Source organism: Parafrankia soli (genome assembly GCF_001854695.1).
GTDB lineage: Bacteria > Actinomycetota > Actinomycetes > Frankiales > Frankiaceae > Parafrankia > Parafrankia soli.
Genome location: NZ_MAXA01000215.1, coordinates 1 through 86294, shown reverse-complemented (window position 1 = coordinate 86294; position 86294 = coordinate 1). Strand labels below are relative to the sequence as shown.

The 86294-nt window shown below is 72.6% G+C and carries 70 protein-coding genes; 30 read left to right on the top strand and 40 right to left on the bottom strand.

What is annotated here, in order from left to right; all coding sequences use genetic code 11:
- On the bottom strand, positions 1-385 hold a 385-nt coding region (locus BBK14_RS18315), incomplete at its 3' end, for a transposase (protein ID WP_198541330.1).
- 90 nt (positions 386-475) lie between these two features.
- Between BBK14_RS18315 and BBK14_RS18310 the strand changes: the two genes are divergently transcribed.
- The gene (locus BBK14_RS18310) at positions 476-1372 is read left to right on the top strand and encodes an LLM class flavin-dependent oxidoreductase (protein ID WP_071064154.1); all 897 of its coding nucleotides are present in this window, start codon (positions 476-478) and stop codon (positions 1370-1372) included.
- 91 nt (positions 1373-1463) lie between these two features.
- Here BBK14_RS18310 and BBK14_RS18305 read toward each other — a convergent pair whose 3' ends face one another.
- From BBK14_RS18305 to BBK14_RS18270, 8 genes are all read right to left on the bottom strand, one after another.
- Positions 1464-2225 carry an SDR family NAD(P)-dependent oxidoreductase gene (locus BBK14_RS18305; RefSeq protein ID WP_071064152.1) on the bottom strand — a complete coding sequence of 254 codons (762 nt, stop codon included), beginning with the start codon at positions 2223-2225 and terminating at the stop codon, positions 1464-1466.
- 13 nt (positions 2226-2238) lie between these two features.
- On the bottom strand, positions 2239-2952 hold the full coding sequence (locus BBK14_RS18300; protein ID WP_071064179.1) for a 3'(2'),5'-bisphosphate nucleotidase CysQ: 714 nt from the start codon (positions 2950-2952) through the stop codon (positions 2239-2241).
- 156 nt (positions 2953-3108) lie between these two features.
- Complete coding sequence (cysN, locus tag BBK14_RS18295; protein ID WP_071064150.1) at positions 3109-5031, bottom strand: sulfate adenylyltransferase subunit CysN; 1923 nt, start codon at positions 5029-5031, stop codon at positions 3109-3111.
- On the bottom strand, positions 5031-5933 hold the full coding sequence (gene cysD / locus BBK14_RS18290; protein WP_071064148.1) for a sulfate adenylyltransferase subunit CysD: 903 nt from the start codon (positions 5931-5933) through the stop codon (positions 5031-5033). The genes cysN and cysD overlap by 1 nt, the downstream gene beginning before the upstream one ends.
- A gap of 53 nt (positions 5934-5986) precedes the next feature.
- A complete protein-coding gene (locus BBK14_RS18285; RefSeq protein ID WP_071064146.1) occupies positions 5987-6799 on the bottom strand; it encodes a nitroreductase family protein in 813 nt (270 codons plus the stop codon).
- A 127-nt stretch (positions 6800-6926) separates the two neighbouring features.
- Positions 6927-8114, bottom strand: coding sequence for a cytochrome P450 (locus BBK14_RS18280; RefSeq protein ID WP_071064144.1), 1188 nt, complete (start codon positions 8112-8114; stop codon positions 6927-6929).
- A gap of 26 nt (positions 8115-8140) precedes the next feature.
- Entirely contained in the window at positions 8141-9286 is a 1146-nt protein-coding gene (locus BBK14_RS18275) for a sulfotransferase family protein (RefSeq protein ID WP_071064142.1), read from the bottom strand.
- Between the two features lie 135 nt (positions 9287-9421).
- On the bottom strand, positions 9422-10222 hold the full coding sequence (locus BBK14_RS18270) for an SDR family NAD(P)-dependent oxidoreductase (protein WP_071064140.1): 801 nt from the start codon (positions 10220-10222) through the stop codon (positions 9422-9424).
- Positions 10223-10285: 63 nt separating this feature from the next.
- Here BBK14_RS18270 and BBK14_RS18265 point away from each other — a divergent pair, with 63 nt between their 5' ends.
- Positions 10286-10936, top strand: a complete 651-nt coding sequence (locus BBK14_RS18265; RefSeq protein WP_071064138.1) for a TetR/AcrR family transcriptional regulator — start codon at positions 10286-10288, stop codon at positions 10934-10936.
- Between the two features lie 81 nt (positions 10937-11017).
- Here BBK14_RS18265 and BBK14_RS18260 read toward each other — a convergent pair whose 3' ends face one another.
- Positions 11018-12697 carry a TerD family protein gene (locus tag BBK14_RS18260; RefSeq protein WP_071064136.1) on the bottom strand — a complete coding sequence of 560 codons (1680 nt, stop codon included), beginning with the start codon at positions 12695-12697 and terminating at the stop codon, positions 11018-11020.
- A 210-nt stretch (positions 12698-12907) separates the two neighbouring features.
- On the bottom strand, positions 12908-14038 hold the full coding sequence (locus BBK14_RS18255) for an RNA-guided endonuclease InsQ/TnpB family protein (RefSeq protein ID WP_241831633.1): 1131 nt from the start codon (positions 14036-14038) through the stop codon (positions 12908-12910).
- A 237-nt stretch (positions 14039-14275) separates the two neighbouring features.
- Here BBK14_RS18255 and BBK14_RS18250 point away from each other — a divergent pair, with 237 nt between their 5' ends.
- Positions 14276-14908 carry a DUF2599 domain-containing protein gene (locus BBK14_RS18250; RefSeq protein ID WP_241831632.1) on the top strand — a complete coding sequence of 211 codons (633 nt, stop codon included), beginning with the start codon at positions 14276-14278 and terminating at the stop codon, positions 14906-14908.
- 3 nt (positions 14909-14911) lie between these two features.
- Here BBK14_RS18250 and BBK14_RS38405 read toward each other — a convergent pair whose 3' ends face one another.
- The 3 genes from BBK14_RS38405 to BBK14_RS40245 all read right to left on the bottom strand — a co-directional run bounded on the left by BBK14_RS38405 (position 14912) and on the right by BBK14_RS40245 (position 16383).
- Positions 14912-15058: a hypothetical protein gene (locus BBK14_RS38405; protein WP_157904292.1), complete on the bottom strand. Its 147-nt coding sequence runs from the start codon at positions 15056-15058 to the stop codon at positions 14912-14914.
- Between the two features lie 96 nt (positions 15059-15154).
- On the bottom strand, positions 15155-15628 hold the full coding sequence (locus BBK14_RS18245; protein WP_071064130.1) for an NUDIX domain-containing protein: 474 nt from the start codon (positions 15626-15628) through the stop codon (positions 15155-15157).
- A complete protein-coding gene (locus tag BBK14_RS40245) occupies positions 15628-16383 on the bottom strand; it encodes a phospholipase D-like domain-containing protein (protein WP_071064128.1) in 756 nt (251 codons plus the stop codon). Before BBK14_RS40245 ends, BBK14_RS18245 begins: the two co-directional genes overlap by 1 nt.
- 267 nt (positions 16384-16650) lie before the next feature.
- Here BBK14_RS40245 and BBK14_RS18235 point away from each other — a divergent pair, with 267 nt between their 5' ends.
- Both BBK14_RS18235 and BBK14_RS35495 read left to right on the top strand, forming a co-directional pair.
- Positions 16651-16899: a hypothetical protein gene (locus tag BBK14_RS18235; protein ID WP_071064126.1), complete on the top strand. Its 249-nt coding sequence runs from the start codon at positions 16651-16653 to the stop codon at positions 16897-16899.
- Between the two features lie 7 nt (positions 16900-16906).
- On the top strand, positions 16907-17113 hold the full coding sequence (locus BBK14_RS35495; protein ID WP_083391053.1) for a hypothetical protein: 207 nt from the start codon (positions 16907-16909) through the stop codon (positions 17111-17113).
- A 357-nt stretch (positions 17114-17470) separates the two neighbouring features.
- On the opposite strand, the gene BBK14_RS18230 is transcribed toward BBK14_RS35495, so the two are convergent.
- Positions 17471-18196: a WHG domain-containing protein gene (locus BBK14_RS18230; protein ID WP_338045478.1), complete on the bottom strand. Its 726-nt coding sequence runs from the start codon at positions 18194-18196 to the stop codon at positions 17471-17473.
- Positions 18197-18274: 78 nt separating this feature from the next.
- Here BBK14_RS18230 and BBK14_RS18225 point away from each other — a divergent pair, with 78 nt between their 5' ends.
- The gene (locus tag BBK14_RS18225; RefSeq protein ID WP_071064124.1) at positions 18275-18589 is read left to right on the top strand and encodes a DUF1330 domain-containing protein; all 315 of its coding nucleotides are present in this window, start codon (positions 18275-18277) and stop codon (positions 18587-18589) included.
- Between the two features lie 71 nt (positions 18590-18660).
- Here BBK14_RS18225 and BBK14_RS18220 read toward each other — a convergent pair whose 3' ends face one another.
- Together BBK14_RS18220 and BBK14_RS18215 are read right to left on the bottom strand one after the other, a co-directional pair.
- Entirely contained in the window at positions 18661-20940 is a 2280-nt protein-coding gene (locus tag BBK14_RS18220) for a DUF7846 domain-containing protein (RefSeq protein ID WP_071064122.1), read from the bottom strand.
- A 513-nt stretch (positions 20941-21453) separates the two neighbouring features.
- Positions 21454-21747, bottom strand: a complete 294-nt coding sequence (locus BBK14_RS18215; RefSeq protein WP_241831631.1) for a hypothetical protein — start codon at positions 21745-21747, stop codon at positions 21454-21456.
- A gap of 86 nt (positions 21748-21833) precedes the next feature.
- Here BBK14_RS18215 and BBK14_RS18210 point away from each other — a divergent pair, with 86 nt between their 5' ends.
- The gene (locus BBK14_RS18210; protein ID WP_071064175.1) at positions 21834-22229 is read left to right on the top strand and encodes an MmcQ/YjbR family DNA-binding protein; all 396 of its coding nucleotides are present in this window, start codon (positions 21834-21836) and stop codon (positions 22227-22229) included.
- Positions 22230-22299: 70 nt separating this feature from the next.
- A complete protein-coding gene (locus tag BBK14_RS18205) occupies positions 22300-22776 on the top strand; it encodes an HIT family protein (RefSeq protein WP_071064118.1) in 477 nt (158 codons plus the stop codon).
- Positions 22777-22816: 40 nt separating this feature from the next.
- On the opposite strand, the gene BBK14_RS18200 is transcribed toward BBK14_RS18205, so the two are convergent.
- On the bottom strand, positions 22817-23185 hold the full coding sequence (locus BBK14_RS18200; RefSeq protein ID WP_071064116.1) for an RNA-binding S4 domain-containing protein: 369 nt from the start codon (positions 23183-23185) through the stop codon (positions 22817-22819).
- A gap of 71 nt (positions 23186-23256) precedes the next feature.
- On the opposite strand from BBK14_RS18200, the gene BBK14_RS18195 reads away from it, so the two are divergent.
- The gene (locus BBK14_RS18195) at positions 23257-23877 is read left to right on the top strand and encodes a hypothetical protein (protein ID WP_071064114.1); all 621 of its coding nucleotides are present in this window, start codon (positions 23257-23259) and stop codon (positions 23875-23877) included.
- Between the two features lie 1335 nt (positions 23878-25212).
- On the opposite strand, the gene BBK14_RS18190 is transcribed toward BBK14_RS18195, so the two are convergent.
- The 6 genes from BBK14_RS18190 to BBK14_RS18165 all read right to left on the bottom strand — a co-directional run bounded on the left by BBK14_RS18190 (position 25213) and on the right by BBK14_RS18165 (position 35022).
- Positions 25213-26805: a DHA2 family efflux MFS transporter permease subunit gene (locus tag BBK14_RS18190; RefSeq protein WP_476739398.1), complete on the bottom strand. Its 1593-nt coding sequence runs from the start codon at positions 26803-26805 to the stop codon at positions 25213-25215.
- A gap of 676 nt (positions 26806-27481) precedes the next feature.
- Positions 27482-28972 (bottom strand): lysine--tRNA ligase, encoded by a 1491-nt coding sequence (gene lysS / locus BBK14_RS18185; RefSeq protein WP_071064112.1) that lies wholly within the window; start codon positions 28970-28972, stop codon positions 27482-27484.
- Between the two features lie 214 nt (positions 28973-29186).
- On the bottom strand, positions 29187-31136 hold the full coding sequence (locus BBK14_RS18180) for an ABC transporter ATP-binding protein (protein ID WP_071064110.1): 1950 nt from the start codon (positions 31134-31136) through the stop codon (positions 29187-29189).
- On the bottom strand, positions 31133-32866 hold the full coding sequence (locus tag BBK14_RS18175; RefSeq protein ID WP_071064108.1) for an ABC transporter ATP-binding protein: 1734 nt from the start codon (positions 32864-32866) through the stop codon (positions 31133-31135). The genes BBK14_RS18180 and BBK14_RS18175 overlap by 4 nt, the downstream gene beginning before the upstream one ends.
- A gap of 440 nt (positions 32867-33306) precedes the next feature.
- Positions 33307-33774, bottom strand: coding sequence for a hypothetical protein (locus BBK14_RS18170; RefSeq protein ID WP_071064106.1), 468 nt, complete (start codon positions 33772-33774; stop codon positions 33307-33309).
- 360 nt (positions 33775-34134) lie between these two features.
- Positions 34135-35022, bottom strand: a complete 888-nt coding sequence (locus BBK14_RS18165) for an SDR family oxidoreductase (RefSeq protein ID WP_083391051.1) — start codon at positions 35020-35022, stop codon at positions 34135-34137.
- A gap of 273 nt (positions 35023-35295) precedes the next feature.
- On the opposite strand from BBK14_RS18165, the gene BBK14_RS18160 reads away from it, so the two are divergent.
- From BBK14_RS18160 to BBK14_RS18150, 3 genes are all read left to right on the top strand, one after another.
- Positions 35296-36441: an acyl-CoA dehydrogenase family protein gene (locus BBK14_RS18160; protein WP_020463826.1), complete on the top strand. Its 1146-nt coding sequence runs from the start codon at positions 35296-35298 to the stop codon at positions 36439-36441.
- A gap of 146 nt (positions 36442-36587) precedes the next feature.
- Entirely contained in the window at positions 36588-37778 is a 1191-nt protein-coding gene (locus BBK14_RS18155; RefSeq protein ID WP_071064104.1) for a serine hydrolase domain-containing protein, read from the top strand.
- Positions 37779-38698: 920 nt separating this feature from the next.
- The gene (locus BBK14_RS18150) at positions 38699-39595 is read left to right on the top strand and encodes a hypothetical protein (RefSeq protein WP_071064102.1); all 897 of its coding nucleotides are present in this window, start codon (positions 38699-38701) and stop codon (positions 39593-39595) included.
- 59 nt (positions 39596-39654) lie between these two features.
- On the opposite strand, the gene BBK14_RS18145 is transcribed toward BBK14_RS18150, so the two are convergent.
- From BBK14_RS18145 to BBK14_RS18135, 3 genes are all read right to left on the bottom strand, one after another.
- Positions 39655-40227, bottom strand: a complete 573-nt coding sequence (locus BBK14_RS18145) for a methylated-DNA--[protein]-cysteine S-methyltransferase (RefSeq protein ID WP_071064100.1) — start codon at positions 40225-40227, stop codon at positions 39655-39657.
- Entirely contained in the window at positions 40224-41867 is a 1644-nt protein-coding gene (locus tag BBK14_RS18140; RefSeq protein ID WP_071064098.1) for an AlkA N-terminal domain-containing protein, read from the bottom strand. The genes BBK14_RS18145 and BBK14_RS18140 overlap by 4 nt, the downstream gene beginning before the upstream one ends.
- 187 nt (positions 41868-42054) lie before the next feature.
- Entirely contained in the window at positions 42055-44469 is a 2415-nt protein-coding gene (locus BBK14_RS18135) for a putative bifunctional diguanylate cyclase/phosphodiesterase (RefSeq protein ID WP_071064096.1), read from the bottom strand.
- Positions 44470-45054: 585 nt separating this feature from the next.
- Between BBK14_RS18135 and BBK14_RS18130 the strand changes: the two genes are divergently transcribed.
- The 4 genes from BBK14_RS18130 to BBK14_RS18115 all read left to right on the top strand — a co-directional run bounded on the left by BBK14_RS18130 (position 45055) and on the right by BBK14_RS18115 (position 49970).
- Positions 45055-45465 (top strand): YccF domain-containing protein, encoded by a 411-nt coding sequence (locus BBK14_RS18130; protein WP_071064095.1) that lies wholly within the window; start codon positions 45055-45057, stop codon positions 45463-45465.
- Positions 45466-46028: 563 nt separating this feature from the next.
- A complete protein-coding gene (locus tag BBK14_RS18125; RefSeq protein ID WP_071064093.1) occupies positions 46029-47420 on the top strand; it encodes a cystathionine beta-synthase in 1392 nt (463 codons plus the stop codon).
- A 93-nt stretch (positions 47421-47513) separates the two neighbouring features.
- A complete protein-coding gene (locus tag BBK14_RS18120) occupies positions 47514-48671 on the top strand; it encodes a cystathionine gamma-synthase (RefSeq protein ID WP_071064091.1) in 1158 nt (385 codons plus the stop codon).
- Between the two features lie 303 nt (positions 48672-48974).
- A complete protein-coding gene (locus BBK14_RS18115) occupies positions 48975-49970 on the top strand; it encodes a hypothetical protein (RefSeq protein WP_071064089.1) in 996 nt (331 codons plus the stop codon).
- A gap of 545 nt (positions 49971-50515) precedes the next feature.
- Here BBK14_RS18115 and BBK14_RS18110 read toward each other — a convergent pair.
- Both BBK14_RS18110 and BBK14_RS18105 read right to left on the bottom strand, forming a co-directional pair.
- Positions 50516-51232: a response regulator transcription factor gene (locus BBK14_RS18110; protein WP_071064087.1), complete on the bottom strand. Its 717-nt coding sequence runs from the start codon at positions 51230-51232 to the stop codon at positions 50516-50518.
- The gene (locus tag BBK14_RS18105; RefSeq protein WP_241831630.1) at positions 51229-52455 is read right to left on the bottom strand and encodes a sensor histidine kinase; all 1227 of its coding nucleotides are present in this window, start codon (positions 52453-52455) and stop codon (positions 51229-51231) included. The genes BBK14_RS18110 and BBK14_RS18105 overlap by 4 nt, the downstream gene beginning before the upstream one ends.
- Before the next feature lie 406 nt (positions 52456-52861).
- Between BBK14_RS18105 and BBK14_RS18100 the strand changes: the two genes are divergently transcribed.
- On the top strand, positions 52862-53437 hold the full coding sequence (locus tag BBK14_RS18100) for a hypothetical protein (RefSeq protein ID WP_071064083.1): 576 nt from the start codon (positions 52862-52864) through the stop codon (positions 53435-53437).
- On the opposite strand, the gene BBK14_RS18095 is transcribed toward BBK14_RS18100, so the two are convergent.
- From BBK14_RS18095 to BBK14_RS18085, 3 genes are read right to left on the bottom strand one after another with little or no spacing between them, the layout of a single operon-like run.
- Complete coding sequence (locus BBK14_RS18095) at positions 53415-54050, bottom strand: serine O-acetyltransferase (protein WP_241831629.1); 636 nt, start codon at positions 54048-54050, stop codon at positions 53415-53417. The two genes, BBK14_RS18100 and BBK14_RS18095, sit on opposite strands and share 23 nt — an antisense overlap.
- Positions 54040-54276: an acyl carrier protein gene (locus BBK14_RS18090; protein ID WP_020463840.1), complete on the bottom strand. Its 237-nt coding sequence runs from the start codon at positions 54274-54276 to the stop codon at positions 54040-54042. The genes BBK14_RS18095 and BBK14_RS18090 overlap by 11 nt, the downstream gene beginning before the upstream one ends.
- A complete protein-coding gene (locus BBK14_RS18085) occupies positions 54276-56477 on the bottom strand; it encodes an HAD-IIIC family phosphatase (RefSeq protein WP_071064081.1) in 2202 nt (733 codons plus the stop codon). Before BBK14_RS18085 ends, BBK14_RS18090 begins: the two co-directional genes overlap by 1 nt.
- Positions 56478-56943: 466 nt before the next feature.
- Between BBK14_RS18085 and BBK14_RS18080 the strand changes: the two genes are divergently transcribed.
- On the top strand, positions 56944-57492 hold the full coding sequence (locus tag BBK14_RS18080) for an NADPH-dependent FMN reductase (protein WP_071064167.1): 549 nt from the start codon (positions 56944-56946) through the stop codon (positions 57490-57492).
- A gap of 522 nt (positions 57493-58014) precedes the next feature.
- Here BBK14_RS18080 and BBK14_RS18075 read toward each other — a convergent pair.
- Positions 58015-58899: a hypothetical protein gene (locus BBK14_RS18075; protein ID WP_071064079.1), complete on the bottom strand. Its 885-nt coding sequence runs from the start codon at positions 58897-58899 to the stop codon at positions 58015-58017.
- A 168-nt stretch (positions 58900-59067) separates the two neighbouring features.
- Here BBK14_RS18075 and BBK14_RS18070 point away from each other — a divergent pair, with 168 nt between their 5' ends.
- Positions 59068-59931 (top strand): hypothetical protein, encoded by an 864-nt coding sequence (locus BBK14_RS18070; RefSeq protein WP_131802344.1) that lies wholly within the window; start codon positions 59068-59070, stop codon positions 59929-59931.
- Positions 59932-60921: 990 nt separating this feature from the next.
- Here BBK14_RS18070 and BBK14_RS18060 read toward each other — a convergent pair.
- On the bottom strand, positions 60922-62637 hold the full coding sequence (locus BBK14_RS18060) for an acyl-CoA dehydrogenase family protein (protein ID WP_071064073.1): 1716 nt from the start codon (positions 62635-62637) through the stop codon (positions 60922-60924).
- Complete coding sequence (locus BBK14_RS18055) at positions 62634-63437, bottom strand: TetR/AcrR family transcriptional regulator (protein ID WP_071064071.1); 804 nt, start codon at positions 63435-63437, stop codon at positions 62634-62636. Before BBK14_RS18055 ends, BBK14_RS18060 begins: the two co-directional genes overlap by 4 nt.
- 1287 nt (positions 63438-64724) lie before the next feature.
- On the opposite strand from BBK14_RS18055, the gene BBK14_RS18050 reads away from it, so the two are divergent.
- The 3 genes from BBK14_RS18050 (at position 64725) to BBK14_RS18040 (ending at position 70242) form a co-directional block, all read left to right on the top strand.
- Entirely contained in the window at positions 64725-69011 is a 4287-nt protein-coding gene (locus tag BBK14_RS18050; protein ID WP_241831628.1) for a diguanylate cyclase domain-containing protein, read from the top strand.
- 155 nt (positions 69012-69166) lie between these two features.
- On the top strand, positions 69167-69577 hold the full coding sequence (locus BBK14_RS18045) for a response regulator (RefSeq protein ID WP_071064067.1): 411 nt from the start codon (positions 69167-69169) through the stop codon (positions 69575-69577).
- Positions 69574-70242 carry a histidine kinase gene (locus BBK14_RS18040; RefSeq protein ID WP_071064065.1) on the top strand — a complete coding sequence of 223 codons (669 nt, stop codon included), beginning with the start codon at positions 69574-69576 and terminating at the stop codon, positions 70240-70242. Before BBK14_RS18045 ends, BBK14_RS18040 begins: the two co-directional genes overlap by 4 nt.
- A 6-nt stretch (positions 70243-70248) precedes the next feature.
- On the opposite strand, the gene BBK14_RS18035 is transcribed toward BBK14_RS18040, so the two are convergent.
- Positions 70249-72255 (bottom strand): hybrid sensor histidine kinase/response regulator, encoded by a 2007-nt coding sequence (locus BBK14_RS18035; RefSeq protein ID WP_071064063.1) that lies wholly within the window; start codon positions 72253-72255, stop codon positions 70249-70251.
- A gap of 283 nt (positions 72256-72538) precedes the next feature.
- On the bottom strand, positions 72539-73783 hold the full coding sequence (locus BBK14_RS18030) for a phosphatase PAP2 family protein (RefSeq protein WP_071064160.1): 1245 nt from the start codon (positions 73781-73783) through the stop codon (positions 72539-72541).
- A gap of 563 nt (positions 73784-74346) precedes the next feature.
- On the opposite strand from BBK14_RS18030, the gene BBK14_RS18025 reads away from it, so the two are divergent.
- Positions 74347-75921, top strand: coding sequence for an adenylate/guanylate cyclase domain-containing protein (locus BBK14_RS18025; RefSeq protein ID WP_241831627.1), 1575 nt, complete (start codon positions 74347-74349; stop codon positions 75919-75921).
- Positions 75922-76013: 92 nt separating this feature from the next.
- Entirely contained in the window at positions 76014-76811 is a 798-nt protein-coding gene (locus BBK14_RS18020; RefSeq protein WP_116430104.1) for an SDR family oxidoreductase, read from the top strand.
- A 32-nt stretch (positions 76812-76843) separates the two neighbouring features.
- On the opposite strand, the gene BBK14_RS18015 is transcribed toward BBK14_RS18020, so the two are convergent.
- Positions 76844-77263, bottom strand: a complete 420-nt coding sequence (locus BBK14_RS18015; RefSeq protein ID WP_198541328.1) for a hypothetical protein — start codon at positions 77261-77263, stop codon at positions 76844-76846.
- A gap of 364 nt (positions 77264-77627) precedes the next feature.
- Here BBK14_RS18015 and BBK14_RS18005 point away from each other — a divergent pair, with 364 nt between their 5' ends.
- Positions 77628-78389, top strand: a complete 762-nt coding sequence (locus BBK14_RS18005) for an SDR family NAD(P)-dependent oxidoreductase (protein ID WP_071064057.1) — start codon at positions 77628-77630, stop codon at positions 78387-78389.
- A 21-nt stretch (positions 78390-78410) separates the two neighbouring features.
- On the opposite strand, the gene BBK14_RS18000 is transcribed toward BBK14_RS18005, so the two are convergent.
- Positions 78411-79292, bottom strand: coding sequence for a TIGR03854 family LLM class F420-dependent oxidoreductase (locus tag BBK14_RS18000; protein ID WP_071064055.1), 882 nt, complete (start codon positions 79290-79292; stop codon positions 78411-78413).
- A 127-nt stretch (positions 79293-79419) separates the two neighbouring features.
- Here BBK14_RS18000 and BBK14_RS17995 point away from each other — a divergent pair, with 127 nt between their 5' ends.
- The 5 genes from BBK14_RS17995 to BBK14_RS17975 all read left to right on the top strand — a co-directional run bounded on the left by BBK14_RS17995 (position 79420) and on the right by BBK14_RS17975 (position 85416).
- Positions 79420-79614 (top strand): hypothetical protein, encoded by a 195-nt coding sequence (locus tag BBK14_RS17995; RefSeq protein WP_071064053.1) that lies wholly within the window; start codon positions 79420-79422, stop codon positions 79612-79614.
- On the top strand, positions 79611-80102 hold the full coding sequence (locus tag BBK14_RS17990; RefSeq protein ID WP_071064051.1) for a hypothetical protein: 492 nt from the start codon (positions 79611-79613) through the stop codon (positions 80100-80102). Before BBK14_RS17995 ends, BBK14_RS17990 begins: the two co-directional genes overlap by 4 nt.
- 278 nt (positions 80103-80380) lie before the next feature.
- Positions 80381-82264, top strand: coding sequence for a hypothetical protein (locus BBK14_RS17985; protein ID WP_071064049.1), 1884 nt, complete (start codon positions 80381-80383; stop codon positions 82262-82264).
- 389 nt (positions 82265-82653) lie between these two features.
- Positions 82654-83841 carry a TAXI family TRAP transporter solute-binding subunit gene (locus BBK14_RS17980; RefSeq protein ID WP_071064047.1) on the top strand — a complete coding sequence of 396 codons (1188 nt, stop codon included), beginning with the start codon at positions 82654-82656 and terminating at the stop codon, positions 83839-83841.
- 72 nt (positions 83842-83913) lie between these two features.
- Entirely contained in the window at positions 83914-85416 is a 1503-nt protein-coding gene (locus BBK14_RS17975; protein WP_071064045.1) for a serine/threonine-protein kinase, read from the top strand.
- 7 nt (positions 85417-85423) lie between these two features.
- Here the strand turns inward: BBK14_RS17975 and BBK14_RS37805 are convergent.
- The coding region (locus BBK14_RS37805; RefSeq protein ID WP_206744671.1) for a hypothetical protein at positions 85424-86294 on the bottom strand (871 nt) is incomplete at its 5' end.

Genomic DNA, 86294 nt, shown 5'->3' with positions numbered 1-86294 from the left:
GCCACTGCCGGCCCACATGCGCCGTCGCGGTGCCGTCCTTACGGTCCCCGGAGTCGTCGATCACCAGCACCCCGCCTGGGTGCGCGGCAGTAGCCGGGCCGGCCTGCAGCAGCTCCACCCGCCGGTCGTTGATCTTCTCCGGGTCCCACACCGACTCGGACAGGAAGAACTGCAGCCGCTGTACCGCCGGATGCCCCGCACCCACTACCGGCTCCGCCCCGGCCAGGCAGGTCAGCGTCTTGTTCCGGTCCCGCGGGGCCAGCAKCCCGGTCAGATACTCCCGGAACCCCCGCCGCTGCCCCAACGCCGAGAACAGATCATCAAACCGGGCAGCGTAATCCTCCAACGGGCCTGGTGCCGGCGGACAGGGCAGACGTCTGGTCATGCCAGCCTCCCTCCGCTCCTGAAAGACAACCAACAGAGCAGACCTACCCGCCACAACCTTGATCCAACGAACTACCGCTAGCGTCCAATCATGACGATCGACGGCACGTCGCCGCGGTTCGCCGTCGGCCTGCCCAATGTCGGCGTCTTCGCCGACCCGGCTCTGCTCACCGAGCTGGYCGGCCGGGCCGAGCAGTCCGGGTGGGACGGCGCGTTCGTATGGGATCACGTCCTGTACCACCACGACTGGCCGGTCGTGGACCCGACCGTGGTCGCCGCCGCGATCGCCGCGACGACCACGCGGATCCGGCTCGGAATCCTGATGACCGCGGTTCCCCGGCGCCGGGTCGGCAAGCTCGCCCGCGAGATCGCCTCCCTGGACGTCCTCTCCGGCGGCCGGGTGGTCTTCGGGGCCGGCCTGGGCTCGATGCCGTCCGAGTACACCGCGTTCGGGGAGCCCGCCGACCCGCGGCTGCGGGCGGCCAGGCTGGACGAGTCACTTGCGGCGCTCGCCGCGCTGTGGAGCGGCGAGTCGGTGACCGCCCACGGCGAGCACGTCGTCGTGGACGGCGTGTCGATGGCGCCGACCCCCGTGCAGCGCCCGCGGCCACCGGTGTGGTGCGCGGGCCGGTGGCCGCTGCGCGCGCCGTTCCGCCGAGCCGCCCGGTGGGACGGCGTGATGCCCGTCCACGCCGACCACGGCCGCCCGACCACCATGCCCGCGCCGATGCTCGCCGACATCGTCCGGTACGTGCACGCCCTGCGCGTGTCCGCGGGGACGCACGGACGCCCGTTCGACATCGTCATCGAGGGGGCGACCGACGCGGATGCGCCCGACCGCGGCGCCGCGGTCGTCCGGCCCTATGCCGATGCCGGGCTGACCTGGTGGGTCGAGGCTCTCGGCTGGTGGCGCGGCGGTCCCGACGACGCCCGCGCCCGCATCGACGCCGGGCCGCCGATCGTCACCGAGGCGGACGCGGACGCCTGACCGCGCGGCCGGGGAAGGCCGGCTGGGCCGGGTGGTGGGGTCACGACGGGGCGTGTGTCGGGGCCGCGGCGGGGCGGGATCTCAGGCGATCTCAGCCGAACGGAGGCGCGATGCCGTCGATCCAGCGGTCGTAGTCGGTCAGCTTGGCCAGCATCGCGTCCGGCCCCTGCTCCGAGTCGACGATGAGGAACCGCTCCTCGTCGATCGCCCGCACGAGCCGGTCGGCCTGCGCGTCCGGTGTCGGCGCGGAGCGGAGCACCGGATGGTCGGCGGGCAGGCCGTTCGCGAGGAGCATCGGTGTCAGCATCGCGCCGGGGCAGAAACAGGAGACCTTGATGCCGCGCGGGCGGTACGCGGCCGCCAGCCACTCGGAGAGCGCGAGCGCCGCGTGTTTCGTCACCGAGTACGCCGCCTTCTCCGCCTGCGTCGACAGCGCGACGACCGACGCCGTCTGCAGCAGATACCCGTCGCCCCGTTCGAGCATCGCCGGCAGAACCTCGCGGACCGCGTACACGTGTGACATCACGTGCAGCTGCCAGGACGAATCCCACAGGGGGTTCGCCTGGACGTCGCCGGGCTGGCGGGGGCCGGCGACCCCCGCGTTGCTGAACCAGACGTCGATCTCGCCGTAGGCGCGGCGAGCGAGGTCGGCGACGGCGCGGACGTTGTCCTCGACCGTGATGTCGGCCGCCAGGCCGACACCACCGATCGCGCTCGACACCCGCTCGACGCCGGCGGGGTCGACGTCCGTCACGACGACCTTCGCGCCCTCGGCGGTGAACCGACGCGCGCAGGCCTCGCCGAGACCACCCCCCGAGCCGGTGATCACGACGACCCTGCCGGCGAGTTTCACAGCGCGGTTCCCCTCACGAGTCTCTCAGCGCGGTCAGGACTGTGTCGGTGAGTTCGGGGCGGCAGATGAGCAGGTCGGGGAGGTAGGGGTTGGGTTCGTTGTAGCGCAGGGGTGTGCCGTCGAGGCGGGAGACGTGCAGCCCGGCGGCGGCGGCGACGGCGACGGGTGCGCAGGAGTCCCATTCGTACTGGCCGCCGGAGTGGGCGTAGACGTCGACGTCGCCGCGGACAACGGCCATCGCCTTGGCGCCGGCGGAGCCCATGGGAACCAGGGTCGCGTCGAGCTGGGTGAGGAGGTGGTCGACGCAGGCGGGTGGACGGGTGCGGGAGACCGCGAGCCGGATCGGCCCGCCCACCGGTGCGGGGAGGACCGGCGGTGTGCCGGTGTGCAGGACGAGGCCGGCCGCGGGGAGCGCGACCGCCCCGGCGATGGGCGTCCCGCCGCTGGTGAGAGCGACGTGGACGGCCCAGTCCTCCCGCGGTGGCTCGCCGTACTCGCGGGTGCCGTCGAGCGGGTCGATGATCCACACCCGGTCGCGTTCGAGGCGGATGTGGTTGTCGGTGCTCTCCTCGGAGAGGACGGCGTCGCGCGGGCGGGTCTGGGCGAGCAGGTGCAGCAGCAACTCGTTGGACTGCCGGTCACCCTCGGCGCCGCCCTGGTCGCGGATCGCGAGAAGCAGGTCGCCGGCCTCGTGGGCGAGGGCGGCGGCCAGGGTGTGGTCGTCCATCCCGGCCGCGGGAATCGTGTGCGCCCCGCCGGTGGCGCCGGTAGCCGTGGCGGGGGCGGTGTCACTGGTCATGGGCCGGTCTCCACACGGGTCGTGGTGGGGGCGGGGGGACGGTGGGCCCCGCGACACGCGCGGGGCCCACGGCGGACCTGGGGATCATGGCGCGCCCGGCGGGGTGAGGATGCCGTTGGTGCGCAGGTGTTCGACGACGAGGTCGGCGGAGGCCTCGGGGGTGATCGTGCCGCTGGCGTCGAGGCGGAGCTCGGGGTGCTCGGGAGGCTCGTAGGGCGAGTCGATCCCGGTGAAGTTCACCAGCTGACCGGCGCGGGCCTTGGCGTAGAGCCCCTTGCGGTCCCGGGACTCGGCGACGTCCAGGGGGGTGTCGACGTGGATCTCGATGAACTCGCCGTCGTCGAGGAGGTCACGGGCGAGCTGGCGTTCCGCGCGGAACGGGGAGATGAACGAGGCGAGCACGATCACCCCGGCGTCGACCATGAGCCGGGCGACCTCGGTGACCCGGCGGATGTTCTCCACCCGGTCGGCGTCGGTGAACCCGAGGTCCTTGTTCAGCCCGTGCCGGACGTTGTCGCCGTCCAGCAGGTAGGTGTGGAAACCCTGCTCGTGCAGCCGCTTCTCGACCAGGTTCGCGATCGTCGACTTCCCCGCGCCGGACAGGCCGGTGAACCACAGCACCGCCGGGCGCTGCCCCTTCGCCCGGGCCCGGGCGGTCTTGTCGACCTCGACGGCCTGCCAGTGCACGTTGTCCGCGCGGCGCAGGGCGAAGTGCAGCAGCCCGGCCGCGACCGTGGCCCGGGTGAACCGGTCGATCAGGATGAACCCGCCGGTGTGCCGGTTCGTCRTGTACGGATCGAACGGGATCTGCCGGTCGACGTTGATGTTGCACACGCCGATCTCGTTGAGGTCCAGGGTGCGCGCGGCGGTGTGTTCCAGGGTGTTGACGTTGACCTTGTACTTGGGTTGGGCGATGGTGACACTGCTCGTCCGCGCCCCGATCTTCATCAGGTAGGGGCGGCCGGGCAGCATCGGCTCGTCGGCCATCCACACCAGATGGCACTCGAACTGGTCCGCGACCCCGGGCGGGTCGATCGCGGTGGCGATCACATCCCCGCGGCTGACGTCGATCTCGTCGGTGAGGGTGAGGGTGATCGACTGGCCGGCGATCGCCTCGTCCAGGTCCCCGTCGGCGGTGACGATCCGCTCCACGGTGCTTTCCTGCCCCGAGGGCAGGGCCCGGACCCGGTCCCCGGGGCGGACCGTGCCCCCGGCGATCTGCCCGGAGAACCCGCGGAAGTCCAGGTTCGGCCGGTTCACCCACTGCACGGGCAGGCGGAACGCCCCGGTGTGCGCGTCGTCGTCGACCGCCACCGTCTCCAGATGCCCGACCAGGGTCGGCCCGCTGTACCAGGGGGTGTTCGGGCTGGATTCGGTGATGTTGTCACCGGCCAGCGCCGACAGCGGGATCGCGACGATGTCGCTCAGGCCGATCCGGGCCGCGAACTGTCGGTAGTCCGCCTCGATCCGGGTGAACACGTCGCGGGAGTAGTCGACCAGGTCGAGCTTGTTCACCGCGAGCACGATGTGGCGGATCCCCAGCAGCGACACCAGATAGCTGTGCCGGCGGGTCTGCGTCAGCACACCCTTACGCGCGTCGATGAGGATCACCGCGAGATCCGCGGTGGACGCCCCGGTCACCATGTTCCGGGTGTACTGCTCGTGCCCGGGGGTGTCCGCGACGATGAACTTCCGCCGCTCGGTGGAGAAGAACCGGTACGCCACATCGATCGTGATGCCCTGCTCACGTTCCGCGGCGAGCCCGTCGACCAGCAGCGCGAAATCCAGCCCGTCACCCTGCGTGCCGACCTTCTTCGAGTCCGCTTCCAACGCGGCGAGATGATCGGAGAACACCAGCTTCGAGTCGTACAGCAGCCGGCCGATCAGCGTCGACTTTCCGTCGTCGACACTGCCGCAGGTGATGAACCGCAGCATGCTCTTGTGCTCGTGCAGGTTCAGATACGCCTCGATGTCGTCCGCGACGAGGTCGCTGGCCGCGTGCGCCATCAGAAGTACCCCTCCTGCTTCTTCTTCTCCATCGACCCGGACGAGTCATGGTCGATGACCCGGCCCTGGCGTTCCGAGCTCGTCGTCAACAACATCTCCTGGATGATCTCCGGGAGGGTTCCGGCGGCGCTTTCCACCGCGCCGGTCAGCGGGTAGCAGCCCAACGTCCGGAACCGGACACTGCGCTGCTCGGGCACCTCCCCCGGTGCCAGCCGCATCCGGTCGTCATCCACCATGATCAGAGCGCCGTCGCGTTCCACGACCGGGCGCGGCGCCGCGTAGTACAACGGCACGATCGGGATCTTCTCCCGGTGGATGTACTGCCACACGTCCAGCTCGGTCCAGTTCGACAGCGGGAACACCCGCACGCTCTGCCCCGGCGCCTTGCTCGCGTTGTACAACCGCCACAGCTCCGGACGCTGCGCCTTCGGGTCCCACCGATGCTGCGCCGAGCGGATCGAGAACACCCGCTCCTTCGCCCGCGACTTCTCCTCGTCGCGGCGCGCACCRCCGAACGCCAGATCGAACCCGTACTTGTCCAGCGCCTGCTTCAGACCCTCGGTCTTCCACATGTCCGTGTGCGTCGCCGAACCATGGTCGAACGGGTTGATGCCCYGTTCCACACACTCCGGGTTCTGATAGACGAGCAGATCCACCCCGAGCTCCGCGGCGACCTTGTCCCGGAAGTCGTACATCGCCCGGAACTTCCACGTCGTGTCCACATGCAGCAGCGGGAACGGCGGMCGCGACGGGAAGAACGCCTTCATCGCCAGGTGCAACAGCACGGTGCTGTCCTTACCCACCGAATACAGCATCACCGGCCGTTCGCTCTCCGCCACCGCCTCCCGGAAGATCTGGATGCTCTCCGCCTCCAGGCGCTGCAGATGTGTCAGTCGGCCCATGCCAGGGCTACCCTTCTGCGTCCGTACCGGTGTGTCCGTACCGTCGACCGGCGTCATGACCGGGGCCTTTCCTCGTCGCTGCCGGCAGTCCCACCGGCAGTCCCACCGCCCGCCGCGGCCGGGGGCCGGGGCGGGCCGGCGGAGGTGAACGCGGTGCCGGGTGGGTCGAGCGCCCAGTCCGCGGGCGCTCCCCATTCCTCCTCGAACACGAGCTCGGCCATCGGGCGGCGGCGCACCGGGCCGTGCCGGCCCGCCGGCCGACCCAGCGTGATGGTGCCGGCGACGAACGTGCCCTCGGGCACGCCGAGCAGCTCGCGCAGCTGCGCGTCGACGGCGAAGTTCCAGCCGGTGAACGCCCCGCCGTAGCCGAGCGCGCGGGCCGCCAGCAGCAGGTTCTGGCACGCCGGATACACCGACGCCCCCTCGGTCGGAGTCGGGTCCCGGTAACGCACCAGACACGGCAGGATCAGCACCGGCACCCGCTCGAACCCGTCGACGAACTGCTGCATCGCCGCGGCCATCCGGGCCTTGGGCGAGTCCGCGACCGTCCCCGTCCCGCTGTCGTACCGGTCCCGCTGGCGCTTGCCACCCCAGGTCCGCCGCGCGGCGTCACCGATCAGCTTCTTCGCCGCCCCGGCCTTCGGGCCGTCGGTCAGCACGATGAACCGGAACGGCTGCCGGTTCGAGCCACTGGGCGCCCTGGTGGCCGCGAAGAGCATGGCGCGCAGCGCCTCACGGGGCACCGGCTCGTCGGTGTAGCGGCGGATGGCCCGGGTCGTGGTCAGGCCCTCCAGCAGGCCCACCGTGTCCGCGGGCAGAACCGCCGCCGCCAGCTCCCGCGCCGCGTCGGAGCTGTCAGCGCACATCGGTCCACCGGGTCCTCACCTGGTTCGGGCGCGCCCGAACTCCGTGTGTCCGCTCTCGGTGCATCCTGCTCATCCTCCCGCCGGGCCGGCCGTCCTGCGCAACTTCTGCTTGCCTAGGAGTTGTTCCTCACGACGTGACCACCGGCAGGTTCAACCACCCTCGCGTCGTGGAGGTGTGGTCGAGCACGGAGTTGTCGCGGTCGACCTCCCAGCTGCTCCACCGCTTCAGCACCTCGTCGAGCACGACCCGGCCTTCCATCCGGGCCAGYGAGGCACCGAGGCAGAAGTGCAGGCCGTGCCCGAAGGCGAGATGCCGGTCGATCCGGCGGTGGATGTCGAAGGTGTCCGGGTCGGTGTAGTGCCGCTCGTCCCGGTTCGCGGAGGCGTTGAGCAGAATCACCGCGCTCCCCTCCGGGATGGTGCCGCCGTGGTGCTCGACGTCGCGGGAGACCACCCGGCCCTGCACCGGTGACGGCGACTCGAACCGGAGGACCTCCTCGATCGCCTGCGGGACGTTCGAGCGGTCCGCGGCGAGCTCCCGGCACTGGTCCGGGTGCTCGCCGAGCAGCTGTCCCGTCCAGCCGATGAGCCGGCGGGTGGTCTCGTTGCCGGCACCGGCCAGCACCGAGGTGTACGTCAGGACCTCGTCGCGGGTGAGCCGGCGGGTGGTGCCGGTCTCGTCCTCGAACTCGGCCCGCAGCAGCTCGGTCATCAGATCGTCGGAGGGATGGGTGGCCCGCCAGTCGATGTAGTCGGCGAACGGCTGCGCCGTCGACCGGGCGTCGGTCGGCGCCGGCGCCTCACCCTCGGTGAGCTGGTGCCGCCGCGTGCCGGCGTCACGGATCGCCACCTGGTCGCTCTCCGGGATGCCGAGCATCATGCCGATGACCCGCATCGGAACGATCGCGCCGAGATCGGCGACGAAGTCGAAGCCGTCGGTGCCGACCAGCTCGTCGAGGATGCGGGCGCACAGCTCGCGCACCTGCGGCTCGAGCGCGGCCATCTTCCGCGGCGTGAACACCCGCGACAGCAGACCGCGGTGGATGTCGTGCAGCGGCGGGTCCTCCGCCAGGAGGTTGCCGGGCGGCAGCCTGATACCGGCTTTGATCACTTCGAGGATGAAACCCTTGCCCGAGGTGTACGTGCCGAAGTCCGTCAACGCCTTCTCGACGTCCTCGAACCGGCTCAGCGCGTAGAAGTCGTACTTCTCGTTGTAGTACAGCGGCGCGGAATCCCGCAGCCGCCGCCACACCGGGTAGGGGTTCGCGTCGATCTCGAAGTCGTACGGGTCGTAGTAGACGCTCTCGTCCTGCACTGCTTTCCTTTCGATGAGCGGTCGAGCTAGTGCGCGGTCCAGGCCGCCGCACGCGCGGTGTAGTCGGCGAACAGCGGGCGGATCCGGTCGACGTCGATACCGAACGTCGCCGGGTCCGGGTGGACGTTGCGCTCGCGCTTCTCCGCGTTCTCCCGCCACCATCCCTGCATTCCGGCCTCGAACTCCGGGGTGACGGGCTCGCCGAGCCAGGCGTAGAGCCCGCGGATCTCGCCGAGCGGATCACGCTGCATCGCCCGGAAGTCGATGTCGTAGAACCGGTCGTCGCCGGCCTTCTGGCGGAACGCCAGCGCCCGCTCCATGCCGACCGACCAGTGCTCGATGTTGAGCTGGCCGAGATAGCGCTCGTCGATGTCGTCGCAGTACGAACGGGCCACCGCGGCGTAGAGGTCGGCCACCGACACCATGACCTCGGCGGGATCGCGGTGCGTCATCACGAACCGGGCGTCCGGGAACACCTTGTCGAGATCGTCCAGGAAGAGCAGGTGGGTCGGGCACTTAAGCCGCCACGGCTGGGCCTCGAAGCCCCACTGCAACAGTTTCAGCGCACGCAGCTCGTACCGGTAGGTCGAGGTGAGATCGGCGTTGAGAAGCCACTTCGAATAGGACGGTACGTAGGCGAACGCCTGGAAGAAGTGCGCCCGGAAGTCGAGCGCCATCAGGCTCTGGCACTCCGTCGGGCCGGTCGCGCTGGCCGGGACGAGCGCGACCCGGCGCGGCGAGGTCCGCTTCCGTTCCGCCACGTCGGCCCGGCCGTCCTCGATCCTCTTGTCGTCACCGTGGACCGTGGACGGCGGCGGGCAGGGCGCCGTCGCCTCCCACATCCGCAGCGACCGGGCGTTCGGGTCCTCGGCCAGCAGGAACGACAGCGCCGTCGACCCGGTGCGCGGCAGGCCGAGCCCGATCAGCGGCGCGGTGATCCGCTCGTCGTCGATCTCGGGCTGGCGCCGGTACCAGTCCTCGATCTGCAGCCGCTGGCTCAACAGGCCGACGATCATTTTGCGTAACGACGCCTGGCCGGTGCTGTTCAGCGCGGCCTCCTGCTGGAGGGCGCGGACGAGCACCTCCAAGCCCTCCAGGAACGTGTCCTCACCGAAGTCGGTAAGTCCGGTCCCGGCGCGTGCGGCGTCGAGCAGTTCGTGATGCGCTCCCACGGTTTCTCCCCTTCGGACGTGGGCCGCCGCCCGCGGCGTGCGTCGCGGGTGGCTATGGGCCCAGGCGGCTATGCGACTGGGCGACTGAGGATCTGTGCGTCGACGAACCCGCGGCTGACCGCGGGAACCCGTCCGTCAGGAGAAGTCGGAGCCGCCGTCGACGTTGACGTTCGCGCCGGTCATGTATGTGTTCCGGCGCGAGCCGACGAAGGCGATCACGGCACCGATCTCACGCGGCGCGCCCGCGCGGGGAAGGTGGGCGGGATGGCCGAAATGCTCCGTGATGCCGCGCATCACGGCGTGCAGGTCCTCCGGGTCGATGCCGATGCCGCGGGCCCACATGGCCAGGCCCTCGGAGGCGAAGCTTCCCGGAGACACGGTGTTGACGAGAATCTCGTCCGGAGCCAGGGTCAGCGAGAGGTTCTTGGTGATGCTGGTGACCATCGATTTCGCGGCGGTGTACGCGATCAGCGAGGCGGTCTGCCGCTTGGTCGAATGCGCGGAGATGTTGACGATGCGGCCCCACTCGGCGGCGCGCAGCAGGGGCAGCGCGGCCCGCACACACCGGACCATACCCAACACGCCGACGTCGACCGCGGCCAACCAGTCGTCGTCGGTGAGCTCCTCGAAGGGGCCCATCCGGCCGCCTTTGGGGCCGGTCGCGTTCACAAGGGAGTTCAGTTCCCCCCACCGGTCACGGACGAGGCCGAACGCGGCGGTCACCTCGTCGGGGCGGGTGATGTCCGCGGGCAGGGCCACGGCGTCGGCGGCCCCCAGCTCCAGCAGACGGCCGACGGTCTTCTCCAGATTTGCCCGGTTCCGCGCCAGTACGGCCACCCTGGCCCCGTCCGCGGCGAAGCACTCCGCCGCCGCGAGGCCCATACCCTGGGTACCGCCCTGTACCACCACCGCGGCACCAGCTAAGCCAAGATCCACCTCGGTTGCCTCCGTCCACCTCGTCCAGCCGAAAGGGTTTGGCGACAGTATGATGTCACCAATATGAGCGTCCCGGCAACACCTGAGGAGGACGGCGGCGAGGCCGCCCGGCCTCGGCGGCCCTACGACAGCCCGCTGCGCCGTGAGCGGGCTGTCCAGACGCGTGAACGCATCGTCGCCGCCGGCTCGGCTCTCGTCCACGGATTCCCGGTCTGGGACTGGGGTGGCCTGACCTTCCGCGCGGTCGCGGAGCGGGCCGGGGTCGGCGAGCGCACCGTCTACCGGCACTTCCCCACCGAGCGCGACCTGCACAACGCGGTCATGCGCCGGCTGCAGGAGGAGGCGGGCGTCACCTACGAAGGGCTGGAGCTCGACGGTCTCCCCGACGTCACCAGGCGGTCGTTCGCGACGCTGTCCTCCTACTCCGTCTCCCGGTGGAGCCACCCGGAACCGCGCCAGCCGGCCCTCGTCGCCGAGGACAGGCTGCGCCGCGACGCGCTGCTCAACGCCGTCATCCCGCAGACCGCCGACTGGTCCGAGGCCGAGCGCCAGACCGCGGCGGCCATGCTCGACGTGCTGTGGAACGTGCCGTCCTACGAGCGCCTGGTCAGCGTGTGGGAGTTCGACGGCGACGCCGCGACGAACGCCATCAACTGGGTCATCGGCCTCGTGGTGGAGGCCATCCGCGAGGGCCGCCGCCCGAGCTCGCCGTAGCGCCGGCACCTCCGCCGGGCGCAGGCCGACGGGCGTGGCCGCGCCCGGCCGCCGTGGGAAACCCGGCAGGCGCGGCCGCTGTCAGATCCGGGCGCCCTTCTCCAGGTTGCAGCGGCGGCAGAGCAGCTGGAGGTTGTTCACGCTGCTGGCCCCGCCACGGCTGTGCGGGATGACGTGGTCGAACTCCAGGTACTCGGTGGCCTGGCACTGCACGCACGCGCCGCCGTCACGCTGCCAGACCTCGGCCTTCACCACCTGGGAGATGGCACGGCTGTCCCGGGCGCCGGGCGCGATCACCAGCCGGCGGGCGATCCGCAGCGTGCCGGCGAGGACCGCCGCCACGTACTCGGGGTCCCCGACCTGGTAGGTGCCACCGCCACGGCTCGTCGTCGCCGAGACGTCGATGGTGCCGTAGCCCGCCGCGACGGCCACGATCTTCGACCAGGCGGTCTCCGTCCCGCCGCCGTTCTGGGCGAGGAACCGCAGCTTGCGGCTGCTGACGACCAGACGTCCGGGCGTGTGCCGGGGACCGCTCGCGAGCTGGCGGACCTGCACCACGTCGGTGTCCAGGTGCACGATCTCGTCGAGATCGAGGTGCAGCGTCGAGGACGTCTCCCGCGGCAGGTCGCCGTTGCGGATGCGGGAGAGGTCGAGCCCCCGGCGGAGCCTGCGGCGCATCTCCTCGACGGCCGGGTCCACGACGCCCAGGCGGCGGGCCTCGTCCTCGAAGAGCTGGTACTCATGCTCCTCGATGATCTCGTCACCGAACGCGAAGGTGACGATCCGCTGGAGGTAGGCGAGGGCGACCGACCGGAACACCTGCTGGCCGGCGGCCTCCGACACCAGCTGGAAGCGCAGCTCGGCCCACAGCGCGTCCAGCCCGGGCGCGCCGGGACCGGCGTCCACCGCCTCGACGAGCCGCCGCCGCCAGTCGGCCAGGACCCGGCGGATCTCGTCCTCGCACGCCACGCAGGGCACCGGGGCGGAGAACAGGCGCCGCCGCTTCGCCGCGCCGCACCTGCCGCAGGTCGCCTCCGACTCGACGAAGGGCTGCCTGGTGCGGGACGCCCAGGTCGTGCCGTCCCACCACCGCAGCAGGCCGGGCGCCGCGGGGTCGGGGTACCAGTCGGCCCGGCGCGCCGGCTCGGCCGGTCGGACCGGTGCGGGCGGTCGGACCGGTGCGGGCGGCGGCGATGCGGGTGGCGAGGCCGCGATCCCGGTGGTCTCGTCGTTCCCGGCGGCCTCGTCCGGCTCCTCGACGGCGATCCCGAAGCTGCGGGCCAGGCCGGCGAGGCCGCTGGCCCAGCCCTGGCCGACGGCGCGGAACTTCCACCCGCCTCCCCGGCGGTAGATCTCGCCGAAGACCATCGTCGTCACCGGGTCGGACGTCGCCGACGCGAACTCGACGAGCGGCCGGCCCGCGACGCCGTCGATGCGCACCCGCAGGCCGTCGACCTGGGCGAAGGTCCCGTCGTCGACAGATCCCGCGACCACCACGGTGACGATGTCGGGCTCGACGTCCGGCAGGGCGACGGTCAGCGTGGCGCCGGCACCGGAGGAGACGAGGCTGACCGCGCCGGAGCTGTGCCGGGGCTGGTTGTAGAACACGATGTCGGCGTCCGACCGGACCTGGCCGGCGCTCGTCACCAGCACGGCGCAGACGTCCACCGGCTCGCCCGAGGCCGAGCTCACGACGGCCGTGACGACCTCCGTCGGTATGGCGGTGTTGGCGCCCTTCGGCAGGGTCGGTACAGCGACCATCGGTCCTCCATCAGCAGCCCGGGCCGTCGGAGGACGAGGCGGTGCCGCGCGACGCCCGACCAGACGGCCGCCCCCTCGCGGCAAACAGGGATACAAGGCTCCCTGTTTCAAAAGTTATCGGCCAGTTTGACATCCTCCCCGGTGTGAACTCCGGGGATCCCCGTACCTCGCGATCCGGGTTCCTGCTTCGTCAACGGACGCCTCCTCGCTTCAGGAGCGAGGCGGTCTCACTCCATCTCCACAGGCAGACACCGCGAGCCCCGCGGCCAGAATGTTCCGTGCCGCGTTCACGTCCCGGTCGTGGGCCGCGCCACAACGACAGGTCCACTCCCGGACGTCCAGCGGCAGGTCTTCCACGACCGATCCACAGGCCGAGCACGTTTTGCTCGACGGGTAGAAACGGTCGACTGCTATCACGGTACGGCCGTACCAGTCGGCCTTGTACTCCACCATCGCCCGTAACTCCGACCAGGATGCGTCGGAGACAGCGCGGGCCAGTGAGTGGTTGCGGACCATGGTGCGGACGGACAGGTCCTCGACGACCACCGTTTGGTTCTCGCGGATGATCCTCGTGGACAGCTTGTGTAGATGATCCCGGCGCCGGTCCGCGATCCTGCCGTGAATCTCCGCGACCCTCGCGCGGGCCTTCGCCCGGTTCGCCGAGCCCTTCGCCTTGCGGGACAGGTCCCGCTGCGCCCGCGCCAGCCGGACACGGTCGCGGCGCTCGTGCCGGGGGTTGGTGACTTTCTCCCCGGTCGAGAAGGTGACCAGCGAGGTGATGCCCGCGTCGATCCCGACCTGCCCGCCTGCCGGCGGGAGGCTGGTGACGGTGTCCTCGACCAGGATCGAGACGTGGTACTGGCCGCGAGCGTTCCGCGACACCGTGACCTGCGAGGGCGTCGCGCCTTCGGGCAGTGGACGCGACCAGACGATAACCAACGGCCGGTCCTGCTTGGCGAGAGTGATGTTCCCGTTCCGGTAGGTGAAGCAGTTCCGGAAGAAGGTCGCCGAGTCGAGCGTCTTGCCCTTCTTCTTGAAGGTCGGATACTTCGCCCGCCCGCTCCAGAAGTTCACGAACGCCGCTTGCAGATTCCGCAGCGTGGCCTGCAGTGGCCCTTTCGACGGTTCGGCCAGCCACGCCGTCTCCGCGTCCCGTTTCCACGCGGTGAGCATCCTGTCGGTCTCGGCGTGAGTGACCCTGCGCTGCTCCTGTGTCCATGCGCGGGAACGTTCGGCCAGCGCCCGATTGTAGACGTAGCGGACACAGCCGAAGGTACGGGCCAGCTGCGCGGCCTGCTCGGGAGTCGGATAGAAGCGATAGCGATATGCCCGCTTCACCACCCGAGAACCCATAGCTGACAGAATAGCGCACCCCCCTGTCGCACTGTCGTTGATGCGCTGACCCCGCCTTGAAGGACGGGGCTTGCACGCTACGTTTCGCGGTCACGACCGATCACGGCGGGTCTCGGCCCGCCGCTCATGCCGCTCGCCCGACCGGACCGGACCACCCGAACGCCATACGCTCGTCGGGTGGCGGAGCAGCGACGGTCTCGAGGTGCCCTTGGCGGAGGCGTCGGGGTGCTGGTCGCCGTGGCCGTCGGGCTGGCGGTGGTACGCGGCTCCGGTCCCGACTCGGAGAGCGACGCCGGCGCGGAGGCCGGCACAGCCACGCCGACCGCCACGGCCACCGCTCCCAGCCTCGCCGCTGTGGCTCCCGGCAGCGCGGGCGGCGAGAGCGGCACGGGCAGCGATGGCACGGGTGCGCGGCCGACCCCAGGGGCGCCGTACTGCGGTTCGAGCCGCTACGTCGAGGAAATCACCCTGCAGCGATGGGCTGGCGGCGACTTCCGTATCTCCGTGTGGCCCACCGAGGAGGCCCGGCACGCCGATGACCGGGACGGTGCGAGTGCCGAGATCTGGCGGGCCGTCCAGGGCTGTGTCGGCGAGGTGGACCCGGTGGTCGCGGAGAGCATGCAGGACCAGCTCCGCTGTCATGAGTCCCTCGCGCTGATCCCGGGCCGCGGCGGCGAGGAGTACGCCACCGGCGGCAGCTTCGACGTCGAGAGCTGGCGGCCGACCCCCGGGCGTCGTCGCTGGATCTCCACCCGCTGCGGAAACACCCTCGGCACCGACCCGACCAGCGCCCCCCTGGCCACCGAACGCCCGGACGGCATTCCCCCACAACACCGGGCCTCGGGAGAACACGCCTGACCGTTAGGCGTGCCCACTGTCGCGGCGGTGCTGGCTAATGAGCTTCCAGGTGTCGCGGTTGCTGTCCCAGTACAGCGCCTCGGGGACCTTGAACCCGCACAGCGAATTGGCGACGATCTTCGTGGGTGCTGGTGTCTCGCTGGCCAGCATGACGGCACTGCTCGTAACCCGTCGGGGGACGTGCGCGGCGTAGTCCTGGCGGTCGACCGCCCCTCAGCTGAGAACCCGGGGGGCGTGGCTGTCGAGCTATCCGATATGGGGAGTCTCTCGGGACTCCAGAAAGTGAGTCACCCGAAGCAGCATCGACGGATGGATGTTCAGCCCGTCAAGCTCCGGCGCGGCGAAGAATCGGGCGTCCTTCGCTTCGCTGCCGTCCGCGAGCAGCGAACCACCCACGATGCGAGCCTCAAAACAGATGGCGAATTGCTGGCGGATCTCGCCGTCATCGTAGGCGATCACGTGGCGAGGGTCCGAGTAGGTACCGACGATTCCGGTCACCTCGACGTCGAGTCCGGTCTCTTCCTTGACCTCACGCACGGCCGTGTCGGGTAGGGATTCGCCTACGTCCATCGTGCCGCCAGGCAGGGCCCAGAGGCCGTTGTCGGACCGGCGGATGAGCAGGACCCGCCGATTCCCATCCGGGACGACAACCGTCGTTGCGGGTACTAGAGAGTTGGCCTTGGGTGCGGCGGGATCATCGTAGAAGTCTCGGCGAGCCATTAGACGGTGCCCTTCTCCATGGCGGGAACCGAGCGGCTCCATACCTTGTCGAAACTGGACAGGTAGTGGTCGAACAGACGTCCGCCGGGTACCCGCTGCACGTGGATCACAGGTGACTGTGAGGCCGGAGCCCCGTAGGCGTGGGTATTCACGAGCAAGGTCTCATCGAATCGGAATACCGAGTTGTAGAGCGTCGCCGATTGGAGCCGGATCTCCACCCCGGGACAGCCCATGGCATCTTGCAGGTGGGTAAGGCTAAGTCGGACACGAGCAGCCACGCCCCCGAAAACGCCCTCTTCGGCCCCGCGCAAAGCTACGGCCTCGGAATCGGGATCGCCGAGTATCAGGCGGACACGCACCCCGCTCTCACCCTTGCGGATCAGGGTCTTGGCGATGTCGGGGGTTCCGTCTGTAAAGAAGAGGCCAGCGTAGATCAGGATATCGATACAGTCCTGAGCGCTGGTCATGAGTGAGGACCACAGGTGCAGCGGGACCGCGCCTCGATGCGGATACAGCGCAACGAACTCCGCGAGGCTCGCGGACTTTTCTCGCGCGTCGTCCAACAGGCCGGGCCAGAGGTACAGTTCATCGGCTTTGAGGATCGTGGCCGTCGCCGATCGGTGCGCCCGGCGGGGTATGCGGTCTTTGCTGACCCACCTTTCGGCGGTCTTCGGGTCGACTCCCACGATTTCGGCGAGCCGCTCCACGGTGAGGCCAGCACCCGCGATGCTACCGCGTAGGCGCTCGTTCGGCATCTCGCGGCCTCCCTCCTGCTGGACGCTTCGGGACGGACAGGGGACGCCACGATCATAGTCGGGACGTCCCGCTACGTCCCCCACGGGCGGTAACCACGCCCCATGGTTTGTGTCAGGTTCGGTACCTGGGCACTCCCGGGGCAGCTCACAGGGCCACACACGACCGGGACGCCCACCTAACGGCCCCTGGTGAGCTACTGCTCGACGCCAGCTCGCCAGGGGCCATCCGGGCGAACACAGGGGGCACCGATGCCGTACACAAGATCGATGCGGGCCATCGGAACGACAGCGACGACGGTCTTTCTGCCGTGGGTCGAGGTTCTCGACATCGGACTGAGGAACCTTGCAGAGCAGGCCCTGGCTGAGCCTGGCGTCGCCTCCGTCGAGCTTCTGGACGACTGTCGTTCGCGAATCCTCTTCCTGACCAAGCCGGCCGATGTGCTGGCGGAAGAGCGCGCCGCAGCGCAGGAAGAGGAACAGGCGGCGGAGCATCCCGCGGCGGAACCAGCCCGGTAGGTACGGCATGCTGATCGCTCTGGATTTCGTCGACGAACGCGCGCAAACCACCACGATCGTTGATCCGGAAGTGCTCCGGCATGCCGATCTGCCCGGCCTTGCCAGACGCCTGTTGCGCTCTCTACCGGCAGCATCGCGGGTCCGTATCTACCCAGACCGGCACGGGCGAGCAACGCCCGTGGTCGACACAGGGGACCCCTTCACCGAACCCTGACCGCAGACACAACAAGAAGCGACAAAATCAAAACCGGGTGTAGCGGATGCTGGTGATCGGCGCTCAACCGTGCTCCGCATAGGAACTCGCCCGTCGCTTGCGGCAGCAAACGGGCACGGAGTTCGAGTCCGAGGGGAGCGGCGGCGCGGGTGGGCGGGCGGGCCGTACCCGCGCCGCACTGCTTGCCGGCGCACGCTTGCACGATGCTATCTGTTGCAAGCGCTATGGGTGAGCCAGGACGACGAGCAGGACGCGAAGGGAGCCGCCGACAGATCGTGCTTGCGTTGAAGCGGATCGCGTCCGAGTGACCTCACCGCCACCATCAACGCCTACACCCACGACAGCACCCAGCCGGCCCTACTCAGCCAGGCCCAGTGACCTGACCAGGTCAAGCATCTCGGCGCGGTGCAGCGCGGCCGGGTTGCCTGCGACGGGATGGATGTGGCCGTCGATCTCCAGGGCCACCAGGCCGTGCATTCGGCCCCAGACGCGCAGCGCGAGCGCTGCCGCGGCGGGTGGCACGTCCGGGAGTTCTGCCTGGATCTTCGCGACGTAGTCCGGGTGAAGGTCGGACCAGGAGGTGTCCTCGGGCTGGTGGTGCCGGGCGTGGGGCCATGCGGTGGCCACCAAGCGGGTGAGGTCGCGGCACACCCGGCGTGCCGTCAGGTCCACCGGCCCGTCCTCGGGGGGCTGGTAGCCGGGGATGGGGTGGCCGTAGAAGAGCCGGAAGCTCTCCGGGTGAGCCAGCGCCCATTCCCTCAGGGTCTGGCCCCAGGCCAGCAGCCTGCCGCCGGGATCGGTATCGGGCAGGGCGTTGCTGGCGGTCTCCACCGCCTCCGCGAGCGAGGCTGCGATCCCGCTGATCAGTGCCGTGATCAGGTCGTCGCGGGTGGGGAAGTAGCTGTAGATCGCGCGTGGGGTCATCCTCATCTCGCGGGCGATGCCGCGTAGCGAGATCGCCCCCGGCCCCCCGTCGGCCATCTGCCGCAGCGCGATGGCCTTGATCTCCCGGCTCGTCTCCGCCCGCAGCCGCTCCCGGCGGCTCATCACGGCCTCGACGCGTTCACCCTCGTCCTTGCTCACGTTGAGTAGGTTACAGGGGTGCATTAGTCTTCGGCGTGACACAAGTACACGCCGTTTCCAAAGGAAGCAGGGAAACCCATGTCCGCTTACGTCATCGTCGGAGTCGACGTGCTCGACGAGGAGGCCGGCCTGGCCTACGCGGCCGTGGCCCAGCCGTCCATCCTCAGCCACGGCGGCCGTTACCTAGTGGCGGGCCCCACGCCCGAGCCCGTCGAGGGCACCTGGGGCTTCTCCCGGTTCCTGGTCATCGAGTTCCCCGACATGGACCGGATCCAGGAGTGGTACGACTCCCCCGAGTACCGGCGGGCCCGGGAGATACGGAAGAGCGCGGCTCGGGTGCGGATGCTGTTCGCCGAGGGCTCGCCGCCCGAGGGCTTCTCCCTCCCGGCCTAGTAGTGGCGGCCGTCACAGTGGACGCCGAGGGCGGCCCGCTGACGCCAGCGCCGTCAGCGACGCCAGCGCCGTCAGCGAGCGGCGCCGCCCGTCAGCGAGACGTCCAAGGTGGGTTTTGCGGTGGCCGGGAGCCACTGCCCGCCGGTGCCGCCATCGGTGCCGCTACCGGCGCCCGTGGGCAGTCGGCGCCAGCCCAGCCCGGGAGCGAGCAGGGAGAGGTCGCCACCGGGGCTGCGCACCAGGGGAAACCGCTCCTCCCAGGTCCCGCTCGCCGGGCCGGTGCCGTCGGTGAACCCGACGACGAGCTCGGCGGGCAGCGACGCGCCGGCGGTCCCGATCTCGTCCGGGCCGGTGCCGGGACCGGTGGTGAGCACGAACGTGTGCGTGATCGTCACCGGGACGGCTGTTCGCGGGGTGCGGACCTCCCCGCCGAGGCGGACGTACAGCCGCGCATCCCCCGACCGGACGGGTGCCGTCCCAGTGTCACCGGGAATCCGTACCTGTACACGGATCTCGACGCGGCTCCCGGTGACCTGCCTCAGCGGCACGAAGGACCCCCGGAAGCTGCCCGGGACCGCCGGGTCGGCGATCTCGTCCGGCCGCAGGCGGAACATCGCCCGGTCCGGCATCCGGTCAGGCAGCGCGGCCGAGCCCGGCCCGATGTCCGCCGCGAAGACGACGGGTCCGTCGAGGTCGGGGGAGTTCCGCAGCGAGTGGTAGGGGACCTGCGTGTAGCGGCTCGGGACCGTCGGCGTCACCAGCACCACGGCCGGCCCGCCCAGGTCGTCCGGGAGCAGCGCGGCCAGGAAGTCGTTGCCCTCGTTGACCCCGCGCTGCACGTCGATCCGGGGCTGCAGGGTCGGCACCGTGATCGCGACGAGCCCGGCGACGGCCACGGCCACAGCGCCCGAACGGACCATGCGCCCGGCCAGGCCGCGCGCGGTGCCCGAGGCGGATGAGCCCGGGCGGCGGGACAGCGGCGACCGCGCCGGGAGGAACGTCCACAGCCATCGGGCGCCGTCGGCCGCGAGGATGACGACCGGGGTGAACGCGGCCAGATGGTAGTGCGGGCCAAGGCCGTTGCGCAGGCCCGGCATGGCAAACGCGGACCCCCACCAGAACGTGTAGCCGGCCAGCACCACGCCCGTCGTCGCGAGCAGGAACAGGCGCTCGAGCCGCCGCCGCGGCGCCACCAGGCCGACGGCGGCCAGCGCGATCAGCGCGGCACCGCCGAAGAACCAGCTCGGCGCCACCTCGAGCGTCTCCTGGAGGGCGTCGAGCGCCAGCCGGCGGGTGAACAGGAAACTCGACTCGGACGGCAGGATCCGGCGCGGGCCGAAACCGAACCGGTCCAGTGGGTCCGAGGCCGACAGCGGCATACGCAGGGGCGATCCGGTGACCCGCCAGCAGTAGGCGAGCAGGGCGACGACCAGCGGTAGCGCGCCGATCACCGCCCAGCCCGAACGCCGCAGCAGCGTCCCGAGCTCCCGCCGTCGCCGCACAGCCGCGAGCACGATCACGGGAAGGACCACGAGCACGACGTCGAACGGCCGGATCAACAGCACCAGCCCCAGGCCCGCTCCGCCGCCGGCAAGGGCGGCCCGCGCCCCCGTCCGCGCACCGCGCAACAGCTCCGCGCTGGCCAGGACGAGCACGGCTGCACCCGGGGCGTAGGCGAGTGGCAGTGCCGTATGCAGGAGGACCAGCGGCGAGAGCGCGACGCCCACAGCGGCGGCCACCGCGCTCCAGGCATGGTCGAAGAGCTCGCGGGCGAGGCGGTACGTCCCGACGACCCAGACCCCGGCGACCGCGGCGGGCGCCACGGCCATCGTGCCGAACAGCGCCTGGGACAGCGCGAGCAACGCCGGCCAGCCCGGCAGGTACTTGGTGAACACGCGGCCGTCGTGCACACCCGTCAACCACGGCCGGAAGAACGGTTCGACGGCGCCCGCGTCCAGGGTCAGCCGCCCCTCGAGCAGCATCCGCGCCTGGAGGATGTACGCGGCCTCGTCCGCGTCGCCGGAGCCTTCCGGGTACAGCGTGACCCGCAGGACCAGGCTCGCGACGAAGGACAGGAGCGCGACCACCGCGACGACGCCGGCCGGCGACCGGAACCGGGACAGAGACAGGGACAGAGACAGGGACGACCGGGCCCACTGGAACTGCCGGCTTTGCCGGAACCGCCGGAACCGCCGGCCTCGTGGGCCTGCGTGCGTGCCCGCTCCGGACGGCTCCGCGTGACCGGTGCCGTCGGCCAGGTCGACGGGTGTGCCCGGGAGCGTCCCGGCGGTGCTGTCCGCCGTGGTCGGACCACCTCCGGTCGACGCGCCGACCGGGGAGTCGACAGTCATCGGCGGCGGCGGCGGGGTGCGGCGGCGTCCGTCATGGTCGCGCCGTGATCCGGCGCGGCGCGTTCCCGGTCATCCGTGTCAGCCCCATCCAACCTCGATCACACCATTCATCCGTGACCTGTTGATCGCACCGAATGTGCCGTCCGCAGCGCCTGAAATGATAAGAAACCGCTCCGGGACGGCCGAAACCGGGGCTCGGCACCACGCGCCGGCCAGGGGCACCCGGTGGACGTCGCGACCCGGCGGGCATGGGCAGCCCGGCGAAGGGGCCTGACGGGACCTGGTGGCTCGGCAGCGACGGACGGGCTGACGGATGTGGCGGGCCGACAGAGGTGGCGGGCCGACAGAGGTGGCGGGCCGACAGAGGTGGCGGGCCGACAGACGGGAGTGGGCCGGACGACAGGAGTGGGCTGGCAAACGGGGGTCGGCCGACCGACATGGGTGGCACGGTCGCCGTGGCGCCTCGGTCACTGTCCGGCCGGCGGCCCGGCGGCCCGGCGGYCCGGCCTCAGATCATCGGCAGTCCGGGTCCGGGACAATCTTGGTGTTGGCCGAGGGAATGTAGCCGTCGTCGTCGGCGAAATGTGTGGTGGTGTAGCCGCGGAGGCCGTGGCCGACGCATTTCGTGGCCAGGTTCCCGAAGTGATCCGGAAAATTGAACACCTCGGCCGGCGTGTCATCCCCGCGCCGGTTCAGGACGGGCGCGTCACCCATCCCCCGCTCGTCGTCGTCGCCGCATCCGGACAGGAGTACCAGCAGCGCCACACAGGTCGCCGTCACCCCCGCCCGCGAGAGGATACGTCCCATGCCGGCCACTATCCCTCCGGATCACCCCGACCCGTGGCGATTGTCTTTTCCGCGACGTGACCGAACCGCGGGCATACGGTGTGGCCATGGCGACCTGGGACGACGTGCGCCGGCTGGCGCTGGCGCTGCCCGAGACGAACGAGAGCCCCTCATACGGTTCGGCCTCGTGGCGGGTACGGGACAAGGGCTTCGTGTGGGAGCGCCCCCTGCGGAAAACAGACCTCGCCGCGTTCGCCGCCCGCGGCGAGAAAGCGCCGGACGGCCCGGTCCTGGGTGTGCGCGTCGCCGACGAAGGAGTCAAGAACGCGCTGATCGCCGACAGCCCGGCGGTCTTCTTCACCGTCCCGCACTTCGACGGCTACCCGGCGGTCCTGGTCCGCCTCGACCGGATCTCCGTCGAGGAGCTGGACGAGCTGGTCGTCGAGGCCTGGCTGCTGCGGGCCCCGAAACGCGCCGCGAGGGCATACCTGGATGCCCGGTGACCTTCCGCCGAGCAGCGGGCCGACGTCGCGGGTATCGATTCTCCACGGCGGAGGCGTTACAGTCACCGCCATGGAGCCCGTCCAGGATTCCGGTACGGACGACTGCTACTCCTGCGGCGGTAATGAGGCGCTCAATGATCTGCCGCCGTGGCAACGAATCCTCGTCGGCACCGGTTGGCGGGTCGCGCACGCGATCAACTGCGCGCTGCCCGGATGGCTGGTCGTCATCGCCCGCCGCCACATCACCACGGTGGCCGAGCTGGACGCGGCGGAGGCCACCGAGCTGGGTCTCGTCACCTGGCGGCTCAGCCGGGCCCTGATCGAGGTGACAGGGTGCGCGAAAACATATGTCGCGGCATTCTCCGAGGCGGCGGGATTCACCCATCTCCACGTTCATGTCGTGCCCCGCGCACACGGCCTGCCGACGGACGAACAGGGCCCTGCGGTGTTCACCCATCTCCGCCGGCCAGCCGCGGAATGGGTGCCCGAGGGCACGATGGACGATCTCGCCCGGGCCCTCGCCGCGCGGATCGCGACCGAGCCCTGACCACCGAGCCCTGACCACCGGGCCGGGCCGCCGCGGCCGCTCAGCGGTTGCGCAGGCGTTCCACCGCGCGGCGGTCGCGTTTGGTCGGACGTCCCGTCCCGCGGTCGCGAACCGCCATCACCGGAAGGCGTTCCGGGGGCGGCGGGCTGTTGTCGATGTAGCACTCCGCCGCCACGGCGGCGCCCACCCGCTTGGTGAGGACCTTGGTGACCACGACGACGCGTTCGTGGCCGGCCTGGCGAAGGCGCACCTCGTCGCCGGCGCGGACCATGCGCGCCGGCTTCACCCGCTCGCCGTTGAGACGGACGTGGCCGCCGCGGCAGGCATCTCCGGCCTGCGTCCGCGTCTTCACGAGCCGGACGGACCAGATCCAGATGTCGATCCGAGTGCTCTCCTCCACCGACGCCATAATGAAGACTCTACGAACCGGCCGCCCCCGGACGAGTCCCATCGCTACCGACACGCGGCGATGACCCACGAATGATCGGGTTCGATAGCCTCGCGACCATGGCGGGGGAGGAACTGCACCTACGCGGAGCCGACGGAGCCCGCCGGGCAAAACTGTGGCTCGAGGCCACGACCCGCGCGAACGTCTACTACGTCACCCCGGAACCGGTGGCGGTCGCGAAACTGAGCTACCAGTGGGCGGACGGACGCGGCTTCTCCTACGACCTGGGCGGTGTGCTGCTCGGCGGCGAGTTCCAGGGCCACGAGTTCGTCGCGGAGTCGAAGTTCTACAACGGCCATCACGACCAGGGAACGCTTTACGTGGAGTTTCTCGCGAAGTGCTACCGGGCGCTGTCGTTGCAGCCGGCCCGCATCGACCACTTCATGTGGATCACCTGGGCGCCGTTCCTGGTGACCCGCTGGCCGGACCTCTGCTCACCGAACGAGGTCAGGTCGGCCGTCCTCACGCATCATCGGAGAGTGTTCGGCTGCCCGCGCGACCACGAGGGCAGCCTCGTCTCGGACGAGACCTGCGAGAGCGTCGCGGAGCGCCTGTGGATCATCGTACTATCGGAGCGTCAGGAGAAGCTGGTCATCTCCGCCGAGAACCTGAATATACTTCGAGGCAYCGGCACCGAGAGGGGAGCCAGGTGACCACCCCGACCTACGCCGCCGAGCTGGAAGCCGCGTTGAGCATCTCCAGCACGCAGGAGAGTATCGGCAGTATCAAGGCCGTCGTCGCCAGAGAAATACAGGCGACCGATTCCTCCGTACAGATCCGGGACACCGGGTACTTCAATCATTCATATATGCCCGACTTTGTCCTCGACTGGCCGGACGACGCGGCCGCGGGCCAGCGTTTCATGTACCTGAAGTTCGGCGGGGACGTCGACTACTTCGTCCGGGACGTCGCCCTCGTCGAGGACCGCGAGCCGATCGTCTTCAGCATCGGGCGGTACCGGAACGCGGGCGACGCCCACGTTCGCCTCGCCGCGGAGGCGGGCACCGCCAACACCCTGCTCACCGATGCCGACGGCCTCGCCACGATGATCGAGCGGCGGGACCGCTCCCCCGATATCAGAATCATCTCGACGGCGTTGACGCAGGACGGCCGTGGTGTCCTCGACGCCGTGAACGCCTCGGCCATCGCCGACGGCTTCAGCCAGGGCATCGACGCGGCGCGCGCGCTCGCGGTCGAGGGCACCAGGCGGGCCACCGAGATCGTCACCGCCAGCCTGCGCCGCCGGCAGTCCCGGCTGCTGAACCAGTTCCTCCAGGCCGTCTGGGTGGGCTCCGGGGGGAACATCGCCGGATTTCCGGGTGTCCGCGATCTCTCCGGCGAGGTCACCGACGCCGCCCTGGAATTCCTGCTGACCGGCGAGGAGATAACCGACCCGGTGTTCTGGCGGCGGCTCGGCCGCCGCGCGAGCCTGGAACAGATCGCGCGCCTGCACGTCGACTCCGCGACGCGGAACCTACAGCACTACGTCACCCAGAACATCGGCGTCCTGCGGGCCCGTTCCTATCAGCTGCGGTCGGTTTCGAGAAACGTCACGGATGAAAACCCGCCGTTCGAGTGGAAAATCGAGCGGAAACTGCTCGCGCTGCGCGCCCAGCAGTTCACCGCCTACCTGGACGGCCAGGCGGACGATCCACAGGGAAAGGATTCCGGCGGGCGGTCCGACGGCGTTCCGCTCGCCGGCCTCCTTACCCGGGCGACCGGAACCACCGTGGCAGAACTGGAGATCGCGGCGGAGGGCCGGACGATCGTCTACCGCGGAGAGGACAACATCGACGTCACGCGGGACGAGCGGCTCGCCGCGCTCGCCGAGTCACTCGGGCCGGGCGCCCGAGTCACGAAGGCGCGTCTCCCGATCGCCGACGACCGCAGTCTCGTCTGCGACTTCACGACCCAGGTCGCCGCGCCGCGCGGGCCGAGCAGGATCCCGGTCACCGATCTGCTCGCCAGCCTCCCGCTGCTGCGGGAGCTCACCGCGGCGGAGTCAGATCGCCTGTCCGCGCTGCTCGAACCGGCGACTGATCCTGCGCCTCCCCGCGAGGCCGAACCCGGCGACGTCGAGGAGCACGGATACGCGGCTGGACCCGGAGACGTCGAGAAGCACTGAACGGACCACCCGGGATCGCCGTCAGCGCCACGACGAGCGCGGCAACCAGCAGCGCGGCGGACACGAACAGCGTGTCCTGGCAGGCCTCGGCAAACCGGGCGGCGGCCGGGCCGTCCACCACGGTCGGCAGCACGCCCTCACCGCCGCCGGCCGCGCCACCGCCACCGGCCGCGCCGGCCACGCCCTGGGCGGTGAGGCCGGCCGCGAGTACGACGGAGGTCAGGGCGGTACCGATCGAGACACTCACCTGGTTGGTGATGGTCAGCAGCGTGCTGCCGGACGGCGCGTCCCGGTCGCTCAGATGCCGCAGCGCTGTCGTGATCGTCGGCATGATCGTCGAGCCCGCGCCGACTCCCATGACGGACATCGCCAGCACCATCTGCCAGTACGGGGTGTCGACGCCGAGCAACAGCGTCGCGGTGATCAGCCCGCAGGACGCCGTCACGATCCCGAAGCCCACCACGCGGGCAGGCGGAACCCGGTCGACCATCCGGCTCGCCACCTGCAGCGAAGCCCCGGTAGCGAGCGCCTGCGGGATCGCCAGCATCCCCGTCTCCGCGGGGCTGAGCCCCCGCACGAGCTGCCAGTAGAGCGGCAGGACGAACATCGAGCCGAAGTAGGCCGCCGTGAACAGCGCCAGCGTCGCCGTCCCTGACGCGACAGCCCGCAGCCGCAACAGCGCAACCTGGACCAGTGGGGCGCGCATCCGAGCGGCCCGGACCACGAACACCACCGCCAGCGCGAGCCCGACCAGCGCCGGCACGAGCACACCTGCCGAGGTCACAGTCCCGCGCCGCCCGCTCTCCGCCAGCCCGTAGACGAACAGCGCCAGCCCCGGAGCGACAAGCGCCAGCCCTGGGACGTCGAGCCGCCCGTCAGCACTCTCAAGCGTGCCGCCCCGCTGGACGGCACCCGCGGCCGCGGTGACCGGGCGCAGGACTCGGCTCGCGAGCAGGAGCGCGGCCAGGCCCAGCGGCAGGTTGACCAGGAAGATCCACCGCCAGGAGATGTCGACCAGCCAGCCGCCCAGCGTCGGCCCGATCACCGGCCCGACGAGCACCGGCAGACCCAACAGGCCCATGGCGCGCCCGCGCCGCTCCGGCGGCGTGGCCCGTAGCACAATCGTCATCGCGACCGGGTTGACCAGGCCACCGCCGATCCCCTGCACCACCCGGAAGGCAATGAGCGCGCCGATGTTCCAGGCCAGACCGCAGAGCACCGATCCCAGCACGAACAGACTCAGGGCCGCCATGTAGACACGTCCGGCACCGAACCGTGCCACCAGCCATGCTGTCGTCGGCACGGTCACGGCAAGCGCCAGGGTGTAGCCCGTCGAAACCCACTGGATCACCGGCAGTGAGGCATCGAGATCCGCCGCCAGCGTGCGGATCGCGACATTGATGATCGTGATGTCCAGGATGACGAGCAGGCCACCGAGCACGAGCACCGTGAACACGAGCCCGGTGCGCGGCGGCCCGACCGAGCCGGATGGCGCGGATCGCCCACCCGGCTCCCCTCGGCTCCCTTCCTTTTCCCCCTCCTCTCGCGGCCCCCCTGCCTCCTGCGGTTCCCCTGCCTCTTCCAGACCCGCCAAGCCACCCGGATCACCGCTCACAACCGCGCCCTCCGTCCCACTCGGCTCTGCCGAGAGCACCACCCCGCCACCGACCACCCCACCCTCACACCTAAACCGAAGTAGAGGTCAACCCCAGCCCCTCACCCCCGGCCACACCCTCCAAAAACATGTGTGGCGGGTGAATGAGTCCATGGACTCATTCACCCGCCACACATTCAGTCAAGCGCTGATGCACTCGGGGTTTGAACACGGAGTTGGCTGGATTACCACGGCAGCCTGTGCTCGGTTACCTACCCCTTTAGCGCCCAACACCCGGTGGACGACAGCTTGAGGGATTCCGTGCCTGGACCAGGCGCTGGCCCATTCCGTCTGCCGGCAAATCCACGACTCAGAAACTATGACGTATCGACGCCAGCGACACGGCCGGCTCCTCGAATGTTTTCCTCGGCGTGATATGGGGAATCCGCCGCAGTCTCATCAGCGACCTTGAACCCGTGTGTCGACTCGGGTCGACACGACCCCGTGTCAGCTGACGCCCGGTCAACGCGACCCCGCGTCAGCCGGCGCCTGGGTCCGCGGCAGTCGTGTCAGATGTGTCGGCGGCGTTCGCGTCGTTGCCGGCGGCTGGGTCGGTCTGGCCGCGGCGGGAGTCTCGCATCAGCGGGAACAGGACTACTTCCCGCAGCGTCGGGGCATCGGTGAGCAGGGCGATGAGGCGGTCGATGCCGATGCCGAGCCCGGACATCGGGGGCATCCCGTACTCCATCGCCTCGATGAAGTCCTCTTCCAGCATCATGGTCTCGTCGTCGCCGGCGGCGCGCAGCTCGGCCTGCTCCTCGAGGCGGCGACGCTGCTCGACCGGGTCGACGAGCTCGGAGTAGGCCTTCACCAGCTCCCAGCCGTTCACGACGACCTGGAACATGTCGAGCCGGGACGGGTCCTCGTCGCTGCGCCGGGCCAGCGGGACGAGCTCCGCCGGATGGTGCACCAGGAAACACGGCTGGACGAGGTGCGGGCGGACGGCCTTCTTGTAGAGCAGGTCGACGAGCGCCGCGTAGGAGGCCGCGTCGTCGACCTCGAGCCCCAGCTCGCTGATGCGCGCCCGCAGGGTCGGCAGATCACGGACGACCGTGAGGTCGATGCCTGTCCGCCGGGCGACCTCGGCCCGGTAGTCCAGCTCGGGCCAGTCGGCGCCGAAGTCGAGCTTCACGCCGTCGTAGGTCACCGTCCGGCTACCGAAGACGTCGTCGAGGACGGCCAGGATCATCTCGCGGACGAAGCGCATGTTGTCGCGGTAGTCCCAGTAGGCCGCGTACCACTCGAGCATCGTGAACTCCTGCAGGTGCGAGGGGTCCATGCCCTCGTTGCGGAAGTTACGGCCGAGCTCGTAGACGCGGTCCAGGGAGCCGACGACGACCCGCTTGAGGAACGTCTCCGGCGAGATCCGCAGGTAGAAGTCCTCGCCGAGGGCGTTGTGGTGGGTGACGAAGGGACGGGCGGCCGCGCCCGACGCTGCTTCCTGCAGCATCGGCGTCTCGACCTCGAGGAAGTCGTTGTCGTCGAGGAAGCGGCGGATGCGGGAGATCGTCCGGGCCCTGGTACGGAAGCGCTCCCGGGAGTCGCTGTTCACCAGCAGGTCGAGGTAGCGCCGGCGCAGCCGGGCCTCGATGTTCGACAGGCCCTGCCACTTGTCCGGCAGGGCGCGCACCGTGCGGTTCAGGACGACCAGCTCGGAGGCGCCGACGGTCCTCTCGCCACGGCGGGTGGTGTAGAGGGTTCCGGTGACGCCGACGAAGTCGCCGATCTTGACGGCGCGGGCCCACTCCTGGAAGGTCTCGACCCCGAGCTCGTCCCGGGACAGCGACACCTGGACCCGACCGGCGCGGTCCTGGATGTGGCCGAAGACCAGCCCGCCCATGCGTCGCCAGAGCACCACCCGGCCGGCGAGGCGGACGGCCGTCCCGTCCGCGGCGGCGGCCGCGGCGGAGGTCACCGAGTCGGTGAGATACCCGGAGCGGGGACCCGCCGTGGACTCGTCCGTCGCCATGCACAACACCCTTTTGCGAGAGGCTTCCGCCCGAGAATCCCAGGCGTCTTGACGGCGCCGCGCACGTCGCAGTTCCCGCGGCCCGCGTGGTCAAGCCTACTGGCCGCCTCAGCCGCCCCCGCCGCCCACGCGCCCGCGAGGGCCCGGCCGCCCGCCCTCCACCGCCCGGACGGCCGGTGCCCCCGGAGACCAGTGCCCGCGCAGACCCGTGCGCTCAGCCGGTCTCGACGACGGCCTGGGCGAACTGGGCCTTGTACAGCCGCGCGTAGGCGCCGTCCGCCTCCAGCAGGGCGTCGTGGTCGCCCTGCTCGACGATCGCGCCGTCCTCCATGACGAGGATCGTGTCGGCGTCCCGGATGGTGGACAGCCGGTGGGCGATCACGAAGGCCGTGCGGCCGGCGCGCAGCCGGGACATCGCCCGCTGGATCAGCACCTCGGTGCGGGTGTCCACCGAGCTCGTCGCCTCGTCCAGGACGAGGATCAGCGGCTCGGCGAGGAACGCGCGCGCGATGGTGATGAGCTGCTTCTCGCCGCCGCTGACCCCGACGCCCTCGTCTTCGAGCACGGTGTCGTAGCCGTCGGGGAGCGTGCGCACGAACCGGTCGACGTGCGCGGCGCGGGCCGCCTCGACGACCTGTTCGTGGGTGGCGCCCTCGGCGCCGTAGGCGATGTTCTCCGCGATGGTGCCGCCGAACAGCCAGGTGTCCTGCAGCACCATCCCGATGGATCGCCGAAGGTCCGCCCGCGACATCTCGGCGATGTCGACGCCGTCCAGGGTGATCCGGCCCTCGGTGACCTCGTAGAAGCGCATCAGCAGGTTGATCAGTGTGGTCTTTCCGGCGCCGGTGGGCCCGACGATCGCCACGGTGTGCCCCGGCTCGGCGACCAGCGACAGGTCGTCGATGAGGGGCTTGTCCGGCTCGTAGCGGAACGCGACGTGCTCGAAGGCGACCCGGCCGTGGTCCTGCTCCGGGCGGGCCGGCGCCAGCGGGTCGGGCTCCTGCTCGGGCGCGTCCAGCAGGTCGAACACCCGCTCCGCCGACGCGATCCCGGACTGCACCATGTTCCCCATGCTGGCGAGCTGCGTCAGCGGCTGGCTGAACTGTCGCGAGTACTGGATGAACGCCTGGACGTCGCCGATCGACAGCGCGCCGGAGGCCACCCGAAGGCCACCGACGACGGCCACCAGCACGTAGTTCAGGTTGCCGATGAACATCATCGCCGGCTGCATGAGACCGGAGATGGACTGGGCCCGCCAGCTCGCCTCGTAGAGGCGCTCGTTGTGCTCCCGGAAGATCTCGGCGGACTCCTCCTGCCGGCCGAACGCGCGCMCCAGGGCGTGCCCGGTGTACATCTCCTCGATGTGGCCGTTGAGCCGGCCGGTCGTCTTCCACTGGCTGACGAACTGGGGCTGGGCGAACTTGCCGATCCGGGTGGTGATCACGATCGACACCGGCACCGTGACGACGGCGATCAGCGCGAGGATCCAGGAGATCCAGATCATCATGGCCAGCACGCCGATGATGGTCAGCACCGAGGCGATCATCTGGGACAGGCTCTGCTGCAGGTTCTGCCCGAGGTTGTCGATGTCGTTGGTGACCCGGCTGAGCACCTCGCCGCGCTGGCGGCGGTCGAAGTACCGCAGCGGCAGGCGGGTGATCTTCTCCTGCACATCGGCCCGCAGGTCGCTCAGCATCCGTTGCAGGGCCTTGTTCGCCAGCCGGGCCTGCAGCACCGCGCAGAGACCCGCGATGAGGTAGACGATCAGCACCACCAGCAGCACCCGGCCGATCGCGCCGAAGTCCATCCCCTCGCCGGGGGTGAAGTCGACGGAGGACAGCAGGTCGGCCTGGGTGCCGTGGCCCTCGGCACGCAGCCGCGCGACGGCCTCGGCCTTGGTCGTCCCGGCGGGCAGCCGGGAGCTGAGCAGGCCGGCGAACACCAGGTCGGTGGCGTGCCCGAGCAGCCGCGGCCCGGTGACGGTGAGGCCGATGCCGACCACGGCCAGCCCGACCGCGGGGATCAGCAGCGCGCGCTGCCGGCCCAGCAGGCGGAGCACCCGCCGGGTCGAGGCCGCGAAATCCTCGGGCTTCTCGCCCCCGGCGGCGAAGAACCGACCGGGGCCTGCCATGGGGCGGGCCCCGCCCGCGGGTGGGCGGGTCATGCCGCCTCCTCCTCGGTGAGCTGCGAGAAGACGATCTCCCGGTAGGTGTCGTTGCCCGCCAGCAGCTCGCGATGGGTCCCCGTGCCCACGACCTGGCCGTCGTCCAGCACGATGATCTGGTCGGCGTCGCGGATGGTCGCCACCCGCTGGGCGACGATCACCATCGTGGCGCCGGCTGTCTCGCGCGCGAGCGCCGCGCGCAGGGCGGCGTCGGTCGCGTAGTCGAGCGCCGAGAACGAGTCGTCGAACAGGTAGATGTCCGGACGCCGGACCAGCGCCCGGGCGATCGCGAGCCGCTGGCGCTGCCCGCCGGAGACGTTCGTCCCGCCCTGGGCGATCGGGGTGTCCAGCCCGTCGGGCATCGCCTCGACGAAGTCCCTGGCCTGGGCGATGTCCAGGGCGCGCCACAGCTCGGTGTCGGTGGCCTCGGGATCCCCGTAGCGCAGGTTGGACGCGATCGTCCCGGTGAACAGGTACGGCTTCTGCGGGACGAGGGCGACGGTCTCGGCCATCAGCTTCGGGTCGATGTCACGGACGTCCACCCCGTCGATCAGGACGGCGCCCTCGGAGACGTCGGACAGCCTGGGGACCAGGCCGAGCAGCGTGGACTTGCCACTGCCGGTGCTCCCGATGATCGCGGTGGTCCGCCCGGGGCGAGCGCGCACGCTGACCCCGCGCAGCACCGCCGCCTCGGCGCCCGGGTAGCTGAACATGACGTCGCGCAGCTCCAGCTCGCCGTGGCGCGGCAGCGTGCGCACCGGGTCGGCGGGCGGGCGCAGCGTCGACTCCGTCCCCAGCACCTCCTGGATGCGCTCCGCGCACACCTCGGCCCGCGGAATCATCGAGAACATGAAGGTGGCCATCATGACCGACATCAGGATCTGCATCAGGTAGCTGAGGAAGGCCGTCAGCGCCCCGATCTCCATCGCACCGTCGTCGATCCGGTGCGCGCCGAACCAGATCACGGCGATGCTCGAGACGTTCACCACCGCCATCACCAGCGGGAACAGYAGCGCCATGATCCGACCGAAGCGCAGGGAGACGTCCGTGAGGTCGGCGTTGGCGGTGCCGAAACGGCGCTTCTCGTGGTCGTCCCGGACGAAGGCGCGGATCACCCGCAGGCCGGTGATCTGCTCGCGCAGGATGCGGTTGACCTCGTCGAGACGCTCCTGCATCTTCCGGCCCAGCGGCTGCATCCGCCGGACCAGCAGGGTGATCATCGCCGCGAGGAACGGCACGATCGCGACGAGCAGCAGCGAGAGGCCGGCGTCCTGGTGCACCGCCAGCGCGATCCCGCCCAGGCACATGATCGGCGCGGAGATCATCATGGTGAACGCCATCAGCACCAGCATCTGGATCTGCTGGACGTCGTTCGTCGCCCGGGTGATCAGGGACGGCGCGCCGAAGCGGCCGACCTCGCGGGCCGAGAACGACTGGACCTGGTCGAACACCGCGGCCCGGATGTCGCGGCCGACCCCCATCGCGGTGCGCGCGCCGAAGAACACCGCCGCGGCCGAGCAGACGGCCTGCAGGAAGGTCACCCCGAGCATGATCCCGCCGAGCCGGACTATGTAACCCGTGTCGCCCGGCACCACACCGTTGTCGATGATGTCGGCATTCAGGGTCGGCAGGTAGAGCATGGCCAGGGTCGCGGTCAGCTGCAGCACGACCAGCAGCGCGATCGGCCGTGAGTAGGGGGGTAGGTGGTTCCGCAACAGCCTGGTCAGCATGTGATCTCCGTCGGCGGGTGACCCGGCMCGCGCCCGGCTCGGCTGATCCGGGTGCTGGGCGGCGCGGGGTCCTCCATTGATCCGGGTGCTGGGTGTGATCCGGGTGCTCGGTGCGATCCGGTGCTCGGTGTGATCGGACGCTTGGCGTGATCGGACGCGGGTGGCGTGGGCCGTCCGTTGGCAGGTCGACCGACGCGTCGGGAAGCTGGCGATACAGCGTACCGGGGCGCACCGACCATTCCTGGCGGGCGCCGCACGATGCCCGGACCGTCATGATCGGAGATCACCGTGACTGACAGTGGGAGAGACTGCCGGTGGGAGATCGCCAGCGCCCGGGATGTTCGGCGGCGGTCGCACGCGTACCGGCCCCGGGCTTCCGACGATGGTCGGGGCCCGGGGCCGGGTGGAGCTCGCTCGGCGGTGGCCGAGCGCGCATGCGCTCAGCGGCGCTCGAGCGCCCAGGACGCCGCGAAGGCCACGGCAAGTACCACACCGACGATCAGCAGACCGCCGATGATGTAGAAGCCCACCGTCTTCACCAACGCGATGAAGATCGGTAGAGCGGCGGCGAGCAGGAAGAGCCCCCGGCTGCGCACCGGGGCGTTGAACAGCGCGGCGAGCTTGCGCGGCCCGCTCTCCCGCTGGATGTTGAGCTCGTCGACCATCGACGGCATCACCCGGATCGTCGACCAGGTGAGCGCGACGAACGCGATGGCCAGGCCCCACCCGTAGAGGAACCCGACCCCCCGTCCGAACGCGTCGAACGAGGCGCCCGCACCGATCACCGTGATCGCCAACGGGATGTACCAGCCGGTCGTGCGGTCCTGCCGGGCCTGCCCCGCGAACCGGCGCGCCTGCGCGAACCGCTCGCCCCGCCGGCCACCCTCGCCCGGGTTCATGTTGACCATCGTGTTCCTCCCCTCGACGGCCCCCGTCCGTCCTGTCCCGCTGGGACCGGCCGCGTCCCCCAGGCAGCGCGGACCGTTCGCCCTCGACTGCGAGGACGCGTCCACCCAATCGTCCTGCAGGACGGCACGCCGACGCGCGCGTTCCGTCACTTTCGGAGGAACCCGCGAACGAGTGGACTTATTGCCCGATACGGACCGTCCGGCATATTCCGCCCGGGACAACCGGTCCCCAGCCGCCGCCAGGGGCGACCCGGCGCCGCAGGCTCCGGACGGGGTGGGGCGCGCGGCGGGGAGGTCGTCCTGGCCCTTCACGAGGACCCGGCCGATCATCCAGACGTCCCGGGTGGGCGCGGGGTGGAGTCAGCCCTGGGACACCGGGACTACGACGAGTTCCGCGACGTTCACGTGGGGTGGGGCGGAGGCCGACCAGGCGATGACCTCGGCGACGTCCACGTCACTCAGGGGGTTTGCGACTGACCTGCGCAACTCGGCGAGCGCCTCGCGGGAGCCAGGGAAGACCATGTCGTCGCCCAGTTCGGTCTGCACCAGGCCGGGCTCGACCGTGCGCACCCGCACCCCGCGGGGGCCCAGCTCGACGCGCAGGTGACGGGTCAGATGCTCGATGGCGGCCTTCGTCGCGTCGTAGACCGCGAAGTTCGGGAAGACCTGGTGGCCGCCGACCGAGCCGATGTGGACGAGGTCCGCGCGCCGGCCCTCCGCGGCGGCGGCCAGCAGGTCGTCGATGAACACCCGGCCCGTCCACAGCAGGCCGACCAGATTGGTGTCGATCATGCGGCGCCACTCGTCGACGTCCGCCGCGGCCCAGGGTGCGGCGAGCATCGTCCCGGCGTTGGCGACGACCAGGTCGGCGCGGCCGAGGCGCTCGTGGACCTGGTCGGCGATGCGACGCATCCCGTCCGGGTCGGTCACGTCGCCCGTGACGGGCAGGATCCGCTCGTTCTCGTCGGCCAGGGACCGCAGGCGCGCCTCCCGGCGGCCGACCGCGGCGACCACGGCGCCGTCGGCGGCGAGCCGCCGGGCGGTGGCCGCGCCGATGCCGCTCGTGGCACCGGTGACGACGGCGATCCGTCCCGTGGCGGGCATGCCAGGCAGGCCGAACATGGCGACGTGCCGGGCCGCCTCGGCGTCGTCGGGCCACTGCGGCTCCGGGCCCTGCCCCGGGGCCGCGCCCGGCCGTGAGGGCGCATGGGGGCCAGCGGGCCGGGTCTCGGTCTCGTGCTCGGTCACCGGTCGAGGGTGTCACCTTCCGCCCATGATCGCGCGCCGTGCGTTCATCCGCGAGGGTCCGTCTCCGCGTCGATGCAGTAGATCGAAACGGAGCCGATGCAGCGAGGCGTCGGAAACGCGGCAAGCCCGTCGTCTCAACCACGAGGCGCGGTACAACTCTTGCGTCGCACGTTCCGAGACGGACGGATCCGGCACCGACGGAGACGATCGCGCGCGGGGGTTCCGGCTCCACGCGGCGCGAGGGCGATGACCGACGACGCACGGGAGGACACCATGCCCGCCGAACGGCAGCTCCCCTCATCGGAAGCGCGGGAGCTGATCGAGCTCACCGCCACCATGTGCGACCGCGAGCTTGCTCCGAGAGTCACGGAGTACGAGGCCGCCAGCCGCTTCCCGCGCGAGGAGTTCGCGGTGCTCGGCAAGGCCGGGCTGCTGAGCCTGCCGTACCCGGAGAGCTTCGGCGGCGGCGAGCAGCCGTACGAGGTGTACCTACAGGTGCTGGAGGAGATCTCCTACCGCTGGGCGGCCGTGGCGGTCGGGGTGAGCGTGCACGCGCTGTCCTGCTACCCGCTGGCGACCTTCGGCACCCCGGAGCAGCAGGAGGAGCACCTTCCCCGGCTGCTGTCCGGTGATCTGCTCGGCGCCTACTGCCTGTCCGAGGCGCACGCGGGGTCGGACCCGGCGGCGATGCGCGTGACGGCCACCGCCACCGACGACGGCTACCTGCTCAACGGTACGAAGGCGTGGGTGACCCACGGCGGCGCCGCCGACTTCTACACGGTCTTCGCGCGGACGTCGTCCGACACCCGCGGCGGGATCTCCTGCTTCCTCGTCGACGCGGGCACGCCCAACATCAGGTTCCACCCGCCCGAGAAGAAGATGGGGCTGACCGCGTCGCCGACGACGCAGATCAGTTTCGACGACGTCGCGGTCCCGGCGTCGCGCCTCATCGGCAAGGTGGGGCAGGGCCTGTCGATCGCGCTGTCGGCTCTCGACTCGGGCCGGCTGGGGATCGCCGCCACCGCCGTCGGGCTCGGGCAGCGCGCGCTGGACGACGCCGTCGCGTACGCGAAGGAGCGGGAGGCGTTCGGGAAGGCGATCATCGACCATCAGGGGCTCGGCTTCCTGCTGGCCGACATGGCGGCCGCCGTCGAGTCCGCGCGGGCCACCACCCTGGCCGCAGCCCGGCGCCGGGACGCCGGGCTGCAGTACGGGCGCGCCGCATCCGTCGCAAAGCTCGTCGCAACGGACGCGGCCATGAAGGTCACCGAGGACGCCGTGCAGGTCCTCGGCGGCGCCGGCTACACCAAGGACTTCCCGGTGGAGCGGTACATGCGCGAGGCCAAGGTGATGCAGATCTTCGAGGGGACCAACCAGATCCAGCGCCTCGTCATAAGCCGCCACCTCGCCCGCGGCTGACCGGACGCGGCGGCAGGGATCGGGCAGGACGGAACCCGCCCAGGACGACGCCTGTTGAGGACTGAGGTCACACAGACCTCACATCTGGTGTCAATACTGTGCATCCTCGCCCTGGATCCGGAACTCACGGCTGATCGAGGTCCCAGATGCGCCGTCCGCCCCGTCTCGTCCTTGTCCTCGCCGCCGCGCCGTTCGCGGCCGCCCTTGTCGCCGGCTGCACGCAGGGTGGCGGGGCCTCCGGGACGCCCGCCACGACATCCGGGCCGGTCACCGCGTCGGGTGCCGCGCCGACGGCGGTGGCGGTGCCGGGCGACAGCTGGGAGACGGTGGACCCACGCGCGGTCGGTCTGGACCCGGTGAAGCTCGAGGACATCGCGCACGCCGCCGAGCAGGGCAAGTCCAACTGTCTGCTGGTCTCGCGCAACGGCAGGATCGCCGGCGAGTGGTACTTCAAGGGCTTCACCCCGACCACACCGCAGCCGGTCTTCTCCATAACGAAGTCGCTGACGTCCACGCTCGTCGGCATCGCGCAGGACGACGGTGACCTGCGGCTGGACGATTCCGCCGGCACCTGGGTGCCGCAGTGGAAGGGCACGCCGGCGCAGGCCGTGACCGTGCGCGACCTGGTGAGCAACGACTCCGGGCGGCAGTGGAGCACGACGATCGACTACCAGGAGCTGATCGCGGCGCCCGACCAGACCGCGTTCGCGGTCGCGCTGCCCCAGGAGCGGCCGCCCGGCGAGGTCTGGGCCTACAACAACTCGGCCATCCAGACGCTGGAGCAGGTGCTGAGCGGCGCCACCGGGCAGGAGGTCAGCGACTACGCCCGGGAGCGGGTCTTCGAGCCGCTCGGCATGGCCGGCAGTCGGATGACGACCGACCGCGCCGGCAACACCCTGACGTTCATGGGCCTGCAGACGACCTGCCGGGACGTCGCCCGTCTCGGCTACCTGATGCTCGCGCACGGGGAGTGGAACGGTCAGCGGGTCGTGTCGAGCGACTGGGTCACCGAGGCCACCGGGCGGTCGTCCACGGAGATGAACGCCGCCTACGGGTACCTGTGGTGGCTCAACCGCGAGGGCGTCCTCGCCCAGCCGCTGGCGGCCTCCGACATCTCCGCGGCCGCCGACCCCACCACCCGCCACGGTCAGCTGGTGCCGACGGCGCCGGCGGACATGTACTGGGCGATCGGGCTTGGCAACCAGATCCTGCAGATCGACCCCGGGTCCGGCACGGTCGTCGTCCGGCTGGGTAGCGGGGAGGCCCGGCCGCAGCCGCCGACATTCGGTGTCGCGGACGCCAGCCGGGTGGTCACCGAGGCCCTCGTCGCCAACTGAGCCCACCCGCGGTTCCCGGCGGCCGTGCCAGCCGGTCCCTCTGCGGTCCGCGGTCGCCCGTGGCTGCCCATGGCTGCCCATGGCCGGCGCCGGCCGGGCGGGGGCAATTCGCGGCAATCGGCGGGAAAGATCAGAATAGTCCGGAGGATCGCGGACGGACATCCGTCGCCATCCGGGTTCGCCGTTCCTGATCCATCGTGACGGGCAGTGGCCGTCGGCCTGTTTCGGTCGGGTCAGGGAAATCATCTCGACATTGATCGGACGGCCGCCGGGTTGCGACGGCGCGTTGCGACGCAAGCCCCGTTCCGGCTGGTCAAGGCCTGACGCGACGGCGTCCCGATCCTCGGGTTGTGCGGCCTTGCCGCGCATTCGGGTGCCGGGTTTCCTGATGATGCAACGTTTCGCGGCATTACGCCGATGTTCATCCGGTAAAGGGGGAAACAGGTGTGGGAACACATAGCGGGTGGCGTGCCCGCGAGCGGCGCTCACCGGCACGCGAACGGGATGGGCTCAACGTCGGACGTCCGGGCGGACCGGTTCGGGAAGACACACGGTTCGTGACGGCTGACCGTTCCGGACAGGACGAAAACGCCGGCCAGACAGCCAGCATCCACACATCACGGGCACACGGGTCGTATCATGCGCAGCGACCGGAGCGGGGGGTCGGGGAACCCGCCGGTGCCACCGTCCCCCCGTCCGGCGCATCGAGGTCGCGCCGACGAGCGGACCGGAGAGAGGATCTGCGCAGTGCCGCGAACTCGTCCTTCGGCCAGCCTGCCAGTGCAAGTCCGGGTGGTGTGTGGGTGAGCCTCGCGGGGGCGCGCCCCAAAGGGCCGCGAGCCGATTTGAAGGACGGGCCGCAGCGAATCCTCCTTACCCGTTTAAATGAACTTAATAATCCCTATCGGGTCAGCTATGAGATGGTGGCCCGGGCGCTGTGGTCCGACCCCGGTCCCACGAAGATCCAGCGCTCGCGGACGCGTGACCTGAGCCGCCAGTTCCGCGGCGAGAAGGCCATCGAATGGCGGGTGGTCGAGGTCTACGTCAACCTGCTGTTCACCGAAACCGATCCGGCGCGCGCCGCACACCTGGAGAACCTGCGTCAGCTGCACGTCCAGGCGTTCGGCGCGACCGTCGACCCCGACGGCCAGCCCACCCCCGAGCCCGAGCCACCGGCCATCGACCCGGCCTACGTCGCCGAGCTCAAGCGTCAGCTCGAGGAGTCCCGCACCCGCGCCTCGTTCGCGACCGCGCTGCTCGTGATCGTCCAGGCGGAGAACACCGCGCTGCGCGGGCGGGGGGCGTCGTTCGACTGGTTCGGCCCGGCGGCGGCCACCGCCGGCGCCCCCGGCAACGACGGCGCCGCGGCTGACACCGCGGCCGGTGGCAAGGCCGGCGGCGCGAACGGCACCGCGGTCGGCGGCACGGGCGCGCCTGGCGGCGGAGCCGGTGCGGGCGACGGGCGCGACCGGTCCGCTCGGCGAGCCCGGCCCGGATCGGACGGCGGCGGCGGCGTGTACCCGCTCATCGACCCGGCCACCGCTCCCATCGTGCGCCGGCAGGGCCATCGCGCCGGGCAGCGCCGCCGGCCGGGCTCACCGGCCGGCGCGGGTGACTCGCCGGGGCCCGGGGGAAAGACCCCCGTGTACCTCTCCGGGGCGGCGCAGGCCCCGCCGTCGACGCTGACGGCCCTCGCCCGCAACCGGTCGGTCACGGCGGCGTTGTACCGCCTCCCGACGCCCGAGCAGGCCTCCGACGACCTCGGGCTCGACATCCTCGTGGGGCGGGAGAAGCGCCGCCGCGGAAGGCCACGCTGAGGGCACGGGGAGCACCTCGTCGGCGGAGCAGCATCACGGAACAGCGCCGCGGAACGGCGTCAAAGCAGTGACAGGCCGGCGGCCTGCTGCTCGAAGGCGAGCAGGTGGCGCTTGCGCTCCAGGCCGCCGCCATAGCCGGTGAGGCTGCCGTTCGCACCGATCACCCGGTGGCACGGGACGATGATGCTGATCGGGTTGCGACCGTTGGCCAGTCCCACCGCGCGTGACGCGCCCGGCTGGCTGAGGCGGCGCGCCAGCTCGCCGTACGAAATCGTCTCCGCGTACGGGATGTCGCACAGTGCCTTCCACACCTTGCGTTGGAAGTCGGTGCCGGTCGGGTTCAGCGGCAGGTCGAAGGACGTCCGGCGGCCCGCGAAGTACTCGGCGAGCTGGCCGGCGGCGGCCTGGAGGACGGCGTCTCCGGGGGCGGTGGTCCCGGGAGCGGTGGTCCCGGGGGCGGCCGGGGCCGGTTCGCCGAACCAGGCCTGGTCCGGCAGGTGGCGCTGGGCGTCCAGGTAGCAGCCGACGAGCGCGCCGCCGCTCGCCACCAGCGTCAGCGGCCCGACCGGGCTCTCCACGACGGCGTGCGTGCGCTCGGCGGCGTCCGGCGGGACGGGTTGGCTGCGGGTCACAGGCGTTCCTCTCGGCGGGCGGTGGCCGGGCCGGGGTGATCCGGCGCGGGCATCCGGTTGACTGGATGGTCGAGCACCGCCCACAGGTGCTGGACGGCATAGGCCCGCCAGGGGCGCCAGGGGGCGGCATGCCGGGACAGCGCGGCGGGGGTGGCCGGCAGACCGAGCCGTTCGGCCCCTCGGCGGACACCGAGATCACCGGGCAGGAAGGCGTCCGGGTCGCCGAGGGCCCGCATCGCGATGGTCTCGAGCGTCCACGGGCCGATGCCGGGCAGGACCGCCAGCGCGGCGCGGGTCCGCTCCCAGTCTCCGCCCGCACCCAGCTCGATCATGCCGGACACCAGCCCGCCGACCAGCGCGGCGAAGGTCCGCCGCCGGGCGGCCGGCAGGGCGAGCCCGCGCGGCGCCCCGGCCCGGCGGCCGGCCGGGACGGCGTCCGCGAGGGCGGTGGACTCGGCGTACTCGGTGTGCTCGGCGTACTCGATGTGCTCGGCGAGGTCCGCGATCTGTGGCCAGAGGTGGGTGAGGCCGCCTTCCGGATCATGGATCGGCGTGCCGACGGCCGTGACGAGCCGCGCGGCGTGGGTCCGCGCCGCCGCGACGGAGACCTGCTGTCCGAGGACTGCGCGCACCGCGAGCTCGGCCGGGTCGACGGTGCGCGGAACACGCCGGCCCGGTGCCCGCGCGACCAGCGGCGCCAGCGCCGGGTCGGCGGCGAGCTGCCCGTCGACGGCGATCGGGTCCGCGTCGAGGTCGAGCAGCCGGCGGCAGCGGCCGATGACCGGCGCGAGGTCGCGCACGTCGGTGAGGGCGAGCCGGCAGCCGATGTGGTCGGGCAGCGGCCGCAGGGCGACGATCGCGTGCCCGTGCGGCGTGCGCATCGTGCGCCGGTAGGCACCGTCCCGCCACTCCTCGACCCCGGGAACGGCCGTCGCGACGAGGTGCCCGAACAGGTTGTCGGGATACAACGGGGCCCGGAACGGCAGCCGGACGGTCAACGTCACGGCACCGGTGGCCGCCCTCGGTACCGGCACGACGGACGGGGGCGTCGCCGGGTTGCGACGGCGTCGCAGATCGCTCGGCGCGGCGGCGAAGACCTCGCGCATGGTGTCGTTGAAGGCGCGGATGCTGTTGAAGCCGGCGGCGGTCGCGACGTCGCCCATGCTCAGGTCCGTGGTCTCGAGCAGGAGCCGGGCGGTCTGGGCGCGCTGGGCGCGGGCCAGCGCGAGCGGCCCGGCACCGAGCTCGGCTGACAGGTGCCGCTCCACCTGGCGTGCGCTGTAGCCGAGCTGACCGGCAAGCCCGTGGACACCGTCGCGGTCGACGACGCCGTCCACGATGAGCCGCATCGCGCGCGCCACGACGTCGGCGCGGTGGTTCCACTCCGGCGAGCCGGGACTCGCGTCCGGGCGGCAGCGCTTGCAGGCCCGGAACCCGGCGCGCTGCGCGGACGCGGCGGTCGGGTGGAACCGCATGTTCTCGGCCCTGGGCGGCCGCGCCGGGCAGCTCGGCCGGCAGTAGATGCCGGTGGAGGTCACCGCGACGAAGAACCACCCGTCGAACCGGGCGTCCCGCGACCGCACCACCCGCGCGCACAGCTCGGCGTCGAGATGCGGGCGGGCGGGCGCGGTGATGGGCACCCGTCCAGCATTCGCGCGCGGGAACCGCCAGGTCCAGCGAGAATCCGACACCACGGTCCGCGGCCGGGTCCGGCGGCCGGGTCCGGCGGCGGCATCGACCGCGTGGCCCGACGTGGGCCAATCAGCGCGTGTGCCCCCAGCGCGGGCCCGGGTCGGTGGTCACCGCGCGGGCCGGGCGGGGGCTCGGTCAGCTGGCGGCGAAGGCGCGGCTGAGCATGGTCGCGGCGAACTCGTCGGCGGGGACCGGCTCTCCGAACAGGTGGCCCTGGCCCAGGTCCGCGCCGAACGAGCGCAGCGCCGCCGCCTGCTCCGGCTCCTCGACCCCCTCGGCGGTGACCGACAGCCGCAGCCTGCGGGCGAACTCCACGATCGCCTCCACGAGGTGGTCGTCCCGGCCGGGCTCGGTGCCCCGACCGAGCTTCTCGACGAAGAGCCCGGCGAGCTTCAGCCCGCGCACCGGCATGGTCGACAGGTAGACGAAGTTCGACCACCCCGTGCCGAAGTCGTCGATGACGATGCGGACGCCCAGGTCGTTGAGCGCGTGCAGCGCGGTGACCTGGTCGCCGCCGGAGTCCATGAGCACCGTCTCGGTCAGCTCGAGCTGGAGCCGCCGCGGCGGCAGGCCCGTCCGGTCCAGCACCTTCTCGACCGCGCCGACCAGGCCCGGCTCGCGGAGCTGGCGGGCGGAGAGGTTCACGCTGATGAACATGTGCGCCGGCCAGTCACGCGCGGTCTCGCAGGCCCGTTCGAGCACCCACAGCCCGAGCTGGACGATGAAGCCGGAGTCCTCCGCGAGGGCGATGAACTCACCCGGACGGGTTGGCCCGAGGCGGGGGTGGTCCCAGCGGAGCAATGCCTCGGCCCCGGCGACCGTGCCGTGCCGGAGGTCGATGATCGGCTGGTAGGCCAGCGAGAACTCGCCTCTGTCCAGGCCCGGGCGCATCGATCGGGACATCAGGCCACGTGCGGCCTCCCGGGTGCCGCGGTCGGGGTCGAAGGCCGTCCACCGGTTCTTGCCGCCGTTCTTCGCCCAGGTCAGCGCGGCGTCGGCCGCCGCGACGAGGTCGGACGGGCTGGTGTCGGCGACCGCCATCTCGACCACACCGATGCTGCACGTCGCGGGCAGGTCGCGGCCGTCGACGCGGGCGGGCTCGCGCAGCGTGTCCAGGACCCGCCGGGCGATGCCGGTCATCTCGTCGAGCCCACCGCAGTCCGGGACGAGAATCATGAACTCGTCACCGCCCATCCGGGCCACGGTGCGCTCCGCCACGGCGATCCCGCCCAGCCGGCGGGCGACCTCGGCGAGGAGCTGGTCGCCCACCTCGTAGCCGAAACCCTCGTTGATCATTTTGAACCGGTCGAGGTCCAGACAGCACAGACCGACCCGCGCGGACGGCGGCGCGTCCCGGAACACCGCCTGCAGCCGGTCGAGGAACTCGGCCCGGTTCGCGAGTCCGGTCAGCGGGTCGTGCTGGGCATGGAAGCGGAGCTCCTCCTGCAGGCGGCGGCGTTCGGTGATGTCCTCGAGCATCACGACGCCGAACCAGTCACCGGCCACTCCGGGCCAGGTGGTCGAGAGCGTCAGCGCCACCCAGGTCGGCGTCCCGTCGGGCCGCAGGATGCGGCATTCTCCGCGGGACCGGCCGCGCCGGGCCTCACGCCACAGCCAGCGCACCACCTCCCGGTCGGCCGGATGGACGATCTCGGGCAGCGGCCAGGCCAGCGGGGCGGTGTGCCCGCTGAGGCCGAGGATCTCCAGCGCGGCGTCGCTGGCCTCCACGATGCGCCCCGTCCGGTCGGCGACGAGCATGCCGAGGGCGGTGCCGCTGAGCACGGCGTGCAGCCTGGTCTGGGAGATCCGCCGCTCGCGCTCGGCGCGGGCCCGGGCGCCGAGGTCGACGCGACGCGCTGCGGCCTGGCCGTCCCGCGTGCGCTCCCGGAGGGTCTCGGTGTGGCCGCGGACGAGCTCGCCCAGCAGGTCCACGACCCGCTCCGTCGACGCGGCGGGCACCCGGCCCGGCAGCGTGTCAGCCCGTGGCGGCCTGCGCAGCAGAGCGCCCTCGCCCGACGGCCCGGCCCCGGGAGCGGCCGCGCCGCTGTTCCCCATCGCGGCGGTCGCCGTACCCGTGGGCACCCGCCCGGCGAGCCCCTTCGCGGCGGTGGCCGTGGCGGCAGGCCCCGTCGCCGCGGGTGCGCCGCCGGCGAGCCCCATCGCGGCGGTCGCCGTCGCGGCGCCCGGGTGAGCCGTGCCCGCCGGGCTGGTCTCGGGGCCGTCGGCCGGGCGGGCCCAGCCGCCGGTGTGGTGGGCCAGGTGCCGGCCGAACAGCCGGACGGTCCGTCCGAGGGCCTCACCGGACGTCACGTGGCCGTGGACCAGCCGCGCGCCCACGTCATAGCCGATCTCGGGCCGGAACGGCTCGGCACTCACCGCCCGGACCAGCGCCGCCGCCAGGCGTGCCAGCCAGGCGCGGGCGTCCGCGGCGGCGAGCGGAAGGAGATCGACCGCAGTGATCTCGGCGAACCACCGGTCCACCAGGTCCGCCGTCTCGGTCTCGATCGTCACCGGATACCTCAGTCCCGCCGTGGAGTACCGCTTCCGCATTGCCGGTCATTCACCGGAACTGCTCGCTTACCTCGCGTTATCATTCGGACAAAACGGTCGGATTCTCCCAACCGCCGCAAACCGTACTCCAGTCTGCACGGCCACCGCGGTCTCCAGCCCAAGCGCGCCATGGGCACGATTGCCGTCCCGCCACCGTTTGACCACTCGAGAACCGGGCATCCACCCGTCGCCACCACGCCGGGAAAGCACCATGAGGCCGGATGCCGGCACGGGTCTCCTGTGAGGAGTACCACCCCACCGGTGGCCCGAGATTCCGGTGCCATCCAAGGAAAAGAACGAGAAGGAGACACGAAGGCGCGGCCGGGGGCGGCGGCGGAGCGCCTCGCCCGAGCCGAGAAGCGCGGCGTGTGCCGTGCAGGGCCGTGGTAATGCGCCGCGGGCGCCGGACGGCCCGTCCGGGGAGGTCCGTCCGGGGCTGCATATCCGGGCCGGTCCCCAGGTGGACGAGCCGGATGTCCCGGAGCAGGCGGTGGCCCCGGAGCAGCGGACACGCGAAGCAGAAGACACCGCGAAACAGAAGACACAGGGAGCCCCTGAGCGGGCGACAGGGAGGCGACCGCGCAGATGCGCATCGTACTCAACGTGATCTGGCTGGTGCTGTGTGGAGTGTGGCTGGCGATCGGCTACGCCCTCGCCGCCCTCGTCTGTTTTCTTCTCATCATCACGATTCCGTTCGGCATCGCGTCGCTGCGCATGGCGAACTACACCCTGTGGCCGTTCGGACGCCGCGTGGTCGACAAGCCGACCGCGGGAACGGCGTCACTGATCGGCAACGTTCTGTGGATCCTGCTCGCCGGATGGTGGCTGGCGCTCGGCCATCTGACGACGGGCCTCGCGCTGTGCCTGACTGTCATCGGCATCCCGCTCGGACTGGCCAACTTCAAGCTCATCCCGGTGTCCCTGATGCCGCTCGGGAAGGACATCGTCCCGGTCGACAGCCGTGACAGCGACCCCTACCTGGCCGGATACCGGTAGGCCGGCCCGTCGGTATCCGGTAGGTCAGCTGGCCGGTCGCCGGGAGGTCGTCGGCGGGCGGTGGCGGTGTGCCGCCGAGGGCTGCCCGATGCCCGTCGGCGCGGCGTGTCTGACGACGTGTTCCGCGTCAATCGCGCCGACGCGCGRCTTCGCCCGCGCATTCCCCTTCGGTACCATCTGCGGGCTGGCGCAAGATGCCATGGGGGGAAATCGTGGGGTACCAGCTCGGAATCGGTCTGGGTGTATCCGAAACAACCGTCGCGGCCATCGAGGCGGGGTGGCCTGCCGTCGTTCCGATCGGCGGCTCCGCGTCCGTGCCGACAATTCCGCACATCGGCGTTCGACCTGGGCTCGGACTGGTTCGAGACCGCCGTCCACACGGCGATGCCGTCCGGGTTCGTCGTCGCGGGCGGCGTGGAACCCGTCCGGACATAGCTGCTCCTTCGGCCCGCGCCGGCGGCATGTGCCGTGTCCGGAAGGCGGACGCGGCACACCGCCGGTAACGTCGTCGCTGGCGGCTACTGGCGGCGATCGGGGCGACATCTCCGGCGAGAGGCGGGCAGATGGACGTGTACGACCATGTCACCGACCTGGTCGGTGACACGCCCCTGGTGCGGCTGACGCCGACGATCGCCGACACGGCGACACCCGTGCTCGGCAAGCTCGAGTACCTCAACCCGGGCGGCTCGGTGAAGGACCGCATCGCCCTGTCGATGGTGGCGGCGGCCGAGCGCGACGGCCGGCTCGCCCCCGGCGGGACCATCGTCGAGCCCACCAGCGGGAACACCGGTGTCGGCCTCGCCATGGTCGCCGCGCGGCGTGGCTACCGCTGTGTCTTCACCATGCCGGACAAGATCAGCGAGGAGAAGCGGGCCGTCCTGCGGGCCTACGGGTCCGAGGTGATCGTCTGCCCGACGGCCGTCGCACCGGACGATCCCCGCTCCTACTACTCGGTCGCCCGCCGGGTGTGCAGCGAGACCCCCGGTGCCTGGAGCCCCGACCAGTACTCCAACCCCGACAACCCGGCCGCGCACGAGGCCTCCACCGGCCCGGAGATCTGGCGGGCCACCGGCGGGCGGGTGACGCACTTCGTCGCCGGCATCGGCACCGGCGGGACGATCAGCGGGACGGGCCGCCACCTCAAGGCGGTCAGCGGCGGCACCGTGCAGGTGATCGGCGCCGACCCCGAGGGCTCGGTCTACTCCGGCGGCAGCGGACGTCCCTACCTGGTCGAAGGCGTCGGCGAGGACATCTGGCCGGCGACCTACGACAAGGCCGTGGTCGACCGGGTGGAGGCCGTCAGCGACCGCGACTCGTTCCTGATGACGCGCGAGCTGGCGCGCCGGGCCGGAATCCTCGTCGGCGGCTCCTGCGGCCTGGCGGTCGTCGCCGCGCTGCGGGTCGCCCGCGAGCTCGACGCGGCCGGGACGACCGACGCCTGCGTCGTGGTCCTGCTCCCCGACTCCGGCCGCGGCTACCTGTCGAAGATCTTCAACGACGAGTGGATGTACGACAACGGCTTCCTCGACCCGCCGTCCGACGAGCCGACGGTCGCCTCGGTGCTCGCACACAAGGCCGCGCAGACGTCCGGGCCGCCGAACCTCGTCCACGTGCATCCCGACGAGACCGTCGGGGCGGCCATCTCGTACCTGCGGGAGTACGGGGTCTCGCAGATGCCGGTGGTGCGCCACGAGCCGCCGGTGCGGGCCGCGGAGGTGGCGGGCGCCGTGCTGGAGCGCGAGCTGCTCGACGCCGTCTTCGCCGACCGCGGGACGGTGGACGCCCCCGTGGCCGACCACATGTCGCCACCGCTGCCGACGGTCGGCGCCGGCGAGCCCGTCTCGGTGCTGGTGAGCGCGCTCGGCGAGAACCCGGCCGCCCTCGTCCTGGGCGAGGGGAACCCGACGGGGATCCTCACCCGGGCCGACCTGCTGGGGTTCCTCGCCGTCCGGTGAGATCCGGTGAGATCCCGCTCCGCCTCCTGAAGTCGCCGCTTGTTGAAGTCGCCGCCTGTTTGAAGTCCGGGCTCGAGTGCGAGGGTTGTGGCCATGGGTGATCGGAACGCGGGATTCGAGACCGTCGCGGTGCACGCGGGCCAGGAGCCCGACCCTGCCACCGGCGCGGTCGTCGTCCCCATCCATCCCGCGTCGACGTTCGCGCAGGACGGCGTCGGCGGGCTGCGGGCCGGCTTCGAGTACGCCCGCTCGGGCAACCCGACCCGCGCCGCGCTGGAGGCCAGCCTGACCGCGCTCGAGCGTGGGGCCGCGGCGCTCGCGTTCGCCTCCGGGCTGGCCGCCTCGGACGCGCTGCTGCGGGCCGTGTGCCGTCCCGGCAGCCACGTGGTGATCCCCGGCGACGCCTACGGCGGCACGTACCGCCTGTTCGCGCGGGTGCTGGCCGAGTGGGGCGTCGAGCACACGGCGGTCGACCTGAGCGACCCGGCCGCCGCCGTGGCCGCGATCCGGCCGGGGGCGACGGCGCTGGTGTGGTGCGAGACGCCGACCAACCCGATGCTCGCGATCGCCGACATCGCCGCGCTCGCCGCCGTCGCGCACCAGGCGGGCGCGCTGCTCGTCGTCGACAACACCTTCGCCTCGCCCTACCTGTGCCAGCCGCTGACGCTCGGCGCGGACGCGGTCGTCCACTCGACCACGAAGTACCTCGGCGGGCACAGCGACGTGGTGGGCGGGGCGGTGGTGACCGCGTCGGCGGAGCTCGCCGAGCGGGTGCGGTTCGTACAGAACGCTGCCGGGGCCGTGCCGGGGCCGTTCGACGCCTGGCTGGTGCTGCGCGGGATCAGGACCCTCGCGGTGCGGATGGACCGGCACTGCGCGAACGCGCGGGAGATCGCCGCGCTGCTCGCCGGCCACACCGCCGTGTCGGCCGTCCACTACCCGGGGCTGGCGAGCCACCCCGGCCACGACGTCGCCGCCAAGCAGATGCGTGACTTCGGCGGGATGGTCTCGTTCCAGGTCCGGGCCGGCGCGGAGGCCGCCCTCGCGGTGTGCGCCGCCACCCGGCTGTTCACCCTCGCCGAGTCGCTGGGCGGGGTGGAGTCGCTGATCGAGCATCCCGCGCGGATGACGCACGCATCGGTGGCGGGCTCACCGCTCGCCGTCCCCGACGACCTCGTGCGGCTCTCCGTCGGCATCGAGGCGGCCGACGACCTGGTCGCCGACCTCGAACAGGCACTCGACTCGRCCTGACGCGCGGTTTCCCGCAAACCGCCGCTTGCCGACCCGACCCGACCCCGACCCGGCGGTTACCCACCGGGCCGGGCTCATGAGGTGTGGGCGAAGCCAAGCACATTCCGCCGTCGCACGCGCACGGACATGGCACCACATGACGAAGGTCCCGACATTGGACCGGAGTGACGACATAGAGCTTTGTGCTCGCTACCGTCAGAGTAGCTTCTAGATCGTCTCTTTCCGGAGAATAATCATGAGATTACGTCCGGATCATCCGGGCCTCCACCGCCGTAACCGGACAACGACGCTCAGGAGTGCGGGATGGACGAAGCGGCGGACCGGCGGCTGGTCGTTGCCACCTGTGCGACCACAGCCGCACTCGCGCTGGGCGGTTCGCGTCTCATGATCTCGCCGGAGGACCGTGGCCGCGACACACTCGACCGGATCGAGACGGGCCTGCGGACCATGGCCCATCGCTGGGAGACGATGGCTCCCAGCGAGCTGGTCGAACGCCTCGATCTGATCGCCCGGCACACCGAGACGATGGCGGGTAGCCGCCAGTCGGCCGCGGTGCGCCGGGACTGGCGTCGAACGCACAGCAGAGTGCTCGTGATGTCGGCGGTGGCCCAGGGCGACAACGGCATGTCCGGGCGCGCGGTCGTGTCGGCCCGCACCGCGCTCGTGCTCGCCCGGCACGTCGGTGACGCGCCGACCGCGGCACACGCGGGCGTCGTGCTCGCCGAGCTCGCCGCCTACACGTTCGACAGTGTGGACGACGGTCTCGCGCTCGCGCTCGCGGCACGGGCGACGGCACCCAGCTCCCACACCGCGGTACTCGCGATGACCACCGAGGCCAACATCCGCGCCGGGCGCGGCGAGCCGGCCGACCGGGTGATGGCGGTGCTGCGGGAGGCCGAGGATCTCGCCCGCGAGCTGACCCCGGCGGCCCAGGGCTACGCCCTCGACGGCCTGCACCCCGGCTACCTGCCGACGTTCGGCGGCGCCGCACTGATCGGCGCGGGAGCCCTCGACGAGGGACGTCAGCGACTGGCGACGGCGGCCGCCCTGTTCGACCGCTCACGCGCGCCCGGAGCGCTCGCCGCGGTGCGGCTCTACCAGGCGTCCGCCGCGGTGCACGCCGACGCGCTGGACGAGGCGCAGACCCTGGCGACCCGGGCGCTGGCGACCTCCGCGGTACGTCCCACGGCCTGGCTGACGAACGGGATCATGTCGCTCGCCGACCGGGCGCGGCGCCGCGGCGCCGACTGGACAGGGCTGGTCAACCAGGCGCGGGAATGGGCACCGGCGGCGGTGTGAGACCGCCACGGGGCAGTGGCGGCGCGCGGTGTCCGCACGGCGCGCGCGTTCCCGCGCGACGCGGACGTCGGCGCGGATGTGACGGCGCGGACCAACCAGGCGACAGCGGCCGCGACCACAGCGACCGCGATGACGACAACCAGCGCAGCAAGCACCGCGGTGAACGGCGAACCAGTCAGGACATCGGCCAGCCAGGATCCCCGCGATCCGGAAGTTCCGGGGACGGAGTGTCCATTCATGCGAATGGGCGGGGGCGTCGGCACCGCAGCCGGTGCGGAAGGCGGGCCAGCGGAAATCTGCGACAGCGAACTCAAAGACACGGCCGGGACGGTAGCGGATGCCCGACCAGCAGCTTCAGGTGACTTGATCATGTCCACAAAAGTGCAGTGGCGATCACTCAGCTTATTTTCCGCGCAGCCCCGCCTATTACCTTGATAAGTAATATGTACAACCCGTAACACCATGGTCGCGCTAAAGGGCTAGTCCGTGGGCCGACTGTATCGAGTATAAACCGCTGCTGTCAGCACCGGACGCACACCATTCGCTCATCTGCTCAGGTTTCGCACACCCCCCGCGGGGCCGGATCCGCCCGAGCCCGGCGAGCGCAGCCCCACGTCGTGCGCCAACACGATCGCCCCGGCCCGGTCCCGCACCTCGAGCTTGCCGAAGATGCTGCCGACGTGCGCCTTGACCGTCCGCTCGCTGACCCGCAGCTCGATCGCTATCTCCCGGTTACTGGCCCCGCGCGCCATCGCCCGCAGCACCTGCAGCTCCCGCTCGGAGAGGCGCTCGAACCGGCGCCGGACCGCGAGATCGGCCACGGCCCCGGTGCGCAGCGCGCCGAGCAGACGTCCGCTCGCCGACGGGTCGATCCACGAGCCTCCCTCGGCGACCAGCCTGATCGCGCGCACGATGTCCTCGGCCGGCCGGTCCTTGAGAATGAAGCCCGCCGCCCCGGCCGCCATGGCGCCCCAGACGACGTCGTCGTCGCTGAACGTGGTGAGCACCAGGGCCGGCGGGTGCTCCCCCAGCCGGGCCAGGGCGCGCAGGGCGTCCACCCCGTCCATCCGGGCCATGCGGATGTCGAGCAGGATGACGTCCGGGCGGACCGCACGCACCGCCGCGACGACCTCGTCGCCGTCCGAGCGCTCGGCGACGATCTCGATACCCGGCTCCCCGCTCAGGACGAGCGCGATGCCCGCGCGGACGAGCTGCTGGTCGTCGACGAGCAGCACCCGCAGCGCGGGCCCGGCGGCGCTCACCGGGGGCCACCCCCGACCGGGCCGACGGCCACCGTGGGGATCGTCGCCGTGACCTCCCAGCCGCCGTCCCGGGGTCCCGCGACGACCGACCCACCGAGCGCGTGGACCCGCTCCGCCATCCCGGCCAGGCCCATCCCGCCGCCCGGCCGCGGACCCCTTGCCGCGGGCGGGACGCCGTCACCCGGACCGGGCCGCGCGTTGCGGACGGTGACCCGGACCGAGTCGGCGAGCATCTCGACGGTGATCCACGTCGCCGTGCCGCCGGCGTGGTGCAGCACGTTGGCCAGCGCCTCCCGGACCGTCCGGAACAGCACCGAGCCCGCGGCCTGGTCGAGCCCGCCGAGCCCGCCGGTCACGGTGAGCTCGACCGCGAGCCCGCTGCGCCGGTAGCCGTCGACCAGCGCGGCCAGGTCGTGCGCGTCCGGCAGCGGCCCGCCCGAATCCCGGTCGGCGCGCAGGGAGCCGCCGGTGGCGGGTGTGTCCCCGCCACCGAGCAGCCCGACGGCCCGGCGGATTCCCGCCAGGCTGTCCCGTCCGACCTGCTCGGCCCGGGCCAGCGCCTCGTCGGCCAGCGCGGGGTCGCGTCGCATCGTGCGCCGGGCCCCGGTGATGTTGAGCAGCGCGACGGCGAGCGAATGCGCCACCAGGTCGTGGACATCCTGGGCGACACGCCGGCGCTCGTCCGTCGCCGCGGCAGCGACCAGCCGGTGCTGGGCCCGGGCCAGCTCGGCGGCGAGCACCGTCGTCCGGCGCAGCACCACCCCGGTCGCCGTCGCGTACAGGGCGGCGGCGCCCCAGACGATCGAGCCGGAGGAGAGGTAGCCGTCGTGCGGCGCCGCCGGCCGACGGCTGAAGTCCACGTACGACAGGGCCGAGACGGCCGCAATCATGAACAGGTTCAGCGGGGCGGATGCCGAGCGCAACGCCACCCAGGCCGCGAGGGCCACCGCGACGAGGATGGCGGTCTTCGGCGCGTCCAGCAGGATCAGCGCGGTTACCATCGCCAGGCCCAACGGCCCGGCCACCACGGGCGGCACCCGCAGGCCGCACGCTTCGGCGGCCGGCGGCGCGACCGCGAGCGCGATCAGCAACAGCGGCCACGGCTCCAGGCCCACGAGCACCGCCGAGATCAGCGCGGCGACCGCGGTCAGGCCGTAGACCGCATGGTCGGCGAGGCGCACCATCCCGGCGACCGGGTCGGTGCCGGCCTCGCCGGCCGTCACGCGCCCGGCATCCATGCCCACGAGATCCACCGTACGAGCCGCCGGCGCGCGCCGCCTCGTACTCGGGCCGGGTCCGGCACCTGTACCCGGGTACAGGTGCCGGCCGTCCCGGGTACTGCTCCGCGACGGCCCGCGGCCCGATGTGCCCGCCTGTCCCCGATGGCCTACTCGGTGTCATGCATCCCCTCGACGCGGGTGGCGCACCGCCGGTCAGGCCGGGCGGCCTGACCGCCCGCCTGCTCGGCGGCAGGACGGCGGTGCTCGCGCTGGGCGTTCTCGTCGCGGCCCTCGCAGTGCCCATGACAACCGCGACGACCGCGACGGCCCCACCGCCGCGACCCACGACATCGGCGGCGGACGGCGGCTCCGGGCACGAGAGCGGCCTCGCGCTACATCGGATCGTCCTGTGGGGGGACTCGCTCGCCTGGGAGGCGCGGAACTCGTTCTCCCAGGAAATGCGACAGGCCGGCGCAAATGTCATGACCAGGACTTTTGGTGGGACGTCCACCTCGTCGACGCGCCCGCCCGGCCGGACCAGCCGGTCAACGCGGACGGCCTGACCCCGCTGGCCGGGCTGTGGCGGGAGCTCGCCGCGCACCGGGACGGCGGCGTGGCGGTCGTGCCCGCCGCGCTCGCAGTGACCGCGGGCGGCCACTGGGCCCGGTACCTGCCCTGCGCCCCCGGCGAGCCCTGCGAGTCCCGGCGGCCGGGACTGCCCGCCGGGCCCGCCGGACCACCCGCGCCGGGCTCGGGAGCGGCTGTCGCGACCGATGCGACGGGCGGGCACACCGAGGCCGCTAAGGTGGCCCGCGGCGCGACGGCGACCGCGGGCCCGGGGTGGGTGATGGTCCGGGGGCCGGACGGCGTGCACTTCTGCCCGGTGGACACCGCCCCGATGCAGCCGTGCCCGGTGCGTTCCGCGGGTGCCGAGCGCTACGGCGCGGCGATGGCCGCACCCTTCACCCGGCGGGCGGGCGCATGATCCTCGCGGGGGCGGCGAAGACGGTGGCACCCGCCGGGACGTCGGTCGTGACGATCGAGCCAGGTCCGATCTTCACGTCGTCCCCGATCGTGATCGGCCCGATCAGGTGCGCGCCCGGCGCGATGTCGACTCGGGCGCCGATCTTCGGGACGGCATCGGGCGGGGCGTCCGTCGAGGCGTACCCGATCGTGACGCCGTGCCGGATGATCGTGTCGTCGCCGATCACGCAGTAGCGCGGGATCATGACCGCCTGGTGATGCCCGATCAGGACGCGACGTCCGATGCTGGCGTCGACGGAGATCTCGGTGCCCTGGAGGTTGCGGATGACGATGTTGTTCACGGCCTTGAAGGCGATCGTGCCGAACCTGCCGACCAGCCCGCCGCGCTCGCGGCACCACCGGCCGAACCGGTGGACGGCGAGCGCCTGGTAGCCCGGGTGCAGCCGCGACCCGTAGTGGACGTCCCTGTCCTCGCGCAACTGCGCCCGCAGCGAGAGCGGCGCGCCCCGCGACCCGGCCACGGCGGCCCGCGCCGCCGCGGGCTCCTTCGCGATGGGCTCCCCCGCAACGCGCTCTGGCACGACGGGCTCGGCTGTGCGGGGCTCAGCCGACATCGCTGAGCTCCTCGATACACACGCGCAGCTCACCGACGTTCGCGAACGAACCGAGGCGCTCGTCGGGGATCTGCACCGCGAACTCGTTCTCCACCGCGTAGATCAGGTTGATGTACGCCAGGGAGTCCCAGCCGGGCACGTCCGCCGCCGTGGTGGCGTCCGTGACGACCAGGTCGTCGTCGCTGAAGATCTCCCGGAAGACCTGGGCGAGGCGCTCCTGCACCATCAGCCGGCCACCTCCTCCATCGTCCGCGCGGATGCGCTCGCGACGGCGGCCCCACCCGCGCGAGCGTCGACGACCCGGATGAGCCCGGGCCGGTTCAGGGCGCTCGCGACCGGCAGCACCCAGCGGGTGGCCCCCGCGCCGGTGCCATCGGCGGGAGCCACACCGGGGCCACCGGCCGGGGCTGCGCGGCCGGCGTCGGCGGGAGCCGCGGGGTCCGGCCGGAAGCCCAGCCGCGGGTACAGGTCGGCCACCAGCGCGTTCTTCGCGGTCGGCAGGTAGTGCCCCCGCACGGAGGAACAGCCCAGCCGCCGGGCCTCCGCCACGATCAGCCCGGCGATCTCGTCCTCCAGCGTCCGGCCGATGACCCGGCAGCTCATCAGCCAGGTGTCGACGTCGAGGACGGCCCCGCCGGGCTCGGCGGCGCGCCGGGCGATGACGACCGCGACGAGGCCGTGGTCGGCGAACCGGTCGGCCAGCCGGACGCAGATCACCGCGGTGGACGGGTCCGCGGCCAGCTCGGCGACCTCGGCCTCCCCGCGGCGCCGGGTGGTCAGGTTGAACTGGTTGGTCTTTCCGATGAGCTGGACGACCCGGGGCAGCGTCAGCTCGTCGAGGGGTACGACGGTCGCGACCATCTCCAGTCCGCGGTGGAACTCCTCCAGCGAGGTCGCGGACGCGGCGAGCTCCGCCGCCCGGGCCCGCGCCCGGTACTGCTCCGTGCGGGCGGTGTCCTCGGTGGTCAGGGCGGCCGGTTCGAAGAACGGGTAGTCGGCGACCGCGCGCACGTAGCCGTGCGGGTCCCGCGGCAGGGCGATGACGTCCACCTCGGGCACGAGCTGGCGGACCACCTCGCGCTCGGCCGGGTTGTCGTCGACGAAGACCAGGGAGTCCAGACCGATCCCGAGGGTGCTCGCGATGCGCCGGATCTGGGTCGGCTTGTCCTCCCAGGAGGCGCTGAACATGGCGATGTCGTCCAGCCGCAGCCGCATCGCCGGGTGCCGCTCGAACGCCTCGCGCGCGTCCGCCTCGTTGTTCTTCGAGCAGACGGCGAGGATCACGCCGCGGGCACGGAGCCGGCCGATGTACTCCTGGAACGTGGAGAAAGCCTCGCCGACCGGCCCGTCCCCGAGCGCGATGCCGGCGAGGCCCTCCTCCCCGAGCACCCCGCCCCACAGCGTGTTGTCGAGGTCGAGCACCAGGCATTTACGGCTGGTGCCCAGCTGCGCGCCGAGCACCGCCGCGGTGTGACGGGCCAGCGTGGGCACGTGCGCGAGCGAGACGGCCTGCTTCGCGCGGTGCCAGTAGCGGGGGTCGAACCAGGATCGTTTGCCGACCGTGGCGGCCAGCCGCTCACAGTCGACGAAGGCGACCTGACCGCCCGCCGCCGCGCGGCCGAGCGCCGCGTTGACCGCGGCGAGCATCGACGACCGCGACCCGGGGGTGCGCAGAGCCAGGTGCCCGAGCGCCTCCGTCTCCGGGACGACGAAGGTGTGCTGGATGACCCGGGCCCCCAGCCGGGCGGTGATGATCTCCCACAGTGACGTCCACCGGCCGACCTCGGTGGCGACCGCGCGCTCGGGATCCTCGGCGAGGGCTGGCAGGGCTGCCTCGCCTTCGTGGACCGCGAGGATCACGACGTCCGGCCTGAAGCGGTACAGGCCGCTGCCCGGATCGAGCACCTCCTGCCGGTACTGGCCGTACCCGCACTCGTACACCTCGACGGCCACACCGGCGCGCGCGGCTGCGAGCGGCAGGAGCGCCGCGAGCTGGGCGGTCGTGTAGCTGCCGAGCAGGGCGACCCGCGCCGAGCGCGCCGCGTGGCCCGCGACGGGCGACGGCACGACCGCCCCTCCCGCAGCGGCGGCCACGTCCGCCCGGGCTGGCACAGCCACTCCGGCCGACGCAGCCGCCCCGGCCGACGCAGCCGCCCCGGGTGACGCAGCCGCCCCGGGTGACACGACTGACGCGGCCGCCCCGGCCGAGACGCGGCGCAGGACGCCGGCGGCAGCCGTCCAGCAGGTCAGGTCGCCTCCGGCGTCGGTCGTGGCCAGCGCCCAGCGCATGGCGGCGGCCGGATCGCCCGCCTTCTCGTAGGCGAGCGCGAGATCACGACAGAGCCCGGCAGGCGGCACCTCGGCCGCGGCTGCGGCGGCCGTCAGCTCGGCGAGCCGGTGCCGGCCCGTCCCCACGGGATCAGCCATTGATCGAACTCCTCCCCCAGGCGCCGCGCTCCGGACGCCCCCGTCCTCGAGATGCACACACTTCAACCCTACCCTTACGTAAGGGTCTCCGGATATGCGCGGAGCGCCTCCCGGTACGACCGGGAGGCCACTGGTCGACCACGTCGACACGAATCGAACTCTTCTCGCGACTTTAGGTCGCACAGACGAGTCGTCCACAAAGCTTCCACATCACTCTGTCACCTCAGGGGACGACTCGAACGCTCCTGGCGACTTTGGTGTGTTCGCTTCGTGGCCCCCGGGCCGGAACCGGCCAGCCCCAGGGGCCGGAGCCAGTCTCCCGGCAGTTCGCGATCAACGGTGCCGACAGGTGGCACGGGCTAGGCTGGGAGCCGGGTAGCAGCCGCGCGCCGGTGCTCGACGGGGCCCGCTCGTGACTCTCGACGGGGCGCTCGCGTGGGCGGAGTGCACACAGAAGGGCAACACCATGGCGCAGTGCCGCATCCTGAGCGTCGTCGGCAACCCGAAGCCGAACTCGCGCACGCGGGCCGTCGCCGAGGCGGTCGCGGCCCAGGTCGTGCGCGCCCTTCCGGCCGACACCGAGGCGGTGGCCGAGGTGATCGAGGTCAGCGAGCTCGGGCCGGGGCTCCTCGGCTGGGGTGACCCGGCAGTGAAGGCGGCCGTCACGTCGATGAAGGCGGCGGACGTCCTGGTCGTCGCGACGCCCACGTACAAGGCCACCTACACCGGGCTACTCAAGCTGCTGCTGGACCAGATCGGCCAGGGCGAGCTCGCCGGGGTGCCGACGATCCCCGTGCTGGTCGCGGCCGCGCCCGAGCACGCGCTGGCGGTCGAGGTGCACCTACGACCGGTACTGGTCGAGATCGGCGCGTCCTGCCCGACCCGCGGGGTGTTCGTCCTCGACTCCGCCCTGGCCGACCTGCCCGCCCAGCTCGACGCGTGGGCCACGGGCAACATCGCGGCCGTCACCGCGCTCGTCGCGGCCCGCCGCACCGCGCCACAACCGCTCGGCTGATCCGGCCGGCCGAGCAACCACCCGCGCAGAACACCAGGATCGACCGAGGTTGGCGGCGACCACGGCCGGCGGGCGTTCCGGTTCCGCGGAACACCACGATCAACTGCGGCCGGTGGTGGCCGCGTCATCGACGGGCGGCGTGCGCAGGAGCACCGGGGACCCCGGAAACGGCCGGAAGCGATACATAATTCCCGCCGACCAGATCCACATGCACGGTGCCGAGCAACCGCGGCGGTTGAGTGACAGCCAGGACTCACCCACCCGCCACGCATCACCGGGCGACGGTCCCTGATGCATAAATTCCGTACCTGTAACGCGCCCCGGCCCCGTGTCCGTGCCGCCCGAGCCTGCCCCGGCACCGTGCCTGCGCCACCCAGGACGGGATGGAACACGGCGAGAGCTGGCCGTTACGCCGAGCTGCTTCCGGCTCTCGGCTACTTCCGACTCGGGACCAGTACCAGGGCGGCGGGAACGCCAGGAGCGCGGCGCGCCCGGCGCGATGGCTGTCAGACGCAGCGGCTGTCAGACGCAGCGACTCGTCAGGCCCGAGAAGATGTCGCCGACCCAGACCTCCGGCAGGCCGTCGGGCGGGCGTGGGCCGGCCGGGCCGCATGCCTCGTCCGTGCCAGGCGCTGGATGGCCGTGTGCCGGCACCGACCCCGGCGGCGGCGTCGGGGGCTGCTGACCAGCGCCGGAGCCCGGCCCCTGGCCGGACGGGATCCGGTTGTCGGCACCGGGAACGTCCGGGTCAGGCTGCGGCCCGGGCATGGCCGGCGGCGCCGGAGAGGCCGGCTGGACAGGAGAGGCCGGCGGGGCCGGCGCGGTCACCGGGCCGGTCGGCGACGGCGCGGTGCTCGGCGAGGCGGTCGGGGTCGGCCCGGCGCCCGGCCCGGCGGTCGGCGTCGCACCGCCCGGCGGGCCGGTCGGGCTCGCGGACGCCTGGCCGCCGCCCGGTTGCGCCCACGGATCGCCGCCGCCATCACCGACGCCGGGGCCGGGGCCGGGGCCGGCCGAGGTCCTGTCCGGCCACGGAGAGACACCGCCGAGACCGGCCCTGTAGCCGTCTCCGGGAGCGGGCATGGCGGGAGCGGGAAACTGCCGGGGGGCCGCCCGCGGCAGGCCGGTCGCGGAGTCGCCGCGCTGCAGACCCGCCGGTATCTGTCCGCTCTGGTGGTCATCGCCGTCCGACTGCCGCGCGATGATCGTCGCGTCCCGGTCGCCGCCGGACGGAGCCATCGCGCCGAAGGCGGCCACGGCGGCTGTGAAGCCGACCGCCGTTACCAGGCCGGCCCCGGGCCGACTTTCGATCATTGCCCAGGCCACCCGCCCGCGCAGCAGGCCGGTGATGCCGACCAGGAGGACGGCCATGGCGACGGTGGCGACCGATCCGGCGAGAAGCACGATCACGGCCGCCTCCGCGGCGCCGCGGTTGCCCGCATCCGTCCCCCAGCCTCGCCGGTGCAGTGTCCGCGGGAACCTATCTCACCCAGAGTAAGAACTTCGACACTTTGAGGAGCGTGTCGGTGTGGGACGAACCCGACTCACCCTGGAATAGCCGGCTCACCGGGAATGGCGGTGACTCACCTGGAATGGCTCTGCCGCGGCGGTCGGGCCGCGGGCCGTGCCGCCGGCCCGGCCTTGGACGCCGCCGAGGCGACCCTCGGGTGCGCCTGCGAGCTCTGGACCCGCTGGTCACCGCCCCGTTGGTCACCGCTCCGCGGGTGGGCTGCCGCGGCGTGCGGGCGCGACTGGGTGCCTCGCGCCCGGCGGTCGGTGCTCGGCGGGCACACCGGCGGCCGGGCGGCGGTGGTGGCCCGCGGCGCGACCCGCCCGGCCGCGGGCCGGCCCGCGGTGTGCCGACCCGGCGCGGGGCGCGTCGACGAGGGCTTCGAGGAGGCCGTCGAGAGGGTCGGCGCGGCGGGCGCGCTCAGCCGCCCCTGCGAACCCGCCGGAGCGGATACGTGTGTGCCGCCTGCCGGCGCCGCGCCAGCACCGCCGGTACGGGCGGGACCGATCGCTCCGACGGGCACCGCGGTCGCGGCGCCATGCGGCCGGGACGGCGCCGCCGGACCCGACCGCGCCGGCCCCGGAGCGGTCGGCGCCGCGGGCGAGTACCTGGGCCGGGTCGTCCCGGACGCCGGACCCGGCACCGGACCGGTCTGGGGCCGCGCGGTGTGGACCGGCGTCGACGCCGGCGTCGACGGCGACGTGGTCTGGGCCGGAGCCGTCCGAGGCGGCGCGGTCTGGGCCGGGACGGCCGTCTCGTACGGGCTGGAGGGCCGGTACGGCCTGGTCGGGCTCGGCGACGGCCGCACCGTCATCGTCGGCCCCGCCGTCGGCCGGCCGGTTGTCGACCTGCCGGTGGTCGGCTTCGGTGTCGGCCTGGAGGTCGGCTTCGCCGTCGGCTGGGCCGTGGACCGCGGCCCGGCGGGCGCGTGACCGGTGCCGGTGCTGGCGGGCGGCGTCCGGCGGGGACCGGCGGGCGTGGTCGGACTGGGACTCGGCGTGCGGCTGGTGCTGGGCGACGGCGACCGGCTCGGCCCGCCGCTCCCCGTCGCCGGCACGCCCGGGCGGCCCGGCACGGTGGTGGGCTGATCCCACCCCGTCGGCCAGGACGGCCCGGACGACCCGCCCTGGGTCGGCACCGGCGGCACGGACGTGGTGCGCGGCCCGCCGGAGCCGGATGCGCCACCGGCGCCGCCCCGCGTGGCCGGCACGGGCCAGCCGGAACCGGAGCCCGACCCGGCGCCGGTGGCCGTGGCCGTCTCGGCGTCCGGATCGGGGCCGGCCGCGACCGGGCGCGAGCCGGCCGTGGCCGGTGACGGCGCGGGGTCGGGCTCCTTGACGACGAGGCCGGAGGCCTCGGGCACGTCCGGGCTGGCCGGCGGTGCGGTCGCGGCCGAGTCGGCCGGGCCGGAGAGGCGCACCGCGACCGCGCTCAGCGCGAGAACCACGGTGACGCCGGCCGCGGTGACGATTCCGGCCCGACGGCGGTCATAGATCCAGGCCCATTCGGCCACTCCTCGGACGAGCCCGAAGAGGCCTGCGACGACCACCAGGGACGCCACAGCGAGAAAGAAGACGATCATCACACCCCCGGAGGCAGGCGACGCGGGCCCAGCCCAGGAGGTGGCCCGTCACCTTCCGTTACGCGAACACTACATTGCGTTTCCAGTAGCGCGAGTCTCGGACCGCTACAAACTGTCCAGAGTCAGGATAGAACGGGACGTACCGCCCAGAGTCATATCCGACGTTTGTCACACCCTCCAGGCACACTCTCCGCACACGTCTGATCGCTTACGCACGGCCACGCGATCAGGCTCCCGGCCCGGACGGCCGGCCTGGCCGGCCCCGGTCGCGGCCTCGGCCGCCCGCGTCAAGCCGAGAGGCAGGCCCGCGACCTCGTATGTCAGGCGATGCCAGCCGACGTCAGGCGGTGGCGGGCGGGATCCGGCGCAGGATGCCCTCGAGGTCGAGCCCGGGTGGGAGGGTCCCGAAGGCCAGGCCCGCGTCCCCGCCCAACCGGGCCGCGCAGAACGCGTCGGACACCGCGGCGGGCGCGTGCCGCACCAGCAGCGAGCCCTGCAGCACGAGCGCCATCCGCTCGACGAGCCGGCGCGCGACCAGCTCGATCACCGGCGCCCCGCCAGCCCCACCCGCGCCCGCCGCCCTACTCGTGCCGGCCGCGCCGCCGGTGCCGGTGAGCAGGTCGTCCAGCTCAGCTCGGAGCCGACGCCACGCCGTGTCGAGCCGGCGGTCGCCACCGGCAGCCGCGTCGACCTCGGCGCCGTAGGCGGCCAGGCTCGCGGGCTCGCGGCCCAGGGCTCGCACGACGTCCAGCGCGTTGACGTTGCCGGAGCCCTCCCAGATGCCGTTGAGCGGGGCCTCGCGATAGAGCCGCGGCAGGCCCGACTCCTCCACGTACCCGTTGCCGCCGAGGCATTCGAGCGCCTCGGCGACCATGGCCGGCTGGCGCTTGCACACCCAGTACTTGGCGAGGCCGGTCGCGAGACGACGGAAGGCACGCTCGCCCTCGTCGCCGTGCTCGGCGCGGTCCACCGCGCCGGCCACGCGCATCACGAGCGCGACCGCCGCCTCCGACTCCACCGCGAGATCGGCCAGCACGTTGCGCATCAGCGGCTTGTCTATGAGCAGCGAGCCGAACGCCGAGCGGTGGCGGGTGTGATGCGTCGCCGCGACGAGCGCCGCGCGCATCCCGGAGGCCGCGCCGACAGCGGAGTCCAGCCTGGTGAGCGCGACCATCTCAATGATGGCGCGTACCCCGCGGCCCTCCGTTCCGACCAGGTGGCCCAGCGTCCGGTCGAACTCCGGCTCGGCGCTGGCGTTGCTGCGGTTGCCGAGCTTGTCCTTGAGCCGCTGGATGAGGAAGGGGTTGCGACCGCCGTCCGRCAGCACCCGCGGGACGAGCAGGCACGACAGGCCGCCCGGCGCCTGCGCCAGCACCAGGAACACGTCGTTCATCGGGGCACTGGTGAACCACTTGTGCCCGCGCAGCAGGTACGAGCCGTCCCCGGCCGGGACGGCGGTGGTCTCGTTGGCGCGGACGTCCGAGCCGCCCTGCTTCTCGGTCATCCCCATGCCGGCGAGCAGGCCGCGCTTGGACAGCGGCGGGCGCAGGCCCGGGTCGTAGACGGTGCTGGTCAGGCCGGGCAGATAGGCCGCGGCCAGGTCGGGGGCGGCCCGCAGCGCCGGTGTGACGGCGTAGGTCATCGACACCGGGCACAGATGGCCCTGCTCGACCTGCCCCCAGACGAGGAACCCGGCCGCGCGGGCCACGTGCGCGCCCGGCCGGTCGGCGGCCCACGGCGCTCCCGCCAGCCCGGCGCCCACGGCCACGCGGAGCAGCTCGTGCCAGGCCGGATGGAAGTCGACCTCGTCGACGCGGTTCCCGTACCGGTCGTGCGTGCGCAGGACGGGCGGGCACCGGTTGGCCTCGTCACCCCATCGCTGCGCCTCGGCCGTGCCGGCGAGCCGGCCGAGACGGTGCAGGTCGTCCGCGTGGCCGGCGGCGCCCTCGCGGGCCAGCGCCTCCAGCAGTGCGGGATCCTCGGCGACGTCGTGGCCGACCAGCGGCGGTGGTTGGTTGGTGACGCGATGCGTCGGGCCACCGCCGTCCGCCGTCATCCGGTGCCACCGGGCGGACGGCCCGCCGGCGCCGGGACCTGCCCGGCCACGGCGACCTGCCCGGCCACGGGGACAGGACCGGCCGAGAAGGACGGCCAGCCGCGTTCCACCGGGCACGCGCCGACACACCGCAACGCCATCGCCACCACCTCCCGGACCACCCGCTCGGCCTCGCGGCCGCCGCGGGGAAGCTCCTCGGTCATCGAGACCGGGCCGACGAGCACCTCGCCGATCGCGCCGGTGAGCGCCGCCGCCGCGACCATCGGGTCCTGTGCCGGCAGCGACCCCGCCTCGACGCCCTCACGGACCAGAGCCGCGAACACGTCCCGGTACCGGCGGCGGAAGTCCAGGCGCTCGGCCTCCACCGCCGGGTCCGACGGTGCCACGAGCAGCGCGTAGGCGAGGCCGCGACGCGCCAGCGCCCGCCGGGTGAACAGAGCGACCGCCTGGACGAGTCGGTCGACGGGATCGCCCCCGGCCGCAGGCGCCTCGGCGGCACCCGGGGCTGTGGCATCAGGCACAGCGGCAGTCGGCACAGCGGCGGTCGACACAGCGGCCAGGGCGGAGATCAGGGTTGCCTCGCGGTCGGCCGCCCGCCGGAAGACCTCGACTACCAGCGCCGACTTGGACGGGAAGTGCTGGTAGACCGAGCCGACCGACATGTCCGCGGCGGCGGCGACCGCGGTGACCGACGCGCCGGCCCACCCGGCGTCCGCCACCAGGTCGGTGGCCGCGACGATCAGTCGCTCACGTGCGGCGGCCAACCGGTCGTCGACTGCGGTGGTGCGACGGTAGGGCACAGAAGGAGTGAATCACCGTTCGCGCCTTCAGGCCACGGCGCGGCGCCGATTCGGCCCCTACGGACCAACCCGGTCAGGCCGGTCAGTCCGGTCAGGCCGGTCACTCCGATCTCCTGGTCAGGCCGATCAGGCCGATCAGGCCGAGGCGGCCCGGCGGGCGACCGCCCCGCGACCGGACGACGCGGGAAACATCAACCGACGGCACGCAAACAGAAAAAGTGCCCGGGAAAATCCCAGCCGGCATTGATGCCGGTAGAAGCCACGGACTTCCGGCGGCACGCCGGCACACCAGCGCATGCTGACTGGCAAACCGAACGCCGACCGGATACGCACAGATGTCACCGGCGCCCGCCTGCCGGCATCTCACACCCAATGCCGCCACGCGCGGACACCATCGCCGCCGCGCCACCGCCACGGCCGCCGATATGCGGCCGCGGGATGCGTGCGCTCATGATATACGACTTCGTGATATACACGGTGGACGGACGGCGACTTTCCGACCCATCGTTTCTACCACAGGGCCGCTTAGCGGTGCCGGCGGCAATGCCCCGCCCCACCGCTTCACCGCCGTTTAGCCGGGCGAGCTTCCGGCCCACCGGTTGCGCAGGGTCACCCTGGCCCCCGTCGCCGGCGGGCCCGCCGGCGCCCCGCGACGACGCCACGAACAGCGCATCGGACGTCCCCCACAGGAGCCTGCCCGTGGTGACGGTGACTCCAGGAGCCCGGTACACGGAGACACAATAGTCACTGTGACTATCACAAACAGACGCTCGGACGAATGTCAACGAGGTCGCTGTGGCCGCAGTGCCTCCGCACGGTCGCGCCGGGCATCACGGCGCTACCGCGGCGCCCGGCCCGGCGCCGGATTCGCGGCGTTCACCGGCCCGGCCGCCACCGGTATCCGGTGTATCGCCCGCGGCCGGCCATCCCCGTACCGGGCCGCCGGTCTGATTTGCCGAACCGGCCTCGAAGTGGCCGGTAACACAGCTTCCGTCGATTGACCCACCGGCCCGGCCGCGGGCGAAAGACACCCCGACACGCGCGCGACGGCGCGTCCGATTCCCACTTGGAGCAATTCGGCCGGTCGGGCCCGGCGGTGTAAGAACCACACAGGCACCCGTCGGGTGAAACAGTCCGCGGCGCAACTCGTATGCTCTTCCCCTGCCGGGATTCGACGGATCAAAACCGAATACCGTCACCAAACACGGTCCCGGCGGGGTGCCGTCGCATCGGCAGCGGCGGGGGAATGGAAACTGGCGGATGACCATGGGCGGCCGGCGACACCGGATGACGCCCGGCGACCGCGCTCGGCGGCGGGTCGAGCGGCGGCGGGTCAGGCGTGAGCGCCGTTGGGCCAGGTGGTCGTTCGGCCGCGGTCGGCTGGCCGGGTGGCCGCTGGTCAGCGGACTGATCGCGATTCTCGCGCTGAGCGGGGTCGCGCTGGCCGGTGGCAGCCGCTGGCTGGCCGACATCGAACGGGACCGGCTGGCGAACCGGGTGAGCCTGATCAGCAACCTGGCCACCTGGGAGTCGACGGCCGACGACCCGGCGGGCCTGCGGGCCGTCGTCGAGCGCACCGCGTTCGACCCCAACGACAAGGCCCGCAATCACCAGCTCGCCGCCCAGTTCCAGATCACTCCGGCGGGCGACACCACGCTGCTGGTCGCGCTGCTCGACCACGCCGGGACGCTCCTGTCGGTCCGGCCGGCTCAGGGCGCGGTGAGTCCGGAGGATCTCGGACCGGCCTGGTCGACGGCGTGGAGCGGCGGCAGCGCCGTCTCGCCGGTCTTCCCGTTCAACGGGCACGCGGCGCGGGCCACCGTCATCCCGGTCGGTGGCCCGCGGCCCTGGGCAGTCCTGGTCAGCGTGTCCACCGAGGAGTCGAAGCGGCAGCTCGGCACCGGCATGGGCACGCTCCTCCGGCTACGCGGGCAGGGCGCCGTCTCCACCATCGACGCGCGTGGCATCGCCGTGGTCTCAACCGACCTCTCGCTGCCCGGGACCCGCGTGCTCGACCCCGCCGAGCTCAGCGCGGCCTGGCGCTCGACCAACCGCACCCGGGTCTGGACGACCGGCGGCGAAGACGGCTACACCCACGTCGCCGCCGCCCAGCCGGCGACCGGGTACACGACCTACCTGGTCCAGCCGACCGCGCAGCTCTACGCGGAACTACGGGAGCAGCGATCGCACCGCAACATCACCCTGCTGGTGGTGACGATGGCCGCGGTGCTCTCGATCGCGGTCGTCGGGCTGCACGAGGAGACCCGCGCCCGGCGCCGGCACGGGAAGCTGAGCTCGCTGCTGGCCGCCACCCGCGACATCGTCATGACCGTCTCGGCCGCCGGCCGGCTCGAGTACGTCAGCCCCGCCGCGGCGACCCGGCTCGGCCACGATCCCGCGGCGCTGCGCGGGCGGCCGCTGTCCGATCTGATGCGCGGTGGCGACGCGGAACGGGTCGCCGCGCTGCTCGACGAGCCGCTGCCGGCAACCGTGATGAACGTCCGGCTGCTGTCCGCCGCCGGGCACGAGCACTGGTTCGACGTGTCGGCCCGGCGCCTCGCCGACGAGACGGGCTCGCCACGGGCGATCCTGACCTTCCACTCGATCGAGCGGCGCAAGTCCCTGCTCGACCAGCTCGGGTTCCAGGCCGGGCACGACCTGCTCACCGGGCTGGCGAACCGGGCGACCTTCGACGAACGGCTCGCCGGCGCCCTCGGCCACCAGCCGGCCGGCGGCGCGCTCGCCCTGCTGTACATCGACCTGGACCACTTCAAACCGATCAACGACACCTACGGGCACGCGGCCGGCGACCGGGTGCTGACCGTCGTGGCGAGCCGCCTCACCGGCACGGTCGGCGCCGGGATCGCGGCCGGGCCCGACGCCGACGCCGACGCCGGGGCCGGGGCCGGGAGCACCGTCAGCCGGTTCGGCGGCGACGAGTTCGGCATCCTGCTGCCCGGGGCGGACGAGACCGCCGCGGGCGCGATCGCCGCCCGTGTCGTCGCCGCGCTCGGCGAGCCGATCGACCTGGACGAGACCCGCGTGACGGTCGCGGCCAGCGTCGGGGTCGCCGTCGCCCGCGGGACGTGCCGTCCCGAACAGCTGCTGCGGGCCGCCGACCAGGCGATGTACCAGGCGAAGGCGGCCGGCCGGGCCCGGTACTCGATCGGCGTGGTGGCGGAGGCGGAGCCCGACCCGTCCGAGGCGGTCGCGCCCACTCCCCCGATGACACCGGCGGCGCCCCAGGCGCCCGGGACGCCGGCCACGGGGAGCCCGTCCGTCTCGCCCCCGCCCGCCGCGCGCCCGTCCTCGCGGCGTCTGTCAGTCGCGCACCCGTCCGCCCGACGACTGTCGGTCCGACGACTGTCAGTCCGGCGGCCGTCGCCGCGGCGGCCGTCCGTCCGGCGCCGAGGGGGTACTCGCCCGCCCGCTCCGCTGCGGCACCGGCTCGCGGCGGCGATCCCGTCAGCGACCGTCGTCGTGGTGCTGCTGGGGACCGTGACCGCCGGGCTCGCGATGGAGACCACGGCGCGTGACAGGGCTCAGAAGCAGCGGATCGACGCCGGCGTCGAGCTCGTCACCCACGTCGCCGAGTACGCCCATGCCCTGAGCGACCCCGGGCGCCTCACCGGGGTCGTCTCGGAGATGCCCTGGCCGCTCGGGAACCCCGCCGCGCTGACCGAGGTGTTGCGGGTCATGGGGACCTCAGCCGTTGCCGGCCCGGGCTCGCTGCTGGCCGTCGTCGCTCCCGATGGCCGGCCGATGGCGACCGAGCCGCCCGGTACGCCCGTGCCGATACCCGTCGGCGACGATCTCTGGTTCGACGCCAGCCGCAAAGGGGCGCTCACCCCGATGATCCTCGTCAACGGCCGCTCCCGGATCTGCTCCATCGTGCCGATCCTGCGCGGCGGGTCCGCGGCGGCGCAGCTACTGCTGTGCCCAACGAACGTGCTGCCCGCCGCCCGGACGCTGCGCTCCATGAACGGCCTGTCCGGGGATCTCGGCCGGGGCGGCATCTCCGTGCTCGACGTGCGCGGCCGGGCGGTGCTGTCCTGGGACGAGGCGCTGGTCGGCAGGACGCTGGTCGAACCGGCCGACCTCGAGCAGGTCCGCGACGGCACACCCGGCCTGGTGCGCTCGGCGAGCCGGCCGGACACGATCGCCGTCGCCACGGCGATCCCGGGCGGCGGATACGTCCTGCTGGACCAGACCGCCGACCTGTTCCAGCTGAGCCTGCTGGAGTACCGCTCGATCGGCGACGGGCTGCTCTTCGGGATCATCGGCGTCACCGTCATCGGGCTGGCCGTGGCCAACCGGCGCCGGGAGCGCGCGGTGCGCCAGGACTTCGAGCAGCTCGACATGCTGCTGCACGGCGCGCACGACATCGTCATCCTCCTCGACCGAAGCGGCCGGCTGGATTTTGTCAGTTCCGCGGCGGAACCGCTGCTCGGCCGGGACAGCCAGGAGATGCTCGGCCACGACCTGCTGCGATACGTGCACCCGGAGGACCGGGCGGCGGTCCGCGAGTTCCTCGCCGGCCCGGCCGGCGAGGCGGCGGACGGCCGGGCGCTGCAGGACATCCGGCTCGAGGCACGCGACGGCAGCCACCGCTGGTTCGACATCGAGGCGACGGCCTGCGCCCCGCGGCCGCCGGCCGCCCGCGCCCGGGGCCCGGTGCTGACCTGCCGGGAGATCGGGGAACGGCGCGGCCTCACCGAGCAGCTGCGCCGGCGGGCCCGGCACGACCCGCTCACCGGGCTGCCCAACCGGGCCGCGCTGGCCGAGCACCTCGACGCGGTCGCGCGGCGCAGGACAGCGTACGCGGTCCTGCTCGTCGACCTGGACTATTTCAAGCCGGTCAACGACAGCTTCGGCCACGAGGTGGGCGATCATGTGCTGCGGGTGACCGCCACGCGCATCCGCCGGGTCCTGACCGGCGGCGGCGCCGGTAGCGGTAGCGGTAGCGGAGACGGTGCCGGCGGCGGCACTGGCAGCGCCAGCGGCGACACTGACGGCGGGGTCGACGCCAGCGGCGACAACAGCCCGCGCCAGCCTGATACGGCGCCCGTTCCCGGCGGTGCCGCGGGCGCCGGGGAGCGGCCCCGTTTCCGCCGCCGCCCGTCGTCCTGGTTCGGCGGCGACCTGGGTGGATCATGGAACCTGCCGGAGCAGGGTGAGGTCTTCCGGGTGGGCGGCGACGAGTTCGTCGCGGTGCTGGCCGGCCCCGCCACCGCGCTCGCGGGCGGGCTGGACGTCGAGGCCGTGGCCCGGCAGACCGCCGACCAGATCACCGCGATCGTCCGGGAGCCGATTCACTCGGGCGGGCGGCTGGTGACGGTGGGCGCCACGGTGGGCGTCGCGCTGTCGCGGGGGGCGGCCGCTCCAGAGGCCGTCCTGCGCCTCGCGGACGCGGCGATGTATCAGGCGAAGCGGTCCAGGCCTGACGGCCGCCCTCCGGGCGAGCCGCTGCGCACCTCCCCGCCCGCCAGGCCGCTGCGCGCCCCCGGCACCGAGCCAGCCCCCGTCACCGAGGCCGCAACGCCAGCGGACACCGAGGCCGAGCACGCGTTGTGACGAAAACCCGGAACATCGGAAATGCAACTTCGCCGGTTGCGCCGTCCGGTGTCAGGGTCGTGCCGTATGGTGGCGCCGTTCGGGCTGACAGGCGGCGAGATGGCCCCGGTTCGGGGCGACCGAGGTGGCGTGTGCGGAACCCATGCGGAGGCGAGATGCGCACCCACGGCCGGCCACGAGCGCTCGTCGTCGACGACCAGGAGATGATCCGGCTGCTGGCGGCCCGGGTGCTGTGTGACGGCGGCTGGTCCGTCGAGACGGCGGGCGGCGTCGCCGAGGCGCTCGCCCTGCGGCCGCTCGGCTTCGACGCGCTGGTCATCGACACGCGGCTCGGCGCCGAGCGGGGCACCGAGCTGCTCGCCGCCCTGCGGCTCGACGATCCGCTGGTGCCGCGCCGGTGCCTCATCCTCAGCGGCGCGTCCACCGACCCGGCGCCGGACGACGTCGCCGTGCTGCTCAAGCCGTTCCGGGCGGACGACCTGCTCGACGCGGTGAACAGGCTCTCGGGCCGGCCCACGGTCGACGATGACCCGCCGGGCGGTGGGCGCCAGCGGCGGACCGGATGACCCAGTCCGGGACGGCCGGCGACGCACGTGTCGCCGACCGTCTGATGTTCCTCATGATCGCGCTCCAGGAGCGCGCGAACCGGGCCCTCGTCGAGGAGCTGCACGACGGGCCGATGCAGGAGCTCACCGGCATCCTGCTGTCGCTGGCGAGCCTGCGCCGGGGCCTGCCGGCCGAGGCCGCCGCGCAGATCATCCAGATCGAGACCCGCCTGCGCGACGCCGCCGCCGCGCTGCACCGGCCCCAGCCGCCGTTCCGCCCCGGCAACGGCCCCCGGCAGATGCTCGAGCTCGGCCTGACCCAGCGGGTGGAGGGGGTCCTCGTCGACCGGCTCTACACCAGCCTGGACATCGACGTCGCCCCGCCCGCGCTCGCGGAGGTCGCTGTCGTGCTGGCGACCGTCCAGCTCCTGCTGCAGGAGAGCGACCCGCTGGAGCGCCCGGCGCGTGCGCTGGTGGCGGTGCGGAGCAGTGCCGAGCATGTCGAGCTGGCCCTGCGGGTCGCCTACGCCGACGGCTTCCGCCCCGACGCCGCGACGGCGGGCCGGCTGGAGCGGCTGCGGCAGGTCGCGGACGTCCTCGGCGCCCGGCTGAGCCCGGACGCGGTCACCAGCGCGTGGTCCGCGGCGGTGCGGCTGCCGCGGGCGCCGTCCCAGGCGGGCGGGTAGGCACCGTCAGTTGTCGCGGGGCCAGGGCGGCGCACCGAGCGGGGGGAAGGGACCGCCGGGGGCATCCAGCGCCTCCCGCACCTTCGACAGCAGCACCCGCTCGGAGAACGGCTTGGTCAGCAGGGCAAGCCCCGGGGCGAGCGTCCCGTTCTGGGCGAGCACGGGCTGGGCGTACCCGGACATGTAGAGGACGCGCAGGTCCCGCCGCTGCTGGCGGATCCGCTCGGCGACCTCGCTGCCGAGCAGCTGCGGCATGACCACGTCGGTCAGCAGCAGGTGGATCTCCTCCCGCGTCGTCGACGCCAGCGAGATCGCCTCGGGCCCGCTCGCCGCGATGATCACCTGGTAGCCGTTGCGGGCAAGGATGCGACGGGTGAGCTCGCGCATGGCCGGCTCGTCCTCGACCACCATGATCGTCTCGCCGCCGAACAGCTCACCGTCGGCGAGCTGCTCCTCGGCCGCCGGGACGGCGCCGTCGACGGCCGGCAGCAGCGCGCTGACGGTGGTGCCGACGTTGACCGTCGACAGGATCTCCACGTGCCCGCCCGCCTGGGTGACGATCCCGTAGACGGTGGCCAGGCCGAGCCCGGAGCCCTCGCCCTTCGTCTTGGTCGTGAAGAACGGCTCGAACGCGCGCGCGGCGACCTCCGGCGACATGCCCGTCCCGCTGTCGCTGACCCGCAGGTGCACGAAGCGCCCGCCGCGCAGCCCCGGGCGGGCGGCCGCCGCCTCGTCGTCGATGCTCACGTTCGAGGTGTCGATGGTGAGCGTGCCGCCACCGGGCATCGCGTCCCGCGCGTTGACGGCGAGGTTCACCAGCACCTGCTCGATCTGGCCCACGTCGGCCAGCACCGTCCACAGGCCCGGGTGGGCGGAGGTGCGCAGCTCCACATGCTCGCCGAGGGTGCGCCGCAGCAACTGCTCCATGTCGTGGACGACCCCGTTGAGGTCCAGCGGGCGCGGCTGGACCACCTCGCGCCGACCGAAGGCGAGCAGCTGATGGGTGAGCTGGGCGGCCCGGTCGGCCGCCCGCTGGACCTGCTCGATGTCGCGGCGGGCGGACTCCCACCGGCCGCCCTGGTCCCTGGCGGCGGTTCCGACGACCTCACCGACGAAGGCCGTGTAGTTGATGATCACTGCGAGCAGATTGTTGAAGTCGTGTGCCACGCCGCCGGCGAGCTGGCCGAGGCTCTCCAGCCGCTGCGACTGGTGCAGCTGTACCTCGAGCCGTTCCCGCTCCGCCTGGGCCCGCAGCCGCTCGCGCTCCGCCTGCGCCTCCAGCCGGTCGGTGACGTCCCGGATCGCGGCCGAGACGAGCAGCCCGTCCTCGGTCTCCAGCGCGGACAGGGAGATCTCGGCGGGGAACTCCGTGCCGTCCCGGCGGCGCGCGGCGAGCTGCATCCCCGCGCCCATCGGCCGCGGCCGCGGATCGTCGAAGTAGCGGGTGCGGTGCCGCGGGTGCAGGTGCCGCACCGACTCGGGGACGAGGATCTCCATCGGTTGCCCGACGAGCTCGTCCCGGTCGTACCCGAAGAGCCGCTCGGCCTGCGCGTTCACCAGCGCGATCCGCCCGTCCGGGCGCACGCCGACGATCGCGTCCGGCGCCGCCTCCAGCAGGCCGCGGAACATGGCCTCGGCCCGCTTGCGGCTCGTCACGTCCCGGATCGCGGCCGTGACGAAGATGCCCTCGGCGGTCTGGACGGCCGACAGCGAGATCTCGGCGGGGAACTCCGTGCCGTCCCGGCGGCGCGCGGCGAGCTCCACGCCCGCGCCCATCGGCCGCGGCCGCGGGTCGGAGAGGTACGCGCCGCGGCGGGCCGGGTGCGCCCCGCGCAACGCCTCCGGGACGAGGATCTCCATCGGTTGCCCGACGAGCTCGTCCCGGTCGTACCCGAAGAGCCGCTCGGCCTGCGCGTTCACCAGCGCGATCCGCCCGTCCGGGCGCACGCCGACGATCGCGTCCGGCGCGGCGTCCAGCAGACTGCCGGGCGGCACGTCGGCATAGCCCGCCAACGACTACCCCCAGATCGTGAACGACGTGTCACGCAATGACACATGGTAGCCCGGAGGGCGCGGGACGTTCGACTGCAAACGGGTATCAGTCGGACCGTGCCACGATCATGTCAGCAGGTGCCGAGGTCAGCGTGCCCAGGTGCCCGGGAACCGGTGGCACGGTCAGGATCTGAGATCCCGGCAGAGAGCCCGGCCAGCCCCGCCCCGACGATCACGACGTCGACGGTCTCCACACTGCCTCCGAAGATCCGGGTGGCCGCGGGACTCCCACGGCCGTGTCACGCTACGTCACGGCCGATACGGGATCGGTGTGCGCAGTCGGCCTGTCCCCCGGGGCATTCCCGGTTCCGGGACTCTCGAGCCCGTGCTGGGACGGCACCGCCGGCTCCGCGGGTACCGCCGGCTCCGCGGGCGCTGATGACTGCGTGGGCACGACCGGCTCCGCGGGCACGACCGCCGGAGGCACCACCGAGACACCCGGGGACACAGCCGAGACCTCCGCGGACCCCGCGGATGCGGCCGGCCGCGGGGCCACGGACGGCCGGAACCCGAGGCTCACCAGGGCGGGCTGCTCCGGCACCGGGCGACGGCGGCCGACGAGCAGCACCGCGCCCGCGACCAGGGCGCCGCCCACGATGCCGTCCAGCCAGAAGTGGTTGGCGGTCAGCACGACCACGGCGACGGTCGCCAGCGGCTGGATCACCGCGAGCCAGCGCATCCGGTGGCGCAGGATGGTGACCACCGCCCATGCCTCAAGGATCGCCCACCCCACGTGCAGACTGGGCATCGCGGCGTACTGGTTGGCGACCCCGCCGCTGCCCTTCCCGTACGGTGACGGCCCGAAGAGCATGCCGGTGTCGACCAGGCCGACCGACGAGTCGACCCGTGGCAGGAAACGCGGCGGCGCGAGCGGGTAGAGCAGGTGGATCCCCAGGCCGGCGCCCGTCGCCAGGATGATCACGTTGYGGACTCGGCGCCAGTGGTCGCGGTGCCGGGCGAACACCCACACCAGCAGCAGGATGGCCGCCGGGAAGTGGACGCCGACGTAGTACCAGTTCGCCCCGTGCGGCAGCCACTGGTGCGCCAGCGCGACGCCCTGCAGCGAGGCCTCGTCGGGCAGGCGCAGGAACCGCTCCAGCCGCCAGACGTCAACAGCGTGCCCGAGTGCGTCGGGCTCGCGGCCGGTAGCCAGGTGCCGGCTCAGGCTGTAGCCGACGTAGAGCAGCCCGAGCAGGATGACCTGGCCCACCGTGTAGGCGAGCAGGCCGAGCCGCACTCCCGCCCACCGCGGGCGCACCCGCTCGAAGGCGTGCGAGGGCCACGACCCGACGCGGGCGAGCCGGGCCACGGCCCCCGCCCCGGCGGGCGGCGCGTCACCCAGGCCGTGCGCCGCGCCGGCGGGCGGCGCGCCGGCGCGGCGCGCGGACGCGGCGGCTGGTGGTGGCGCGAAGGGAATCAGCCCAGGCAACGCCACCGGTACGGCCGCGGGTCGCTGCCGTGGCAGCGCGGCCGAAGGAGCCCCGACCATGTTTCCCTCCTCGTCGACGCGTTCCGGACCCGCCACAAGGACGGGCCCACCGCACCGGACGTGACACCCGGCAGCCGCCCCCGTGGACCAACACTCGGCAAACCAACGCCACACGGCAACCGATTTCGCTCGGCAACCGTTACCGCCGGACGACCGATGACGCTGGGCACCACGGACACGACGCCCTGAGTGTCGCCGACAGGTCCGACAATTCCCGGGCGCCGCCGTCCCCGGCTGTGCGCGGCCTCGACGGGCGTGGGCCGCGACCTGTCCGAGTGTCGGCGTTTCGGCCCGGAAAGGCAGTGGTGCCAGCCCCCCGATCGCGATGGGGTCACCGCCCCCGGCCTTGGTACGGCTCGTTCGGGCCCAGCGGGCGGCCCCGGCGCGCCCGGCAGGCGCCGAGAGCCGACCTAAGCCGCGAAAGCCCAGACCAGGACCCTGCCGGGCCCCTGCGAGCCGTCGCCGGTGGGGGCAGTCGGCCCACCGAAGGTGGTGCCAGCACCCCCACGCGGGTGACCCTGGCCTGCTGGCGACGGTGTAGGCGAACCGGGCTGAATGGAGCCATGGCGCGCAACGGCACGGCGGGCGACACCACACCAGGCCACGAACCAGGCAGCCACCGACCAACGGACGAGACCGGGAGCACCGGAGCGATCACCGTGCTGCTCGCCGACGACAACCTGATCGTCCGGGAGGGCGTGCGGGCGCTGCTCTCCCGCGTCGCCGACATCGTGGTCATCGGTGTCGCCGCTGACCACGACGAGCTGGTCCGCGCAGCCGCGCGGCTGCGCCCCAGGGTCGTCGTCACCGACATCCGGATGCCGCCGGACTTCACCGACGAGGGGGTCCGGGCGGCCCAGCGCATCCGGGCGGCGAGCCCGGCGACAGGCATCGTGCTGCTCTCCCAGTACGACGAGCCCGACTACGCGATCACGCTGCTGCGTGACGGCCTGTCCGGCTACGCCTACCTGCTCAAGGAGCGGGTCGCCGACCCCGACCTGCTGGCGCGCGCCATCCGCGAGGTCGCCGGCGGCGGCTCCATGCTGGACCCGGACATCGTCGCCGCGGTGATGACGCCCGTCCGCGAGGCCGGGACGCTGACCCGCGAGCAGGAGGAGCTGCTGCGCGACGTCGCCCACGGGCGCCCCGTGGCCGCCATCGCCGCCGACCACGGCGACACCCCGGCCGCCGTCAACGCGGCGATCGACGCGCTGCTGCTGCGGCTCGCGCAGGGCGCGAGCTCGGGCCAGGCCGGCGCGCTGCGCCGCCTGCGCATGCTGCACGAGGCGCTGATGAAGCGCGAGGAACAGGACGTCGCCCTGACCAGGCTGCTCCCCAGCGGCCTGGCGCAGAAGCTGCGCGACGACGCCACCGCCGCGAGCCGCGCCGAACGCCTCGTCGTCACCGTGCTCATGTCGGACGTCCGCGGCTACTCGGGCATCGCGCAGCGCACCGACCCGATGGTGCTGGCGCACCAGCTCGACGAGCACCGCCGGGAGATGAACGCGGCGATCCTCGCCGAGGGCGGCACCGTCCTGCAGTACGCCGGGGACGCGGTGATCGCTGTCTTCGGCGCGCCGGACCCGACCAGCGACCACCGCGAGCGTGCGGTGCGCGCCGCGGCCGCGATGCACCGGCGCCAGCGCGGCCTGGACGAGCGGTGGACCAGGCGCCGTCTGGAGCCGTTCGGGCTGGGCATCGGGGTCTCCACCGGCGAGGTCGCGGCGGCCCTGCTGGGCTGCGACGCGCACCGGGAGTACACGCTGGTCGGGGACACGATGAACCTCGCGCAGCGGCTCCAGTCGATGGCGGAGGCAGGTGTCACGATCGTGAGCGCCGCGACCGCGGCGGCGCTGCCCGCCGACGTCGTCGTCCCCCTCGACCCGCGGCCGGTGAAGGGGCGGGTCGGGGACGTCCGGGCCTACCGCGTCATCGCCGGCGGCGCCTCCGCCCCCATCCCCGTTCCCGTCTCCGTCCCCACTCCCGTCGTTCCGGCTCCCGTCGTTCCGGCGCCTGCCCTCACCGCGCCTGCCTTCACCGGGCCGGCGCTCACCGGGCCGGCGCTCACCGGGCCTGCCCTCACCGCGCCGGTCCCGCGGCCGCGCCGCCGCCGTCTGCTGGCCCGCTCCGCCGCCTGAGCGCCGGGCACAAGCCCCGCCCGATGGAAAATGGGCCCCGGAACGCAGGCCGGGGCCGCCGGGGAGATCCCCGGCTGATCGGGAGGGTCGTGATGACCGCGATGACTCAGCCGGAGCAGGGGGACGCGGGCAGGGGGGTCGCCGTCGTGACCGGGGGCAGCCGGGGCATCGGTGCCGCCTGCGCCCGTCTGCTGGCGCGGGCCGGGTGGACGGTCTGCGTCACCTACCGTTCGAACGAGGCCGCCGCGCAGGAGGTTGTCCGGGAGTGCGACGCCGCCGCGCGGGCCCTCGGCACGCCGGCCGGGGCCGCCGCCGTCGCCGCGGACCTGGCCGATCCGGCGCAGATCCCCGGGGTCTTCACCGCGGCCGACCGCCTCGGCCCGCTCACCGTCCTGGTGAACAACGCCGGGATCGTCGACCGCCAGATGCGGGTGGACGAGATGACCGCCGGCCGGCTGACCCGGATGTTCACCGTCAACACGGTCTCGTCGATCCTGTGCGCCGGGGAGGCCGTCCGCAGGATGTCGACCCGGCACGGCGGCGCCGGCGGGTCGATCGTCAACATGTCGTCGGCGGCGGCCAGGCTCGGCAGCCCGGGGCTGTACGTCGACTACGCGGCGAGCAAGGGCGCGATCGACACGTTGACGCTCGGCCTGGCCAGGGAGGTCGCGGGCGAGGGCGTGCGGGTCAACGCGGTACGCCCGGGGATCATCGCGACCGACATCCACATCAGCAGCGGGGAGCCGCAGCGGCCCGCCCGGATGGCGGGCAGCATCCCGATCGGCCGTGCGGGCACCGCCGACGAGGTCGCCCAGGCCGTGGCCTGGCTGTGCTCGCCGGCCGCGTCCTACACGACCGGCGCGATCCTGGACGTCGCCGGCGGCCGCTGAACGAAGGCTGAACGGAGGCCGAACAGGCGCGGCTACCGGGCCGACGGGGGCCGGAACATGACCAGGGCGGTGGGGTTCCGGCGGGCGTAGCGCAGGGCCGCCCGCTCGCAGGAGCCGCTGACCCACTCCAGCGTCCAGTCGACGTTCACCAGGCCCACGACGTCGGCGACGCGCTGCTGGAACTCGTCGTCGACCTCCTGTTCGGCGCTGCGGGAGGCGTAGGCGACGCCCTCCATGCCGAAGGCTCCGTACATCCCGGCCGACCACCGGGCCCATCGCGTCCATCGGTCACGCACGGCGACCACGACTAAGCGGGAACCCATCCGCGCCGCGAGCTCCGCCGCGAGCAGGACATCGGCGAGATCTCCGGCGTCACCCGCGCGTAGGCCCACGATCACATGACTTCCCGACGTTGTCCGCGCGGCAAGTCGACGTCCCTCAGCCTGCTCCACGGTTCCTCCTCCGCCGGCGCCGTCCCGGTCGAGTTACCGCCGAGGATGGTGGCCACGATTGTGATGGGAAACACCAGAAAGGGGAAGTACCGAAGAGACCTGATTTTGTCGAACGCTCGTGGTTCACGCATCCGGCCCGCCATCTCTTCGATCGCCCGCACGCGGCGACCTGCCCGTACCACGTGATCCGGGTGCCGTCCTCCTCTTTCTGCCCCGTCCCGATCGCTCGTACGCGGACCAGTCGCGGCCGGTCGCCGCGGAGCCGAGAATCCTGAGATCCGGGACGCGCGCGCCGAGCTCACCCTGCGGGCACGCACCGTCCGTCCGGGTATGTCATCGCCGGTCGCACGAAGGCGGGAAACAGATGTCGGTATTGGACAGATTCCGCCTCGACGGCAGGGTCGCCATCGTCACCGGGGCCTCGTCGGGGATCGGCGTCGGCTTCGCCCGCGGGCTCGCCCAGGCCGGCGCGGACGTCACTCTCGGTGCCCGGCGCACCGACCGGCTCGCMGCGACCGCCGCGCTGGTCGAGGCGGAGGGCCGCCGGGCCGTCGCCGTCGGCACCGACGTGGCCGACCCGGAGTCGTGCCGGAACCTCGTCACGGCCGCCATGGCCGCCTTCGGGCGGGTCGACATCCTGGTCAACAACGCCGGGGTCGGTTCGGCCCACCCGGCGCTGCGGGAGACCCCGGAGCAGTTCCGCTCGGTCATCGACGTCAACCTCAACGGCTGCTACTGGATGGCCCAGGCCGCCGCGGCCGTCATGCGGCCGGGCAGCAGCATCATCAACATCTCCAGCGTGCTCGGCCTGACGACGGCCGGCCTCCCGCAGGCCGCCTACTCGGCCAGCAAGGCGGCGCTGCTCGGGCTGACCCGCGACCTCGCCCAACAGTGGACGGGACGGCGCGGGATCCGTGTGAACGCCCTGGCACCCGGGTTCTTCAAGTCCGAGATGACCGATCAGTACCGGCCCGGGTACCTGGAGAGCCAGTCGGCACGGATCCTCGCCGGCCGCTTCGGCGACCCTGAGGAGCTGACCGCCGCGCTGATCTTCCTCGCCTCCGACGCCGGCGACTACGTCACCGGGCAGACCCTCGTCGTGGACGGCGGCGTCTCCATCACCTGACCGCGCTGCTCAGGGAGCCGGTCAGGTCTCCAACGGCATGAGCTCGCGGGCGAACCCGTCGAGGAACTCCGGCCAGCCGGCGGAGTCGATCAGCGGGTACACGACGAACTTGCTCACCCCGGCGTCCACGTACCGGGCGACGAGCTCGCGCGCCTGAGCCCACCCGCGCGGGACGAGGTCGGCGGGGTCGCGCCCGGGGCGCCGCCCCCGCAGTGCCGCCGCCGTCGCCGCGGGGACCTCACCGAACGCGATCCGCAGGCTCAGCCCATGGTGCTCCGGATCGACCTCGCGCCCGGCCTCCGCGGCGGCCGCGTTGATCGCGGCGATGCCCGCGGCGGCCTCGACGGGGTCGACCAGGCTCGCCAGCCAGCCGTCCCCGTAGTGGCCGATACGGCGCAGCGCGGCCGGCGCCGCCCCGCCGAGCCAGATGTCGAGCGGACGGGCCGGGCGGTCCCCGATCCCGATGTCGGTGACGTCGAAGAACTCGCCGTGGAAGGTCACCGTCTCCTCGGCGAGCATCCGGCGCAGGAGCTGGAGCGCCTCGTCGAACACCGCGCCGCGCCGCCCGGCCGGCACCGGGAACGCGTCACGCTCGGCCGGACGGGCTGGCCCGAGCCCGAGCACCGGCAGGACCCGCCGCGGCGCCAGCGCGGCCATGGTGGCCAGCTGCTTGGCCAGCAGGACGGGGTTGCGTCCGGGGAGGACGGCGACCCCGGTGCCGACCTTGATCGAGCTGGTGCGGCCCAGGGCATACGCCATGCCGGCGAGCGGGTCGACGCTCGCGGCGGAGAGCTGCTCGGAAAGCCACAACGAATCCACACCGAGTGCCTCGGCCGTGTCGACCCGGGCGGCGAACTCCCGGCCGGGGACGGCGGCGAACCCGACACCGATGCGAACCTTCATACGGTCAGCCTAGGTCGAAGCGCTCCACGGGGCCCCGAGCCGAGTGTCCCGGGTAGCCCACCTGCCCCGGCGAGACAGGCAAATCGGGGCATTGACCCCGGCGGGAATCCCGGAGGACCGTCGTCTGATGGGCGACGTCGGCAAGCCGGAACGCATCGTCGAGGACGAACCGATCGGGTTCCCGGACGAGGAGCCACTGACGGCTCCCGCGCCGGTCCCCGCACCACCGGCCACCGCACCACCGGTACCGGCCGAACCGGAGAAGGAGCCGGCCCCCACCGGGCTGGCGGGGCAGGACGGCCGCGTGCCGCTCCCGCGGTGAGCCTGCTCGGGTGGCGCCAGTGGGCGGTCGACTCCGACGGTCTGCTGCGCCCCGCCTGGACCCCCTGGTCACCGTTCCCGCCCGGGTTCCTGCTGTGGCGCCCGGACGGCCTGACCGAGGCGCACTGCCTGCGCACCGACGACTCCGGGCAGGAGCAGCACGACCGCCTGCCGGGCGACGACTGCGTGTGCGGCCTCTACGCCTGGCGTGATCCGTCCCTGCTGGTGACGGCGCGGCTGCCCCGGTGGACGAGATGCCCCTGCGTGATCGGCGTGGCGCGGCTCGGCGGGCGGGTGATCGTCGCCGAGCGCGGCTACCGGGCGCAGCTGGGCTACCCGGCCGCGGTGTTCGACCCCCGCGGCATCGTCTCGCCCCGGTACGCGGTCGCGCGTTACCGCAGGTGGCCGGCCCTGGTCGCCGAGTGGCACGCCGCAGGGCCCCGCGGCGGCGAGCAGACCGGCGCACACCCTGACGAGACGGGCGAGTAGCCCGATGACCGATGGGCGCGACCCGGGAGCGCCCACCGAGGAACGGTCACCCCACGTGACTTCGGCATGGCCGATACCTGAACGGGGGTAGCCAGAAGTGTCTTTGCGCCCGTAGAACGTCACACGTGGCGACAAAGATCGCGCGCCGGCCGACTAGGGTCAGATCTGCGCACAACGGCACGATGCGGGCATAACCGGGTCTGGTCACGATAGATCGCTCCCGGGTCGGGGGCGCGCCCGGCCCCGAGTGGCGCGACGGCGCGCAGCGAGGGGGAACCGTGCGGACAACCGGCACCGCGGCGGATCCCGCTGACCCCGCCGAGCCGGGCGACCCCCTCCCCGCTGATCCCGTCCCCGTTGATCCCGTCCCCGCCGGTGCGCGGCGGGACGGGCCGCGGCCGAGTCACCGGCACCGACGTCAGCGGCGCCGACGTCAGCGGCGCCGCCGGCGCCCGCTGGGCCGCGCGGGCCTGGTCCCGGCGACGGTCCTCGCGGGGTACCTCGCGCTCGCCGTCGCCGTCTTCCGTGCCGCGTGGGCCGATCCCGGCGGCGTGGTCTACGGCTACAGCGACTCGGTGCTGTTCGCGTGGTACCTGGGCTGGGTCCCGCACGCCCTGTCCGCAGGCATCGACCCGTTCGTCACCTCGTACCTGAACGCCCCGACCGGCACGAACATCCTGTGGAGCACGCCCGTCCCGCTGCTCGGGCTGGTGACCGCGCCGGTGACCGCGCTGTTCGGCCCCGTCGTCTCACTCACCCTGCTGCTGACACTGGCGCCGGCGCTCTCCGCGTTCGCCCTGTTCTGGGTGCTGCGGCGCTGGGTGCCGGCGCCGCCGGCCGCCGTCGCCGGCCTGCTCTACGGCTTCGGCCCGTACATGGTCGGCGAGTCGTACGGGCACCTGCATCTCACCTTCGCGGTCTTCCCGCCGCTGCTGCTGCTCCTGCTCGACGACCTGATCGTGCGCCGGCGCCCACCGGGGCGCACCGGCGTGCTGCTCGGCCTGGCGGTCGCCGCCCAGGCCATGATCAGCGAAGAGGTCCTGGCCACCGCCGCGCTGCTCGGCGCGCTCGGGCTCGCCATCGCCGGGCTGGCCCACCGCGCCGCCGTCCGCGCGCGGGCGGGCGCGCTGCTGCGGGGCCTGGCGGCCTGCGGCACGACGGCCGGGGCGCTGCTCGCCTGGCCGTTGACCGCGCAGTTCCTCGGCGACCAGCGGGTCCACGGCAACATCCAGCCGCACAACATCGCGGTGTCCGATCTGCTGACCTTCGTCACGCCGACCCCGGCCCAGCGGATCGCACCCGACGTGGCGCTGCGGCACAGCCTGCGCTTCACCGGCAACGCGGTCGAGGTGACCGGCTACCTCGGGCTTCCCCTGCTGCTCGGGGTGGCCGCGATCGCCGTCCGGTTCCGCCGCGAGCCGCTGGTGGCGGTGTTCGCCCCGCTCGGCGCGGTGACGGCGCTGCTCTCCCTGGGCGGCCACCTGCACGTGGACGGACGGGTCACCGGCATCCGCCTGCCCTGGCTGCCGTTGGAGAACCTCCCGGTGATCAGCAGCGCGCTCCCGTCCCGGCTCGCGCTGTACCTGGCGATGTCCGTGGCGATCGTCCTCGCGGTGGGCCTGACCCGCGTCGCCGCGTCCACCCGGTTCCCGCGGCCGGTCACCCGGGCCGGGCTCGTGCTGCTCACCGCGGTGATGCTGGCGCCGCTCGTGCCGCGCAGCCACGTGGCGACACCGGCCGCCACGCCCGCCTTCTTCACCGGCGACGCCGTCCGCGCGGTTCCCGAGGGATCGACGGCGCTGGTGCTGCCCTACCCCTATCCGGCCCGCACCGAGGCGATGCTCTGGCAGGCCGAGGCGGGCTACCGGTTCCGGCTCCCGGGCTGCTACTGCACCGTCCCGGGGCCGGACGGGCGCGCCGTCTTCAACGCGTGGACCGACCCGCTCAACGGCGCGCTGGTCGCGGTCGAGCAGGGCCGGTCGGACGCGGCGGCCGTGCTGGCCGATCCCGCCGTGCAGGCCGCCTTCGACCGGCTCGCGCCCGCCGCGGTGATCCTCGGCCCGAGCGCGAACCGGGACGAGCTCGCCCGGCTGGTGACCGGCCTGGCCGGCGCCGGGCCGGCGGACGTCGACGGGGTCCAGCTGTGGCTGACAGCGCCCTGATCACCACCTTGTGATCACCATTGGCGCCCCGGTATGTCCGGGATGTCCCATCAGTGCGACGCGCTGTGACCAGGTGTCCGGTGTTCGACACCCAAAGCGCGGGACAGGACCCGGACCCGGCTGTTGACTGCCGGTTAATCGCCGGTCGATAGCCTGCGGCGCAACGTTTCGGCGTCCGGTTCGGACGTGTCCGCTCCGGACAGTGTCGGGTACGGACGGTCGTTCTCCGGGGACAACTCGCGGCGTCCCCGGAAATCGCGTGGCCGCCGGCCACGCCGGGCGGGCGCCCGCCGTTGTTCGGCAACGAACAGTACGCGGAGGACGACGGACGGCGCGATTTCGGGTCGTCGCGGGCTCAGCAGACGCGATCGGACGCGGAAGGACGAGGGTTGCCCACGGAATCCAGGCTCGGCCGGTCGGGGCACGGCCAGTCGGGCGCAACGCTGACGACCCTGCAGCGGGCCACGGTCGTCGGCCTTGTGGCGCTCTCCGCCGCGGTGGCGGTCGGCCTCGGCCTGACCGCCCGCGACGACCCGCCGGGCACGGCCTGGCCACCGGGGCGGCAGGCGACGTCCTGCCACGACGTGAAGATCTTCACCGGCCAGGTGGGATCGCCCTACAACCGGTTCGCGCGGGTGCTGCGCACCCGGCTGCAGGCCGCGCCCGAGCACTGGGACGTCGAGGTCGTCCCGACCGGCGGCTCCGCGGAGAACATCTACCACCTGGAGGAACAGCAGTACCGGACGTGCTCGCTGGCGCTGGCCCAGCTCGGCACGACCGTGGACGCCGGGTCGGCGGTCAACCAGTTCTCGCCCCAGCGGGGCGGCCACCTCGTCGAGGGGCTGCGCACGCTCGGGCCCGCCCACGACGACCTCCTCCACGTGATCGTCCGCGCGCCCGGGAGCAGCCCGCCCGGCACCGGCGCGGACGTGCGAACCTTCACCGACCTCTGCGACCGGGCCATCGCCGCCGGGCCGGCGGCCTCGGGCACCCGCCAGATCGGCACCGTGCTCCTCCGCGTCGGCCTGCCGGGCACGTGCGCCCCCCGGCTGGAGGACTCCTCCATCGACGACGGGCTGCGGCTGCTGGTCGCCGGTGCGGTGGACGCGGTCTTCTGGGCCGGCGGCGCCGGCACCGAGCGCATCCGGACCGAGCTCGCCAATGGCGTGAAACTCCAGGTCCTCGACCTGGCGCAGTTCCGCGACGCGATCGCGGCGGACTGGGAGAAGGTCTACCACCCGCCTGGGCGGTACTTCCCCGGCACGGTCTTCCCACCCGGGCACCTCGGGCCACGGGACTACCCGGGGATGACCGACGTGGACACCGTCTCGCTGCCCAACGGCGTCCTGGCACACGAACAGGCCGACCCGGCGCTGGTCCGGCGGGCGACGGCCGACCTCTTCGGCGATCCGGCCGAGTACGAGCGGGCCCTGTGGGGCGACAACCCCGCCGGCCGACGCGTCCCGGACGCGCTGACCGTCTACGAGAGCCCGTTGTTCTGCTACGTCCCGCTGCATCCGGCGGCCGCCGAGTACTACCGGCTGCGCTTCGACCGCGGACCCGGCTGTGGCCGGTAGCGGCGCGGTGGCGACGGTAGCCGGTAGCGGCGCGGTGGCAGCGACCCGGCTCCGGCCGCGCGGAGGTGGGCCGTGCTGCGCCCGCTGACCGACTCCGACCCCCGCGTCATCGGCCCCTACCGGCTGTACAACCGGATCGGCACCGGCGGGATGGGCATCGTCTACCTCGGGTTCAGCCCCGACGACCAGCCGGTCGCGGTGAAGGTCCCGAACCCGCAGCACGCGACCGACCCGGAGTTCCGCGCCCGGTTCCGGGCGGAGGTGTCGGCGGCGCGGGGCGTGCTCGGCCCCACGATCGCCCGCGTCATCAACGCCGAGGTGAACGGCCCGCAGCCATGGCTGGCCACCGAGTACGTGCAGGGCCCGAGCCTGAACGCGGCGGTGAACGACGGCTGCCCGCTGGTCGACCGCCAGCTCGACACGCTCGCCGTCGGGCTGGCCCAGGCGCTCGTCGCCATCCACCAGGCCGGCGTGGTGCACCGCGACCTCAAACCGGCGAACATCGTGATGTCCTGGTCCGGCCCGAAGGTCATCGACTTCGGGGTGGCCCGCTCCGCCGACTACAGCGGCTACACCCGGGCCGGCGAGGTCGTCGGCACCGTCGCCTGGATGGCACCGGAGCAGATCCGCGGGCACACCGCGGGACCCGCGGCGGACGTCCACGCCTGGGCCCTCTGTGTCGGGTTCGCCGCGACCGGCCGCCGGCTCTTCCGCGGCGACACCCAGGAGATCGTGGCGCTACAGATCAGCTCAGCGCGGCCCGACCTGAGCGACATCCCCGAACGCCTGCTCCGACCGGTGCTCGCCGCCCTGGACAAGTCACCGCACGACCGCCCTGACGCCCACGCCCTCCTCACAATGCTGACCGGAGACGGCCTGCGCGCGGAGCTGGCCGGCGAACGTCGGACAGCCAGCGAACGTCGGATGGCCGGCGCCGGCCCCGAGGCGGACGCCGACGCGACCCGGGCGACGGCCTCGATCGGGGCGGGCACGAATCCGCCCCCTGTCATCGCGCACGTTCCCGACCCCCCCGGTCGCCCCGGCCCACCCGCCACTCCCACCTCATCCGGTTCCGCGGCGCCAGCCGGCTCCCCCAGCCAGCCCGGCTCCGACTGGCAGCGGGATCCTGTCGAACGACCGAGCTCCGCGACGCTGCCGGTGCGGTTCCTTCTGCTGTTGCTGGCCGCGGTGGGCCTGGCGGGCGCCGCCCTGCTCGGGGCCGCCGCGGCCGGTGTCGCGGCCGGCGTCACCGGGCCGGTCGGCGCGGGCGGGGTCGCCACGGCCTGCGCCCACGCGCTCGCCCCGGCCCGCGGACGGCGCGCCCTCACCACGGTTCTCGCGGCCGCCGTCGGCGCGGCGGGCGGTCTCGTGCTCGCCCGGCTCGCGGGCTTCGGCGCACCGCTACCCGTCCTGACCGAAATCGCGACGGCCTGCCTGCTGGCGAGCGCCGTAGCAGTCGTGATGGCAGGCCCGCCCGGCACCCCACACGAGATGCCCTCGCCTCCAGGCGACCCACCGAGCATCGAGGGTCCGTCTGAAACCGCGGTTCCTGAACCGGAGCGGCGGCCGAGGTAGCTACCGATCAGGAAGTCCTGTCTCCCGGACTGCGTCCCTGATGGCTGTCTCCGACTCGCCACTCGACGAACACCTCGCCGAGGTACTCCTTGGTCTGGTCGGTCAGATAGCCCCGGGCGTCCTCACCGAGTGGCCTCAGCGCGTGTGTGAGAACTTCCGAATGCAGCCCGGGTGCCGGGCAGATGAATACGGCCAGGATGCGCAGGGCACGAAGAAGATCTTCGTTGGTCAGCAGGCTCAACGGCGGCACGGCGTTCTTCAGCGCCTCGAAGAGAGCCGACCAGACCCTGTCCACCACCAGAGCCATGATTCTCCCGGTGACCTGATCGCGATGCCCCTGCATGGACGAGCTCATCACCGCGCGGGTGATGATGTCTCGTGCTCTCTCCTGGACGCTGTCCACCACGCCATCAGCTGCCTCGATGACCTGGATGATTCCGACGATCAGGTCGCACCATCCGTGATCTGCCAGCTGACGCCGCACAGCCACGGGATCAAGGCCGGAGCCCTTCGCGGCCTCGTCGATCGCGCCCCGAATCTCCGGCCAGAGGTCCCGGGTCAGTATCTTGGCGACCGCCTCGATCTGATCGACATCGGGCCTGGGGCCACCTGGCTCGTCGACCCCGCGGTCCCGGCACTTCCGATCTCCTTGGCTACTCTCGGCGACACCGGCCGCGACGTCGACAACGCATATCTTCGCGACCGTGAGACGATTACCTTTGGTCCCCTTGAGGATTGTTCTCCCCGGGATCCTTACTAGTGCGGCGTAAACAAATGCCCGTTCCAGTGCCACTGTTAGGCTGGAAAAAGTGTGGGTAAATTGGACACATGATCCTAACTGATAATCAACGCGATATTCTCGAGTCCTTGGCTGGAGG

Bases quoted from the DNA above. Each gene is read 5' to 3' on its own strand.
- BBK14_RS18300 (WP_071064179.1), bottom strand. From the start codon at position 2,952: ATGGACGACCACACCCTGGCCGCCGCCCTCGCCCACGAGGCCGGCGAC.
- BBK14_RS18285 (WP_071064146.1), bottom strand. From the start codon at position 6,799: ATGTGCGCTGACAGCTCCGACGCGGCGCGGGAGCTGGCGGCGGCGGTT.
- BBK14_RS18265 (WP_071064138.1), top strand. From the start codon at position 10,286: ATGAGCGTCCCGGCAACACCTGAGGAGGACGGCGGCGAGGCCGCCCGG.
- BBK14_RS18260 (WP_071064136.1), bottom strand. From the start codon at position 12,697: ATGGTCGCTGTACCGACCCTGCCGAAGGGCGCCAACACCGCCATACCG.
- BBK14_RS38405 (WP_157904292.1), bottom strand. From the start codon at position 15,058: ATGCTGGCCAGCGAGACACCAGCACCCACGAAGATCGTCGCCAATTCG.
- BBK14_RS18245 (WP_071064130.1), bottom strand. From the start codon at position 15,628: ATGGCTCGCCGAGACTTCTACGATGATCCCGCCGCACCCAAGGCCAAC.
- BBK14_RS40245 (WP_071064128.1), bottom strand. From the start codon at position 16,383: ATGCCGAACGAGCGCCTACGCGGTAGCATCGCGGGTGCTGGCCTCACC.
- BBK14_RS18235 (WP_071064126.1), top strand. From the start codon at position 16,651: ATGCGGGCCATCGGAACGACAGCGACGACGGTCTTTCTGCCGTGGGTC.
- BBK14_RS35495 (WP_083391053.1), top strand. From the start codon at position 16,907: ATGCTGATCGCTCTGGATTTCGTCGACGAACGCGCGCAAACCACCACG.
- BBK14_RS18225 (WP_071064124.1), top strand. From the start codon at position 18,275: ATGTCCGCTTACGTCATCGTCGGAGTCGACGTGCTCGACGAGGAGGCC.
- BBK14_RS18220 (WP_071064122.1), bottom strand. From the start codon at position 20,940: ATGACTGTCGACTCCCCGGTCGGCGCGTCGACCGGAGGTGGTCCGACC.
- BBK14_RS18215 (WP_241831631.1), bottom strand. From the start codon at position 21,747: ATGGGACGTATCCTCTCGCGGGCGGGGGTGACGGCGACCTGTGTGGCG.
- BBK14_RS18210 (WP_071064175.1), top strand. From the start codon at position 21,834: ATGGCGACCTGGGACGACGTGCGCCGGCTGGCGCTGGCGCTGCCCGAG.
- BBK14_RS18205 (WP_071064118.1), top strand. From the start codon at position 22,300: ATGGAGCCCGTCCAGGATTCCGGTACGGACGACTGCTACTCCTGCGGC.
- BBK14_RS18200 (WP_071064116.1), bottom strand. From the start codon at position 23,185: ATGGCGTCGGTGGAGGAGAGCACTCGGATCGACATCTGGATCTGGTCC.
- lysS (WP_071064112.1), bottom strand. From the start codon at position 28,972: ATGGCGACGGACGAGTCCACGGCGGGTCCCCGCTCCGGGTATCTCACC.
- BBK14_RS18170 (WP_071064106.1), bottom strand. From the start codon at position 33,774: ATGGTCAACATGAACCCGGGCGAGGGTGGCCGGCGGGGCGAGCGGTTC.
- BBK14_RS18160 (WP_020463826.1), top strand. From the start codon at position 35,296: ATGCCCGCCGAACGGCAGCTCCCCTCATCGGAAGCGCGGGAGCTGATC.
- BBK14_RS18155 (WP_071064104.1), top strand. From the start codon at position 36,588: ATGCGCCGTCCGCCCCGTCTCGTCCTTGTCCTCGCCGCCGCGCCGTTC.
- BBK14_RS18150 (WP_071064102.1), top strand. From the start codon at position 38,699: ATGGTGGCCCGGGCGCTGTGGTCCGACCCCGGTCCCACGAAGATCCAG.
- BBK14_RS18135 (WP_071064096.1), bottom strand. From the start codon at position 44,469: ATGCGGAAGCGGTACTCCACGGCGGGACTGAGGTATCCGGTGACGATC.
- BBK14_RS18130 (WP_071064095.1), top strand. From the start codon at position 45,055: ATGCGCATCGTACTCAACGTGATCTGGCTGGTGCTGTGTGGAGTGTGG.
- BBK14_RS18125 (WP_071064093.1), top strand. From the start codon at position 46,029: ATGGACGTGTACGACCATGTCACCGACCTGGTCGGTGACACGCCCCTG.
- BBK14_RS18115 (WP_071064089.1), top strand. From the start codon at position 48,975: ATGGACGAAGCGGCGGACCGGCGGCTGGTCGTTGCCACCTGTGCGACC.
- BBK14_RS18095 (WP_241831629.1), bottom strand. From the start codon at position 54,050: ATGTCGGCTGAGCCCCGCACAGCCGAGCCCGTCGTGCCAGAGCGCGTT.
- BBK14_RS18090 (WP_020463840.1), bottom strand. From the start codon at position 54,276: ATGGTGCAGGAGCGCCTCGCCCAGGTCTTCCGGGAGATCTTCAGCGAC.
- BBK14_RS18085 (WP_071064081.1), bottom strand. From the start codon at position 56,477: ATGGCTGATCCCGTGGGGACGGGCCGGCACCGGCTCGCCGAGCTGACG.
- BBK14_RS18080 (WP_071064167.1), top strand. From the start codon at position 56,944: ATGGCGCAGTGCCGCATCCTGAGCGTCGTCGGCAACCCGAAGCCGAAC.
- BBK14_RS18050 (WP_241831628.1), top strand. From the start codon at position 64,725: ATGACGCCCGGCGACCGCGCTCGGCGGCGGGTCGAGCGGCGGCGGGTC.
- BBK14_RS18045 (WP_071064067.1), top strand. From the start codon at position 69,167: ATGCGCACCCACGGCCGGCCACGAGCGCTCGTCGTCGACGACCAGGAG.
- BBK14_RS18040 (WP_071064065.1), top strand. From the start codon at position 69,574: ATGACCCAGTCCGGGACGGCCGGCGACGCACGTGTCGCCGACCGTCTG.
- BBK14_RS18025 (WP_241831627.1), top strand. From the start codon at position 74,347: ATGGCGCGCAACGGCACGGCGGGCGACACCACACCAGGCCACGAACCA.
- BBK14_RS18020 (WP_116430104.1), top strand. From the start codon at position 76,014: ATGACCGCGATGACTCAGCCGGAGCAGGGGGACGCGGGCAGGGGGGTC.
- BBK14_RS18000 (WP_071064055.1), bottom strand. From the start codon at position 79,292: ATGAAGGTTCGCATCGGTGTCGGGTTCGCCGCCGTCCCCGGCCGGGAG.
- BBK14_RS17995 (WP_071064053.1), top strand. From the start codon at position 79,420: ATGGGCGACGTCGGCAAGCCGGAACGCATCGTCGAGGACGAACCGATC.